Genomic DNA, 115343 nt, shown 5'->3' with positions numbered 1-115343 from the left:
TTATTAACCAACGTCCCGTTAACCAAGGATTGGTACGTGGGATTGTCAAATATCCGCGGTAACCTGACCAGTGTCGTTGATTTGTCGCGGTTTCAGGGCTTTGAACTGACCAAACTCGATAATTCTTGTCGCATCGTCGGTTTTGCACCGTCGTTGGGGTTCAATAGTGGTTTGCTGGTATCGCAGGTTCTGGGCTTGCGTAACCTTGCTGAGATGGAAGAGATTGCATCTGGTGAGACTGACGGGAATAGTCAGGAATGGTTGCAAAGACGGTTTCGTGACCGTGATGGTAATGTGTGGCATGAACTTAGCCTGGCTGCGTTGGTGCAGAATCAGGATTTTCTGCATATAGGTTTATAGTCAGTGCTTCACTTGAAGCAACGCTGACAGATATTCAATCGTTTAGGAGATTCAGTAATGGCATTGAAACTACCGTTCTTGTCCAAGGGAAAAGAAAATCCGGAAATTGACGGAGCAGAAGTTGCGGCAAGGTCATTCGGTAATGCTGGCTCGGTTGAAGTTGAGGAGGCCAGTAACGTGAAAATGTTAACGCCAGAATCATCTCAGGAAGGCGAGCATAAGCAAGCTGATACTGACTTCGATACGACTCATAATCGCGCCGATGCAACATTCATCGGTGATGCCCTGGAAAAAGGCGGCGACATTTATTTACCGATCATCGGCAAAATGTCATTGCAAAGGCAAATGCGTATTTTGTCCACAACCATGGTTGGTGCGTTAGTGGCGGGTGCATTTTTTGTCTGGCTTAATGCGAATCACTCAACACTGATATCCACTCAGGTGCAGATTTCCGGTGATGTGCTGATGCATTCGCAGCGTATTGGTAAAGCTGCGCCAAACTCGATTCAGGGTAACGTTCAGGCTTTTAAACAGCTGGAAGACAGTCGTAAAGAAATTAATAACGATCTGAAAATCCTGCTGGATGGTGGTACTTATCAAGGTCGTGATGTTAAATCTGCCGACTCCACTCTTGAACCGGTTTTAAAAGAAACCATCAAAGCGTGGCAGAACTCTAATAAAGCGTCTGAAACCATTTTAGCTCGTCGTCAGGAACTGACCGGTTTTGGTCAGACGCTGCAAAAGCTGAATTCGTTGTCTCCGGTTTTGCTGGAATTGACCGAGCAGATTTCTACGCTGAAAGTACAAGGCGGCGGATCTGCTCGTGAGATTTCTGCTTCCGGTCAGTTGGTCATGTTGACCCAGCGTCTGGGTCGTAGTGCGAATGAATTCTTGACTTCTGAGGGGGTTAATCCAGAGACTGCTTTTCTGCTTGGTAAAGATACGAATACTTTCCGTGATCTGGTCGAAGGTTTCCTTAACGGTAGTGAGGTTCTTCGCCTGACACCGACGAAAGATGCAGATACACGCGAAAAACTGGAAGAATTGAAAAAAGCGTTTGCTGAATATCAGGCTTCGGTTTCTACTATTCTGGGTAACTTGCAGAACTTCATCGCCGCCAAACAATCTGAGCAGTTATTGTTTAACGAAAACGAAGAGCTGAAGTCGAAACTGACTAAGTTGCAAAAGACTTATACGGATCAGCAGGATTCCACCAGTTTTTCTTTCTGGCTGATGTTGATTTCCGCTGCCGTTGCGTTAGCGTCTGCGGTTGGTATTGCGTTAGTTCTGTTGCAGGATAGCCGTAATCGCGCTAAAGAAGCGAATGAACGCCGTCAGGAAGCTGCGGAGCAAATGTTGCAAGCGCAAAAACAAGAAGAAGAAGCGAAAGCTGCAAACGATCAGAATCAGGCCGCGATTTTGCGACTGATGAATGAGTTGCAAGAAGTTGCGGATGGTGACTTGACTATTCAGGCAACGGTTTCCGAAGATATTACTGGTGCGATTGCCGACTCGGTTAACTACACGGTGGAAGAGTTGCGTGGTCTGGTAGGCCGGGTTACGACGACTGCGGAACAAGTTACGTCTGCGTCAAATCAGGCGCAAGGTATTTCCGATAACTTGCTGGAAGCGTCAGAACAACAGTCACGTGAAATTTCCGATGCCGGTCAGGTGGTTCTGACGATGGCGCAGGATATTACCGACGTTTCCCGCTCTGCGAATGAATCTGCTGAGGTTGCGCGTCAATCGGTTGCGGCGGCGGAACAGGGGGCGCATGCGGTGGAAGACGCGATCAAGGGTATGAACGAGATTCGCGAGCAAATTCAGGAAACGTCTAAACGTATTAAACGTCTGGGGGAATCTTCTCAGGAAATTGGTGAGATCACCGAACTGATTTCCGACATTACTGAACAAACTAACGTGCTGGCGCTGAATGCGGCGATTCAGGCGGCGTCTGCAGGTGAAGCGGGGCGAGGCTTCTCGGTGGTTGCGGAAGAGGTTCAGCGTCTGGCGGAACGTTCGGCTGAAGCGACCAAGCAGATTGGTGCGCTGGTGCGTACGATTCAAACGGATACGCATGACGCGGTTGCCGCGATGGAAAAATCCACTCAGGGTGTGGTTGAGGGAGCAAAACTGTCAGATGCAGCGGGTACCGCCTTGTCTGAGATCCGCAGCGTTTCGAACCGTCTTGCCGAACTGATTCAGGGTATTTCTCTGGCGACTGAACAGCAAGCGACATCAGCAAACGGTGTTGCACAAAATATTCAGCACATTCTGACTATTACCGAACAGACCCAGAACGGTACACAGCAAACATCCGAGTCGATTAAGCAATTGTCTCTGTTGGCTGAGGAATTGAAAAACTCAGTATCCCGTTTCCGTGTAACTGCCTGATTTTCCAGTCTATGGGTTGCTTAAAACGACCCTATCATATTTGCAGACGATGAACCGCGGTTCATCGTCTCTTGAGTTTGCGGAGCGCGCATGACATCCGATTTTTCAAATTCGTCACATCTGCCTCAGGAACAGTTTGATACTGGACCACTCTCCTGGGTTATGCCCGAGGTGCGGGAAGCGATGACCAACGCTGGCAAGGTGCTTACCGAAGCGCTTGCACAGGATGTTGACGCAAGATCCACCACTTTATTGCATGCGAAAAGTTATTTGCATCAGGCACATGGTGCCTTGCAAATCGTTGATATTGACGGCGTTTCTATCGTCACTGAAACCATTGAGGAATTGATAGAACGCTTGCAAAGCAGTCAGTTAGAAATGACGCAGGCAAATATCGATGTCATTCTCGACGCTTTTCATGCTGTATTGCGTTACCTTGAGGATTTACTCTCCGGGGCACCGCATCAGCCAGTCAGATTGTTTCCCTACTACCGCGCACTGCTGGAGCTCAAGGGCGCGGAGCGGATACATCCGGCGGACTTGTTTTTCCCAGCGTTATCTGTCAGTGAAAGAATTCCCGAACTCGCTGTAACGCCCAACGGAAAATCTGCGAATTACAGTGGATTACGTCAGCGTTTTGAGAAATTACTACTGACGGTACTGACTAGCAAAGATCAGCAAAAGCGACGTGAAGCAGCCGAGAACATGCATGGCTTGATTCATGAAATCGATCAGATGCAGACGAATTCTCAGGCGAAAGCTTTCTGGGTTGTCATGCGGGCATTTGTTGAGGCGGTCGCCGATGGTGGGATCGACGACCAGCAATATGTAAAACAAATTTTCGGACGTATTAATTTACAGATCCGTCGTCTTGTCGATGGCGTCAACACGATTCCTGAGCGTCTGCTCAGAGATGCCTTATTCTTTTTGGCTCAGGTTGAAAAACCGTCTGCGTTCGTGTTTAGTATTCGTCGTGCATATCAACTGGATAACAAAGTACCGACTGACTATAACGAAAAAAATTACGGCCAGATTGCGGCAGGTGTATTAAGTACCGCAAAAGAACAGCTCACCGCTGTTAAAAATTTATGGGGCCGGATTGCGAACGGCGATGCCAGTCTGGCTGATAAGTTTTCGCAAAAAATGAAGGATCTGGCAGAGACAGGCACGGGTTTAAATGTGCCCTCGCTATCTAAGCTTTTGCGCGAATTAAGCGGTATTGCCAGACATGTCGCACATTCGGCAGATGGCAGTAAGCTGGCACTGGAATTAGCGACAAGCTTGTTATTCGTCGAAAATGCACTGGATCAGATTACCCGTTTGCCTGCACATTTTTCCGAGCGCGCGGATGAAATTACGGCACGCTTATTATCCGTTGTATCCGGCGATGAGCCGCAGTCGCAAGCGGCCTGGATGGGAGAAATTTCGCGCGAGGCACAGCAGCGTCAGACAATGACGGTTCTCGTTTCTGAAATTCAGACGAGCCTGCGCCAGGTTGAAAAAACACTGGACGAATACTTCCGTGATCCTGCGCAAAGTGAATCTTTGCATTCGATCGATAACATGTTGCATCAGGTCAGTGGCGCGATGGCGATTCTGGATCAGGATGCGGCGATGCAAGCCTTGGAAACGACCAGACAGACAGTTGCTACGTTGGCAGACTCCAAAGAGTTGTCTGAATCTGATCGTGAAGCTGAGCATCAAAAACTGGCGCAAAATATTGGTGCTCTCAGTTTTTTCATCGAAACTTTGCAGACCCAGCCAGAAACAGCGAAAAAGAAATTTGTGTTTGACGCTGATGCAGGTCTTTTCCGCCCAAATCTGCTCGATGCGCCGGCGCAGAAAGAGTTATTGCCTGTCAGTGAGGATGTGATTTTTTCAGCTGATCAGTTACAAACTTCTACCGAAGAGTCCTCTTCCGTTTTAACCGCAGAAAAAGAATTACTTAACCAACAGCATGAATCGGCACGTCTTGCCGTGTCTCTCGCTGAAAATCCTGACGATAAAACACTGAAGGCGCAATTGAAAGATTCGCTGGAGTCTGAACGCTCGGTGGCGACTTTATTGGATGACTCAGCTGCAAGTGGTCGCGCAAAAGCAGCGATTGAGTTGCTTGGATCTGGTGAAAATTCTCATTCAACTGAGAGTTTGCAGGATATCGTTGCTGCCACCTCACCGGTTGCTGTAGCCGAAGTGAAGGCGACGAATGTTGCTGCTGTTTTGCCGCAAAGTGATGAGGCAATTGATGCTGAGTTGCTCGAAATTTTCCTGACAGAGGCCGATGAAGTTTTGCATTTTGTGCAGGACACGTTGCCACGTTCACGCGCCGATGTTGACAACCAGGAATATCTGACCAGCCTGCGCCGCTCCTTCCATACATTGAAGGGCAGTAGCCGCATGGTTGGACTGAATGTGTTCGGTGAAACTGCCTGGAGTATTGAGCAGGTGATGAACTTATGGTTGTCGGAGTCGCGTCGAGGTGACGACAATCTGTATGCACTGCTCGAACGCACAGCGAGTGAGATGAATACCTGGGTCGATGAGCTCAAGCAATCAGGCCAGTCAGCAAGAACCGGCGCTGCGATTATCGCTGCGGCGGAGCGAATCAAAGCCGGCCTCGATTATCAGGAGGCCGACGAGTTGCCAGTTGCGGCCTCAGAAATTTCAGAGCAGCCTGCGGTAATTGAGCCTGAAGATGAATTGTTGCCAGAGCCAGTCGCGCATGATGTATCTGAAGTGGAGGATTCAGCGGTTGCCGGAATGCTTGATGAACCCCTTATTGCAACTTCGCTTCCTGTGGACAGTGAGACATTCGCGATTCTTGACGGCGGTGCAGAAACGATAGAGGCCTTGCCGTTAGTGGATGTGACCACGGATGCGGCTACAGACGCGCTGACATCTGAGTTTGAACTCAGTGCATTCGACGATTTGCCAAGTGCGGCGAACATATTGGCTGAGACTGCAGCGACGCTTGATGACGTCACGACAGCGCATTCTTTACCTGCTTCTGATGACATCGTTATTGCTGCTGAAACTGCTGCAAGTGTTGAAACTGAAGCGATTGAAACAATCAGTTTTTCTGCTCCCGATGTGGTTGCTGAGGACGTTCAAAATCCGGTAACTGAGCCTGAAGAGGTTGTTGATTTGCTGAGTCCGGTGGAAGAGCAGATCGTGGCAACTGTAATGACATCTGAGGATGCTGTTGAAGAAGTTTCTTCTGTTGCAGATATTGAACACTCAGTACCACAGATAGTTGAGGAGCCGGTTGCAGTGGCTGAACCAGTTTCTGATCCTGCTGGCGCAAAAATCATTGAGTTTCCGGAGTTGAATAAGCCGACTGTGACGCTCGATGACAATATTAAACGTATCGGAGATCTTGAAATCAGTCTGCCGCTGTACTCAATATACATGGCAGAAACCGACGAAATTGTTCGCTTCCTGACTCAGGATTTATCTGAGTGGCGCCACGAACCCGAGCGTCATGTTTCCACACATGCGATTCATGCGAGTCATTCTCTTGCCGGCAGTTCCGCAACTGTTGGTCTGATTCCTTTGAAAGAGTTGGCGCATAGTCTGGAATCTGTTTTACAGCGCCTTGAGCGTCATCCGGTTATCTTGACCTCTGCCGAATTCGACATGCTGGATCATGCTTTGGAGTCTGCAAAACGGATGCTGCAAAAATTTGCATTGTCTGAAATGGCCGACTTTGCCCCTGATGATGTCAGACAGTTAGATCAGTTATTGCAAGACGTGATCGCACGTTCGAGTTCCGGTGCAGATGAGGAGTTCATCACCTCAACGAATGAAAAACTGAATCCGGCAGACTTGTCAGGAACGGCGGTCATTGAAGAGTTGTCTGGTGATAGCCTGGCGGAAACACCTACTGAAGAATCTGGCACACTGAATCTGGCGGATGAGACTGTCGTGCAGCAACTGAACGTTGCATTGCCGGAAAGCACTCCGCAACAAACAACACAGGTCAAAGATGACCTCGATCTTGATTTGTTGCCGGTCTTCCTTGAAGAAGGAAATGACTTATTGCCGATGGTCGGTCAGTTATTGCGTAGCTGGCAGGCACAGCCTGATGACACGGCAATACCGCAGTCGATTGCACGTCTGATGCATACGATTAAAGGTAGTGCGCGGATGGCAGGTGCGATGGGCTTAGGGCAGCACATCCATGACATGGAAACGCGTATTGAAAGTCTGATGCACACCAGTGGCGCAGTACGTGCGCCGTTGATGGATGATTTAATGGCTCGCCATGATTACAGCATGCAGTTGTTTGATCGTTTGCAAAACCCTGAGGCTCACGTTGAGCCATTGTTGCCTGAGCCATTAACTGCCGCGCAAGAACTGGATCAGTTCCAGGAAGCGTTGGTCGCGAGTGAGGCTGGTATCGCTCCTGCGGAGAGCGTCGAAGCGCCGCGTGAAATGGTCAGCCTGACACCTTTGATGCCGATTACTGATAGTCAGTCTGCGGTCAGAACGACTGCAATTCCGCATGCTCCTGTCAGTGCGCCTGCAACTGCAGGTGCGCCGGTGCCTCTGGTGCGTGTACGAGCCGACGTACTGGATCGCTTGGTCAATCAGGCCGGTGAAGTGTCTATTTCACGCTCACGTTTAGAGAATGAAGTCAGCACTTTGCGCTCGTCATTAGGCGAACTGACCGCCAACGTCAGTCGTTTGCGTGATCAGTTGCGTGAAGTAGAGATTCAGGCTGAAACGCAGATCACATCGCGTATGGCGCTGTCTGGTGATCGTGAATTTGATCCACTGGAGTTTGACCGTTTTACTCGTTTGCAAGAGCTGACCCGCATGATGGCGGAAAGCGTGAGCGACGTGGCAACAGTGCAGACGAATCTGACGCGAACGATAGATGGCGCTTCCGGTAATTTGCATGTGCAGGCGCGCCTGACACGTGAGTTGCAACAGGATCTGATGCGCGTGCGTATGATTCCGTTTGCGAGCGTTTCTGAGCGTCTGTATCGCGTTACCCGTCAGACCTCGAAAGAAGTCGACAAGCGGGTCAATCTGGATATCCGTGGTTCCGGCGTTGAAATGGATCGTGGCGTTCTGGAAAAAATGGTCGGGCCGTTTGAGCATCTGTTGCGGAATGCGATTGTGCATGGTATCGAAACACGTGACGTGCGCCGTCTAAATGGCAAACAAGAAACCGGTGAGTTATTGATCGAGATTCGTCAGGAAGGTAACGAAGTTGTTATTCGTTTCAACGATGATGGACAAGGGCTGGATTTGCAAAACATCCGTCAGAAAGCACTCAGCGTTGGTCTGATCGGTACAGATGAAACACCGGGCGATGCTGAAACTGCCAGCCTTATTTTTGAACCTGGATTCTCAACGGCGAATGAAGTAACTGAGCTGGCCGGACGTGGTGTCGGTATGGACGTCGTCCGTTCTGAGGCAGCATCACTAGGTGGTCGTGTTGAAGTTTCTACGGTAGAAGGTAAGGGCGCTGAATTTACTATTCGCCTGCCGCTCACGCTTGCTGTGACACAGGTCGTGTTGCTGAGTTCCGGTGGACGTACTTACGCGGTACCGTCGGTTCTGGTTGAACAGGTTCAGCATCTGAAGTCGAATGCGCTGGCCAATGCATACAATGACGGTGCTTTGATGTGGCAGGGCCAACGTGTTGCGATGCATTATCTGTCTGCTCTGTTAGGCCAGCGTGACGCAGTGCCTGTGACCCAGCAATACACACCGTTGCTGATTATGAAGAGCGGTACTGATCGCGTGGCGATCCACGTCGATGATATCGTCGGTAATCGTGAGGTCGTTGTTAAAAATATTGGCCCGCAACTGGCGCGTATGGTGGGTATTGCCGGTGCGACTGTGCTGGGTTCCGGTGAAGTCGTTTTGATTCTGAATCCAGTTCCTTTAGCGCAGCGTGCTGAACATGAACATGCTCGTTTGCCGCAATCTGGTTCTGAGGCAGTTTCTGATTTAGGTGCCGTCGCTGATTTGCATCACGAAAACACCACGGCGCAGGTGAATGCCGAACCGGTTCAGGGCTTGCGGACACAGCATATCGTCATGGTCGTCGATGACTCGCTGACCGTGCGCCGTGTTACTCAGCGTTTGCTGACACGTGAAGGCTATCAGGTCGTGTTAGCGAAAGACGGTATTGATGCGTTGGAACAGTTGCAATCAGTGACGCCAGACGTGATGCTGGTCGATATTGAAATGCCGCGTATGGATGGTTTCGATTTGACGCGTAACGTTCGCAGTGATGCTCGTACTGCACATATTCCTATCATCATGATTACGTCGCGTACTGCCGATAAACATCGTAACTACGCACGTGAACTTGGCGTGAATGAATATTTCGGTAAGCCTTACCGTGAAGACGATTTACTTGAAGCGATTGTTGGTTTTGTTGGCAAAGAACAGGCAATCGTAGTGTAAGTAATTCCTGATGTAGCAAATAAAAAAAGCAGAGATTTATCTCTGCTTTTTTATGTTAATTGCGTACTGTTTTATGTTCGACGCTGAATTGACTATGGTTTGAGCGTTGTGCCGCTCTCATTAATCTTATCGACGGTTTGTCGCTGCTTGAGGCTCTTCAATCCGTTGATAGCTTTTCCGCCTTTTTGACCACAGCATAACGCTCAAGGGTTTTCTTTCGCGCGAGGTCATGTTCGACGATGGGATAAGGATAATCCTTCCCCAGACTGACGCCCGCTTGCTGTAATAGCAGGGGAGCCGCTTTCCAGGGCGCGTGTATCGAGCGCTTATCCAGCCTGGCTAGTTGCGGTAAATAGCGCGCAATGAATTTGCCATCGGCATCAAACTTTTCGGATTGTGTTATCGGATTAAAAATTCTGAAATACGGTTGCGCGTCACAGCCGGATGACGAGGCCCATTGCCACCCGCCGTTGTTTGCCGATAAATCAAAGTCATTCAGTTTTTCGGCGAAATAAGATTCACCGCGCCGCCAGTCTATGCCCAGATCCTTAATCAGAAAGCAGGCGGTCACCATGCGCAAACGGTTATGCATGTAACCGGTCTGGTTCAGTTGCCGCATCGCTGCATCAACGAGCGGATAGCCGGTATTACCTTCGCACCACGCGGCAAAATGCACATCTGCTTGTTCACCTGTTTCCCATTGAATCGCATCGTAATCGGGTTTGAAGGAACGCACAGTCACATGCGGATGATGGTGCAGAATCATAAAATAGAAATCGCGCCAGATCAGTTCGGCTAGCCAGATTTCTGCACCGTGATTACTGCTGGTTCTGATTTGTTGCATCGCTTCACGCACCAGATGCCTGATAGAAACGGTACCGAAACGCAGATGCACTGATAAATACGACGGACCCTTCAGCGCAGGAAAATCGCGGGCAACATCATAATGTTTCATCCGCGCCAGAAAGTCCTGGATCAGCTGTGTGCCACCGGACATCCCGGCCTGCAGGGGAATAGCTTGTGTTTGCGCGGCGGCAAAACCTATGTCTGACAGCGACGGTATGGCGGGCACATCAAGACGACAGAAGTTTGCTGCATATTTTTCTACCGGATATGATTTTGCGTAAAAATCACTACCTTCCGCAGTGATTTTTTTCAGCCATGCATTTTTGTACGGGGTGAAGACGGAAAAGGGCGTACCAGCCTGTGATAAAACTTCGCTTTTCTCAAAAATCACCTGGTCTTTATAGCTTAAAAATTCACACTGTTGCCTACCGAGCGCGGTCTTCACCGCGGTATCCCTTTGTAATGCCGTCGGTTCATAATCGTGATTGGCGAAGACTGCGTTGACTTGCAGTTGTTCTGCAAGGCGTGGAATTTCGGTGACAGGATCGCCGTGTATCACCAGCAGGCTGCCGCCAAGTTTGCTGATTTCCTGTTCAAGTTCAATGATGCTGTCGTGAATGAAACGGACGCGCCTGTCATTGGCTGGCACATGTTTCAATATGTTCTGATCAAAAATAAAAACACAGATAACTTCTTTGCTATGCCGTAAAGCCTGATATAACGCGGCATGATCAAAGCAGCGTAAATCACGCCGGAACCAGACCAGAGCGCGCCGAAAAGAAACAGATTTTTCTTGCATAAGTATCAGAATAGGAAAGTCAGAATCATGGTGCGGAACCTTAGCACACATCGAAAATACACGTTAAAAATGCTAAAATGGCGGCATGGCGAAGCAAACAAAATCCCCACACTCTGAACTGTCCGACGGTGTTCCCGCACCGGCCGGTGCGATTTCTGACATTGTTGCAACAGCGGGCGGCGATACCGTTCCAGAATTTGATTTAAATCTAACAAATCATTTCCTGATTGCAATGCCTTCTATGCATGACCCCGTGTTTGGCGGTAGCGTGGTGTATCTGTGTGAACATAATCCGCGCGGCGCGATGGGCATGGTGATTAATCGCCCGACCGATATGACCGTGGCTGAATTATTTGACCGCATCGATCTGCGTCTGGAAGTGATTCCCGATTCGCATCCTATGGGTAAGCATCTTGTGATGTTTGGCGGCCCGGTACAGGATGATCGCGGTTTTGTGCTGCATTCTCCGGTCGGCGAATATACTTCTTCGCTCAAAGTGACCGACAATATCGCCTTCACGACCTCGCGCGATGTTCTCGAAGCAATTGCCGCTGGCGAGGGGCCGGAGCGTATTGTCATGAGTGTTGGCTATGCCGGTTGGGGTGCGGGGCAACTTGAAAAAGAGATTCTCGCGAATGGCTGGCTGACTGTTGCAGCTGATCCGCAGATTATTTTTTCGCTGCCGGTCGAAGAACGTTTTAATGCAGCCATCAAATTACTTGGTATTGATCCCATCATGCTCTCGTCCGAAGCGGGGCATGCCTGATGACTACGCTCGAAGCCAGGGCTGATGGTACGGTGCTTGCCTTTGATTTCGGATTGAAACGTATCGGCGTTGCTGTCGGCAACACCTTCCTGCGCCAGGCCGAGCCACTCAACATCATTCATGCGCCGACTAACGATGGCAAATTTGCCGAAGTCGCTGCGCTGATCAGCAACTGGCAACCCGTCTTATGCGTGGTCGGATTACCGCTGCATCCGGATGGCGAGTCGCACGAAATGACGCAACGTTGCCGCCGCTTTGCGAACCAGCTGCAAGGCCGCTTCAAGCTCCCGACGATACTGGTCGATGAACGTTATTCCTCCGCCGTTCTGAACGGCAAGCGCGGTGCACACATAGATGACGATGCCGCAGCCCTGATTCTGCAACAATATTTTGACGAGAACCCATGAGCAATGTTTTCCCCACCCTGAATGCGGAAGCGCTGTATCAGCAGCTTCTGAAGCAGATCAAACCACAAGCCGTGGCGAATGATAATCTGGCGATCATCGGCATTTATTCTGGCGGTGCCTGGATTGCCGAACGTCTGGTGAATGATCTTGGCCTGAAAAATAAACCTGGTCTGATTGATGTGTCATTTTATCGCGATGACTATGCAGCTAAGGGTTTGCATGCTGATGTCAAACCGACGCATATTCCATTCGAAGTCGATGGCGCACATATCATACTGGTCGACGACGTGCTGTACACGGGACGAACGACGCGAGCAGCGATCAACGAGTTGTTCGACTACGGCAGACCCACACGAGTGATGCTGGCGGCGCTGGTCGATCGCGGTGGGCGTGAATTACCGATTGCTGCCGATTTTGTTGCGCATGTTGCCTCATTTGAATCCGCTGTCTCTGTGAATCTGCAACGCGCAGACGATGGCACACTTAGTTTCTCTATCGATCATGCATAATCCACAGCTCAATAAACACGGCGAACTTCAGCATCTGCTGACGATAGACGGTCTGCCTAAATCCATCGTCAATCATATCCTCGATACCGCCTCGTCATTCGTCAGTGTCAGCGACCGCGAAGTCAAAAAAGTACCGCTGATGCGCGGTAAAAGTGTGTTCAATCTGTTCTTTGAAAACTCCACCCGTACCCGCACCACGTTTGAGATTGCGTCCAAACGCCTGTCGGCCGATGTGATCAATCTCAATATTGCAGCATCGAGTACCAGTAAAGGTGAATCCTTGCTCGATACCATCGACAATCTGGCCGCAATGCACGCCGATATGTTTGTGGTACGTCATGCGACTTCCGGCGCACCTTTCCTGATTGCCAAACATCTCAATGACACGAAACAGCATCATGTGCATGTGGTGAATGCGGGTGATGGTCGTCACGCACATCCGACTCAGGGTTTGCTCGACATGTACACCATCCGCCACTATAAAAAAGATTTTACGAATCTGACCGTTGCGATTGTTGGCGACGTGTTGCACAGCCGCGTTGCACGTTCCGACATTCACGCGCTGACCACGCTGGGCGTGCCGGAAGTACGCGTGATCGGTCCGCGTACTTTGCTGCCCGGCGGTCTGGAGCAGATGGGCGTGCGCGTCTTTACCGACATGAATGAAGGCCTGAAAGGCGTTGACGTGATTATCATGTTGCGCCTGCAAAATGAACGCATGAGCGGAGCCTTGCTGCCGTCGGCGCAGGAATATTTCAAAAGTTATGGTCTGACACCGGAGCGGCTGGCGCTGGCGCATCCTGATGCGATCGTCATGCATCCGGGGCCGATGAACCGTGGCGTGGAGATCGATTCTGCGGTGGCTGACGGCCCGCAGGCAGTGATTTTGTCGCAGGTGACTTTCGGTATTGCCGTGCGTATGGCCGTCATGAGCATTGTCGCCGGTAACAGCGGCAGTGACGCCTGATATCTGTGAGATTCAGCCAGGCGCAGGCCCGGCGATAACTGATCGTGCGTTATCCGTTAGGTGAGACGTACAGGGAAGCAACATGAAAATTCAAATTAAAAATGGCCGCGTAATTGATCCTGTGAGCGGCGTTGATGCGGTACAGGATGTGTTTATCGCCGCCGGAAAAATTCTTGCTATTGGTGCAGCACCCGCTGATTTCGTTGCCAATAAAGTCGTGGATGCCAGCGGGCTTGTTGTGGCGCCGGGGCTGGTGGATTTAAGTGCGCGTTTGCGCGAACCCGGCTTTGAATACAAAGCAACGTTGGAATCGGAATTGCAGGCGGCCATGCGTGGTGGTGTCACCAGTCTGGTTTGTCCGCCGGATACCGATCCGGTGCTGGATGAATCGGGTCTGGTCGAAATGCTGCGACAACGTGCGCGTACACAGAACAAAGCGCATGTGTATCCACTGGGCGCGCTGACGGTGGGACTCAAAGGCGAGTCTCTGACAGAAATGTCTGCACTGACCGACGCAGGCTGTATCGGTTTTTCGCAAGCAGAAGAAACAATTGCCGACACGAATACGTTGCAACGCGCTTTGCAATACGCGAGTACGTTCGGATACACGGTCTGGTTACGTCCGCAAGATGCCTACATAGGCAAAGGTGGCGTGGCGCATAGTGGCCCGCTGGCGTCGCGTCTGGGCTTATCCGGCGTGCCTGTCATGGCAGAAACGATCGCGCTGCATACCTTGTTTGAGCTGATGCGTGCCACTGGCGCAAAAGTACATCTGTGCCGGATTTCATCTGCCGCCGGTCTGGAACTGGTGCGTCAGGCGAAAGCCGAAGGCTTGTCGTTGACTTGTGATGTCGGCGCACATCATGTGCATCTGACCGATAACGATATCGGTTACTTTGATTCAAATGCACGCATGACGCCGCCATTGCGCAGTCAGCGTGACCGTGATGCAATCAAAGCGGCGCTGTTGGATGGCACGATCGATGCGATTTGCTCTGATCACACGCCAGTCGATGATGATGAAAAACTGTTGCCGTTTGCGGAAGCATCACCGGGCGCAACCGGACTCGAATTATTATTGTCGCTCGCGCTGAAATGGGCAGACGACAGCCGTGGCGCCGTCACCTTGGCGCAAGCCTTGTCGAAAATCAGTAGTGGCGCGGCACAGGTCGCTGGTATCGCTGCGGGTCAACTGATTGCTGGCAGTGCGGCTGATCTGTGTGTATTTGATCCTGCAGCACACTGGAAAGTGGAAGCCGCTGCGTTGGCAAGTCAGGGCAAACATACGCCATTTCTGGGCTACGAATTGCCAGGCGTGGTCAGGCTGACGATGGTGGATGGCCATATTGCCTTTGACAATCTGTAATCTGCATTCAACACCGTCACCTGCATCGTCCGCTGTTGCCGGGTGATGCAGTGGCTGGTGTGCTCGCAATAAGCGCTATACACAAAGCAAACAGGACGTATGGATAGTATTTGCCATGCCTCGTTTGGCTTTGTGCCGAAGAACCAAAATTTTTATAAATACTCCCTTGGAGTATCTGGCGAGTCCGTATGATTTTCTGGCATTTTTTCCGCGTTTTTCTCCATCTGGTCGCAGGTTTGCTGACTTGCGCTGTGCTCTTTCCTTTAGTCGGAGCAGCCAGAAGAGAAGCGCTGGTGCAGCGTTGGTCGAAACAACTGATGGCAATCTGCACGGTGGATGTCGTGTTTAAGGATGCCAGCCAGGGTCTGTTTGCCGAACGGACGCTGATCGTCTCGAATCACGTGTCCTGGCTCGATATTTTCGTCATCAACACGGTGCATCCGTGCCACTTTGTTGCGAAAGCAGATATCCGTTCCTGGCCTGTGCTCGGCTGGTTATGCGAAAAAGCCGGAACCATCTTTTTAGCGCGCGGCAAGCAGCGTGAAGTGCGGCGGATTTACGAAGGTCTGGTGCATCAGATTCATGATGGCAAACGGATCGCTTTTTTCCCCGAAGGGACTACTGCAGCGCAGGGCACGGTGCTGCCATTTCACGCCAATTTATTTGAAGCGGCGATAGAGGCCAAAGTGCCGGTGCAGCCTTTCGTGCTGCGCTATGTCGATGCACAAGGAAAATTTCATCCGGCAGCCGATTTCATCGGTGACATGACGTTTGCCGAAAGCATGAGCACGATCTTAAAAGCGCCGCGCATGACTGCTGAAGTGATCCGCCTGCCAGCGATTGCGACAGAAGGTGCGCATCGCCGCGATATCGCTTTGCAAGCGCGCGAACTGGTAATGCGCGAATTAGGACTATCGCAATAGCTGTTTGGTCAATAGGATGGCGAATAATGAAAGACCACACACATCACTAAAAAATAAAATGCCCAATGAAGTTCATTGGGCATCATTGCAATACATTTGATTGTCAATTTATTTCAGGACTGAACAATGAAATGAGTTCTAAAATCGTGTGTTCAATGCTAAGCGGATATTGAAGGGCGCGCCGGGTTGTAGCTGTACATTGTTTTGCGCCGATTCTATATAGCGAGTATTGCCGACATTATTGAGTTTTAAGCTAATGTCATATTTCGGTTGCAAGTAACTTAACGCCAAATCGAGACGAGTGTAACCGGGAAGGCGTACAGTGTTGTCGGTTAGCGCGAATTGCTCGCTATGTGCAAGAAGGCCTGCACCCAATGTCCAGTTTCTGGCGAGTCGTTGATTAATCCACAGGCTGGCATTGTGTGCCGGGGTCATTTCAGCGCGATTACCTACACGTACGTCGTTCGATGCAATGATTTTTGCATCGTTATAGGTGTAGCTGGCATTAAATTGTGTTCCGCTAAAAAGTTCCCCCTTAAGTTCGACTTCTAAGCCTTGATTTCGCTGACGACCAACTTGCAATTGACGCAAGCCTGTCAGATCGGTTGGGTCTGCCGTTAATTGATTGCTTTGTTCAATTCTGAATATCGCGATGCTGCTGTATAAGCGCTTATCCAGCCATTCTTGTTTTAACCCTATTTCTTGTAAGTCAGTTTTTAATGGATCCACTTGTTTGAGTGGTGTACTGCCGGTGTATAGCAAATCTCCACCAACTGGTTGGTACGCGCGGCTGAGGGTGAAGTAGGCGGATTGCTCGGGGTTGATTTTATATGTCAGCCCCAAACGTGGAGAGAATAAATGATCACTGCGTTCGCTGATGGCGTTATTGAGTAAACGATTCGTTTGCTTTTGCTTGAACTGATCAAAGCGTCCACCTAGCAGCATATTCCAATCATTTGCCAGCATGATTTGGTCTTGTACATAGATCGCCGTTGTGTCGGCATTAAAGTCACTGCTCAGCGAAACCGGTAAAGTCTTAAAGTCTGGGGCAGTAAGTAATTGTTGGGGCTGATAAAGATCGACGGGGAAAGCAATGCCGGTTTGTCTGACCAATGAATCGCGCTTTTGTTGGGACAATTCCACGCCCGCCAGCAGCACATGATTTGCGATGCTGTAAGTTAATTCGGTTTGATTGATCAGGTTTTTTTGTTTGATCGGGAAGTAAGTAACCTGACGTGAAACGGTATCGTTGGGATTGACACGTCGGTTGCGTGTATTCGCGCCGATCAGATCGGTTTGACTGTATTGGATGTTGTTGACGAGCTGGAGCTGTGGGGTGAATGAGTGTTCCAGACGCGCTTTCACGAGATCACTATCGGTGCTGGTAAAGTCAAATTTTTCTCCATAGAAACGGCTTGCATCGACGTTGACGGCACGCCCATTTAATGACGGAATGCCGCGATCCGGGGTATGGTCTTCGCGCTGTATTTCGGCTTGCAGCAGCAGGCTGGTTTTCGGTGTGATCTTCCATGACAGCGATGGTGCCAGCAGAGTACGGCGATGCTCCACCACATCACGATAGTTATCGCCGGCATCGTAGGCGGCAATCAAACGTGCGTTGACTTCCGTATTTAAGGCACCACCGACATCGACACTGACTCTGCGTTGTTTGTTGGATCCCAAAGCTAAAGAGATTTCCTGGTCTTGTTTTGCTTGTGGTTTTTTTGTAATACGATTAATCAGGCCGCCTGCAGAGCCGCGACCGTACAAGGCTGCGGTGGCACCTTTAATGACTTCTAAGCGATCTGTAGTGGCCAGATCACGAAAGTACAGGCTGTCGTCGCGCATGCCATCTAACAGTGTTTCGCGTGGCGAATAGAAGCCGCGAATGTAGAATTCATCCCGCCGTCCTTCTGCTTGTCCTGCGATGATACCCGGCGTAAATTCCAGCGCTTCTTTACTGCTATTGGCGACGCGATCCCGCAAGTCTTCTACGCTTACAACAGAAATTGATTGCGGTGTTTCGATTAAGCTGGAAGGGGTTTTGCTGGCACCGCTCACAGCGGTGGCACCAGGTTGAGATGTCGCTTTTACTTCAACTTGTGGTAGTTCGTTTGTGTTCTTTGTTTGTGCTTGAACTGAGTAACTGCAAAGTGGGTAAAACAAGGCGCTGATGATGAGTGGCATTGGCCTTACAGATTTCATTTATGTTTCCTTATTGTGATAAAAGTATGGGTTTAAAATTGAGGATTTGTTTCGTTGACCACACCCAAAGGATGGTACAAAGGGAGATAAGCGGCTTTGCGGTCGGCCTGTTTTAAAAAGCGTGTCAATAAATTTCCTTTGACCGGCAAGGGCTCACCCGACAACAATCCTTGTATGCGACGTGTAGCTTCGGCATCAGGAAATCGCACAAGATAACTTTGCAGGGTATTACGCAGGCAAGCCCACAGATCGAGATACAGTGCGTGATTGCCATTGGCGAGGGTGGCAATCACTTCGCAAATATTATTCACCAGCAGGCAATAGGCTATGCGTGTCCAGCCAGCTTCGTCGCTGCAACAAATTTCTTTATGAGTCTGCTGGCCTGGTTGTAATACGCTCAGTCTTTCGTGCGCCTTGGGAGTAAGCCTTGTTAATTCCAGATCACGGACAATGAAACTGGCAGGTGCACCATCGTCGTCTAAGCCCACGATGCTATTTTGCATGTGCGGTTCTAAGACTATGCCCTTTTCAAACAGCAGATAGAACAGTGGGTAGATGGCCAGTTCGGCGTAACTGTTAAACCATAGCCGTATGCCCTGGCTCAGGGACAGGCTGCGGCGATGAGAATATCGTTCTATCAGACTGGCTACGTGCAGACGTCCGGTTTGCCCATTTCCAAAGAGCGCGGCACATATCATCGGGGTGATGCCTTGCCTGAGGTGATTCGTCAGACCTTCGCGTAAAACCAGACCAAAACCATCTTCGATTTCTTTATGTTGCCGCTCGCCTTGCAGTGCATCCGTGGGAAATGCCACGCTCAGATAAGCCTGTTCTTCCAGCGCATGAAAATGCGGGAACAACACCAATATTTCGTCCTTCATCTGACGGTATAAACGACTTGCGGTCAATGCGGCTGCAAGTTCGTGGCGCGCATTATTGCGTATGCAATTGGTGATGCGCAGGTTGAGCGACAACTTCAGGAAAGCGCTTCCATCTTCTGCCAGCATAGTGCGTATCGATGCTGTGGGATAAAACGGTTTGCCGCTACTTCCCAGGTCACGTATCTCGCCTGCCGCAAGCGCCGCTTTGATGCAGTCTTGCTGCAAGAGCCAATTTGCTTGCCATGGGTGTAGCGGCACGATGATGTGATCACACTCTGCTTGCCAAGGATGCCCGGTTAATTGTTGCAAATGGAGTGATAGGTCTTGCTCATCAAGGCTGTCGCTGATGATCCAGCGGCGAGGCAACTGGAAATAGTGTAGTTGTAACCGGGCACCGTGTTCCGGCGAATAATTTTTTTCTTCGAGTCTGGTCCAGCCAGAACGGCTTTTAGGTGTTGGATGGAAGGGATGCCCGGTGAGTAAATGCTGTTCACTGTGTATGTATTGCAGCAGGGGGGCGGCGGTATGAGGCGGATTTTCCCTACCTTGTTGGGCTTCTAATAAGTGCTGCATGGTCGCGATGCTTTCCTCGATCTGTTGCAAGAGCTCGCTATTAAATTCAGTGTTTTCACGCAGGGAAAGATCAGAAACGATGAGGTGGGCGATATCGTGCCAGCTTGCCAGCGTCCAAATGTGGCGCTGATCTTGCCGATAAATATCGGTAATGTAATCGTAGTTTCCTGTGACCGAAACATGTCTGACACCGACGCAAAAACGGCTGTGCATACGTGGTAATTGTATGTCTAACACTTGCCCTTGATACTGTGTCAGTGCGGGCGGAGGAAAGCGCGTGTGTGCAATAGCGCGCACCGCCAGATTGTGTTCTTGCATGGCGACTTCGCGCGCATAGCAATTGAGCAAAACACGTGCGTGTTGCAATTGGGCATAGTCCTTGGTCGTGAGCGCAACTGCAGGGTTTTCCGCTGGTTTTGCCTGAGGCAAAAGCGAATGAGGAAGAAAGGAAAAATGGTCCGGCCAGAGGTTCCGGGCGAACCGCGATAATCTAGCGTTCATAGGCGTTTACTTTCGATCAAAATAGACAGGCTGGCCAATAAGGTACAAGCCAACCAGATAGGAGCGGTATAGCCCATGGCTGTGGCCAGTCCGCTTGCGAGAATTCCTGCCAACACAGCCCCCCATTTGTTGGCTCCCTCCAAATTACCAAAGTGCCGACCAGCGCTCGCTCGTTGTGTTGTAGAGGCCGCGAGGCTGTTAATTGCCAGATATGCTCCGGTCATACCGATGCCCATCATTAAGCGTCCTGCAATCAACATAGCGAGATGGGTGGTGGTGACTTGCAATAGCAGTCCTGCACAAGTGAGTGCTGAAAAACGTGCCAATGCAGATCGCGCATTGGAGAGGTTGATATAGCGCCCTAGCGGCCATGCCAGAAACAAGAACAAGAGATGCGGCAAACCAAACAAAGCGCCGGCCCAGATCTCTGACAGCTCAAGGCGTTGCGTCAGATCGATGACAAAATAGGGGTAGGTGAGTACGGTACCTATTGTAAATAGCGCTTGAAAGCGATACAAACTGCTGGTTTTGATTATGGCAACCGGGGCTCTTTGGTGTGATGCCTCGCTGTCTGCTCTGTGCTCAGAGGAAATGCTGTTGTATGCGGGTAAAAGAAATAAGACCAATCCCGTAAGCGCAGGGAAAATCGCCAGATAGAAAAAGATATGCAGTAAATTGAGATCATCACTCAATAAGCCGATGATGGCCGGGCCGACAAACAGGGCAGTGCGTGCTGAGCCTTGCATGACACTGAGCAAGGTCGCCAGTCGCTTGCCGCAGACAAACGAGGCCAGAAAAGCATTGGAAGCGGCAAACGTCCCACCCAGCAATCCTTGCAAAGTTAATCCAAACGCGAATTCCCAGGGGGTGCGCGCCATTCCTGTGACGATAAAACTCAGACATAAACCCCAATGTGCACGGATCAACGAAGCACGTATACCTATACGGTCTGCCAACTTGCCCCAGATTGGATTCGCAATGGCCGCCGCCAGTGTAGGCAGGGTAAAGTACCACCCGGCCATGACCAGTGCCTGATTGGAAAAGTTCTGATGCAGGATATGTGCATAAAATGGCGGCATACATAGTGCAGCAAAAGCCGCACCGAAATGACCCAGGACGGTAATGAAAATGGTTTGTCGCATCATGTTCGGTGTAAAGGATTAGGAGCGCTGTGAAATTCCTGCGACTGTGCCGCGGAAAGGCGTCTGCTCGCTAATTTTTCTAACCGTAATTGCGGTGCGAATAAATCGAACTGTTCAAACTGGGTCGCTAGTTGCGGCATTTGTATCTGATAGTCCAGTACCGCTTGCTTTGCAAGTTGCCAGAAACGTTTTTCGCCAAAGGAATGATGCAATTCGAGCCGATGCGCTAATTCAGACAGGTGGATAAATAGCAGGACTTCCAGCAGATAATCCCGCGCCTCTTCCTTCGTCTGCATGGCGAAGCCATTGCTGGCATTGGCATTGTTACGGTGCGCGGGTGCCTCGCGTAATTGGCGCAAGCTGACCTCGTGCTGTGTGTATCCAGCGATGTAATGCAGGCCACCAGGTAAGTCACGAATTGCAACGCCTGTTGGCAGACCCTCTTTGACGATGAGCACGGTATTTTGCGCATGCGCTTCTAACAAAATACCGTGTGCGATCATCAGGTGTATAAAAGGCGGAAGCATGGCCTTCAGCAGCGCTGCGATCCAGGTTTCGGCGCCATGCTGTTGCAACCACGGCGCAATAATTAAGCCAGATTCACCAAGGACGGTCAGGGCGGTGCAGGGAAATGCGCGTTCACCTGGCTTGAGCCTGCAACTGGGTGGCTGTCTCCAAATGGCACCCAGCAGACCATATCGGCCTTCATTTGATGCTGCTGGTGTTAAGCTAATGCCCACAGGCTCCGCTAATATCTCCAGGCGACCATGTTCTTGCAAGTAGCGATCCTCACGCCACAATTGAAGCAAGCATTCCGAAATGAGGGGCGCATTGTGTACGTGATGATCAGACAGTATGCGATCAGCTGAACTATTGGCGATTGCTAATGGCAGCTTCAGATGATATTTATACTCACCAGCGAGCGAAGTCAGGGAGCGTATAGATTGCTGGGCTAACCAAGTCGTTTGATCTGAACCCACATAAAGCAGACGAGCGTCAGCTAGCCAATCGGCGTATTGAATCTGCACGCTATGTTGCCAATGCCATGGATGGACAGGCAGTAAATAATAATTGTCTGTTTCTTTACCCGCGAGGGTGATCACGGATTGTAAGGAGCGCAGATTCTCCTTACCAATTTCTGTTTCCAGGAAACGTGCATATTCGTCGTCGGCGAGGCCATATACGACACCGAGTCTCTTATCCATTGCCAGCCAGATCAGTGTAAATCCCTGAGCAAACTCTGGACCGTAACGCTGGTGGTCTGTCAGGTCAAAGCCTATGCGAGAACGGTAGCAAGGGTGGTAGAGATGTCCTTCGCCCAACTGCGCTTCTTGCCAGGCATAAGGCAAATCTAGCGCGGAACCAGATGGTCCTGCATTCCTTCGTGCCTGCAATGAGCAAGTCTGCTTGGCTGCCGTGTGAATTAATTCGTTGATGAAGCGCAATCGATGCTGTGACGCTATTGATCCCAGTAGATTCGTGGCAATAGTTGTGATGTCAGAGTGAGCCAATCCAATCTCAGCATCTATGATTGCGCCGTGTAAGCGGTGACGGCCGAAGCTGTCTGCCGGATAAGCCTGAATGCGATAAGCGTATCGTTGTCCCTGTTCATTTTCCCCTTGCAAATAGAGATTGGTATTGCCATCATTGCATCGCTCCACATGCCCGCATAAAGTGCCTTCGAACCAAAATGCAGAAATGAACTGACGCAATGTGCGCCCGGCTGCTTCAAAATAGTAAGACTGAGAGTGATCTTCCAGATAAGAGATATTGCTAATCATAGATGGGGCTTCAAAAAATAAATCAGTTTAGATTTTTTAGCTTGACGTTGAGCATAGCTTCGACGAATACCGGACTGTCACTTGTTCCATCTGTATGTGTCCGGTATATGCTTACTTACGCCCCAAGTTGGCGGGTTGTCATCTGCATTTGCATGTGATTCATTCAATTATAAATAAGAATGATTATCATTTGCAATAAATAAATGAATAACTTACTCTTGGTAAGAAAATAATTTATTTGCATCATGAGGTAGTTGCATCGCTGTCAAACAGCGCGCGATAATTTACAGATGAGAGGGAAACATTCAATAATTTCCACTCGGGTGTGTCACCATCCGCGTTTGAGCAGTAGGTATTCGGAGTGTTGCATATGGCATTACTTACAAAGTTTGCAGGCACCATTGAGTACAAAAATCGTCCATCTCCGTCATCGGCCTCGATCTGGTGCTCCTGACCAACAGTAACAGTACGCGAGCATCTCAATAATGTGAATGAGTCCAAGGATGGACGAGAGCAGCCCGCCTCGCAAACTTGTCCTGATTGAATGGCAGGCACGACTTGGCTGAACGATGGGGCGAAACATTCGATCACGCCGTCGTTCTGCGCATCGATGATGAAAGTGTCCCGGTTATCGCATTCCGTATGAGGCTTTCATAACCCGGATCTATTCTCTGGAGTATTTTTCGGCTAGCAGTCAGTGTATGAGTGAGGCTCTCTTCTGTCGCAGCGGAATCAGCGACATTTCCCCGATATCGCCGCCTGTGCCCAGAACGGTGCTGCAAGTAAACCGATAAAGGAAACGCCGCCGATTTTTGCCGGACGATGTTTTAATGCATCGTCATCGGTACATCCCGGAATCGTCGCCTGCTGTAAATCTTTCTGCAAACGCTCATATTTACCCGGTGCCGCATTTTCCAGGTTTTTGCCACTGGCTTCGGCACGTTGCTGCAATTCACTTTTACTTGTCTGATAGGCTCTGGCAATACTTTGCGGGCTGATATCCAGAGGCACTGAATCGTTTGCAGTGTTAGCGGTGGCAGAGACCGGTACATTAACGCTTTCAGGAGTGTCGGCAGCGCTTGTCGATACGGTAGTCGAGACTGATTTTTTGCGTACCTTACGCATAGCATCGGAAGTCGGCGTAGTCGCCGCAGGCGTATCTTGCACAGCGTTGACAGCCAGGCGGATATTCAGTGGAAATTGCAACAGCATGGCTGACACTGGATGAACGAAAGTATCGGACGTCTTGATGATATCGAGCGGACGCGACAGGGCTAATATCAATAGCAGCGTGACTCCCGCCGCCAGTAGTGCAGAGCACAGCCGCACGGTTGTGCGTTGTGCATCCCATTCATCGTGGCGATAGATCACAGTCATGACAGGCGATGGTCTGGTTGGCAGTATCGCCTCTGACACCCGAGGTCGTTATAAAGTTCAAGCGAATGCAGGATGGTCAATCGCATCTGCCGAAGTCAACAAGGCTTGTACCGCGCGTTCAAACAGCGGCTCATTTTCGAGAAAACGTACACGACCGTGAGCAATCATGCGGCGGAACATACGCACACTGACGAGCGAGGGTTTTTCATTGCCTGCCAGCGTCAGCACCAGATTATGATGTGATGGATCAACCCAGTTCAGCGTGGCGATACTGGGTTTGATTCCCAGTTTCACTTCCAGGCTGATACCGCTGCGCAGGCGTTCCTGTATGACTTCCTGCGTAAATTCCACGGCGTCGGCGGGCTTTTCAGCAATGGCACTTTCCGTCGCTAACTCGCTATCAAAAAACTCATCCAGCATCTGCACCTGAATGTCGAGGTCGCGTATTGCTTTGTCCAGTCTTTGCTGGGTTTCCGGCGCACGCAACTGTTCGTGCAATGCTTCCTGCGAGGCTTCGTTGTGATAGATGAAGTCGGCAAAATGCTCATGAATTGCCGGTAAGCTTAATGAACGTGTCTGCGGCTTAAGCGACTGCTGCACGGTACGCAAGGCATTCGTATGAGCATCCACCAGCCAGTCGAGCAAATGTTTCTGCTTAGCGTTATTCCACTGAATCGCAGTCAGTGCTTCGCGCAACGTGTTCAGTATGATGGGTAGCAAAGCGAACAGTTGAGTGCGGTCTTCTTCGTTCAGTTTGGCAACGATGCTCCACAGCAGATCGGGAATCAGCAGGCGATAACGGATACCGCGTTTGGCATCTTCACGTTCGGCATATTCGATCGCATGTACCCAGGTATTTTCTAAAAAATCACGCAGATAGGGATCAATCTGCAGTTTTTGCAAGACCTCGCGTAACTGCGCCGAGATATGCACCAGCCGCAAGGTGCGGTTCTGCGCGGTTTCTATAGCTTCTACGGTGTGCGCAATCGTTTGCTCACTGGAGCGCAATTCACGCGCGATAAACGCATCAAACTCATCGAGCATGCGGATGAATAATTGCGAATTTTCGCTGTCGTCTTCCAGTAATGTTTCGACGATGCGGCAGATTTCCTGTGTGATGTGCGCACCCGTTGGATCTATCTGTTTCAGTCCCAGTGAAATCGAGCCGACACGATTGATCAGCATGCGTGCCGGATGCCCTTTCTGGGTCAGCAAAGTCTGATCGCGAAGGGCGATTTTCAGCACCAGAAATTGCAATCGCCCCAGCTGCGCACGTATTTCTGCCGGCACCTGCGGATCGCTCAAAATAAATTCAAATAGCATTGCGACGACATCAATGGTCATCTGCTCATCGACATTGTCCGTCATGTCATTGAGCGTGGTTCTTTGCTCCAGTATCAGATTACGGATGCCGCCCAGATGATTGAACATCTGTTCGCCGGCAATGATGTTATTTTTTTGTAGCTCATGCACCGACCGTACTATGCCTGTACTGGTCTCTGAATGATTGCTATCAGTGATGCTGTAAGCGGGGTCGGAATGGTTGCGATGGTCGCTATTTGCCGTTGGTGTCGCGCTGGTTTGTGCTGATCCGTATGCTGTGTGTGGCAGGTGGTGGGCGCCGTTCAGCGTTTGGCCGATGGCATGCCCTTCCGCATTGCCAGTTGCTACGCCATTGCGGGCGTTAAGATTGTTGTTGACACTATTGCTGGCGCTATTGGCTGTACGATTTGTTGCGTTGTCGTTCGTGCTGTTTATCTCCCCGTGGCCACCGAATAACTGTCGTAAGGTCGAGCCGACGGATTGATTTTTTTCCAGCCATTGAAATGCGCTGGCCCGTGCCTGACCTGGGTCTGCCAACGGCGCGGCGTATCCGTCCAATCCCGGATATGGCGCAACGACTTTCGGCTGTGATGTAAAAGCAGACGCGGCTTGTTGCACCAGTTGTTGAGTGAATTGCTGTGTTGCTGACCCGATTTTGCTGGCGCTTATTCCAGCTGCGAGATCCCGCACGCTGTTGAATAATTGTTCGACTTTGCTGACCGGTGTCGCCGCCGGAGTGGCTTGTAACTGTTGCGCTGGATATGCTGATGAAGGCAATCCTTCGTTGCCTGAGAATGATTGTTGATACATCGCGCCCGGCATTGCACCTTCATTATGCGTATCCGTGGAGGGCATACTGTCGTTGACCTGCGGGGACGTGTCAGGCGCGGCGACAGCTGTCGCCGTGTTTGCAGTGGTTGTAGCGGGCGGTGTTTTCTTGATTTTTAACTGTAGTTCCGCTGCCACCCCTTTGGCGGCGAAGTAGTTATTCACTGCATCATAAATTTTACCGATATGTGGCGTCAGATCTTCTGCAATCTGTGCGATAACGGCCGCAGAAATATCGTCGTCCAGTTCAAATTTTTCTATGCCGCTGGCGATGCTGCGGGTGATTAAATACGGCCGGAAAGGATTCTCTCGTTCGCTGATTTTTTCCTGACTGAACAACAGCGCGATACGTATATTCAGATCGCGTATCTGCTCTTCTGCTTCGGCACGGAAACGCGCCGTAATTTCATTGAGCAGCAGTTCGTTTTCCAGCGCATGCGAATCGACCAGTGACAGACTGTCGCTTTGCATTTTTAAGATGGATGCCGGGCGAAACGTATTGTAGGTGGTCTGGAAGCTCCGGTTCAGCAAGCCATCCATCGCTTCGCTCATGGCATCGAGCATTTGCCTGCCTTGCCGCAGGCGCATGCTGGCATGCAGATAATCTCTTTGTTCTGTTGAGCTGCGGGCGGCCTCGGCTTTTTTAAATAAGGCTTCCAGTGTGTGCGGTGTTGCAGCTTCTATGCTGCTCAGAAAGGTCCGGTGAAACTCTGTTCGGGTGGCGGGCAGAAATTCATTCGGATCCATATATTTTTCCCAGATTTTGCGCGCAGGCACATGTTTAAAAACGTAATAAATGTAACAAATTTGTTATCTGGAAGTATAGATCAGAAGATTGCTAAATTATTATTTGAATGTAATGTTTTAAACATTGTTCACAACTGTTTTGCGTCGTCGCCGTCATGAATACAACAACGGCAAGTGGGCTGAGCGCGCACTTGCCGTTAGATTGTTTCTAATGGGAAAAATGTTGCTTATCTCAGCCTGGTTTTTGCTGTTGCGGGCAGTCGATCTGTACCAGCGTTCTGTCGTGAAGAGCAACTGCGGTCAGCTTACCACCCCATACGCAACCGGTATCAAGGCTGATCAGATTGGAACGTAATACCAGTCCTAAGGTGGACCAGTGACCAAACACTACCGTGCTGTTGTCCGAGGCACGTGGCAGATCGAACCAGGGCGCATGTCCTTGCGGAGCAGTACCGACGCCATCCTTGCTGGCAAAATCCATCTGTCCTTCGATGCTGCAAAAACGCATCCGTGTCAGGGCATTGACGATGCAGCGCAAGCGATCTGCTCCCTGTAAACCGTCATCCCAGTAAGCCGGAGTATTGCCATACATTTGCCGTAAAAAGCCCAGCCAGTCCGCACTGCGCAACATGGTTTCCACTTCACCCGCGAGTGCCATGGTTTTTTCGGCTGACCACGATGGGAAAAGTCCGGCATGGATCAGTAAGTGCTGTTGCTCTGTTATCGCCATCGGCCGCTGGCGCAACCATTCCAGCAATTCAGCGCAATCCGGCGCATTTAATATTTCTGTAAGCGTATCGCTGCGATGCGCGGGACGTATGCCATGAGCAACCGCAAGCAGATGCAGATCGTGATTCCCAAGCACACTCTCTGCTCGCCCGGCTTGTTGCAAAGCACGGACGCGACGCAGAGTCTGCAAGGATTTCGGCCCGCGATTCACCAGATCACCGGCAAACAGATAGCGGGCGGAACGTGAGTGCTGTTCTATGCGATGCAGCAGTTCACCCAGCTGATCGTCGCAACCTTGAATGTCACCGATAAAATATGTTGCTGTCGTCATGTCTCTGGCGCTTATTGATTCGCACCCATGCGTTTGGCTTCGGCGCGGCTGAGCAGTGCCTGTTGCTTCTGTTCTTCGCGCATGCTGACCGTCAGCATGGTTGGCCAGCCGATCAGATGTTGTTCCGCAATTTCCGCCAGAGCGCGTAACCAGGATGGCGATTCGTTCAGACAAGGAATGTAATTAAATTCTTTACCACCGGCTTGCAGAAAGTCAGCCCGTACTTCCATCGCAATTTCTTCCAGCGTTTCCAGGCAGTCGGCGATGAAGCCGGGGCAGATCACATCAACGCGCCGCACCCCATCTTGGGCGAGTTGCGTTACCGTTGGTGCAGTGTAGGGTTGCAGCCATTCGGCTTTTCCTAAACGCGACTGGAAAGTGACGATGTACTGATCTTTCGATAGGCCTAGCTTTTCAGCAAGCAGGCGTGCGGTTTTATAGCATTCACAATGATAGACGTCACCGCGCAGCAGAAAGGCTTTTGGCAAACCGTGAAAACTCATGACCAGTTTTTCCGGCCTGCCGTTGGTTTGCCAGCTTGCCAGCACCGATAGCCGCAGCGCTTCTATGTAAGCCTCGTGATCATGATAATTTTTGACCAGACGCAGTTCAGGAATATTTCTGACCTGTTGATAATGGCTGAACACCGCGTCGAAATTCGATCCGGTCGTTGTCGCAGAATATTGTGGATAAGCCGACAAAATCAATAAGCGATCATAACCATCTGCTTTCAGCTTTTGCAGCACATCGGGTATCGATGGTGTGCCGTAGCGCATCGCATAAGTGACGTGTACCTCATGACCACGTTCACCAAGATAGCCCTTCAGTAGTACGGCCTGTTTTTCCGTGTGTACTTTCAGCGGCGAGCCGTCATTGGTCCAGATAGACGCATATTTTTTTGCGGACTGGCCGGAGCGGAAAGGCAGGATGATGCCCTGCAGGATCAGCCACCAGATTGCGCGGGGTACTTCAACGATACGTCTGTCCCATAAAAACTGTTTCAGATAGCGGCGTACTGCCGGTCTGGTCGGTGCATCCGGCGTACCGAGATTAATCAGTACGACCGCCGTTTTTCCGATTTTTCCGTGGGAGTAATCAGGTTCTTTCAGAAAGCGCATGGTATTTATTTTTTTAAGAGGCCAGTAATTCTCTGGCGTGTTTACGAGTGGTTGCGGTGATTTCTATGCCACCCAGCATGCGGGCGATTTCTTCGACGCGTTGTTTGTTATCAAGAGCATCGATATGAGAGATGGTTTTGCCGTCGTGATTTGTTTTGCTGACTTGAAAATGCTGATTCGCCTGACTCGCCACTTGTGGTAAATGGGTGACGCATAATACCTGCCGGTCTTGTCCCAGACGTTTCAGTAAACGTCCGACTACTTCCGCAACACCGCCACCAATACCGCTGTCAACTTCATCGAAAATCAAGGTAGGTGTTGCCGTCGCACCAGACGTGATGACGGAAATGGCTAAAGAGATGCGTGCCAGCTCGCCACCGGACGCCACTTTTGCCAGCGGACGGGCTTGCACCCCGGCATGACCGGCGACTAAAAATTCAACCTGTTCGATACCGTATGCGGCAGGCTCACAAGCATTCAGACTGACGGCAAAACTGCCACCGGTCATGCTTAATTCTTGCATTGCCGCCGTTACCTCAACACTCAGTGTTTTTGCGGTTTTTTCGCGCGCTTTGCTCAGTTGTTGCGCCGCTTGCAGATAATGCTGATACGCTTTTTCTTCCTGCAAGCGAAGCGCATCCATATCACTGGCATCGGACAACTGTTTTAATTGCTCAGATAAAGTTGCAAATTCCTGATGTAAATATTCAGGAGCGACATGAAAGCGGCGCGCAGTGGTATGTATGGTTTCGACGCGTTGTTCGACTTCACGTAAGCGTGCCGGATCGAGCTCGGTGCGATTCAGATAATCGTTCAGCGCGTAAGTTGTTTCCTGCAAATTGATGCAGGCAGATTCCAGCGCTTCAGTCACCGGTTTCAGCGCGGCATCGTAATCCAGCAGCTTGAGTAATTTTTGTTGTACGGCAGTCAGTTGCGATAGCACTGGATGATCTGAATCCGAAATCAGGGTGGCCGCTTCTTGCGCGCCATCAAGCAGGCTTGCTGCATGTGCCAGACGGCTGTGTTCCTGACTGATGTTTTCCCATTCGCCTGCTTTGATTTGCAATTTGTCGAGTTCACCTACCTGCCATTCAAGACGCTCGCGCTCTTGCAAGACATTCTTGGCGTTGGTTTCAAATTCTTCGCGCTGCCGGCTCAGATTACGCCATGCTTTGTAACGTGTCGCAACTTCTGCGGCGCTCTCTTGTAAGCCGCCTTGCATATCCAGCAGCGAGCGTTGTGCTTCTGCTTTGAGTAAAGACTGATGCGCGTGTTGCCCGTGGATATCGACCAGCAGATCACCCAGTTCGCGTAATTGCGCCGCGGTGGCTGTGATGCCGTTGATCCAGGCCTTCGAGCGTCCCGCGTTATCGATCGTGCGGCGCAGAATCAACTGTTGCTCAGGATCGCTGAATTCATTTTCCAGCAGCCATTGCTGGACATTATCCGAAACCGAAAATTCGGCAGAGATATCTGCTTTCGCGGCAGATTCGCGCACCATGCTCGCATCCCCACGCCCGCCGAGTGCCAGTGTCAGCGCATCGATCAGTATCGATTTACCCGCGCCGGTTTCACCCGTCAGGACACTGAAGCCGGATGAAAATTCCAGTTCAAGAACATCAACAATGACAAAATCACGAATGGCAAGCGTGCGCAGCATAGGAGCAGGAGTAGTTAAAAATAAAAAAACGAAATAAAAAAACGAAATGAAAAAAGGAAAAAATTCAGACTGGATTAGCAAAGCTATTTTAGCAATAAGTAACCCTATAAGCAGCGTCTTGCATCCCCCGGTTCAGCGGAGAGTTGTTTGCCATTAATTCAGTGCGCCTTCCACGGTAGGGTATTCGTTCCAGTGCAGTTTTTCCCGCAGCGTATGGTAATAATTCCAGTCCTGAGGATGCAGGAAAGTCACCGTGTGGTTGGAACGTTTGACGACGATGCGATCCTGACGCAACAGGCTGGCAAAGGTTTGCATGTCAAAGTTGACGCTGATGTCGCGTCCGGCAACGATTTCGATCACGATTTCACTGCTTTCAGGTAGCACGATAGGGCGATTCGATAAAGCATGTGGTGCAATCGGCACCATGACGATGCCGCTCAGGCTGGGGTGCAGCAGCGGCCCGCCTGCTGAGAGAGAATACGCAGTGGAGCCAGTTGGGGTGGAGACGATCAATCCGTCCGAGCGTTGGTTGTACATGAAGTGAGAATCGACTTCGACACTGAGCTCGACCATGCCGGAACCGGTCCCGCGTGACACCACAATGTCGTTAAAGGCGAGACCGCTGAAGATCTGATGTCCTTCACGGACAACGATAGCCTGCAGCAGGCTGCGCCGTTCAGAGACATATTTGCCTTCCAGCATCTCAGCAATCACCGGAATCATACGATCGAGCGGGATATCTGTAATGAAACCGAGTCGCCCCTGATTAATGCCTATCAGCGGGATATGGTATTGCGCCAGTTGCCGGGCGATACCGAGCATCGTACCGTCGCCACCGACCACAATCGCGGCATTTGCATGTTTTCCTATGTCCGCGACTGACATGGCCTGAAACCCCGGTAATTCTATGTATTGCGCCGTTTCAGCTTCGATCACAACCGTATTGCCTGCGCGGTCAAGAAAGCTGGCGAGTTCACTCATTGATTCTGCTATACCGGGAGCATTAAATTTACCAACAAGTGCAATCGTTTTTGAAGGGACAGTCATAAAAAAAGAGTGGTGACGTGATTCGTCAGATTAGACCATAATTAGCGTAGAAATGAATCAACTGACTGCTATTTATGACAATTAAAGCTGTATTACTGGATTTAGACGATACCTTGTGGCCGGTTGCGCCGGTGATTCAACATGCGGAAGCGAGCTTGTATCAGTGGATGCTGGAACATGTACCGGCCGTGGCAGCGAATTATTCCGTCGAATCAATGCGGCAACGGCGCAATAAGCTGGTACCAACGGATCCCCGTTTTCAATACGACCTGTGGGCCTTGCGACATACCTTGCTTAGCCAGATATTCGCAGAACATGATGTGCCTGTCGCGAAGGCCGATCAGGCCATGGCGGTATTTGCCGATGCCCGCAATCAGGTCAGTTTGTATGATGATGTCGTTCCAGCGCTAAAGGTATTGTCGCAGCGGGTTCTGTTGGGCTCGGTCTCAAATGGCTTTGCTGATCTGCGTGAAATTGGTCTTGCTTCACATTTCCGTACATCGATTGCGGCACGTGAGTTTGGTTGCGCCAAACCTGATCCGCGCATATTTCTCGCCGCCTGTGAAGCACTGGGCGTAAAACCGCACGAAGCCTTATATGTCGGCGATGATTTATTGCTCGACGTGCAAGGCGCGCAACAGGCAGGCTTGCGCGGAGCGTGGATGAACCGGCATAGTCTGGAGATCAAGGATGACCGCCATCAACATATTCAGCCTGATGCGGAATTTAAAAATTTACATGATTTGACAAAATGGTTATGAAGTTTTCTATGTTCATGTTTGCTTCAGTCGCATAAAATGAACAGATGCTACTAGACACTCGCGCTCAAACTCTTTTAAAAGCCCTCGTAGAACGCTACATTGCCGATGGTCAGCCTGTAGGTTCGCGTGCTCTCTCAAAAATTTCCGGTCTTGATCTGTCGCCGGCGACGATCCGTAATGTGATGGCTGATCTGGAGGAGATGGGTTTGGTTGCCAGCCCGCATACGTCGGCTGGCCGCGTTCCCACCCCCAAAGGTTATCGCGTATTTGTTGATAAATTACTGACGGTGCAGGAAATCAGCGAGCTGGGGCTGGAATCCCGGCTGCAATCGGGTTTGTTATCTCAACCCCCGCAAAAAATCATTGCGAATGCCGCACAGATATTATCCTCGTTGTCGCAATTTGCCGGTGTTGTTATGACGCCGAAAACCGAATCCATTTTTCAGCAGGTCGAATTTTTGCGGCTGTCGGAAAAGCGCATTTTGCTGGTGGTTGTGGCACCGACCGGAGAAGTGCATAACCGCTTGCTCCTGACGGATATTGATTACACCCCAGCGCAGTTGTCGCAGGCAGCTAATTATCTGAATCAGAATTTCAGCGGACATGCTTTTGAAGATGCACGCCTCGGTATTAATAGCGAATTACGGCAGTTGCAAACAGATATGACCAGTCTGATGCAAGCAGCTGTCGAAGCGGGCAGTGATGCCTTGTCTGAGCAAAGTGATGAAATGGTTATTTCAGGAAAAACCAATTTACTGAATGTGCAGGATTTATCGTCCAACATGACATCACTGCGTAAGCTGTTCGACATGTTCGAGCAAAAGAGCAGTCTGATGCAATTGCTGGACGTATCTTGTAAAGCGACAGGCGTGCAGATTTTTATCGGTGGGGAATCGCAGTTGTTGCCTATGGATGAGATGAGCGTTGTCACTGCGCCGTATGAGGTTAACGGTAAGATTGTCGGCACCCTGGGGGTGATCGGTCCGACGCGAATGGCGTATGAAAGAGTGATACCGATTGTTGATATTACGGCGAAATTACTTTCTAACGCCTTGAGTCAGTAAAAGAGAAATGCGATGTTAAATAAAAATATTTCCATATTACTCATTGACGACAACGATATTACCCGCGAAGTGTTACGTGTCGTGTTGCGCAACGAGGGATACACGGTTGCAGGTGAGGCGACAGACGGTGGAACCGGGCTGGATATGGCGCTCAAACTACGGCCAGACGTGATTATGCTGGATGTGGTGATGCCTAAAGTCAGCGGTCTTGACGTGCTGCCAAAACTTAAAGATATGTTGCCTGATACCAGAATATTGCTGGTAACAGCGAGTCACGATAAGGACATTTTGTCGGAAGCGGTGAAATCAGGCATACACGGCATTATTCTGAAACCATTTAACGCGCAGAAAATTATCGATACTGTTGCTGGTGTCGCTGCAAAAATAAAAAAATAACCGAACGCACCCACGCATCCTGTTACAAGCGCTTCAATGCTCACTGGTATGAGCACGTTGACACTTAATTTTTGTGCTCGCAGTTCTCTTTCGTGCAACTACCGTAGATCGCGAGTGAATGTTCTGCGATTTTAAAGCCGCGCTCCAGAGCGATGGTATGCTGGCGCTGTTCAATTTCTGCATCAAAAAACTCTTCAACGCGACCGCAATCGAGGCAGACCAGATGATCATGGTGTGAGCCTTCGTTTAATTCAAAAATAGCTTTGCCAGTTTCAAAATGATTCCGGTGCAGCAGGCCCGCCTGCTCAAATTGTGTCAGAACGCGGTAGACAGTTGCCAGACCGACATCCATATTTTCATTCAAAAGTATTTTATAGACGTCTTCTGCAGTCAGATGGCGAACCTTACTACTTTGGAAAATTTCGAGGATTTTCAGGCGTGGCAAGGTTGCTTTAAGTCCGCTGGCTTTCAGATTTGGAGTGCTGTTTGTCATGTTTTCGGTCAAAAGAGGGCTATCTGCTTTATGATATCGGGTTTTAGGGCATGTTGCTCAATTACTGAGGGTACCTATGCGATTGTTGTTTTCAAAATCTGTTCAAGGTAAAGCCATCCGGCTTGCAGGCATGACATTATTACTGGGCGTATCTGCTTGCGCATCGAAACCGCCAGTGGCGGACAAAGCTGTGTCAGCAACGGCCGGTACGCAAATATACGCACCGACAGGGGTGAGTAAATTCCTGGGCTATATTTCCCCATATCGTATTACCGTTCAGCAAGGTAACTTCGTTTCTCAGGAAATGATGGCGCAGATCAAAGAAGGGATGACGCGTGAGCAAGTCCGTTTTGTGCTTGGCACCGCTTTGTTGACGGATATGTTCCACGAAGACCGCTGGGATTATCCTTTCCGCCTGACTAAGCCGAATGGCGAGCAGGTAGTCAGTCAGGTCACCATTCATTTTAAAAACAATACGGTTTCTAAATTCGAAGGCGGTAGTCTGCCAACGGAAAAAGAATATCTGGCTAGGATTACCGAGTCGGCGCTGGGCTTAGATAAAGTTGAGTCGCTGAATGATCTCGACGGCACGCCGAAGAAAAAAGATAAAAAATAAAGAAAGCTGGTATGACTGCATTAAAAGTAGCGGTTGCGGGCGCTTCCGGCCGCATGGGGAAAATGCTGATTGAAGCTATCAGCAACGCAGACGACATGGTGCTGGCCGGTGCGTTGGATGTTGCCGGTTCCCCGGCAATAGGTACCGACGCTGGCGTATTTCTGGGCAAACCTGCAGGTGTGTTGATTGAGTCTGATCTGGCTAAGGCATTGGCCAACGCAGAATTTCTGATTGACTTCACACGTCCTGAAGGGACGTTGAAGCATCTCGACTACTGTGTAGCGCATGGCATCAAAATGATTATCGGCACGACAGGTTTTGACGATGCTGGTAAAGCAGCCATTGCGGCAGCGGGTAAACAAACCGCGATTGTCTTTGCGCCGAACATGAGCGTTGGCGTAAATGTCACGCTCAAGTTACTGGAAATGGCAGCCAAGAGTTTCGCAGAAGGCTATGACATCGAAATCGTTGAAGCACATCACCGGCATAAAGTCGATGCGCCTTCAGGTACCGCGCTCAAAATGGGCGAGGTGATTGCTGACGCGTTAGGCCGCGATCTGAAAGAGGTTGGCGTCTTTGCGCGCGAAGGTGTGACGGGCGAACGTGATCCGTCTTCTATCGGGTTTGCGACGATACGTGGCGGTGATATTGTCGGCGATCACACGGTGTTGTTCGCCGGTATCGGTGAGCGCGTAGAAATTTCGCATAAATCCTCCAGTCGTGTCACTTACGCGCACGGCAGTCTGAGGGCGGCACGTTTCCTGAATGATAAGGCAACCGGTCTGTTCGATATGTACGACGTGCTCGGGCTGAATAACCACTAATTTATCTATCGCAATGAACGCTGCAATCGCGCATTACTGGGAGCAGGCAGATCAGTTCGGGCACGCCATTGCCTATCTTTTACTGCTGATGTCTCTGTTGAGTTGGGCGCTGATTTTTGCCAAAGCCTGGTCTTTCTGGCGTGTGCGTAAAGCAGCGCCGTTCTTGCCGAAATTCTGGCTCGCGCCGAGTATGGCCGATGCGCAGATGCTGTTACAACAGCGCGATAAAGAGCAGGTGTATCTGTCGTTGGCGGTAGCGGCGATGTCGGCAATCGATGCCGCTCAGCGTGCATCAACATTGAGTGCTGACAGCAGTCTGAATGACGCGCTGACGCGTGCTTTGCGCCAGCAACTGCAGGTAACCACAAGTCGTCTCGAAAATGGCCTGACGGTGCTGGCCTCCGTTGGTTCCACCGCGCCGTTTGTCGGCTTGCTCGGGACGGTATGGGGGATTTATCACGCGCTGACGACGATATCGTCCGCAGCCACGATACAGATAGATCAGCTTGCGGGGCCGGTCGGTGAAGCGCTCATCATGACTGCCTTTGGTCTGATCGTCGCCATTCCTTCTGTGCTTGCTTACAATGTTTTTAATCGTTTCAATCGTATGACATTCGCTGAGCTGGATGGCTTCGCACACGATCTGCATGCGCATTGCAGTCGCGACGGCGATCAGCAAGCTTCTGAAAAACAGGTGTGAATATGGCGTTTGGTTCGTTTAATGACAAAGCCGGACGATCACAGATGCACAGCATGGCCGATATCAATGTCACTCCTATGGTGGATGTGATGCTGGTGTTGCTGGTGATTTTCATCATCGCCGCACCACTGATGACGCCGGCAATCAAACTGGATTTACCACAAGCTGCGGCGAAGGCCAGTCAGCAACAGCCAGAATCGCTGCAAATTGCGATTGATGCCGCAGGCATCATTTATCTGCAGGGTGTTGCAACAGATCTGGCAGAGCTGGAACCCCGCTTCCGGCAGGCAGCCTTGCAACAGCCGCAACCCGATCTGCAATTACGCGCCGACAAATCCTCACGTTACGACATGATTGCGCAACTGATGGCGGCGGCGCAGGCGCAGGGGCTGAACAAAATTGCGTTTGTGATGCAACCTGTGACGGAACCGGTCACTGCCAAACCCTGATGCTCACAAGCATTGCTCAATATCACCCCTGAACCAGTTATAATCTAAGGTTCTGAGTCATTTCCGCATCTACTTCTGGTCACGCCATGCAAGAAAAATACACGCCCTCCGACGTCGAGCAATCGGCGCAATCCCATTGGAAAAAAATCGATGCCTATAAGGCGGTAGAAAATAACCCACGTTTCCCTAAAGGCAAGTACTACGCCTGCTCCATGCTGCCTTACCCTTCCGGTAAGCTGCACATGGGCCATGTGCGTAACTACACCATCAACGACATGCTGGCGCGCCAGCTGCGTATGAAGGGTTACAACGTGTTGATGCCTATGGGCTGGGATGCGTTTGGATTGCCAGCCGAAAATGCGGCGATTGCGTATAAAAAATCACCGGCAGAATGGACTTACGCGAATATCGAAGACATGAAGTCGCAGATGGAACCGCTGGGGCTGGCATTCGACTGGTCGCGTGAAGTAGCGACCTGTGATCCCGATTACTACCGCTGGAATCAGTGGCTGTTCCTGAAGATGCTGGAAAAAGGCATCGCCTACAAAAAAACTCAGATCGTGAACTGGGACCCGATTGATCAGACCGTGCTGGCGAATGAGCAGGTGATTGATGGTCGCGGCTGGCGCTCCGGTGCGCTGGTGGAAAAGCGTGAAATTCCCGGTTACTACTTCGGCATCACCCAATACGCCGAGGAATTGCTGAGCAGTATTGATACGCTTGATGGCTGGCCTGAACAAGTGCGCACCATGCAGCGTAACTGGATAGGCAAGAGCGAAGGCGTGCGCTTTGCATTCAGTCACGAGATCAAAGACGACACAGGCGCCTTGGTACAAGACGGCAAAATGTACGTCTTCACGACCCGCCCTGACACGATCATGGGCGTGACGTTCTGCGCCGTGGCTGCGGAGCATCCGCTGGCGACTGTCGCTGCAAAAAATAATGCGAAACTGGCAGCGTTCATCGAAGAGTGCAAAGCCGGTGGCACGACCGAAGCCGAAATGGCGACCAAGGAAAAAGAAGGTTTGCCAACGGGCTTATTCGTCACGCATCCACTGACCGGCGAGCAAGTTGAAGTCTGGGTCGGTAATTATGTGCTGATGACTTATGGCGACGGCGCTGTGATGGGCGTACCTGCACATGACGAGCGCGACTTTGCGTTTGCCAAAAAATACGGCATTGCGATCAAACAAGTTGTGACTGTTGAAGGTGAGAGCTTTACCACTGACGCATGGGCTGACTGGTATGGCGACAAACAGAAATGCGTGACAGTTAATTCCGGCAAATACGATGGTTTGAGTTATAAAGCCGCTGTTGATGCCGTTGCTGCCGATCTCGCCGCCAAAGGCGTCGGTGAGAAAAAAACGACCTGGCGTCTGCGTGACTGGGGCATTTCGCGTCAACGTTACTGGGGCACGCCGATTCCTATCATTCATTGCGAATGCTGTGGTGATGTACCTGTGCCTTACGAAGATTTGCCGGTGGTATTGCCAACCGAATGTATTCCTGACGGTTCCGGTAATCCGCTGAAAACGCATGCAGCGTTCCTGAATGTGCCTTGCCCTAAATGCGGCAAGCCAGCGCAGCGTGAAACCGACACCATGGATACCTTCGTCGATTCCAGCTGGTATTTCATGCGCTATACCTGCCCGGATGCGACGACGATGGTCGATGAACGCAATGATTACTGGATGAGTCCTAAGGGCATGGATCAGTATATCGGCGGCGTTGAACATGCGGTATTGCATTTGCTGTACGCTCGTTTCTGGACCAAAGCGATGCGCGATATGGGTCTGGTCAAGATTGACGAGCCATTCAAAAATCTGTTCACGCAAGGCATGTTGCTGAACGAATCGTTCTACCGCGAAGATACCAGTGGCAAGAAGACCTGGTTCTATCCGAATGAAATCGAAGTCCAGCACGATGACAAAGGCCGTCCGGTATCGGCGAGCCTGAAATCTGATGGTCAGCCAGTGCAAATGGGCGGCATAGAAAAAATGTCGAAATCCAAAAACAACGTGGTTGAGCCAAAAGACATCATCACCCAGTTCGGTGCTGATACGGCGCGTCTGTTCACGATGTTTGCAGGCCCCCCAGATCAAAGTGCGGCCTGGAGCAGCAGCGGTGTTGAAGGCGCCTCGCGTTACCTGCGCCGCTTGTGGGCATCGGCATTGAAATTGTCTGCGACGATTGCCACTGGTGCGACAGCACCGGCGAATTACGCGGCGGATGTGAAAGTATTGCGCCGTGAAGTGCATCTGACCCTGAAACAAATCGATGCCGATTATGATCGCCTACAATACAACACTGTGGTCTCCGGTGCGATGAAGTTGCTCAACACGATAGAGTCATTCAAATCGGAAGCCGAAGGTTCGGCAGCCGCATTACGTGAAGCGTTCAGTGTATTGTTGCGTGGCCTGTATCCGGTTTGCCCGCATATCACGCATGCGCTGTGGCAGGAACTGGGCTTTGCCGCCGAGCTTGGCGAGCTGATCGATGCGCCATGGCCGCAAGTCGATGAAGCAGCACTGGTGCAGGATGAAATCGAACTGATGGTGCAGGTAAACGGCAAACTGCGCGGCAGCATCAAGGTCAGTAAAGATGCGGATAAAGCCACGATAGAGGCTACCGCACTGGCCAGCGAAAGCGTGCAGCGTTTCATCGAAGGTGCGCCGAAGAAAATTATTGTTGTACCGGGTAAACTGGTCAATATCGTCGCTTAATTTTTGTTACAGGAGTCATCCGCATGCGTTCTGTTTTTTCACGTCAACTGACATGGCTGCTCGCAGTAGCCATGCTGGTGAGTTTGTCTGCATGCGGTTTTGCCTTGCGTGGACCGGTCAGCTTTCCATTTAAAAGTATTTATATCGGCCTGTCTGATGGTTCATCGCTGGGCGGCGAGTTAAAACGTCAGATACGCGCGAACGGGCAGACGCAGATCACTGCCGAGGCGAAAGATGCGGAAGTAATACTGGATGTGCTGAGCGAAACGCGTGAAAAGCAAATTCTGTCCTTGAATAGCCAGGGCCGGGTACGTGAGTACAATCTGCTGTATAACTTCCGTTTCCGCCTGCGTAATGCGGTCGGTAAAGAATATCTGGAGCCAGTGACGGTGCAACTGAAACGCACGATCACGTTCAATGAAGCACAGGTGTTGGCGAAAGAATCCGAAGAAGCCTTGCTGTACCGCGATATGCAAAGTGACCTGGTGCAGCAGATCATGCGCCGCCTGTCTGTTGTGAAGATGGATCAATAAATGCAGTTGCGCTTCGATGCCCTTGATGGCCATCTGGCGAAAACGCTGGCACCACTGTATGTGATCACCAGCGATGAGCATTTACTCGCGCTGGAAGCTGCGGACAAAGTCCGTCGCGCGGCGAAAGCGCAGGGCTTTTATGAGCGTGAAATTTTAACCGTCGAGCGCAGTTTCAAATGGGGGGCGCTGCTGGCAGCGAATCAGTCGCAATCGCTGTTCGGCGATAAAAAACTGATCGACCTGCGCATTCCGACCGGCAAGCCCGGCAAGGATGGCGGACAAGCGCTGCAGGATTATGTCACGCATTTATCGCCGGATAATCTGACGCTGATTACACTGCCCAAGCTCGATTGGGCAACGCAAAAAGCGGCCTGGGTCAGCAGTCTGCAACAAGCGGCGGTGTATATCGATATTCCGCTGGTCGAACGCAATCATTTGCCGAACTGGATCAGTCAGCGCCTCGCCTTGCAGCAACAAAGTGCGGATAGGCAAAGCCTGGATTTTATCGCCGATCGCGTCGAAGGCAATCTACTTGCTGCGCATCAGGAAATACAAAAACTCGCTTTACTGCATCCGGCCGGGAAGCTCAGCTTTGAACAAATCCACGACGCGGTGCTGAATGTCGCACGTTATGATGTGTTTAAACTCAATGAAGCGATGCTCGCTGGTGACGTCGCCCGCTTATCACGGATGCTGAACGGACTTAAAGGTGAAGGTGAAGCATTGCCGCTGGTGTTGTGGGCGATGGCGGAAGAAATCCGCACTTTGCTGAAACTGAAATCCGGCATGCAGCAAGGGCGGCCATTATCTGCCCTGCTGAAAGAATACAGAATTTGGGGACCCAGAGAAAAACTCATGGACCCGGCATTACGCAGAGTCAGTTTGCAGACCTTGCAAACAGCGCTGCAAGAAGCCTCGCAAGTCGATAAGATGGTCAAAGGTTTACGTGCCAAAGCATTTGCCGGCGACGCCTGGGATGCGCTGCTGCAGTTGGGATTAAAAGTCGCGACCGCCGCCTGAACTGCCGCCGCAGCACTGCCGGAAATGCCAAAATTTCCCGAAATTGGGGGAGTATCCTTAAAAACACACCTAATGTCCTTGTAAATAAAGGGCTTTAAAAAATACACGGGGGAGTATATAAAGCTCCCAAAATGACATGATGGACATCAAACATTACATGAACGACCTCGGCGCCCGCGCCCGCGCGGCATCGCGGGCGATGGCGAAGGCCGATACTGCCGCAAAAAATCTGGCGTTGAGTCTGATTGCTGCCGCGATCCGGCGCGACGCAGCTGCATTGCGCGCCGCTAACGAACTCGATCTCGCCGCTGCCAAAGCATCAGGCATGGAAGCCGCGATGCTCGATCGCCTGACTTTGTCAGATAAAGCGATTGCGACGATGGCCGAAGGTCTGGAGCAGATTGTCAGCCTGGCTGATCCTATCGGTGAAATATCCAACATGAAGTATCGTCCGACCGGCATACAAGTCGGGCAGATGCGTGTGCCACTCGGCGTGATCGGCATCATTTACGAAGCGCGCCCGAATGTGACCGTCGATGCCGCAGGTCTGTGCATCAAGAGCGGCAATGCGACGATACTGCGCGGCGGCTCGGAAGCAATTCACTGCAATCAGGCATTGGCCAAATTGGTGAAAGAAGGGCTGGCGGGTGCCGGTTTGCCCGCCGATGCAGTGCAGATCGTCGAAACCACTGACCGCGCTGCGGTTGGTGAACTGATCACCATGCCGCAGTATGTCGATGTGATTGTGCCGCGTGGCGGCAAAGGCCTGATCGCCCGCCTGATGCAGGAAGCGACCGTGCCGATGATCAAGCATCTCGATGGTATCTGCCATGTCTATATCGACGATAAAGCCGATCTACAAAAAGCGCTGGACGTTGCATTCAATGCCAAATGCCATCGTTACGGTACCTGCAATACGATGGAAACTTTACTGGTCGCAGAAAGAATTGCAGCGCAGGTATTGCCGCCGCTGGCAAAACTGTATGAGGCCAAACAAGTCGAATTGCGTTGCGACCCCGCAGCGACAGCGATTCTGGCGGGCTACCCTTATCTCGCGCAAGCCACGGAAGAAGATTGGAGCACAGAATATCTGGCGCCGGTGCTGGCGGTCAAAGTCGTCGCGGATATCGATGCGGCGATGACGCACATCAATGACTACTCGTCCAAGCATACCGAAGCGATCATCACCGAAGATTACAGCCGCGCGCTGCGTTTCCTGCGCGAGGTGGATTCTGCCTCTGTGATGGTGAATGCCTCAACCCGTTTTGCGGATGGTTTTGAATACGGGCTGGGGGCTGAAATCGGCATTTCCAATGACAAGCTGCATGCGCGTGGCCCGGTCGGACTGGAAGGTTTAACGTCGTTAAAATACGTCGTGTTTGGTCACGGCGAAGTTCGTCAGTAAATTGTTGAACGTCACTTTGTAAGCTATTTTGAAAGAAAATTATGCTCTGGATTAAAGCGCTGCACATTCTGTTTGTCACGTCATGGTTTGCTGGCTTGTTTTACCTGCCGCGTATACTGGTGAATCTGGCGATGGAAACCGACGCCACCAGCACCGGACGTTTATTGCTGATGGCACGCAAGCTGTATCGCTTTTCCACGATGCTGATGGTGCCCGCGGTATTGCTGGGCGGTTATTTGTGGCTGGGTTACGGCATAGGCAAAGGTCCCGGCAATGGCTGGCTGCATGCAAAATTATTGTGTGTGATTTTGCTGATCGGTTATCACCATGCCTGCGGCAGTTTGCTGAAAAAATTTGAAAAAGGCCAGAATAAGCGCAGCCATGTCTGGTTCCGCTGGTTTAACGAAGTGCCGGTGATTTTATTGCTGATCGTCGTGATATTAGTTGTCGTCAAGCCGTTCTGAGTGGCGACAAAAAACGGTGCACGTTGCTGACGTAAAGTGGCTGCGTGTAAGTGTAGTGAGGGGTGAGCCATGCTCACCCTGTATTTTTTGAATTACAACGGATAAAAGGTTCCCCATGACACGTCATTCCTATTTTTGTCCATGCCCGCGCGGCATGGAAATCGCTCTCGCTGAAGAGTTGAACGAAATCGCTGCGATGGATAAAACCATGGCCGTCCACAATCAGGTGCCGGGCGGTGTGCATTGTTCCGGCAGTTTGCAGGACGGCTGGCGCATCAATCTGCATTCCCGCATCGCTTCACGCGTGCTGATGCGTATGGCGCATGCGAGTTACTCGAATGAAAACGATATTTACGATCTGGTGTTAGCGCAGGCATGGGAAGACTGGTTCGGTTATCACCACACGATACGTGTCGATGTCACGGCAGTGAAATCACCGGTCAAGAGTCTGGAATTCATCACACTGAAAATCAAAGATGCGATTTGTGATCGTTTCCGTGATCAGTTCACACAACGTCCTTCGGTCGATACGAAAACACCGGATATGCGTATCGTCGGTTTTCTCGATGCGCATAATTTCACGATTTATCTCGATACTTCCGGCGAACCTTTGTTTAAGCGCGGCTGGCGTATGGAAACCGGTGACGCGCCTTTGCGTGAAAATCTGGCGGCAGGTTTGTTGCGTACGGCGGGCTGGAAACCGGGCGTGCCTTTGTTCGATCCTATGTGCGGGTCCGGCACGATATTGATTGAAGCCGCACAAATTCTGGCGGGGATTCCGCCGGGATTAAAACGCGAATTTGGCTTTGAAAAATTTCGTCAGTTTGATGCTGATGCGTGGGCTGCTATCAAAGCCGCCGCGAAGCCAAATCCTTTGCCCGCTGAACCGACGATTTTCGGCAGCGATATTTCCGGCGATATGGTCGTGATGACACGCAATAATCTGAATAAAGCGGGCATCCGTTTTGAAGTGCCGCTGAAACAGATCGAAGCGCAGGAAATCAAGGCACCGACAACGCAGCCAGGCATATTGCTGACTAATCCACCATATGGTGAACGTATCGGCGTGCGTGGCGACAGCTCGCTGGAAACCGATGATCTGGCAAAAGAATTTTTCAGCGCCTTCAGCACAACTTTGAAACAACGTTTTGCCGGTTGGAGCGTCTTTTTGTTTACCGCCGATCTGACTGTACCGAAGATGCTGCGTTTAAAAGAATCACGCAAAACGCCTTTCTTTAATGGTGCGCTGGAATGCCGCTTATTTCGCTTTGATATGGTTGCCGGTTTCAACCGTCGCGAGGAAGCCAAACCAAAATAACAAAGATGAAATCAAAATAATTCATCTGAATAAAACAGCCGGGTCAAGCAGACCTGGCTGTTTTGCTTTAGGCTTTCCTTTTTATTGCGGACTTACGGCAATTTTATTGCGGCACGGGATGCCAGCTAAGGCTGACATATTTATATGATCAGAAGCGATCACCCTGCCGAGCGCGATGTCGCATAAGTCCGGTAGTTGCTATTCATTAATCAGTCAAAACATGATGGAGACGGAGTGATGTCATCAGAACAAACTGCAAAATCATTAGGCTTAAAAGACGCATCGTTGTTGCGTGACGCTGCATATATCAATGGCGCGTGGGTGCAGGCGCAAACGAAGTTTGATGTGGTGAATCCATCAACCCAGGCTGTGCTGGCGACAGTACCTAATTTAGCGGAACCAGATGCGCATGCCGCTATTGCTGCCGCGCAGGCTGCTTTTCCGTTGTGGGCGGCGAAAACAGGAAAAGAGCGTGCCAATATCATGCGTCGCTGGTTTGATCTGATTATCAGCCATGCCGATGATCTGGCAGCGATCATGACTGCCGAACAAGGAAAACCGCTTGCCGAGGCAAAGGGCGAAGTCATCTACGGCGCCAGTTTCGTTGAATGGTTTGCCGAAGAGGCGAAACGTGTCGCGGGCGACGTGATGGCCTCGACCTGGAGCGATAAGCGCATGGTCGTGTTGCGGCAACCGATTGGTGTGTGTGCCGCAATCACGCCCTGGAATTTCCCGATTGCGATGATTACCCGCAAGGTCGCTCCGGCTGTGGCCGCTGGCTGTTCGATTGTCATCAAGCCAGCTGAGCAGACACCGTTGTCGGCGCTGGCGATTGCCGAGCTGGCGCACCGCGCAGGTATTCCTGCCGGGATCATTAATATTATTACTGCCGACGCGGAGCAATCTGTCGCTGTCGGTAGAGTTTTATGCGATAGCTCAGTCGTCCGGCATTTGTCGTTTACCGGTTCGACGCCGGTTGGCCGCATTCTGATGCGTCAGTCCGCCCCGACGGTCAAGAAGCTGGCGCTGGAACTGGGCGGTCATGCACCGTTTATCGTATTTGAGGATGCTGACATTGATGCTGCTGTCGAAGGCGCCTTGTTATCCAAGTTCCGCAACTCGGGCCAGACCTGTGTGTGTACCAATCGCTTTTATGCACACGCTTCGGTCTACGATGAATTCGTCAGTAAATTAGCTGCCGGGGCAAAAAAAATCAGAGTCGGTGATGGTTTCGATGCCGGTGTTAATCAGGGCCCCATGATCGATGCGCAAGCGGTGGCGAAAGTAGAAGAACATGTTGCGGACGCGATGGAACAGGGCGCCCGCTTGCTCGCCGGTGGTAAGCCACATAGCGCTGGGGAATTATTCTATGAACCAACGGTGCTGGCGGATGTCACAGCTTCCATGCTGGTGATGAATGAGGAAACCTTCGGACCGGTCGCTGCAGTAGTGAAATTCACTACTGAAGAAGAAGTCATCGCGGCTGCAAATAATACCGACTTCGGATTGGCCTCGTATTTCTATTCACGCGATATCGGCCGCGTCTGGCGCGTCGCCGAAAAGTTGGAATACGGCATGGTGGGGATTAATACAGGCTTAATTTCCAATGAGGTCGCGCCGTTTGGCGGCGTCAAGCAATCCGGACTCGGACGTGAAGGTTCCAAATACGGTATGGATGAATATCTGGAAATGAAATACCTCTGTATGGGGGGAATTTAATCCTAACGTGTCTCGCATTAGCAACAAAAAGGCGAAATATTTCGCCTTTTTTCTTTTTTTTTGTAACAGCATTTTATTTATTTTTTTGAATGATTGGGTAACAAATGCACTCCCGCCAACAGCTCAGCAATGCCGGACTTGCCACTTTATTAGCTGCACTGGCGATGTTGGGACCATTTTCCATTGATACTTATTTACCGGCTTTCCCAAATATACAGAGCAGTCTGGTGGCAACTTCACTGGAAGTCCAGCAGACGCTCACCGCTTATATGTTGTCGTTTGCGTTTATGACTTTATGGCATGGCGCGCTGTCGGATGCGTTCGGGCGGCGTAACGTCATTCTGGCGGCCTTAGCGATTTTTGCCGTCGCCAGTTTTGGTTGCGCGTCAGTACACAGCATTCATTACCTGTGGGGATTTCGTATTCTGCAAGGCGTTTCGGCTGGTGCCGGGATGGTGGTCGGACGGGCGATGATCCGTGATCTTTATGCGGGTGCTCCGGCAGAACGTTTGTTGTCGATGGTGACGATGATCTTCTCGATCGCTCCTGCAATTGCGCCGATACTCGGCGGCTGGATTGTCGGCTTTATGAGCTGGCGCGCAATTTTTTTATTGCTTTTTTTATACACAATTGCGTTATGGTTTGCCTGCTTTAAGTTCTTGCCTGAATCTTTACCGAAAGATAAACGGCAGGAATTCAGTATGGAATTTCTATGGCTTAGTTACCGAAAAGTATTTAAGTCTCCTTTATTCCATCTAAAAGCCGGTACTGTTGCCTTTAATTTTGCTGGCATGTTCTTATATGTTTCTGCTGCCCCGGTGTTTATTACTCAACATCTGAAGCTTGCTGCCGATCAGTTCGGCTGGCAATTTGTTCCCTCTGTCGCCGGCATTTTTTTAGGGGCTTTTGCGGCAAACAGACTGGCTGGCAAACTCTCTGTATGGAAGCAGGTGAGTATCGGTTTCTGCTTCCTTATCGGAGCGTCCGTTTTTAACGTGACATTTCATTTTTTCTCCGCGCCAGTGCTGCTCTGGTCGGTAACTCCGTTGTTTTTTTACACGTTTGGCATGTCACTGGTTGCACCAGGCGCGACCTTGCTGGTTCTGGACTTGTTTCCTACAATCAGAGGTATCGTTGCGTCCTGCCAGTCGGCAACGTTAACTTTACTTGGGGCAGTAATTGCTGGTGTTGTCGCGCCGGCGTTAGATCATTCGGCTCTCTCGTTAGCCCTTGGCCAGCTGGTTTGTGCATTGATTGCGGCAGCGCTCTGGTACAGCGGTCGTGCCTACTGGCGGTCGAAAACGGCGCAGAAACAAAATGCATGGGAAACCGTCGGATAAATATGTTTTTTTCTATCTATTGAAAAATACGGGATATCCCTTATCTGACTGGTGCTGTGCAGCAAAGGTAAAAAATGCCTATAATGCGAGCCTGGACATCGCTGGCTTTGTTAAATACCTGATTAAATTTTTCAAAATTGGCTATGTCTTTATATTGCAACGCTCTGTAAGTCCTTGTTTATTAAGTAGTCTGATTTCATCAAAATGTCATTTTTCGCAGGTATCGTGACATTTGTCATTGGATCAATTATTGGTTCAAGGCTGTAAATTGACCTGCAATTCAGTTTTTTGCCGCGTTTTGTTTGTGGTGCAGCAAAAATTTAACATTCATTTTTGGATACTAGACAATGAAAAAATCATTCCTCGCACTTGCTCTGATGAGTGCATTCTCTGGCGCAGCTTTCGCGCAATCTTCCGTAACTATCTACGGTATCGTTGACATGGGCGTGGTTCGTGATGACAACGGTTCTGGCGCAAAAACTTCTTTGGATAGTGGCGTTCAAAACGGTTCACGTCTGGGCTTCAAAGGCGTTGAAGATCTGGGTAGCGGTCTGAAAGCAAACTTCGTTTTGGAAATGGGTTTGAAAACTGATACTGGCGCGTCTGATCAAGGCGGTCTGGCTTTCGGTCGTCAAGCTTATGTTGGTTTGTCCGGTGATTTCGGTTCTGTGAACCTGGGTCGTCAAAAATCTGTAACTTATGACATCGGCGATAACGTTGATCCATTCCACATTGGTCTGGCTGGCGACATCGGTCGTTTGTTCAAAACATCGACACGTACTGACAATGCAATCACTTACTCTACAAACAGCCTGGGTGGCTTTGTAGGTTCTCTGCAATACGGTTTCGGTGAAGTTGCTGGCAATAATTCTGGCAACCGTAAAGTTGGCGTTTCTGGTGTTTACTCTGAAGGTCCAGTTTACGCAGCAATCGCTTACGAAAAACTGAACGATGCAACTGGTAATGATGCAAATGCTGGTAAGAAAACATTCGTTGGTGGCACTTATGACTTCACAGTTGTAAAAGCTCACGCTGCATACGAAACTATCAAAGGCGGCACTAACGATGAACGCATTTGGATGATCGGCGCGACAGTACCGTTTGGTCCAGGTGCATTTGTAGCTGACTTCACACAAGCTAAAAACAAAGCAGTTGCTAACGCAGATGGCAAACAATTCGCTATCGGTTACACATACGATTTGTCTAAACGTACAGACATCTACACATCGTTCTCTCGTACAACTAACGACAACAACGGTAAATACAATGTAGCTGCTGCTGGTCAGACAGACAAATTGCTGAACGTTGGTATCCGTCACAAGTTCTAATTGAATTCGGGCTTAAACCCGAATTAATTTAGAAAATTCAAAAAAGGAGTCGTCGTCAGACGACTCCTTTTTTTTTATCGAATCTGGAACCGTATATTCTCTGTCAGTGAGAGCACTGCTTTGTTACAATGTCCGCCAGTTCAAGCCAATTGGATATTAACCATGAAAAAAATGTCGAAAATCCTGTCAGGAGTTCTTTCTGGCCTCTTCTTGTTGAGTTTCGCAGGAGTAGTGTTGGCTCAGACGCAAAAGCCCGACCAGGCGCCACCTAAGCTGGATAAATTGGAAGACGGCGCAGCAGATCCTTCATTATCTGTAGGCAAACCTGAACCAAAGAATAAAGTAACTGAGAAACGCAATAATGCTGGCAAAGTCACTGAAGTTCAGGTGAAGTCGGGCAAAAGTAATTACACCTTAAAAGCGGATCCTGAAGTCGGTAATGCTCCCAAAGGTACCGTTCAGGGAAATGCAAACCGGGCGCCGCAGTGGACTATTCTCGAATTCGGCGGAAAAAAAGAAAGCAAAGAAATCGAGCAGCCGCCTGTATTGCCACCAGCTCCAGCGCAGGCCGTACCAGCCAGTGCTACAGGTAAGTAAGTTTTCTATTCTATTTTTGCGATATCACAATGGCAGTTTTTACCTCAGTCACACTCGACGACCTCAGTTCCTGGATAAAACAATTCCCGTTGGGAAAAGCGCTGGCAATTAAAGGGATTGCATCTGGAATTGAAAATAGTAATTTTTTTATTACGACAGAAACCGGTGAGTATGTTCTGACGATTTTTGAAAATCTGACTTTCGAGCAATTACCGTTTTACCTGAAGTTAATGCGCCATCTCGCCGATAGGGGAGTATCGGTACCCGCACCTGTTGCGAATATCGATGGCGAGTTGGTGACAGCTTTACACGGAAAGCCTGCCTCTATTGTAAGCAAGTTAGAAGGGTCATCGCAGATGCATCCTGAACCCGTGCATTGTGCCGCAGTCGGTGCGATGCTTGCGCTCATGCATCTTGCTGGAAAAGACTTTCCCTTATATCAGGAAAATCTACGTTCTTTGAACTGGTGGCATGAAACTACGCCGAAAGTTCTTCCTTTTCTTTCTGAAGAACTGCGACATCTGTTGTGCGCGGAGGTGCATTATCAGGATGCCTTTGACAGCACGCCAATCTATCGTGCTTTGCCAAGAGGGCCTGTCCATGCGGATTTGTTCCGTAATAACGTCATGTTTGACGGCGAAAAGCTAACAGGCTTTTTTGATTTTTATTTTGCGGGCTGCGATGCCTGGATTTTCGATGTTGCCGTGACCGTGAATGATTGGTGCATCGATACTGCAACTGGTGAGTTGGATGTTGCGCGGGTAAGGGCTTTGTTAAATGCTTATCATCTGGTGCGGCCGTTTACTCCTGAAGAGTCGATTGCCTGGAAGCCGATGTTGCGGGCAGCTGCTCTGCGTTTTTGGCTATCCCGCTTGTATGACTACTACCAACCACGAGATGCAGAAATGCTGACGCCGCATGATCCCGCACACTTTGAACGGATTTTACGTTTGCGCGAATCTTTGCCTGTCCCCCCTTTAACAAGTGATTTATGAATTCAGTACCAGCTTCAACGGGGTGGGTATGGGTTAAACGTGGTTTTGCCCTGTTTCGCCAGCAACCTGCAGAAATGTTGACACTCTTTTTTGCATATATGTTTTTTAACATGGGAATTAGCTTAGTGCCATTTATCGGCCGCTTTTTGCCTCTGGTGTTAATTCCCGTATTTGCCATGAGCTTTATGCAGGCTTGCCGCCTGATTGAGAATGGTGTGCGGGTGAAACCGACTGTGTTGCTTGTGGGTTTTCGTTCTGAATTCTTTTTACGTTTATTCGCTTTGGGTTGCCTATACCTGCTGGCCATTTCCGGCGCAGCATTGATCTCGCAACTTTTTGACGATGGTGCCTTATTCGAGTTTATTTCCAGTGAAAAGCCAGTTGATCCTAAGGATTTACCTCAAGGGCGTCTGTTTTTAGGAATGTTGATGGCGGTACTCGCCTTTTTGCCGGCTTTGATGGCTTTCTGGTTTGCCGGGCCGTTAATTATGTGGCGCGGGATGTCCGTACCAAAAGCGCTGTTTTACAGTTTTTTTTCGGTAAAACGTGCCGCCAAGGCGTTTTTGATTTACGCACTTTTCTGGTTCCTCATTTCAGGATTATTGCCAGCCATTTTTGTTGAGATCTTAGCGCTGGTCACAGGCAGCACCGGTTTTGTCGTGTTGTTGATGATGCCTGTTCTGGCTTTATTGACGACGATCAGGTATTGCACGTTTTATCCGACGTATCTGGATATTTTTGAGCAACCTGAAGAGCCCGTTCATCCCTGAGTATCGTGCTCGGAAGGTATCTCAGCATCTTCAATGATTTCATAGCTATGCGTTATCTGAGCCGTTTTTTCAAGCATGATAGACGCAGAGCAGTATTTTTCATGTGAAAGCTTGATTGCGCGTTCGACCAGATTAGCTTTTAACTGACGTCCACGAACGGTGAAGTGAAAGTTGATTTTGGTAAAAACTTTAGGTTCTGTCTCAGCTCGTTCCGCGCTGAGCTTTAGATCGCAGCCACGTATATCTTGTTTGCTCTTGCGTAAAATTAATACGACATCGTAGGCCGTGCATCCGCCCGTACCCAATAACACCATTTCCATCGGGCGTGGCGCCAGATTGTGACCACCACCTTCCGGTGCACCATCCATTAAAACTGCATGGCCTGAGCCAGTTTCTGCCAAAAAAGACATGCCAGATAAGCCTGTCCAGCGTACGGTAGCTTCCATTTATTCCTCGTTATGATGTGATCTAAGTCGTTAGAGATTTTACTGCATATGATTCTGGCGAATCGGAGAGCCTGCATCAAATTATTATTTATTTAAAAATATATTTGCCGATCTGCTTTGGAAATTTATGGAAATTTTGCTTAAAATTTAAACAGTTCTTGCACTAACTCCTTGAAAACCCTATAATTTCCGATTCTCAATTTGCCCGACTGAGATTTTAACAAGGGAGAGTCTGCCAGATCATAGGCAGAACCACCAAAAAAGGGCGTATTTAACTTTTTAGGATTCAACATGAAAACCTTTTCCGCTAAGGGCCATGAGGTTCAGCGCGACTGGTTCGTGATTGACGCGACAGATAAAGTACTCGGACGTGTTGCCAGCGAAGTGGCACTCCGTTTACGCGGCAAACATAAACCAGAATTTACTCCACACGTAGACACAGGCGATTTTATCGTTGTTGTTAATGCAGGCAAACTGCGCGTGACCGGCACTAAAGCTCTGAACAAAACATACTACCGTCACACTGGTTATCCAGGCGGTATCTATGAAACAAATTTCACGAAAATGCAACAGCGTTTTCCAGGTCGTGCACTCGAGAAAGCAGTTAAAGGCATGTTGCCTAAAGGCCCACTCGGCTATGCAATGATCAAGAAGCTGAAAGTATATGCAGATGCAACACATCCGCACGCAGCTCAGCAACCACAAGTACTCGACATCTAAGGATTAGCCATGATCGGTAATTACAACTACGGAACTGGCCGTCGCAAGAGCGCAGTTGCTCGCGTATTCCTGAAATCCGGCAGCGGCAAGATCGTTGTCAACGGCAAACCAGCTAACGAGTACTTCTCTCGTGAAACTGGCCTGATGGTCATCCGTCAACCTCTGGAACTGACTAATAATCTCGAGACATTCGATATTATGGTTAACGTTCACGGTGGCGGTGAATCTGGCCAATCCGGTGCAGTTCGTCACGGTATCACTCGTGCGCTGATCGACTACGATGCAACTTTGAAATCTGAATTGTCCAAAGCTGGCTTCGTTACTCGTGACGCTCGTGAAGTTGAACGTAAAAAAGTTGGTCTGCGCAAAGCACGTCGCGCAAAACAATTCTCCAAGCGTTAATTTTTTATCGCTGGCAGGAATTGCTACAAAAAGCCGCCTCCGGGCGGCTTTTTGCTTTTGTGTGCTGATTGCGGATGAGTTCCGTGAAGTGCGTTTTGAGATGAGCGACTGCTGTTAAAATAGCGGAAAATTTCTTGCAAGGAACCTCAATGATTAAAGTTGGAATAGTAGGTGGCACGGGTTACACCGGGATTGAGTTATTGCGTTTGCTGGCAATGCATCCAGCAGTGGAACTGACGGCAATTACTTCGCGTAAAGAGGATGGCTTACCTGTGGCAGACATGTATCCATCACTACGTGGGCGTGTTAACCTGGCATTCTCTTCGCCTGATAAAGCAAAGCTGACGAAGTGTGATGTCGTTTTTTTTGCGACACCTCATGGTGTTGCTATGGCGCAAGCGCAGGAATTGTTGATGGCTGGCGTCAAGGTAATTGACCTTGCCGCAGATTTCCGGATGCAAGATGTTGCGCAGTTCGAGAAATGGTATGGCATTCCACACACGTGTCCTGATGTGCTGAGCGAAGCTGTTTATGGTTTGCCTGAGCTGAATCGTGATGCGATCAAAACCGCACGAGTTATTGGTAATCCGGGATGTTATCCAACGACCATGCAATTGGGTTTCTATCCATTATTGAAGGCGGGAATTGTTGATGCAACGGATTTGATTGCTGATTGCAAATCCGGAGTGTCAGGTGCCGGACGTAAGGCTGAAATCGGAATTTTGTTTTCCGAGGCGAGCGACACATTCAAGGCTTACGGCGTTTCAGGCCATCGCCATACACCGGAGACAGTAGAACAATTACAGCGTATGACTGAGCAAAAAGTGGGACTGTTATTCACTCCTCACCTTGTTCCGATGGTACGCGGTATGCACTCGACTTTGTATGCTCGCCTGAACACCGATATCAGTAATGACGAATTACAGGCTTTGTTTGAAAGTACCTACAAAGATGAGCCATTCGTTGACGTTATGCCATTTGGCTCTCATCCGGAAACACGTTCTACCCGCGCTTCCAATATGCTGCGTATTGCGTTGCACCGCCCAAATAATGGCAAAACTGTGATTGTTCTTGTAGTGCAGGATAACCTTGTAAAAGGTGCATCCGGGCAGGCTGTGCAGTGTATGAATCTGATGTTTGGATTGGATGAAGTAACAGGATTGCAGCATATTCCTGTTTTGCCGTAATTCATTCATGGCAAAGAAACGACTTTGGCAACGACGCCATCTGGCGTCGAAAATGACCATTACGCATCAACAGCCGTGGCCGCTCCGGCTGGCCATGCTGGCATTGGTCATTGCACTGACCTCTGCTGTCGCATGGTGGACCTATGATCTTGGAAAGAGCTTTGCATTCGGCACAAAGTTTAATCTGAATCAGATGCAATCACTTGAAACACAGGTAAAAGAGCTGACAGCTGAGCGCGATAAGTTGTTACTGGAAGCAAACACGATAGAAAGTAAGCAGAACATTGATCGTTCCATGCAGAAAGAGCTGACGGATCAGATCAAAGCACTGACCGCAGAAAATCAAAAGCTGAAAGATGATCTGGCTTTTTTTGAAGGCGTGATGCCCTCAACGACTGGGAATGATGGTATTACCGTTCAGAATCTGAAGATAGAAATGCTCGCGCCCGGCCAATTGCGTTATCGTGCTCTGGTGATGCAAGGCGTAAAAAATGGCAGAGATTTTAATGGTGAATTACAATTTTTATTAGGTTTGGTGCAGGCAGGTAAACCTGCTACGATGTATTTTCCTGATCCCAAATCGGGCGAAGCTGGTAAATTGAAATTATCGTTTAGACATTACCAGCGATTGGAGGGAGTCATTACTCTTCCAGACGGGGCGGTTGCCAAAAATGTCCAGGTAAAAGTGTTAGACCGGGGGCAAGTCCGCGCTCAACAAGCGGTTAATTTATAAACCAGCATCAATTATTTCTGAGTTGGATGATGAAGCTCATGAATATTTTTGATCTATGTCCTGAAAAGGAATTCTTTCATGTTCAGTCGTAAAACCAAAAGCACTATCGATAGCCTTATTGGATCCACTACAAGAATTGAAGGCGATCTGCATTTCAAAGGTGGCTTGCGCATTGATGGACGTATTCGTGGCAACGTTATTGCTGATACTGAGTCATTGAGCATGCTGGTCATTTCAGAGCAGGCCGTTATTGATGGTGAAGTAAGGGCGGCACACATCGTCGTGAATGGTGTGATTAACGGGCCAGTGTTTTCAACCGAACTGTTAGAGTTGCAGCCTAAGGCAAAAATTTCTGGCGACGTTCACTACAAAACTCTGGAGATGCTCAGTGGTGCTCTGGTATCCGGTAAACTCACGCATGATCTTGCTCAAGAGCCTGCAACTCTGAAACTTGCAGCGTCCAATGCATAGTTCCGGAGTCGGGACTATAATGAGAACATCTTAGATCCAAGGAGCAAAAAATGAATGCTGTAGCCGAAATGCCAACACCAATCAATTTCACAGAAAGCGCAGCTGCAAAAGTTGCTCAGTTGATTGAAGAAGAGGGTAATCCTGATTTGAAATTACGCGTTTTTGTACAAGGTGGCGGATGTTCAGGTTTTCAATACGGTTTTACGTTCGATGAAATCACGAATGAAGACGACACCACCATGACAAAAAATGGTGTGCAGTTGTTGATCGATTCTATGAGTTATCAGTATCTGGTGGGCGCTGAAATCGATTATAAAGACGATCTGGAAGGTGCACAGTTTGTGATTAAAAATCCTAATGCCTCCACCACTTGTGGTTGCGGATCTTCATTCTCCGTGTAAGCACCCTGAATGCTAAAAAAAGGACGCTGTGGCGTCCTTTTTTTATGTCCTGAAAAAAATTCAGTCAGTAAAGTTTAAAGTATTCATCCCAGATACATCAAAGCTGATTACACTGACAAAAAAACAGATGGGGTAAAGCGATGGAGCAAAACAGTTCAAATGATTTGTATGGCGGACGGCAGCAGGAAGTCGTAAAGGCGCTGCGTCAGGTATTGCCCGGGCATTGTGTCTTGCATCATGAAGAAGATGTTCGCCCATATGAGTGTGATGGTCTGGCAGCCTACCGCCAGTTGCCCATGATCGTTTGTCTGCCGGAAAATGAATCACAGATTATCGCTGTGATGGAAGTTTGCCGCCGTTTGAATGTTCCTATCGTACCGCGTGGCGCTGGAACTGGCTTATCTGGCGGCGCGATGCCGATTGCCGATGGTGTCGTGTTATCCACCGCCAAATTCAATAAAATTCTGAAAGTGGATGCTTACTCGCGAACGGCTGTGGTTCAACCGGGTGTGCGTAATCTGGCAATCTCGGAAGCTGTATCACCTTTAGGTTTGTATTATGCGCCGGATCCTTCGTCGCAGATTGCCTGCACGATAGGCGGCAACGTAGCGGAAAACTCTGGCGGTGTTCACTGTCTGAAGTATGGTCTGACCGTACACAATGTGCTGCGCGCGCGCGTAGTCACCATTGATGGTGACGTTGTTGAGTTGGGTAGCGAAGCGCTGGATGCTCCGGGATTAGATTTGCTTGCAGTGTTTATCGGCTCAGAAGGAATGCTCGGAATTGTCACCGAGGTGACGGTCAAGCTGGTACCTAAACCGCAGGTAGCCCGCGTCATTATGGCTTCATTTGATGATGTGGTGAAAGGCGGAAATGCGGTCGCAAACGTGATTGCTGCCGGTATTATTCCAGCTGGCCTGGAGATGATGGATAAAACCTCATCGCGCATGGTGGAACCCTTCGTTAAAGCCGGTTACGACATCAATGCGGAAGCGATTTTGCTATGCGAGTCTGACGGCACGACGGAAGAAGTTGAGGAAGAAATCGCTCGTATGTCTGCCGTGCTGGAACAGGCTGGTGCGACGGCAATTGCGGTTTCCCAGAGCGAAGCGGAACGTTTGCGTTTTTGGTCCGGTCGTAAAAATGCGTTTCCCGCAGCGGGACGTATATCGCCGGATTATTACTGCATGGATGGCACGATTCCCCGGAAGCGCTTATCGGAAGTATTGATAGGCATCACCCACATGGAAGAAAAATATGGTTTGCGCTGTGCAAACGTGTTTCATGCCGGTGACGGTAATTTACACCCGTTGATTTTGTTTGATGCGAATCAGGACGGCGAGTTTCTGCGGGCTGAGGCATTCGGTGCGGAGATACTGGAATTATGTGTAACCGTCGGTGGCACGATTACTGGTGAGCATGGTGTCGGTATAGAAAAGATTAACTCCATGTGTGTGCAATTTTCGCGTGAAGAGCTGGATGCTTTTTTTGCGGTGAAGCGTGCATTTGATCCCCATAGTTTGCTGAATCCGGATAAAGCGATACCAAGCTTGCATCGCTGCGCTGAATATGGGCGTATGCATGTGAAACAGGGAAATCTGAAATTTCCAGATTTACCTCGTTTCTGAAAAAAATAAAAAAACGTACAGATGGACACAGTGATGAACAACATAATCGAAGGCTTCCGGGAACGGATATTAAATGCCTCGCAGAACCACCTTCCACTGCAAATCGAAGGTGGTGGCAGTAAGCGTTGGTATGGACAGGCTCCGCAAGGTGACGTACTTGATACCCGGGCGTATTCCGGCATTCTGGCGTATGAACCGACCGAACTGGTATTGACAGCACGCTGCGGTACACCGCTCGCCGAGATCGAGGCACTACTGTCCGAAAACAATCAGATGCTGGCATTCGAGCCGCCGAAATTCAGCGCGACAGCAACCATAGGAGGCATGCTCGCCACCGGTTTGTCAGGTCCGCGCCGTCCGTATGTCGGGGCGGCACGTGATTTTATTCTTGGTGCGACATTGATGGATGGTCACGGACAAGTGCTGGAGTTCGGTGGCCAGGTCATGAAAAATGTTGCCGGCTATGACGTCTCGCGTTTGCTGACAGGCTCCATGGGAACATTAGGTCTGGTGCTGAATATTTCCGTCAAAGTGTTGCCGCGGCCATTTGCGGAAACGACATTGGTATTTGCTTTATCGGAAGCCGATGCGATTCAGAAGATGAATGAGTGGGCTGGGCAGGCATTGCCGTTGTCCGGTAGCTGTTGGCACGTGGGGCGCCTGATGTTGCGACTCTCCGGTGCGGAGGCTGCTGTGCGCGCCGCGAAGCAGCGGTTGGGAGGGGAGGAGATGCAAGATGCCACTTCTGCCTGGAACGATTTGCGTGAACAGACGCATGATTTCTTTTCACAGGATGAGGCGCATGGGTTGTGGCGCTTATCCGTTCCTTCCACCACTGCGCCTTTAGCTCTGACCGGTAAGTCGATGATAGAGTGGGGTGGTGCGCAGCGCTGGTTGTTCAGCGACGAGAGCCCTGCAACGATACGCGCTGCAGCACAAGCTGCTGGCGGTCATGCGACCCTATTCCGTGGCGGTGACAAGAGTATCGGCGTCTTTACGCCCTTATCCGCTCCGCTGGCAAAGATACATCAGCGTCTGAAAGTCGCTTTCGATCCCTCAGGTATTTTTAACCCTGGCCGCCTGTACAAGGATTTTTAATTCGCTATGCAAACTAATCTCGCAGACTTTATTAAGAATACCCGTGAGGGTAAAGAGGCCGATGACATATTGCGCAAATGTGTGCATTGCGGTTTTTGTACAGCGACTTGCCCTACCTATCAATTGCTGGGGGATGAACTCGACGGCCCGCGTGGCCGTATTTATCTGATCAAACAGGTACTTGAAGGAAAAGTCGCCACTGAAAAAACACAGCAACATCTTGACCGCTGCCTGACTTGTCGTAATTGTGAATCGACCTGTCCGTCAGGCGTTCAGTATGGACGCTTGCTGGATATTGGCCGTAAGGTCGTAGAAGAGCAAGTGCCGCGTTCGCTTAAACATAGACTCATCCGGAGCACGCTGAAAACGATGTTGCCGACGCCCTGGATATTTAAACCGGTAATGAGTCTGGGTCAATCCGTGCGGCCATTATTACCCAAAACATTGCAGAATAAGGTTCCGGTAAAACAAGTCGCCGGAGTATGGCCGCAGCAACAGCATGCCCGGAAAATGTTATTGCTGGATGGTTGTGTGCAACCATCGATGTCACCGAACATTAATTATGCGACCGCCCGAGTGTTGAACACCTTAGGTATCGAGTTGATCCGTGCGCCGAAAGCCGGATGTTGTGGCGCTATCCGTCATCACCTGAATGAGCAGGACGCGGCACTGAATGATATGCGCAATAACATTGATGCCTGGTGGCCATATGTAGAGTCTGGTGCCGAAGCCATCCTGATGACCGCATCCGGCTGTGGCGTAACCGTGAAAGAATATGGGCATCTGCTTGCGCATGATGAGGCTTATGCCGAAAAGGCGCAGCGTATCTCTGCTCTGACGCGCGACCTGAGTGAAGTGTTACCTGCATTTGAGACCGCGCTGGTTGGCAGATTACAAGGCAAACTCAAACAGCGCATAGTCTGGCATCCGCCTTGTACTTTGCAGCATGGCCAGCAAATTCGCGGCAAAGTCGAAGGCTTGCTGAAAGCGCTGGGAATTGATGTGCAGATGTGTGCCGACAGCCATTTATGTTGTGGCTCGGCAGGCACCTATTCTGTTTTGCAACCGGAATTGTCTTATCAGTTGCGGGATAAGAAATTGCACAATCTGCTGGCGACAAAACCAGACATGATTTTATCGGCGAACATCGGTTGCCTGACGCATTTGCAATCAGGAACAGATACGCCGGTCAAACACTGGGTCGAATTAATTGATCATGCGTTATCCAGCACCTGAGTCAACATCATGATCCGGACGTTTTTAATACTCCTGATTTTTCAGTGTCTGGGCGAAGGCTTTGTCTTTATGTCGAAAATGCCCGTCCCAGGGCCCGTTATCGGGATGCTGTTACTATTTGGATTTTTGTTGCTGAAAAAAGAGGCTGTTCCCAAACTGATACCAGGCGTGCAGGAGTTACTCCGACATTTGTCCCTGCTGTTTATTCCGGCTGGTGTTGGCATCATGGTGCATGGAAAAACTGTTTTGGATGAATGGATACCGTTGGTCATCGCACTGGTGCTGAGTACCGCGATTTCGATTGTTGTGACAGCCTTGTGTGTAAAGTGGATGTCGCGATGAACGCAAGATTAGCGGACGTGTGGGTTTATCTGGCGGCATCACCTCTGTTGGGGCTGACGGCAACGCTGCTTGCCTATCAGCTTGCCTATGCGATCTATGTCCGATGCAAATTCAGCCCGCTTGCGAATCCGGTCGCGATTGCCGTCGCAATGCTGGTGCTGGTATTAATTGGGACAGATACGTCGTATCAGACCTATTTTTCAGGCGCGCAGTTCGTCCATTTTTTACTGGGTCCGGCGACGGTGGCTTTGGCAGTGCCGCTGTATCAGCAGATGAATAAACTCAGGTCTCAGTGGCGGGCATTTCTGCTTGCCGCCGTGATGGGGAGTGCGTCTGCGATTATCACCGCAATGTTGCTCGCACAATGGTTCGGTGCATCGCATGTGACGGTGTTATCGCTGGCGTCAAAATCGGTAACGATGGCGATTGCTATGGGGATTACGGAAAAAGTCGGTGGCTTACCTTCCCTGACTGCTGCATTGGTCATGCTGACTGGCATACTCGGCGCGATGATGGCGACGGGTATCCTGAATTTTCTGCATATCAAAGATGACAGCGTACGCGGCTTCGCATTAGGCGTGAGTGCGCATGGCATAGGAACTGCCAGAGCTTTTCAGTTAAGTGAGGAAATGGGCGCGTTTGCAGGCCTGGCAATGGGATTGTCGGGGTTACTGACAGCAATATTTTTGCCGCTGGCATTGCAATGGTTGGGGATAATATGATCTTTCCCAACCATACAATGCAACTTAAAATACGACTTATTTATTTTCCGGCGATCAGGTTTTCCACGTCCTGAATAATATCTGCCGGTGCTGTTTGCGGCGCGTAGCGCTTGAATACTGAACCATCTTGCTTAATCAAAAATTTAGTGAAATTCCACTTAATTGCCTGTATGCCCAAAAGACCGGGCGCTTCAGATTTCAGGTGTTGAAACAGTGGATGCGCATTTTTGCCGTTGACATCAATTTTCTCAAACAGAGGAAAAGTAACGCCATAATTTTTTTCGCAGAAACTGCCGATTTCGTCAGCCGTTCCCGGTTCCTGATGGCCGAATTGATTGCATGGAAATCCAAGCACCACCACGCCCTTGTCTTTAAACTGCTGATAGACTGCTTCCAGGCCTTTGTATTGGGGCGTAAAACCGCATTTACTCGCGGTGTTAACGATCAGTACCACTTTTCCCAGATACTGTTTCAGGTCAACTGCTTGTCCCTGCAAATTAGTGACGGTGTAATCAAGTGCGCTCATAGTTAAACGATGCCTAAATGGTGTGTGCCAGCGCTAAGGTCGCGCTCTTTTGACTCTTTACCCTGCAACATGATTGCGAGACGTAATTCGTTCACAGAATCCGCGTTACGCAGTGCATCTTCATAGGTAATTTTGCCGGCTTCATGCAAATCAAATAAATCCTGGTCAAACGTACGCATACCGAGTTCACGTGATTTCTTCATGATTTCTTTGATCTCATGCACTTGGCCTTTGAAGATCAGATCGGAAATCAGTGGTGAGTTCAGCATGATTTCAACTGCGGCGACGCGGCCTTTACGTCCTTTTAACGGTATCAGACGTTGTGAAATGACGGCTTTCAGATTCAGTGATAAATCCATCAATAATTGCGCCCGACGCTCTTCCGGGAAGAAGTTGATGATACGGTCCAGCGCCTGATTTGAACTGTTTGCGTGCAAAGTTGCGAGACATAAGTGGCCGGTCTCTGCAAATGCAATCGCAAAGTCCATAGTTTCACGATCACGGATCTCACCAATCTGAATGACATCAGGTGCCTGACGCAACGAGTTTTTCAGCGCGGCTCCCCAGTCTTCCGTATCGATACCGACTTCCCGCTGTGTCACGATGCAATTCGCATGTGGATGCACATATTCGATAGGGTCTTCAATGGTGATGATATGACCGTAACTGGATTGATTGCGGTGGCCTACCATCGCCGCCAGTGTGGTTGACTTGCCTGAGCCAGTTGCACCGACCATGATCACCAGGCCACGTTTGGTCATCACAACCTCTTTGAGGTTTTCCGGCAAACCCAGGTCTTCTAATTTAGGAATGGCTGTGGTGATTGTCCGCAATACCAGGCCGACACGACCTTGCTGCATAAAGGCGGAGACGCGGAAACGTCCCATGCCTGCAGGATTGATCGCGAAGTTACATTCTTTGGTCGATTCGAATTCAGCTGCCTGCTTATCGTTCATGATAGCGCGAGCCAGATCAACCGTATGTGCCGGTGTCAGTGGCTGGTTTGATACTGGTGTTACTCTGCCGTCGATTTTAAACGCAGGAGGGAAGTCAGCGGTGATGAATAAGTCAGAACCATTTTTACTCAGCATCAGTCTGAGCAGGTCATGCATGAATTTGGTTGCCTGATCGCGTTCCATGTTCGTCTCTTTCTATCTGCTCAATTAACCTGGGAAATTTTCCGGAATTTTCGCTGCCGCACGCGCGGTGCCAACTGAAATTACGTTACGCTTTACCAGATCAGTCAGGTTCTGATCCAAAGTCTGCATACCCATGTTGTTACCGGTTTGTATTGCAGAATACATCTGAGCAATTTTTGCTTCGCGAATCAGATTACGAATCGCGGGTGTACCGATCATAATTTCATGTGCAGCAACGCGTCCTGAGCCATCTTTGACTTTCAGCAGCGTTTGCGAAATCACGGCCTGCAAAGACTCTGACAGCATCGATCTGACCATTTCTTTTTCTTCAGCAGGGAAAACGTCGACAATACGATCTATCGTTTTAGCAGCGGAAGACGTATGCAAGGTGCCGAAAACTAAGTGGCCTGTTTCAGCGGCGGTCAATGCCAGGCGAATTGTTTCAAGATCACGCAACTCGCCGACCAGAATCGCATCCGGATCTTCACGCAAAGCTGAACGCAAGGCGTTATTAAACGACATGGTATGCGGGCCGACTTCACGTTGGTTGATCAGGCATTTTTTTGATTCATGCACAAACTCGATAGGATCTTCGACGGTCAGGATATGTCCATATTCATTCTCATTCAGGTGATTCACCATCCCGGCCAGCGTGGTTGATTTTCCTGAGCCGGTTGGGCCGGTAACCAGAACCAGACCGCGAGGTTTTAAAGCAAGGTCAGCAAAAATACGCGGCGCATTCAATTGTTCCAGCGTTAAAATTTTTGATGGAATCGTACGCATAACGGCAGCCGGGCCGCGTTCCTGATTAAACGCATTCACACGGAAACGTGCCAGTCCCGGAATCGCAAAAGAGAAGTCACACTCCAGAGTTTCTTCGTAAATTTTGCGCTGCGAATCATTCATGATGTCATAGATCAACTCATGTACATCTTTATGCTCCAGTGGCGGCAAATTAATTCGACGCACGTCGCCATGTACCCTTATCATTGGTGGCAGACCCGATGATAAGTGAAGATCGGAGGCGTTATTCTTGACGGAGAACGCAAGCAGTTCAGAAATGTCCATTTATAATTCCGGTAGTTGGTGTACGTCTTTTATGACAATCGCGATAAAGCGGCGACAAAGCGTAGTGCATTTTGCTCTAATAAAGAAGAGCAAGCAAAAAATTGATGAAGTTCCCTACAAAATTTTCTGATTATGTCCTTAATTTCTGACAACTTGCAAGCCGTACTTGATGACATCCGGGCAACAGAACTGAGATTTGATCGTCCGTCGAAGTCGGTCAGACTGTTAGCTGTTTCTAAAACTTTCGGTGCGGAAGCGATTCTGGAGGCTGCGCAGCATGGGCAAACTGCTTTTGGCGAGAACTATCTTCAGGAAGCGTTAGAAAAAATGACTCTGATACAGAGCAACTCGCCTGAGCTACACCTCGAATGGCATTTTATCGGGCCGATACAGAGTAACAAGACAAAGCCGATCGCCGAGCATTTCGACTGGGTGCATTCGGTAGACAGAGAAAAAATTGCAGTTCGCTTGTCGGAGCAACGACCAGCAACCATGGCCGATTTAAATATCTGCCTGCAAGTTAACATCAGTGGCGAAGAGAGTAAAAGCGGCGTCGCTCCGGAAGACGTGGTGGCGCTGGCGTTAAGAATCGCCACATTACCCCGCATCAGCTTGCGCGGATTGATGGCGGTGCCTGAACCAACCTCGGACGTCGTACAGCAGCGTCAGGCATTTCGTCACTTAAGAGAGTTAAGCGACAAAATAGTGGCGCAGGGTATTTCCTTAGATACCTTATCGATGGGGATGAGCAGCGACTTGCATGCCGCAATCGCCGAGGGCAGTACGATGGTCAGGATAGGAACCGGAATTTTTGGGAGTAGAAATTATGCAAAATAAATTAAAGATTGCTTTTATCGGTGGCGGCAATATGGCGTCCGCACTGATTGGCGGATTGCTGCCGGATTTTACGGAGCCAGAATATATTCATGTTATCGACGTGAATCAAACATCTTTAAACAGGCTGGAAACTGAATTCGGGGTGACTACTGCGTTAAGTATTGATGAGCGTTTGCAGGCCATGGATGTGATTGTTCTGGCTGTTAAGCCGCAGCAATTGCGTGATGTCATCGGCGCATTGGCGCCATTCATTCAACACCAGTTATTGTTGACAATTGCCGCAGGCATCCGCACGACGGATATTTCCCGCTGGCTGAATTCATATCCGACCATTGTCCGTGCAATGCCGAACACGCCTGCATTGATAGGGAAAGGTATTACTGGTTTATATGCGATGCCGGGCGTCAGCGAGCAACAGAAAAAAGTCGCAGATGACATTCTGCGCTCGGTCGGGCTGACTTCCTGGTTAGACGAAGAGCATCTGATTGATGCTGTGACTGCTGTTTCCGGCAGTGGCCCAGCTTATGTCTTTTATTTTATTGAAGCGATGCAGGAGGCTGCAGTTGCACTCGGACTGAGTGCAGAACAGGGAACGCAATTTGCCATCGAGACTTTTGAGGGCGCAGCACAACTGGCGATGCACTCGAATGAACCCGTTGCGGTATTACGGGAGCGGGTGACTTCTAAGGGCGGGACCACTTATGCCGCTTTGACCAGCATGGAAAATAGCGAAGTGAAACAAGCGATCATCCGTGCTATTCAAGCCGCAGCAGCCAGAGGTGCAGAGCTGGGCGATGAATTTGGTCAGCAGGAATAAGCTGCCTTATTGATTTTCAGTTTGTTTAAGCAATGGCGCAAGTTTGCGCCATGTTTGCCAGGCTCGTAATGAGGTCGTTACGAAGGACAAGGCGCGGGCAGGCTTTACCACATAAATTGCTGCTGCCAGCACCACGCCTAATATTGGTTTTTTTCTGACTGCGACCACAACTTTCGCCGCGCAATTCAGACTGAATTCAGCAAACTCGATTGATTGCTGAAGCTCTTGCGCCTGCAAAGACAATAGCTGTCTTTGCGCATGCACTTTTAACAGTAATGCTTCACGACGGAAAGCAAGTTTTTCTTTGTAAGCCGACATTATTTTCCTCAGTTCTGAGTGGTGTGAGGAAATTTATCGCGCAGAGCCTGCCCATCTTTTTCTAACTCCGACAAGGTCAGTGAGAGCAGTCTTGGCTTTGCTTGCAACTGTTGGTGTATCCACCAGGTAATGCCCGCAGCCGCAACTGCAAACACGGCAATCAGACCTGAAATTAACTCAATTCTGTGGGTGTCCCAAAATACGGCGATCAACAGAACCACAATCAGGACAACGGCGCAGCAGGCACAAAACAGCGCCGTCAATGACCATAGAAGAATAGAGGAAAAGCGGCTGAGCTCTTCCTCTATTTCGACCGCAACCAGTTCCAGGCGTGTGTGTACTATTCCTGAAAAGGTCGCGATGAGTTTCCCCACAGAGTCGAGAATAGCCATAAGTTACTTACTGCGTCCGATCAGCAAGCCAACCAGCAAACCAACACCAGCAGCGATACCGGCAGATTGCCAAGGATTTTCTTTCACGTAGACATCGGTTGCTTTCGCTGCATCTTTTGTTCTGGTAATGACCAGATCTTCAACGCGCTGAACTTCAGCCTTCGCATTTTTCAGTGTTTGCTCAAAGCGCGCCTTCGCCGATTTGAAGCCTTCGCCTGTCTGCTGCTCTGTATTTTTCAACATTTCTTCGGCATCGCGTATGACCTGATTCAGATCGTGCATCAATTGATCTTTGTGCTGTTCTATTGAGCTCATCGTATTTCCTTTAAAAGTGTTGATAAAGAGTTTCTATTGATAGTCTAGGTAAAGCTTAGTGACCCTTCTTGCGACAGATCAAACTACGTGGCGTTGGTGACAAGGTAGTAATTATTGCAATGCCCGCTTTCAATGTAATACATAGTCAACCGCAACACCAGCAAAGATTGCTGCACCGAGCCAGTTATTGTGCCTGAAGGCGGCGAAGCAGCGCATACGGTCGCGGTCTTTGATCAGGTTGTAATGATAGATCGCGCAGGCGGCAGCGACGGCGATGCCAGCGAAAAACCAGCTACGCAGACCATAAGAGTAACCGATCAAAGTGATCATCGCGAGGCTGACGAAATAACACAGCATAATCGCCTTGACGTCAAACTGACCAAAGGTAATCGCGGAGGTTTTGATCCCGATTTTAAGATCATCATCTCTATCTACCATCGCATATTCGGTGTCATACGCAACAGTCCAGAAGACATTGGCGACCAGCAGCATCCATGCAGTCCATGGCACGGTGTTTTGTACAGCCGCAAATGCCATCGGAATGCCGAAACCATAAGCGATGCCAAGATAAGCCTGAGGGATGCCGAAAAAGCGCTTGAAATACGGATAGGTCGCGGCGATCACGACCGCCAGAATAGACAATTGCTTCGTCAGCGCATTGAGCGGAAGAATGAGTGAAAAGGCGAGTAACGATAATACCAACGCAATCAGCAGAGCTTCTTTGCCGGATACTTTGCCGCTGGTCAAAGGGCGATCTGCAGTACGTTTGACGTGCTTGTCAAACTCTCTGTCTGCGTAGTCATTCACCGCGCAGCCTGCAGAACGCATCAGTGCAGTACCAAGACAAAAGATCGCAACCAGTTTGCCATTGGGTGCGCCGTCAGTCGCCAGCCACAGGGCGATCAGTGTCGGCCACAACAGTAATACGATGCCGATAGGTTTATCGAGCCGTACTAGTTTTAAATACCATTGCAATCGCGAGAGTAAAGCGTTCATGTCTTAAAGCGGAGTGATTTTAGCCCCGCCATTATAAGTGCGATTTGCGCTTGTATTTGCGCTTGTTCCAGTGCGCCTCCTGGCTGAGCACAGTCCTGCAAATGTCTCAGGTAAGCAATGACGATTGGCCTCTGTTGGCAGGTTCGCGTCGCCAATCAGTATCCGAGCGGTAATTCACTGGGCATTCGGCTTCTGTGGCCGCAGAGCAAGCGGGCTTGAATGGTTTGTCGCTTGTTCTTCCTATTACATAGCCCGAGGCAAAAACGGCCAGGGTAACGCAGATACAAGCGAGATATCGGATGATTGATTTCATTTCTTACTTTCAACGTCAGATGAGAAGTGGCCCTGATGGAATTGGATGACCGGAGTGGCATTCAGGGACGACGATAAGTAAAAAAGAGTTTCTCAATTCTGTGAACTTCGTACTATTAAAATGTTCAAAGAATAAATTTTCAAGATGCTTGGTATTGAAAGACGATACTATTCGCGAACTGCTTATTCGATGGAGGCGCAATTGAGTTCACCTGAATTACTGCTGAATGTGTTACGGACAGAGCTGCGTGCTGCTGGTGTGACTTATAAAATTCTGGCCGAACGTATAGGCATGAGTGAGTCCAGCGTTAAGCGCATGTTTGGTCAGAAAGATATGAGTCTGTCGCGTCTGGCGCAGATATGTAAGGCGTCAGGTATCGCGATGGAGGATGTCTTGCGTCAGGCGGCGGACGTCGCTCCACACTCAGATAATCTGACGCTGGCGCAGGAAAAATCCCTGATCGCTGAACCTAAATTATTGTTAGTGGCAATCTGTTGTCTTGGCCACTGGACCTTAGAGCAGATTGTGGACACTTACGAGATCAGTCCGGCGGAAACAATATTGCATCTGGTCGCACTGGATAAACTGGAATTGATTGAATTGCGGCCGAATAACCGTTACCGGTTGAATGTTTCACCAGCATTTCATTGGTTGCCGGATGGCCCGGTACAACAGTTTTTCCGGGACTACGTCGTCAGCGATTATTTCAATGGCCGCTTTGATCATGTGGGCGAAACCTTGCTATGCGTGCCGGCCCGGGTCTCCAGTCGCAGTGCGCAGGAAGTCGTACAAAAAATTCAGCAATTGGTGGCAGAACTGGCGCGCCTGCATCAGGAGGACCGCAAACTCAGGCCAGAAGAAATCGATGGCTTTACTTTGCTGGTCGGTTTTCGTTCATGGGAATTTTCTGCGTTTACCGCTTTACGCCGTCCTGAGTCTAAGCCAGCGATGACCAGCATTACTCATCAGATTGCAACGAAGAAATAAGTCAGATTGACGCTCAGAGTGGCGAGCGTCGGTATTTGTCAGCGATGGTCTGGCTATTGTGCCGCGGGCGGTAAGTCCAACATGGTCACGCCAGGTAAATCGCAGGCCAGCACTGCCTGATGGATTGCTTCGATGGCCGCCTGGCGGGTAAAACTTTTGCGCCAGGCAATCACGACACGACGATCTGGCACAGGGGCAGCGAATGGCACGTAGCGCAGCATGCCATCCTTGGCATTCATATCCGGCACCGAGGCAATCGGCAGCACAGTCAGGCCTATGCCTGAGGCCACCATGTGGCGTATGGTTTCGAGAGATGAACCTTCAAAGGTACGGGCGATACCATCGCCAGTCGTCGAGAACCTTGCCATTTCAGGGCAAACCTCCAGCACCTGATCGCGGAAACAATGACCGTTTCCGAGCAACAGCATGGTTTCAGATTTTAATTCTTCTGCGGAGACTTCCTTGCGCTCAGCCCAGGCATGATCACTTGGCATCGCGACGACAAACGGTTCGTCATACAAGGGTTGCGTCATCAGCCCCTGATCCGGCAACGGCAACGCCATGATGGCTGCATCCAGTTCGCCCTGACGCAGCAGTTCCATCAGTTTGACCGTAAAATTTTCCTGCAATACCAGCGGCATTTGCGGCACTTGTCTGATCATCGTTTTGACCAGCGTTGGCAGCAGGTAAGGGCCGATGGTGTAGATCACGCCGAGACGGAAGGGACCTGCAAGCGGGTCTTTGTTCTGCTTGGCGATTTCTTTGATAGCGGCCGTCTGTTCCAACACACGCTCTGCCTGCGCAACGATCTGCGCGCCCAGCGGCGTTGTTGAAACTTCTGTGCCACCACGTTCAAATATCGTGACTCCCAGTTCGTCTTCCAGTTTTTTGATCGCAACCGATAGCGTCGGCTGGGCAACAAAACAAGCTTCTGCTGCATGGCCGAAATGTTTCTCGCGCGCGACCGCGACGATGTATTTTAATTCTGTGAGTGTCATGAGCTTAGTTTGGCACAGAGTCTTGCTGGCGTCAGCAATCTGATTTATTTATTTTCAGAAGAATGCACAAGGATAAATATATGGGGGGAGTATATTTTAATGCCCTTGTATCTATTGGGGGATAGACATGAAAATTGATCATACTCCCCGGGAGTATGATCTTCATCCAGTGTCACGAAGGAGCTCTGGATGAAGACGGATTTCTGATTTACCGGTGCCGAATTTATTTTTTCTGCGCGTGACTCATCGCTTTGGTCAGTTCCAGATGTCCTTGTGCTGCACCACTTTCAGGAACGATTTCACCGTCGCGCTGGCGAACCTCGTTGAGCCGTGCTGCCAGTTGTTCTGGCGCATCGCCTTCACGTCCTACCCAGATGCCTTGCGTCATCGTGATATTCGCGGCTTCAAAACTACCTGCACCGGCACACAGTATGGTTCTGGATGGTGCGCTTTCCGCGGCGAGCACCAACATCGCTGGTACGACGTCGGCCGGTTTTAATGCATCTAAAAACTCTGGCGGGAACAGGCTTTCGGTCATACGGGTGGCGGCTGTCGGTGCCAGGCTGTTGACATGAATATTGTATTTTGCGCCTTCCAGTGACAGCGTTTGCATCAGACCGACCAATGCCATTTTGGCTGCGCCGTAATTTGATTGACCGAAATTGCCATACAGCCCCGATGAGGAAGTCGTCATGACGATGCGACCGTATTTTTGTTCGGTCATCACTGGCCACACCGCTTTACAGCAATGAACGGCACCCATCAGATGCACATCCATCACGAGCCGGAAGTCATCCAGCTCCATTTTCGCAAAACTTTTATCTCGCAAAATTCCTGCGTTATTGACCAGAATATCAATGCGACCCCATTGTTTGAGTGTGTCTTCGACCATCGCCTGCACGGCGGCAAAATCTGTGACGGAGGCCCCATTCGCAATGGCTTCGCCGCCCGCTGCGCGGATTTCTTCGACGACTGCTAATGCGGCGGCCGATGAACCACCGGAGCCATCACGTGCGCCACCCAGATCGTTGACGACCACTTTGGCGCCACGAGCCGCTAATGCCAGCGCGTGTTCGCGCCCCAAACCCCCACCTGCACCAGTCACGATGGCGACACGGCCTTTGAAATCTATTGTCATTTTTTCTCCTGTTGTAATTTGAAGTCGTTGGCAGACTCAGCCCGGACATGTCGAGTGTATGCTATTTCTTTCGACATGTAGCAGCAGGCAGTTCCGTTTTTTAGAGCTTGGCGACTAAACAGGTTTTGTGCCAATTTTCTTTTGCATGATGATCGCCCCACCAAATTCCGGGTTCAGTTCATACGGTGCGAAACCTTCTGTGCGATAGAGATTTTGCGCGCGTGTATTCCCTTCCAGTACTTCCAGGGTCATCTTGCAATAACCCAGTTGCTCGGACAGGGTAGTCAGGTGCTGCATCATTTTATTGCCTATGCCCTGACCACGAAAATCAGGGTGTACGGCAAAGTCGTGGATGTTCAGCAGAGACTTGCAGGCAAAGGTGGAGAAACCTTCTATACAAATTGCGAAACCCGCAGCTTGATCATTCACATAAGCGAGAATGGCGCGCACAGTATTGCGTTTTTTGAGTTCGCTGATGAGATTGGCCTGTGCATAATCAGACAGGGTTTCACCGCCGCCCATAGGGTCTAGCGCATACATATTGAGCATGTCGACCAAGTCTTTTGCATGTTGTGGATTATTGAAGTCGACATTAACGATATTCAGCATAGATTTACACTCTCAAAAATTCTTCTTTGTTGCCCAGCCAGCGCTCTAAGTGCGCTGCGACGGTGAGCGGGTCATTTTTTAATAAATCAGCTGCCAGATTTCTGGCTTTTTCGACCAACCATTGATCTGTCTCCAGATTGGCAAAGCGTAGCATGGCTTCGCCGGACTGACGTGCTCCGAGAAATTCGCCAGGGCCGCGTAACTCTAAATCTTTACGGGCGATTTCAAAACCATCATTGCTTTCGCGCATGGTCGCCAGCCTTTGTTTTGCAGTACCACCCAACGGGCCTTGATAAAGCAAAAGACAGACGCTGGCTGCCGCGCCGCGACCAACGCGACCACGCAGTTGGTGGAGTTGTGAGAGGCCGAAGCGCTCAGCGTGTTCAATCACCATCAGGCTCGCATTCGGCACATCGACCCCGACTTCAATCACCGTCGTGGCAACCAGCACCTGAGTACGGTTGTGAATAAAGTCGTCCATGACAGCCTGTTTTTCCGCAGGCTTGAGCCGTCCGTGTACCAGTCCGACTTGTATGCCGGGTAAAGCCGCTGCCAGCATGGCATGGGTATCGGTCGCGGTTTGCAGTTGCAGTGTTTCTGATTCTTCGATTAAGGGGCAGACCCAGTACACTTGCTTGCCTTCCTGCGCTGCCGCATGCACCCGCGCGATCACTTCATCGCGCCGGTTCTGATCTATCACGCGGGTCACGATAGGCGTGCGTCCCGGTGGTAACTCATCAATCACAGACACTTCCAGATCGGCGAAATAGGTCATCGCCAGTGTGCGCGGAATTGGCGTTGCCGACATCATCAATTGATGCGGGACTTTTCCTGCCTCGGCTTTATTGGCCAGATTAAGTCGTTGGCTGACGCCAAAACGATGTTGTTCATCGACGATGACTAAGCCCAGTTTTTTGAACTGCACGTTATCTTGTATCAGTGCGTGAGTTCCTATCACCAGTTGCGCTTCGCCGGAGGCAATCAGTACATTGGCGGCTTCTTTTTCTTTTTTTCTGAGGCTGCCGGTCAGCCATGCCGTTTTAACGCCCAGCGGCTCCAGCCATGCAGCGATTTTTCTGAAATGCTGTTCTGCCAAAATTTCTGTTGGCGCCATTAAGGCCGCCTGAAAGCCATTGTCGATGGCTTGTGTTGCAGCCAGTGCAGCGACGATGGTTTTACCGCTGCCGACGTCGCCTTGTAACAGACGTTGCATGGGGAAGGTTTCGCGTAAATCGGCACGGATCTCTGCCAGTACCTTTTCTTGCGCGCCTGTCAGTGAAAAAGGCAGATTCAATAAAAACGCGTTACTGAGTTCGCCGGTAACAGGCAGCGCGTTTGCGCCTTTGCTGCGGCGTGTGATCTGCGCCCGCTTTAACGAGAGTTGCTGTGCCAGCAGCTCATCGAATTTCATGCGTTCCCACGCCGGATGTTCGTGCTCCATCAGGCTGTATTGATCGACATCGGGCGGTGGATTGTGCAATGTGCGTACGCTGGCCTCGAATCCTTGTAAACCTAAGGCCGCTAAACGTGCCGGCGACAAGGTGTCGCGCCAGTTGATCCTGGTCATGGCGCTCGCAATGGCCTTGCGTAACAGCGCTTGTGGCACACCTTCGCCGGAATGGTAAACCGGGGTCAGCGCGGTTGGTAATGGCGCACCTTCGTTGACGATTTTGTAGCCGGGGTGCACCATTTCCGCACCAAAAAAACCATGCCGCAATTCACCGCGTGCCCTGACGCGCACGCCCATCGCTAATTGCTTGAGTTGGCTGCCGTAAAAATTCAGAAAGCGCAAAACGACTTGCCCACTATCGTCGCTGATGGTGACAACCAGCTGGCGGCGCGGTCGATATTGCACATCCGATGCGGTAACGATGCCTTCCACCTGCACTGTGCTGCCACCGCGCAAAGCTGCATCATGCATGGGAATAATGGCGGTTTCATCCTCATAACGCATAGGCAGATGCAGCACGAAATCCATGTCTTTGCGCAAGCCCAGTCGCGCGAGTTTTTCGCTGGTTTTGCTGGCGCTACCTGCCGCTTTGGACGACGTTTTTTTTCCTGACTGGCGGGCTGCTTTGATCGGTGACGCGTGCGTCTCTGTGCTTGCGCTTGGGTCTTCAGCTGCCATGGGTGTAAAATGGTGGGTTTTGCTGTTGGCTCGGTTGTACAGGAAAATCCTGTTGCAGCTTATTTTACTGAGTTTTTATACAGTATGCAGCATTTTGTTCTATCTCTTTTTGTTTCCCACGCATGAAATATTCTTTGAGTGATTTTGATTTTGATCTTCCCGATGCATTAATCGCGCAAATGCCGCTGCCGGACAGAACCGCTTCGCGCTTATTGCATGTCGATGGTGAACAACTGGTAGACCGCCATTTTTCTGATGTGATAGATCAACTGGCCGCTGGTGATTTGCTGGTGTTCAATGATACCCGTGTACTCAAAGCACGCTTTTTCGGCGTCAAGGAAACTGGCGGAAAAGTACAACTGCTGGTAGAGCGGGTGTTATCGAATACGGATGACAACCGCAGCGTGCTGGTGCAGATGCGCGCGTCTAAATCGCCGCTGCCGGGAAGTAAAATCCGGTTGGCGGATGCGTTCGATGTCGTGGTCGGTGAACGTCAGGGCGAATTTTTTACCTTGTTTTTTCCGGACGATATTTTTACTTTGCTCGAAACCTATGGTCGCCTGCCTTTGCCGCCGTATATCGAACACGATGCCGATGACTTTGATGAACAGCGCTATCAAACGGTCTATAACCGCGTTCCCGGTGCCGTTGCTGCGCCGACGGCGGGGCTGCATTTTGATCAGGCATTATTGCAACGCTGCCAGGAAAAAGGCATAGCGCTGGCGTATGTGACTCTGCATGTTGGCGCAGGCACGTTTCAGCCGGTGCGGGTTGAAAATCTGAATGAACACGTGATGCACAGCGAGTGGTACACCGTGCCGCAAGAGACGGTAGCTGCAGTACGCCAGACAAAAGCGGCGGGTGGCAAAGTCATCGCCGTCGGCACCACCAGTATGCGCGCGCTGGAATCAGCGTCGCAAAGCGGTCAGTTGGAAGCTGGTAGTGCGGACACGCAATTGTTCATTACACCGGGTTATGTGTTTAAAACGGTTGACCGCTTGATTACGAATTTCCATTTACCAAAATCGACGCTGATGATGCTGGTATCGGCGTTTGCGGGTTACGATAAAATCAAATCAGCTTACGCGCATGCGATTGCACAGCGCTATCGTTTTTTTAGCTATGGCGATGCGATGTTGCTGACCAACACCTCCGGGAAAGCCTGATTCAGGCAGGACACATAAAAGACATAGAACGACTCATTACCGTGTGCTCCGCGGAGCGTACAAGGAAGAATCATGCTTGAATTTACTCTGATTAAAAAAGATAAAACGACTGCCGCCCGCCGGGGGCGTGTGAAGGTGAATCACGGCGAAATCGAAACACCGATTTTCATGCCAGTCGGTACTTATGGCTCAGTCAAAGCGATGTCACCGCTGGAACTTAAAGAAATCGACGCCCAGATTATTCTTGGCAACACCTTCCATCTGTGGTTGCGTCCGGGCCTGAGCGTGTTGAATAAATTCGGCGGCTTGCATGACTTTATGGGATGGGATAAGCCTATCCTCACGGATTCTGGCGGCTTTCAGGTGTTTTCACTGGGAGCGATGCGCAAGATCACGGAAGAGGGTGTGAAATTTTCTTCTCCTATCAGTGGTGAGCGCTTGTTCTTGTCGCCCGAAATTTCCATGCAGATTCAACGCGCACTGAATTCCGATATCGTGATGCAGTTCGACGAATGTACGCCTTACGAAATTGACGGCAGACCGGCGACGACTGAAGAGGCTGGTAAATCGATGCGCATGTCTTTGCGCTGGGCAAAGCGCTCTATTGACGAATTCAGACAGGGTGAAAATCCGAACGCGCTGTTTGGCATCGTTCAGGGCGGAATGTTTGAACACTTGCGCGACGAATCACTGGCGGGGCTGAATGAGCTGGGTTTTGATGGGATTGCGATAGGTGGCTTATCGGTCGGTGAGCCGAAAGAAGACATGATGCGCGTCCTTGAGCACACCGGCCCCAAACTGCCGGAAAACAAACCGCATTATCTGATGGGCGTCGGTACACCGGAAGATCTGGTGGCAGGCGTGGCGAATGGCATCGACATGTTTGACTGCGTGATGCCAACCCGGAATGCGCGCAATGGCTGGATATTCACCCGCTTCGGTGATGTGAAAATCAAAAATGCCCGCTACAAGGAAGACAAAGAACCGCTGGACGCGACGTGTGACTGTTATACCTGCAAAAATTTCTCGCGGGCATATTTACATCATCTGCACCGCACTGGCGAGATTCTGGGCGCACGTCTGAATACGATACACAACCTGCATTACTACCTGGATCTGATGAAAAACATCCGTCAGGCGCTGGATGACGAACGTTTTCCTGAGTTTGTGCAGCAGTTTCATGCTGACCGCGGGCGCGGCATCTAGTCTGCATCTTAGTCTGTATCTGGCTTTTTTCGCCAGTTCTGAGCGAGAGCAGTGCTAGAATGTGGCGCTTTACTGCTTGAAAAGTAGTTTATCGTCACTATTTATCATTATCTTGCTCAACACTGGCTGGATAATATTTATACAATTAACGGAGTCTGAACGTGTTTATTTCTAACGCTTATGCGCAATCTGCGGGTGCTGGTGCTGATGGTGGCCTGATGAGTTTCCTGCCTCTGGTATTAATGTTTGTGGTTTTATATTTCCTCATGATACGACCACAAATGAAGCGCCAGAAAGAACAAAAAGCAATGATGGAAGCGCTGGCGAAGAATGATGAAGTAGTGACTTCCGGCGGCCTGCTCGGCAAAGTAACCAAGGTCAATGAGAGCTATGTGACGATAGAAGTCGCCGAAGGCACAGAGATCGTTGTGCAAAAAGTAGCTGTCACTATGTTGTTGCCTAAAGGCACCATCAAAGCGATTTAATCAGTAAATACCGGCAACGCAGTCCGATCCATATCCGGGCTGCGTTGTGCTTTTCAGCTTCCATTTCTATTTTTATTATGAATCGCTACCCACTCTGGAAGTATCTGTTGATTGTGATTGCGCTGGTATTCGGTGTGCTGTACACCGCGCCAAATTTTTTTGGTGAGTCTCCGGCGGTACAAATCAGCAGCGCGAAATCGACTGTCAAAATTGACGAAAGCATGAAGGCGCGTGTCGAAAAAGCCTTGCAGCAATCCGGCCTGAAAGATAACGGCGTTTTCTATGACTTTAACGGTATGCAGGGATCTGTGCGCGCACGCTTCGCTGATACCGATACGCAATTTAAAGCGAAAGACATACTCGAAAAAACACTGAATCCTGACGCAACAGATCCGACGTATACAGTCGCTTTCAATCTGTTGCCGAACACACCGAAGTGGCTGCAAAGTCTGAACGCGCTGCCGATGTACCTCGGTCTGGATTTGCGCGGTGGCGTGCATTTCCTGATGCAGGTGGATACCAAGGCGGTCTTGACGAAGCGCGTGCAGGGGCTGCAATCAAGTGTGCGTTCAGTATTGCGTGAAAAAGATATCCGTCATGCGGGCATCAGCCGCGATGGCGACAACATCTCGGTGAAGTTCCGTGATGCTGAAACCCGTTCCGCAGCGAAAGCGGTATTAGCATCCCAAATGACAGATGTGAATCTGACTGACGTTGCCAGTGCAGACAATACTGAATTCAATGTCACTATCAGCCTGAAGCCTGAAGCCTTGCAAGCCGTAGTGACCGAAGGCGTGAAACAAAACATTACTGCTTTGTCGAAACGTGTGAATGAACTCGGTGTTGCTGAGCCGATTATTCAACAACAAGGCCCTGATCGCATCGTCGTGCAGTTGCCTGGTGTGCAGGACGTGGCGCGGGCGAAAGAAATCATCGGACGTACAGCAACGCTGGAAGTGCGCTTGCTGGATGACAGTGTGATTGGCCCGGTCGACGCGAATACGCCAGTGCCGTATGGCTCTGAAATGTTCAAAGGCAATCGTGGTGGCGAGTTGCTGATCCTGACCAAAGACCCGGTGGTGACTGGTGATTACATTACTGGTGCGACCGCTAGTTTTGATCACAACCAGCAGCCAGCCGTCGGTGTTGACCTGAACGGCGATGGTGGTCGTAAGATGCGCGAGGCAACCCGTAGCCGCATCGGTAAGCGTATGGCGATTGTCTTGTTTGAAAAAGGCAAAGGCGAAGTCCTGATCGCGCCAACCATTAACGATGAGCTGGGCTCACGCTTCCAGATTACTGGCATGGGCACTGCTGCTGCGTCTGCCGATCTGGCCTTGTTGCTGCGCGCTGGTTCGCTGGCAGCACCGATGGAAATTATCGAAGAACGCACGATAGGCCCACAACTTGGTGTCGAAAACATTAAGCAGGGGCGCAATTCAACCTTATACGGTTTCGCTGCGATCTCAATATTTATGGTCATCTACTACATGCTGTTCGGTTTCTTCAGTGTGCTGGCATTGTCCGTCAACCTGTTGTTACTGGTCGCCTTGTTGTCCTTGCTGCAAGCGACACTGACTTTGCCTGGTATCGCTGCGATTGCGCTGGCACTTGGTATGGCGATTGACTCGAACGTGCTGATTAACGAACGTATCCGCGAAGAGTTGCGCGCTGGCAGGTCACCGCAAAAGGCGATTGAAGAAGGCTTCGGCCACGCCTGGGCAACGATTCTTGATTCCAACGTGACGACACTGATTGTGGGTCTTGCCTTGTTGATCTTCGGTTCAGGTGCGATCCGTGGTTTTGCGGTGGTTCACTGCCTCGGTATTCTGACGTCGATTTTCTCTTCCGTTTTTGTGTCGCGTGGCGTGGTGAATCTCTGGTACGGTCGTCAGAAAAAACTGACTTCGCTTTCTATCGGTCAGATCTGGAAGCCAACCGATGATGCAGCCAAATAACCGATTGCCCAGATAAGAATTCAGGAATTCATTATGGAATTATTCCGCATTAAAAAAGACATTCCTTTCATGCGCCATGCGCTGATTTTCAATGTCATCTCTGCACTGACTTTTGTCGCCGCCGTATTTTTCCTGCTGCACAAAGGCTTGCATTTCTCTGTCGAATTTACCGGCGGTACAGTGATGGAAGTCACGTATCCAAAAGCCGCTGACGTTGATGGCATACGCCGTACCGTTGAAAGCCTTGGTTATGTTGATGCACCGGTGCAGACCTTTGGTAAGGCACAGGATGTCGTGATCCGTTTGCCATTGGCAAAAGGTGTGACAGCGGCAGATCAGGCTGAGAAGGTCATGAAAGCACTGCAGGCAAAAGACTCTGAAGTGAAACAACAACGCGTAGAGCAGGTCGGTGCGCAGGTCGGCGACGAACTGGCACATGATGGTCTGATGGCGCTGTTATTCGTGGTGCTGGGGGTGGTTGCTTATCTGGCGATACGCTTTGAATGGAAATTTGCGGTCGCGGCGATTCTTGCAAACTTGCATGACGTGGTGATTATTCTCGGCTTCTTTGCATTCTTTCAGTGGGAATTCAACCTCTCTGTGCTGGCGGCGGTATTGGCGGTGCTGGGTTATTCGGTGAATGAGTCCGTGATTATTTTCGATCGTATTCGTGAAAATTTCCGCACTCAGCGAAAAATGTCAGTGACAGAGGTGATCAATCATGCGATCACCAGCACCATCTCGCGTACCATCATCACTCATGGATGTACGCAAATGATGGTGTTATCGATGTTGTTGATTGGCGGCCCGACTTTGCATTATTTCGCTGTGGCGCTGACGATTGGTATCTGCTTCGGTATTTATTCTTCTGTCTTCGTTGCTGCTGCCATCGCGATGTGGTTGGGTGTTAAACGTGAAGATCTGGTGAAACCAGTTAAGGAAAAAGACGATACCGACGGTGCCGTTGTTTAAAACACGCTTATATTCGTCGTTATGATGTAACGATAGGTATCTAAAATCAAAGCCAGCACTCTAGCTGGCTTTTTTTTTGTTAGGATTTGCCGCAGGCAGGTATTTTGTAAAAAACACTTAGTGTTGTCGTTGTTCTGATCTGTTTTCCATGCGGCGAAATGGTGTTGCAAGATAATTAGCTGAAACCTGTTATTGCCATTAAATTGAATGATCTGACGTCAGCTCAGCCTATTTTTAAATAATTACGTAGAACTTTCTTGTTGCGCATCAGTCTTACTGCGTCTGCAAAGGATAAAAATAACATGAGCCAATTGAAAAATTTTACTATCGTTGCGGTGATTGCCGCACTCGCGGGCGGCACCTATTATTTTGTTGCGCCGTCTCAAAAAAATAAAGCCGATCCTTTAGCTGCGGGTAAAACAAGCGGAGCCAAAAATGATGCTCAGAGCCGTCCTGTGAGTGTCTCTACCATCGTTGCCCAAAAGCGGGATTACCCGGTGCGTATCGCGGCGAACGGTGTGGTGTCAGCATTGAATACAGTGGATATCCGGCCACAGGTCACCAGTACCGTGGCGAAGGTGCATATCAAAGAAGGGCAGTTTGTGCGCGCAGGTGATTTGCTTTTCACACTCGACAGCCGCACGGATGAAGTGAATCTGGCGAAAGCACAGGCGCAACTCGATAAGGATCTGGCGACGCTGGCCGACAATCAGCGGCAATTGGCTCGTAGTAAAGAATTACTGGCGAAAAAATTCGTGGCACAGAGTGCGCTCGATTCGAGTCAGACCCTGGTTGATGCGCAACAGGCCGTCGTTGCTTCTGATAAGGCTGCTGTTGCTGCTGCCCGCGTTGCGCTGAGCTATAACCGTATTGTTGCTCCATCGGCAGGACGCACCGGTATCATCAGCGTTTTTCCGGGGTCTTTGGTTCAGCCCAGCGCAACAGCGACAGCAATGGTGACGATTACACAGATGAATCCGATTGCCGTGACTTTCCCGCTGCCGCAACGTAATTTGCCGGACGCGCTACAAAGTATGCAGGGTCAGGATAGTTACGTCACGGCGAGTTTGCCGGATGGCGTCAGCAAATTTAAAGGCAAGTTGCAGTTCGTCGATAACGTCGTGGATGCTGCTTCCGGTACCGTCAAAGTGAAAGCCGTGTTTGATAACAAGGAAATGAAACTGTGGCCGGGCGCGTATGTGAATCTGGAAATGAGTGTGCAGACGCTGAAAGATGCGGTGGTTGTGCCGCAGGATGCAGTCGTTGTCGGTGCGCGTGGCAAGTCCGTCTATATTGTGAATGCCGAATCGAAAGCTGAGTTGAAGCCTGTCGTTGTGACGCAAAGTTTTGGTACCGATGCGGTCGTGTCTGGGATTGAGGCTGGCGCAAAAGTGGTGCTGGAAGGTAAACAGAATTTACGTCCTGGCGCGCTAGTGAAAGAGCGCGGCGCTGACGCAAAAGAAGGAGAGAAGTCGGGCAAAGGTGAAAAATCAGGTGCTGCAGCGAAAACTTCTGAGAAGCCCTCTGCCGCGTCATCGGCATCCGCAGCGAGCGCATCATGAATTTATCTGAGTTGTTCATCCGCCGTCCGGTGATGACGGTGTTGCTGAATCTGTCGATTGTCGTTGCAGGTATTCTGGCCTATCGCTATATCCCGATTGCCGCTTTACCGAGCTATGACACACCGGTGATCAGCGTGAATGCGAACCTTCCCGGTGCGAGTCCTGAAACGATGGCGACTTCGGTTGCGTTGCCACTCGAAAAGCAGTTCGCCACCATCCCAGGTTTATCGATTATCAGTTCCAGCAATACGATAGGGAATACTTCCCTGACGCTGGAATTCGATCAGAATCGCAATATCGATGCAGCAGCGGTCGATGTGCAGGCAGCTTTGCTGCGTGCGCAACGTTCCTTGCCTATCGATATGACGTCGCCGCCTTCGTATCGCAAGGTCAATCCTGCTGATGCGCCGGTATTGTTCATTGCCCTGACTTCGCCTTCGCTGAGTCTGGCCGAGCTGACCAGTTACGCTGAGCATCTGATTTCACCTAGTTTGTCGACGCTGGAAGGCGTCGCGCAAGTGAATATTTTTGGTATCAAACGTTATGCGGTGCGCATACGAGTGATGCCGGATGCCTTGTCAGCACGTAATCTGACGTTGGATGAACTGGCGAGCAGTATTAAAACATCGAATGCCAATACACCAGTCGGTACGCTGGATGGTGATAAGCAGACGTTGACACTGCAAGCCAATAAGCAATTGCAGAGTGCGGCAGAATTTGCGAATCTGGTGGTCAGCAACAAAGGTGGACAAGTGGTTCGTCTGCGTGATGTTGCAGTCGTTGAAGATAGTTATGAGCAGGTGAAAACTTCTGCCAATTTCAATGGCGAAAGTTCCATCACTTTAGCGATTCAGCGTCAGTCTGATGCAAATACGGTGAAGGTGGTTGATTCGATTAAATCCGCTTTACCGGGTTTTCAGGCGCAATTGCCAGCCTCAGTCAAACTGAATCTGGTCAATGATCGCTCCATCTCTATCCGCGATGCATTGCATGATGTAAACCTGACTTTGCTGCTGACGATATTTTTAGTGGTGATCGTCATTTTTCTGTTCTTGCGCCGCATGGTCGCGACCATCATTCCTACTTTATCGTTGCCGGTTTCTCTGGTTGGCGCGATCAGTCTGTTATGGGGTTTTGGCTATACGCTGGATAACGTGTCTTTGCTCGGTCTGACCTTAGCAGTCGGGCTGGTGGTGGATGATGCGATCGTGATGCTGGAAAACATCATGCGTCACGTTGAAAACGGTGAAGAGCCGTTTAAGGCGGCGTTGAAAGGCTCGCGCGAAGTTGGTTTTACGATTATTTCCATCTCGACTTCGCTGGTAGCGGTTTTCATTCCTATCTTCTTCATGCCCGGCGTCATCGGTCAGTTGTTCCATGAGTTTGCGGTGATTGTCAGTCTGGCGATTCTGGCATCTGCCTTTGTTTCTCTGACACTGGTGCCGATGCTGGCGAGTCGTTTCCTGAAAAGTGAACATGAACTGAAAGCACCTTCGCGACTGGTGGCTGCAATGCTCAATACGTTTGAGTGCGGCTTTAATGCGTCGCTGCGTGTTTATACAAACGGACTTGATCTGGCGTTGCGGCACCGGAAGATCGTGCTGTTGATTGCGTTGGCGACTTTCGCGGCAACGGCATATCTGTTTAACGTGATTCCTAAAGGGTTTTTCCCGCAAGAGGATATCGGCCAGATCAACGTTTCTACCGAAGCAGCGGAAGATACCTCATTCCCGGCAATGGTGGCATTGCAGGATCAGGTCGCCAAAATTATTCGTGATGACCCTAGCGTACTGACTGCAACCTCGTTTAATGGCGGCAGCGGCTCGCAAAATACGGGTCGTATGTTCATCAACCTCAAACCACGCGATCAGCGCAAACCCATGAAAGAAGTGGTCGATGGTTTGCGTAAAAAACTAGCGGCGGTTCCTGGTATCAATGTCTTCCTGCGACCAACGCAAAACTTGCAGCTCGGTGGTCGTCCAAGTAAAAGTCAGTACCAGTATATTTTGCAAAGTGTGGAGGCGGGCGAGCTCAATAGCTGGGCCAATAAGCTGCAGGAAAAACTGCGCGCTGATCCTGGCTTCAAAGATGTGACCACGGATTCGCAACTGAAAGGCTTGCAGGCATCACTTGAGATCGATCGCGATCGCGCGAACACGCTGGGCGTCGGCATGGACAGCATACGTTCTGCTTTGTACAGCGCTTTTGGTGAACGTCAGGTATCGACGATGTATACGAATGTTGATAGCTATCAGATCATCATGGAAGTCGCGCCGGATGCCAAAAAAGATGAAAGCGCGATCAACGGTATTTATGTCCGCAGCAATACCGGAACACTGGTGCCGCTGTCGAGCGTGGCAACCGTCAAACGTACGGTCGGCCCGACCTCGATCAATCACGTGGGGCAGTTACAGGCGGTGACGGTCTCGTTCAATCTGGCACCGGATACCGCATTGGGTGAGGCAACCAATCGTATTGAAAAATACCGGGAAGAGATTAAATTACCGACCTCCATCATCACCAGCTATGGCGGTGATGCGGCGGTGTTTAAAAATTCGCAATCCGGACAAGTTGTGTTGATCGTTGCGGCGCTGCTGGTGATTTATGTTTTGCTCGGCGTATTGTATGAAAGCTTCATCCATCCGATTACGATTCTCGCTGGCTTGCCATCGGCTGCGGTAGGCGCTTTGCTGACACTGAAATGGTTCGGCGAAGACCTGACGCTGATCGCAACCATCGGTATTTTGCTGCTGATCGGTATCGTGAAAAAGAATGCGATCATGATGATCGATTTCGCGCTGGATGCACAAAGGCATCAGAACATGACGCCGGCAGAGGCTATACGGGAAGCCTGTATTCAGCGTTTCCGTCCGATTATGATGACGACACTGGCAGCGCTGGTCGGTGCTTTACCAATCGCGCTGGGCTTGGGTGCTGGTGCCGAACTGCGTCAGCCGTTGGGGCTCGCGGTGGTCGGTGGTCTGATTTTTTCACAGGCGATTACGCTGTTCATTACACCTGTGATTTATCTGGCGCTGGATCGCTTCAGTGGCAAAGGCCCTATCGTCGGAGATCATCTGTAAAACCGGAAAATACAGATACTCCCCCATCATTTTAATGAAAAAGGCCTAATGTCTGCAGAAACATTAGGTCTTTTTATATACTGGGGGGAGTATATATATTATTTTTCGGTACTGAAATGCTGTTTGAGTTTTTCCAGCGCATCTTCCAACGCCTGATAATCGGCTTCTGAATAATCAGAAAAATGTTTGTCGCCTTCTGCGACCACATGTGGAAAAACTTCATCAAAGCTGGCTTCACCCAGTGGCGTCAGCTTCACAAAAAACTGGCGGCGGTCATTGCAGCCCCGCTCGCGGGAAATCAGTTTTTTCTGCTCCAGCCGGTCGAGTACACCGGTCAGCGTGCCTTTGGTAATCAGGGTTTTTTCACCGAGTTCTTTACATGTCATACCCTGCGTATTTCCCAGGGTAGCGATGATGTCAAACTGGGAGTGCGTCAATCCGAATTGCCGGACTTTGGCAGTGGATATCTGCTCAAATAATTGCATGCATTCGGCCAGCATACGTATGCTGCGGAGAAATCGTTTACCCATATTTAACACTCAATTAGAAACTCAAAATAGAAGGCCGATCAAAGGATCGGCCTGGTCATTCAGCTGCCAAGCACGATGTAAAACATAGTGCCTGGAGAATTAATCCACTTAGTCAGCTTTTACTGCTTCAACCTGAATTGCCAGTTTAACTTCTGGTGCAAAACCATACGCCATACCGTAGTTCAGGCCAAAGTCAGTGCGTTTGAATTCTGCACTGGCATCTGCGCCACATACTTCTCTCTTGAGCATAGGATGCTGGATGCATTTGAATTTATTGATTTTCAATGTCAGCGGTTTCGTTACGCCCAGCAATGTGAAGTTACCTTCAACTGCTACTGGAGTGTCGCCTTCAAATTTGATCGAAGTACCTTTGTAGGTCGCAGTCGGGAATTGAGCGACGTTGAAAATGTCTTTTGATTTTGCGTGTTCGTTCATTTTTTCATGACCGAAATCGATAGAGGATGCATCGATAGTGATATCGACAGTACCTATTTTTGCCGCACGATCAAGAACTACTTTACCGCTGGTTTTATTGAACTTACCACGCCATACGGAAATGCCCATGTGATCGGCTTCAAAACTTGGGTAGGTGTGGCCAGGTTCGATATTGTACGTTTGTGCGAATGCTGGTGCGGCGCTGATAGCCAAAGCGGCGATGATTAATTTGCTGAATTTCATAATTGCTCCTGATTAAATGGTCAAAGTGTGAGACCGATGATTTTTTGACGTGATAGCTTACAAACTGAGTTGCTGGTTTACTGCGTGGTGACTACATGAAACTTGATGACAACTTCGTCAGCGACCATGCTGGTATCTTTCCACTCACCTTCACCGATGTTAAATGCCAGACGTTTGATCGGCAGGCTGCCATCAAAAATCTGATTTTTACCATCTTGCTTCACGCTGAGTGGAAAACTGACGTTGCTGCTTTTGCCTTTGATGGTGAGTGTGCCGTTAACGTCGAGTTTGCCCGGGCCACTGGCCTTCATTGTGGTGGCAACGAAGCTGGCTTTCGGGAATTGTGCGGCGTTAAACCATTCTTTTTTCAAGACTTCTTTATTGTATTCAGGATCGCCCAGATCAAAGCTGGCGAGTTCGATCTCAACACTCGCTTTGGATGTTTCTGGTTTTGCTGCGTTGTAATCGATATTGGCGCTGAATTTTTTAAATTTAGCATCGACCGGCACATTCATTTGTTTAAAGACGATAGCAACATTGCTCTTGGCATTATCGAGTTTTGCGATGGCTGCCAGCGCAGGAATGGCGACTGCCAGTGTGATCGCGGAAACGATGAATTTATTGGATAACTTTGAGAGTTTCATAGGATACTTTCTGTAAGAAATTATTTGCCTGGCATCATGCGACGCAGCAGACCGTCTTTATCAATGAATTGATGCTTTAATGCAGCAGCGATATGCATGAGCACTAAAACCGCCATGCCGTAAGTCAGTATTTCATGCAGCTCTTTCAGACTATGTTTGATTTCCGGATTGGGTGCGATGACACTTGGTAATTCAAACAAGCCCAGATACACGACAGGGTAACCAGCAGCACAAGTGTAAAAATAGCCCGACAATGGCACCGCAAACATCAGTAAGTACAACAGCACATGCGTATAGCTGGCGGCTTTCTGCTGCCACACGCTCATGTGTGCAGGATAGTCTGGCGCTTTACTTAGCAAGCGGTTCAGCAAGCGCAGCGCAACTAAGGCCAATACCGTAACACCTATCCACTTGTGGTAAGAATAATATTGCAATTTCGTCGGACTGATTTTCATGTCCGTCATCACCCAGCCCAATGAAAATGCCGCAATGATCAGCAAAGCGATCAGCCAGTGCAGTGCGACTGAAACTGCGGAGTAACGCTCATTGTTTGCCATCGGGGATTCCTTTTAAAATTGAAAATTAGTTCGCATTAGGACTAATATAGCAAAAAAAATGAAAGTGTGCAGAGGCGCATCAAAAACAGGATAGCGCAATATAGAACTGTTATCTGTTATGAAGTGATACGGAAACAGCTAGTGCAAATTCCGGTGAGCATCGTGACGCGCTGAGAAAAGAAAAAACTGGCGTATCAGAGCAAAGCTGATACGCCAGTTTTTGTCGGAATGCAGAAAGATCTAATTGCTTAGATCGCTTTTGCTAATTTTGCTGCGATACCAATATAGTTCGCTGGTGTCATCGCCAGCAACAAGTCTTTGGCGTCCTGAGGAATCGCCAGAGTCAACACGAATTCACGCAGCGCTTCTTTAGAAATCCCTTTGCCGCGTGTCAGTTCTTTGAGCTGTTCGTATGGATTTTCAATGCCGTAACGGCGCATCACGGTTTGCACAGGTTCTGCCAGCACTTCCCATGTCGCGTCCAGATCGGCGGCCAGGCGTTCGGGATTAGTTTCCAGTTTGTTTAACCCACGCAGGCAACTATCGTAGGCCAGCAGGGTGTAACCAAAGGCCACGCCGATATTGCGCAATACAGTTGAGTCGGTCAGATCACGCTGCCAGCGGGACACCGGTAATTTTTCAGACAGATGACGCAGCAGTGCATTTGCCAGACCCAGATTGCCTTCGGAGTTTTCAAAATCGATAGGGTTCACTTTGTGCGGCATAGTGGAAGAACCGATTTCACCAGCTTTGGTTTTTTGTTTGAAATAGCCGACCGAAATGTAACCCCAGATATCGCGGTTCAGATCCAGCAAAACGGTATTGGCACGCGCGAAAGCATCAAACATTTCAGCCATGTAATCATGCGGCTCAATTTGTATCGTGTATGGGTTATAAGTCAGACCCAGACGTTGCTCGATCACGTTTTTCGAAAAATTTTCCCAGTCGTACGCAGGGTAGGCAGATAAATGCGCATTGTAGTTACCGACTGCGCCATTCATTTTTCCGAGAATTTCAACTTGTTCGATACGTTTGATCGCACGCTGCAAACGAGCCACGACATTCGCCATTTCTTTGCCGAGTGTGGTCGGGCTGGCAGGTTGGCCATGTGTGCGCGATAACATAGGCACGTCCGCATTCGTGTGTGCCAGTTCTGTCAGGCGGGCAATCACTTTTTGCAGTGCTGGCACCATCACGCTGTCACGTGCGGTTTTCAGCATCATGCCGTGCGATGTATTGTTGATGTCTTCGGAAGTGCAGGCAAAGTGTATGAATTCACTCGCAGCAACGAGTTCTGCCGATCCGGCCACTTTTTCTTTCAACCAGTATTCGACCGCTTTGACGTCGTGATTTGTGACCGCTTCAATGTCTTTGATGCGTTGCGCGTCGGCTTCTGAAAATTCAGCGACCAGTTTGTTCAGTAATGCCTTGGCATCGTCAGAGAAAGGTTTGATTTCATCGAAGCCTGCTTCTGCTAAAGCCAGCAGCCACGAAACTTCAACTTTGACACGGTGATGCATAAAACCAGCTTCGGACAGGGTTGTGCGCAAAGCATCAACTTTAACTGCGTAGCGGCCATCAAGAGGGGAGAGGGCTGAGAGTGAAGAGAGGGGCATGATGGAGATATATTTGGAGGTCAATAGAAAATGCTTACGCAAAAAACAACGATTTTACAAATTATGTGAAATTTGCCGGTGAGTAACGAAACCTGAGATAAATTACAGACTATCGAAGATTTTTGCACTGAATACGAGATTTTACCATTGTGAGGCGGCTTGTAACCGGGTATCGCTCCCTTGTGTAAAGCCAGATCGCTTGTCGGGGCAGGTGGAAATAATGTGCTTAACCGTTATAATCCCGACTTAATTAACCATGCAAAAACTATGAAACTCATTGGCTCCACTACCAGTCCTTACGTAAGAAAAGTCCGCGTTGTGATGGCGGAAAAAAAATTGGATTACGCCTTTTTACTAGAAAATGTGTGGGCAGAAGATACGACGATTCAGGAGTCTAACCCTTTAGGCAAAGTTCCCTGTCTGCTAATGGAAGACGGCGGTGCGATGTTTGACTCACGCGTCATTGTTGAATATCTCGATACCTTGACACCGGTTGGCCGCTTGATTCCCTCGCTGGGACGTGAACGGGCTGAAGTGAAATGCTGGGAAGCCTTGGCAGATGGCATTCTGGACGCCGCAATTCTGGTGCGACTGGAAAAAACATTGCGTCCACAAGAACAACAAAGTGAAGACTGGATCAATCGCCAGATGAATAAGGTCAATGCTGGTTTAAAAGCGATTTCTTTGGGGCTGGGCGACATGCCTTTTTGCTCTGGCAGTCGTTTAACCTTAGCTGACATCAGCGTTGCCTGCCTGTTGGGCTGGCTCAGTTTCCGCTTCCCGGAAATCTCATGGCGCGATGATTATCCTAACCTCGCAAAATTGTTTGATAAATTATCGGAACGCCAGTCTTTTAAAGACACGGTGCCGCAGTAATTTCAAAAAGAAAGATGGAAAAAAAGGATGATGTGGTGAGCATCATCCTTTTTGTTTATTCTTCGCTGCTGAGTTGCGACTGCAAATAATTTTGAACGCCAATTTTTTCGATCAATTCTATCTGCGTTTCCAGCCAGTCTATATGTTCTTCCGTATCTTCCAGGATCATTTGAAATAAGTCACGGGAAACATAATCAGCACAACTTTCTGATACGGCAATACCTTCTTTTACAGTCTTTTGCGCGGCCTGCTCCAGCTTCAGATCGCACGCCAGCATCTCAGGTGTGTCTTCGCCTATCATCAGCTTATGCAGCGCCTGAAGATTCGGCAAGCCGCCAAGCATCAGTATGCGGTCGATCAGCTTGTCAGCATGTTTCATTTCGCCGATAGACTCTTCGTACTCTTTCTTCGCAATTTTTTCCAGTCCCCAGTGTTTGTACATGCGTGCATGTAAAAAATACTGGTTAATCGCGCTTAATTCATTGGTCAGTTGCGCATTGAGCAGCTTGATGACTTTCGCATCGCCTTTCATCATGAATCCTTTCGAGAGTGGTGAAGAGTGAAGTGCTCCTATCATAACAACTTACTGCTCAATCGAAATAAAAAAATCGATTGTTAAATCTGGTTATACGTCCAGAGAAAAATTAATGGTCGCAGTTGCAATCATTGCCAGAGCCCTTCCATCTTCGAGATAGGGCTTGAATATGGCTTGCATCAAGGCATGACGCGCCGCTTCGTCCAGACGTTGGAAACCGGATGATTTCTGAATGTCGACCTTTTCAGCATATCCTTTCTCATTGACTAATACTCGTAAGGTTACTTTACCTTCTTCGCCCATGCGTCTGGATACGCGCGGATATTCTGCTTTTGGTGCGCGTATGTATTCAACTGCGCTGACAGTTTTGATTGGCGTCGGGGAAGGTGTCCCGGTCAGTGCCTGCGTCGTTACTTCCGTTTTTGCACTGGCAACCGGTGCTTCAGTTGCCGCTGCAACAATCGCCTGTTCAATCGGGACGTTATTCGGAGTGACGATGGGAGTTTTAGGTGGCATTACTTCTGTCGTAACCGGAGTGAGCGTTTTTTTGCTCTGAACAATTTGCGGTTTTGTTTGTTCTGGTACAGGCGTTTCCGGCTGTATTAAGGTCATGACAACTTCACGTGGCAGCAATTGGGTCACTTTAGAAATCAGGCCATGTTGTAGCGCGTATGCCAGACCCAGATGCGCAAGGACTATGACCGAAAACGACAAAATGCGTGAGCGGCTCAGCGCTTTTTCTTCATTGCTATACGTAGGGTAGAAGTGTGTATTCATGCTGGTATCTCGTTATTCTGAAAGCCCAGTTTATGTAAAAATAACTGCACTTCATGTTCTCTCGATTCTTTCTTGGCGATGCATTCGCGCAGCACTTGTCGCGCGCAGCCAGCACATTTGCCGCAGCAAGTACCGACATTCAGATGAGCACGTAAATCAGACATGGTGCTCATCCCGGTATCGACTGCGTGATGAATCTTTTTTTCAGAGACATTGTTGCAAACACAAACAATCATAGCTCCCTCGCTCTTTTCTTTACTTTAATAACTACACGCTTTTCACATCAGCCAGGAAAAGCGTTTTGGCTTCCTTGGCTGACATAAATTGCGATCAACCAATGTTGCCCATTGTTCCGATAATTGCTGACAGGTTGCCCGCAACACCGGTGCTAATTCAGGTAATTCAGACAAGGCTTGCAGATGTTTTTCAATCACGGATGCCAATTTGACGCAGGCAGCTTCGCCTTCTGCATTGACTGAGTTCACGGTGTAATGCGACATCAGATGGAGAACAGCGGAAACCAATATTTCCGGCGTCGATGCTTTTGATGGCGGCGTTGATAACTCAGAATGCATTTCATAGTGAATCGACATAGTGTTTTCCTCAGTGAGAAACCGGATCGGACTGGCTGAACCCTGATTGGCTGGCTACCTGTGAAATCAATGACGGCTTAGGCTGTCAGAATCAATTTGTTTAACTGTGTTATCCGCAGGCGATAAATGCGTCCTTCGTGATCAATTTCGAGTTCTCTGGAGGACTGCATCAGATCCCTGCTGCTTAATCGAGGAACCACTTTGCGTGCGACAGGCTGAAGTTGCGCCTTTGCCGACGTGTCTGAGACGAACATCTGTTGCGTATTAAATTCAGCCATTTTGCTTTCCTATAAATCTAAGTGAGAACAATTCTTATTTAGATTATTATGCAAATAAATGAGATTGGCAAGAATTTTTTAGTATGCAGATGTCTCTGAATGTAATTGCTTGCGTTCGCGCAATAAAAAAAGCCTGCAATATCGAATTGCAGGCTTTGTTTGGTGAGTGGATGTGCATCAGCCTTACGAACGACTTCCCATGGCTTCTCCCATGCGTACGGGCTTTGCTGCAGTCCATGAGGAATTAAATGCCAGCGTGTTATGAGGGAAAAGTAATACCACCGTCGAACCTAGCATGAAGCGCCCCATTTCTTCGCCCTTTTTCAGGACGATGTTGTCTTTGCTGTAGTCCCATTCGACGATATTTTTAGTGCGCGGCGGATTCACAATGCCATGCCAGACTGTGGCCATGCTGCCAACGATCGTCGCTCCGACGAGGGTTAATACAAATGGACCTGCAGCAGATTCAAAAAAGCAGACAACGCGTTCATTTCGCGCAAATAAGCCTGGAACACCGCGGGCAGTTGTTGGATTGACGGAGAATAAATCACCCGGCACGTAAATCATGCGGGTCAGCTTTCCATCGCAAGGCATGTGTATGCGGTGATAATCGCGCGGGCTCAGATAAATGGTCGCGAAACTGCCATCGTGAAACTGGGCGGCAGCCTTGCTATCTCCGCCAAGCAATGCCGTCGCTGAATAATCATGTCCTTTCGCCTGAAAAATCTGTCCTTTGGCAATCGGGCCGAATTGACTGATTGCACCATCAACAGGACAAATCAAATCGCTGTTTGCCAATGGTCTGATACCGCTCTTCAGTGGTCGCGTAAAGAATTCGTTAAAGCTGGTGTAACTGGCGATATCCGGATTGGCTGCCTCACTCATGTCGACCTGATATTTGTCCACAAACCATTCGATCAGGTGAGTGGTCAGCTTGCCTGCCTTGGCATTCGCAATTTTTCCGGCAAATACGGTCAGAGCCCGTTTAGGTAAAAGGTATTGAGGAAGAACGGCAAGTCGGTCTGACACGATAGATATTCCTTGTGATGAGGTGGTCGGGAATTATAACGTTGCACAATAAGAAATCGAATGCTTTGTAGATTCGACATAGAAATTATTATTTCGCTCTCACATAGTTGATCATTGGATCTCAAGGAGCAACGTTGTTGACTGTGATGGCGACAACTGAGGTGACACATCCGTTTCTGTGAGGATGCGTATATGACGAAGATTGACCGTTTTGATTCTGCGATCTGCTCACGTGAGTACATGACATATCTATTTAAGAATATTACGGTATACTAGTTTCGATAGCTAAAATTAATGATTTCAATAAAATTAATTAGCTATTTAAATATGAAAAAACGTTTTATCATTTGAACTCATCACTTAACACCTGTTTCAACAACAAAGGAAATTACCATGTCACTGATTAATACTACTGTAAAGCCATTTAAAACTACCGCTTACCACAATGGCAAATTTGTTCCGGTTTCCAGCGAAGATCTGGCTGGCAAATGGTCTGTTTTTGTATTTTATCCAGCAGACTTTACTTTTGTTTGTCCAACGGAATTAGGCGATCTGGCGGATCACTACGAAGAATTCAAAAAACTGGGCGTTGAAATCTACAGCGTTTCTACAGATACACATTTCACCCACAAAGCGTGGCACGACACTTCTGACACTATCGGCAAAATCACTTACCCAATGCTGGGTGATCCAACACTGGCGATTTCCCGCAATTTTGAAGTGCTGATCGAAGAAGAAGGTCTGGCACTGCGCGGTACATTCGTTGTGAACCCAGCGGGCGAAATCAAAGTTATGGAAGTACACGACAACGGTATTGGCCGCGACGCGAAAGAATTGCTGCGTAAAGTTCAGGCCGCACAATACGTTGCAAATCACCCAGGTGAAGTTTGCCCAGCGAAATGGACACCAGGCGCGGAAACATTGACTCCATCCCTGGATCTGGTTGGCAAGATCTAATTAGTATTTCGCATCTTCCCGGTGATTGATGCCGGGAAGATGAATTCAACAGTATCAGAAAGAAGGCATCATGTTAGACACGACTCTCAAAACGCAATTAAAAGCATACCTCGAAAAACTGACACGTCCTATTCAGTTGCTGGCCTCGCTTGATGACAGCGAGAAGGCAAAAGAAATGCAAGCCTTGCTGCGTGAAATTGCTGAGTTGTCCGACAAAATCAGCCTGTCTGAAAATACTGATGATAATGAGCGTAAGCCGTCATTTGCGATTACTTCACAAGGGCATGACATTAACCTGCGTTTCGCCGGTATTCCGATGGGGCACGAGTTCACATCTCTGGTGCTTGCTTTACTGCAGGCAGGCGGTCATCCGCCTAAAGTTGACGCAGATGTGATTGAGCAGATCAAAAATCTCGATGGTGATTTTCGTTTTGAGACCTATATTTCTCTGACTTGCCAGAATTGTCCGGAAGTTGTGCAGTCGCTGAATCTGATGGCCGTGCTGAACCCGCGAGTGAAATCTGTCACGATCGATGGCGCTTTGTTTCAGGCTGAAGTTGAACAACGTCAGATTATGGCTGTGCCAACCGTCTATCTGAATGGTCAGGTATTCGGTCAGGGACGTATGTCCATCGAAGAGATTCTGGCGAAACTCGATACCGGTTCTGTGCAACGTGCTGCTGAAAAATTGGACGCGAAAGCACCCTATGACGTACTGATCGTCGGTGGTGGCCCGGCAGGTGCGGCAGCGGCGATCTATGCTGCCCGTAAAGGAATCCGTACTGGTGTGGTGGCTGAACGGTTTGGCGGTCAGGTTCTCGACACGATGTCGATTGAGAATTTTATTTCCGTTACCGAGACAGAAGGGCCAAAGTTTGCGGCGGCACTGGAACAGCACGTGAAGACTTATGATGTCGATATTATGAATTTGCAGCGAGCTGAGAAGCTCACGCAAAAAGACGGTGTCAATGAAATTCAGTTGGCCAGTGGTGCAACGCTGAAAGCCAAAGCGGTCATTTTAGCGACCGGTGCACGTTGGCGTGAAATTAATGTTCCCGGCGAACGTGAATACCGTAATCATGGCGTTGCTTACTGTCCGCACTGCGATGGTCCTTTATTTAAAGGAAAACGTGTCGCCGTCATCGGTGGCGGCAATTCCGGAGTTGAAGCAGCAATTGACCTGGCAGGCATCGTCAGTCACGTCACTTTGCTGGAATTTGGCGCAGAATTACGTGCCGACGAAGTATTACAGCGTAAATTGCGTAGCCTGACCAACGTGACGGTGATTACTCAGGCGCAGACCACGGAAGTGCATGGTGATGGGCAGAAGGTGAATGCGCTGAGCTACAAAGATCTTGTCAGTGGCGAGTTGAAAAATGTTGAACTCGAAGGTATTTTCGTTCAGATTGGTCTGGTGCCAAATACTGAATGGCTGAAAGGCAGTCTGACATTATCCCGTCACGGCGAAATTGAAATCGATGCGCGTGGGCAAACTTCTTTAGCTGGCGTTTTTGCCGCCGGCGATGTGACCACTGTGCCATACAAGCAAATTGTGATTGCTGTTGGCGAAGGTGCTAAGGCCTCACTGGCTGCGTTTGACTACATTATCCGATCCTGATTTTCAGCTTCATCTTCATCTGTAAAAAAACCTCAAGGCAAAATTTGCTTTGAGGTTTTTTTATAAGGTCTCGAATGGACAGAAACGTTATTTATGCCGGTCGATCTGCATCGATCACAGTCAGATCTGGCGATGATTTACGCACGCCTGTATTTGACTCTTGGTATAGCCATGGCATTACAAACTTTGTCATTTCTGACGCGGCATGTACCGGTGCTTTTGCCTGATGTGCGACGGCGCTGCATATCGCCTCTATCAGGCAGAGTGCGGCACCTTCAGAGTTTGGTGAAAAATGGCGTCGGGTCTGCGCATACAGAGTGATATTTGCCAGGGCAGCCAGTGGTGAGCTTGGCGCATCAGTGAGTGCCAGTACCGGTACTTTTTTCTCATTCAGTTGCCGCAAAATGGTCACAGCATCTTCTGCATAGCGTGGAAAAGAAATGCCGATCACCAGGTCACGCGAAGTGTATTTGAACAATTGCCGGGCTACCGTGGACGGGCCGCCGGTGCCGATGGTCGATTGCACTGTATTGCAGAATGGATCAAGACTGTGCGCCATCAGCCCTGCCAGAAAGGCGCTGGCACCGTAACCAATGATGTAAATGCGCTCGGCATTCAGGATCATTTTGACGGCCTGATTACATAGTGCAGGATCAAGACCGCGACGGGTGGCTTCCAGATTGGCCAGATCTTCGTTGAGAGAACCCGCAATAATTTCGGTGCTGGTTGCTGGTCGTTGGACTTCGCTACGCAGGTTGTCAATCGGGGCGAGCATGGCCTCAAAGCCGCATACAAGTTCAGCACGGAATTGCGGGTATCCGTCAAATCCCAGTGCGCGGGCAAACCGGTTGGCCGTTGCAACGGAAATACCAACCGCATTCGCAAGCTCGTCGATTGACATCGTCGCCGACCGAAATACATTCGACAGTACATAATCCGCAGCTTTTTTATGTGCTTTAGACAGGCTCATATACACCTTGCCTATCCGCGCATTGACGGTGCCGCCCAGGACTTGCGTATCAGGATGATTCATGATTTGCTGGCGTTTCCAGTGTGAGAAAAATGTAAATGTAATTTCATTAAATTGAATTGTAAAGCGACAAAACGTATCAAATAATCGTGATTATTCAATTTAACGAAGAAAATTTTAAATAAAATTTAGATTAATCTTGCCGGAACCGGTCATTCATTGTTTTTTGTCGCAAATTTTCAGTTCCGCAAAATTCATTTTTCTGCGCTTGCAGAATGAATAATACCTCCGCCGAGACAGATGTCACCATCATACAAAACGGCAGATTGCCCCGGCGTAACCGCCCATTGTGCCTGATCGAAATGCAGATGGAATTGCTCATTATCTCCGGAGAAATTACAACTGACGTCGGGTTGGCGATAGCGTGTTTTTGCTGATAACTGACCGACTTCAGGAACTCTGCCTGCGACCCAGCTTACCTGCGTTGCGTCGAGTGCAGAAGACAGCAGCCAGGGATGATCATGACCTTGCACTGCATACAGCGTATTTTCTGCCACATCTTTTCTTGCGACATACCACGCATCGCTGCTGCCATCGGCATTTTGATGAGACTTGATGCCGCCGATGCCTATGCCTTTGCGTTGTCCTAAGGTATAAAAACTCAAACCGACGTGTTGTCCTATTGTTTCACCTTCAGGAGTTTTAATCGCTCCCGGTTTATAAGACAGATAACGATTCAGAAATTCACGGAAAGGACGTTCGCCGATAAAGCAAATCCCGGTCGAGTCTTTCTTTTTTGCATTTGGTAATTGCAATTGTTCGGCAATTTTCCGGACTTCAGTTTTATGAATTTCACCTAAAGGAAATAAGGTATTGGCGAGCTGCTTTTGATTTAACCTGTGCAAAAAATAGCTTTGATCTTTGCTGGCATCCATGGCTTTCAATAACTGAAATTCGCCATTGACTTCCCGCACACGTGCATAGTGGCCAGTTGCGATGTAGTCGGCCCCCAGTTTCATTGCATGGTCCAGAAATGCTTTAAATTTGATTTCAGCATTGCACAACACATCTGGGTTTGGTGTGCGTCCGGCCTGATATTCGCGTAAGAATTCAGCAAACACGCGATCTTTATATTCACTGGCAAAATTGACTGCTTCTATATCGACGCCAACGACATCGGCGACGCTGACTGCATCTATCCAGTCTTCACGGGTGGAGCAATACTCTGAGTCATCGTCATCTTCCCAGTTTTTCATAAAAAGACCGATGACTTCATAGCCTTGTTCTTTTAGAAGCCATGCAGATACAGATGAATCAACGCCACCAGACATACCTATCACTACTCGTTTTTTACTCATAATACGCTCGGGTGTGTAAACAGTAAGGACAGCGGAGCACGCTTTCCTCGTAAATAATCATCGATACATTGCAACACCAGCGGACTGCGATGGAGATGTTCTGCATTCAGTATTTCGTTGTAACTCATCCACATGGATCGCAGAATGCCGGTATCCAGAGCACGATCATGTTGTTGCCCGACTTCTCCCGTGAACGCAAAGCGTAAATAAGTGACGTCTTCTCCGGTTTTAGGAGATGTGTAGCGTGATAGATATGTACCGATCAGCGCCGTGGGTGTGAAGTCGTGTGCTGTTTCTTCCAGCGTTTCCCGTATCACCGCTTGTTCAAGTGATTCATTCGGGTCCAGGTGGCCAGCTGGCTGGTTAATGCGAATGCCTTCGTTTGTTTCTTCTTCCACCATTAAAAAGCGTTTGTTACGTTCAATGATGGCGGCGACTGTGACGGATGGTTTCCAGATAGTTGACATAGCTTTTCTCAATAAGTCCGACATTTTACTTTGCCACGGGCGTTTGTGTCGTCTGTCGATATACTTGCGGGTTGCCCGAAGTATCTCTAGCGGACTATTTTTTTATAATCCGTCGCGCTTACGGAATAAAACAGGGGAAATTGGTGGCGCTTGTCTCGCATAACATATTTGTGGTGAAAGGGAAAATAGTAGAAAGCCACAAAAACGAACGGTTGTTCTAAAAAACATTTTGCGTGTAATATCGTTGCCTATTATTAAATGTAAGAATCTGGTAAGCATTGTTGATTTTTGCATCAGATACTTGCTGCTGTTTTGAGGCTGTTGTTAGATTGAATCCGGTACCTGCCATCGCCGGACAGCACTGTTTGGATCAGATCGGTATTCATGTTCTGAACGGACCGAAGTCAGTTACAGCAAGCATGTAATCGCTTGCACGTTTGCGATAAGCATAAAAAGATTTTATTTACTTAGTCAGGGAGCAAATCTATGAAAATCGGCATCCCCGCCGAGACTCGGCCCGGAGAGACGCGTGTTGCGGCAACTCCGGAAACCATTAAGAAGTACGTAGCTGCAAAACATCAGGTGATTGTGCAGTCTGGTGCTGGCGTGGCCTCGAGTATCACTGATGAAGCTTATCAAGCAGCAGGAGCTCAAATTGGTTCTGCTGCCGACGCATTTGGCGCTGAACTGGTGCTGAAAGTGCGTGCCCCGGATGCTGACGAACGGACTTTGATCAAGTCCGGTACAACGTTAGTGGGCATGCTGAATCCTTTCGATACTGAAAATATTGCAGTGATGGCCGCACACGGTCTGAATGCATTCGCTCTGGAAGCTGCACCGCGCATTACCCGTGCGCAGTCACTCGACGTGCTGTCTTCTCAGGCAAACATTGCTGGTTATAAAGCAGTGATGTTGGCTGCGAATACTTATCAACGCTTCATGCCTATGCTGATGACTGCAGCCGGAACGGTAAAAGCGGCTCGCGTTTTAATCATGGGCGTCGGTGTTGCCGGTTTGCAGGCAATTGCGACGGCGAAGCGTCTGGGCGCAGTGATTGAAGCATCCGACGTCAGACCGCCCGTTAAAGAGCAGGTCGAATCGCTTGGTGCAAAATTCATTGATGTACCGTATGAGACAGATGAAGAGCGGGAAATTGCCAAGGGCGTTGGTGGTTATGCGCGTCCTATGCCAGCCGCCTGGATGGCGCGTCAGGCGGCACTGGTTCATGAACGAGCCAAGCAGGCAGACATTATCATTACGACCGCACTGATCCCGGGACGGAAAGCACCGGTTTTGATTTCGGAAGAAACTGTCAAAGCGATGAAACCAGGATCGGTCATCGTCGACATGGCGGTGGAGCAAGGTGGTAATTGTCCTTTGTCTGAATTGAACAAAACAGTCACTAAATATGGTGTACACATTATCGGCGAACCGAATCTGGCGACCCTGGTTGCGGCAGATGCGTCCGCCTTGTATGCGCGCAACGTGTTGGATTTTCTAAAATTAATTATCGACAAAGATGCCGGACTGGCGATTAATCGTGAAGATGAAATCGTTGCAGCAACTCTGGTTTGTGCGGGCGGTGAGGTACTGAAGAAATAAAACAGATTTTAAGTTTTTTGTAACAAGCAATAGAAAGTAGAAATACCATGCAAAGAAATATGCTCCGCGCCAAAATTCATCGCGCATCTGTGACCCAGTGCGATCTCCACTACGAAGGTTCCTGTGGAATTGATGAAGATCTGCTCGACGCCGCGAATATCATCGAGAACGAACAGATTGAGCTGTATAACGTCAATAATGGTGAGCGCTTTTCCACCTATGCCATCAAAGGTAAACGTGGAAGTGGCGAGATTTCCCTGAATGGCGCTGCAGCCCGCAAGGTGCAACTGGGTGATTTGATGATTATCTGCACATACGCGCCGATGACGGAAGAGGAAGCGCGTAATCACAAACCGAATGTGGTATTTGTGAACGCAAAAAACCAGATCACCAGTCTGAAAGAGTATTGAGGCAATATTGGCGAGGCAGCATCTGGACTGAATCTGTAAAATTTTCAGACTGGTTGCTCCTCGCGACAGTATCGTCTGCTTTTGCATGTCTTAATCCATACTACAGAGAGGACATCATGGAAGTAAGTCATACCCTAACTAACCTCATCATTTTTGTACTGGCAATTTATGTCGGTTATCACGTGGTGTGGACGGTTACTCCCGCATTGCACACACCATTAATGGCCGTGACAAATGCGATTTCTGCCATCATCATTGTTGGCGCCATGCTGGCAGCAGGACTGACTGAAGGTTTGCTGGCACAGGTGATGGGAACCGTTGCGGTGGCGCTGGCTGCTGTGAACGTGTTCGGCGGATTTCTGGTTACCCAGAGAATGCTGGAAATGTTTAAGAAAAAAGAACCTAAGGCAACGCCGACCAACGCCAGCAAGGAGAGCAAATAATGAGCATGAATCTGGTCACGATGCTCTATCTGATTGCATCTGTTTGTTTTATTCAAGCGTTAAAAGGTTTGTCGCATCCATCGACGGCTAGACGTGGTAACGCTTTCGGCATGATGGGAATGGCCGTCGCTGTCGCTACGACCATTGCCTTGATCGTTAAGCTGAAAACCGAAGCAGCAGGTGGTGGCTTAGGTTATGGTCTCGTCGCACTGGGGGTGATTGTCGGTGGCGGCATTGGCGCTACATTGGCAAAACGGGTCGAAATGACCAAGATGCCGGAGCTGGTTGCAGCAATGCATTCACTGATCGGTTTAGCGGCAGTATGTATTGCCGTGGCGGTCGTTGCAGAACCATGGATTTTCAACATCACGACACGTGATGTTGCGATTCCTTTCGGTAATCGTCTTGAGTTATTTATCGGTACGTTTGTTGGTGCGATCACGTTCTCGGGTTCCGTGATTGCGTTTGGTAAATTGTCGGGTAAATATAAGTTCCGCTTGTTTCAGGGCGCACCTGTCAGCTTTACAGGGCAACACTTTTTGAATCTGATCCTGGCGATCACGATGGTCGGGCTTGGTCTGATCTTCTGTTTTGCGCCTGGTACAGAACCAGCATGGATACCGTTTGTCCTGATGGCGCTGATCGCATTTGTATTGGGTGTGCTGATCATCATTCCTATCGGCGGTGCCGACATGCCAGTCGTGGTTTCCATGCTGAATAGTTACTCAGGCTGGGCTGCTGCAGGTATCGGTTTTTCCCTCAATAACTCTATGCTGATTATCGCCGGTTCATTAGTTGGCTCATCTGGTGCGATTCTTTCTTACATCATGTGTAAGGCAATGAACCGCTCCTTCTTTAATGTGATTCTTGGTGGTTTTGGTGGCGCGCCCGCCGAGGCTGCTGCCGGTGGGCAGGCACAACGGAACGTGAAATCCGGTTCCGCTGACGACGTTGCGTTTTTGTTGGGAAATGCGGAAACAGTCATTATTGTTCCAGGCTACGGTCTTGCCGTGGCACGCGCTCAGCATGCGCTGAAAGAGTTGACTGAGAAACTGACGCACAAAGGCATTACCGTAAAATATGCAATTCATCCTGTAGCAGGGCGTATGCCTGGACACATGAATGTGCTGCTGGCAGAAGCGGAAGTACCATACGACCAGGTGTTTGAGATGGAAGATATCAATAGCGAATTTGGTCAGGCAGACGTCGTGCTGGTACTCGGTGCTAACGACGTCGTCAATCCTGCAGCAAAAGATCCAAAATCGCCGATCGCAGGTATGCCAATTCTTGAGGCCTACAAAGCAAAAACCATCATCGTGAATAAACGCTCTATGGCGTCCGGCTATGCTGGTTTGGACAATGAATTGTTCTACATGGACAAGACCATGATGGTGTTCGGTGACGCTAAAAAGGTCATTGAAGATATGGTGAAAGCGGTAGAGTAATCGTAGCAGTTGATGAACGAAAAAAAATCCCCGTTATTCAGCGGGGATTTTTTATTTTGACCGTGCATGCCAATGTAGTATCGGGCTTGAACTGAGTTCTTCTGTAACGGTGCATAGCTACAACATGGTTCTACATTCTCACCAATGTTGATTTGCCAAACAAACTCTCGATCAGATCGACTGCGAGAATTGCGGTCTGGTTGCGAATGTCCAGCGCTGGATTTAATTCCACCAGATCAAGTGATGCCAACAAGCCGGTATCTGCAATCATTTCCATACACAGTTGTGCTTCACGGTAGGTCGGGCCTCCCAATACCGCAGTACCCACACCCGGAGCGATACCAGGGTCGAGGCAATCCATGTCAAAGCTGACGTGCAGATGCGTGTCAGCATCCAGATCTGCCAGCGCCGAGCTCATCACATTGCGCATGCCATATTCATCAATGTAGCGCATGTCGAATACCTGCATTCCCATGTCGTGGATAAACTTTTTTTCGCCAGCATCCACACTGCGAATGCCTATCAGGCGGATATCTGCAGGCTGTATCGCAGGAGTATGCCCGGCATAACTGATGAGTTCCTGCGGGCCATGCCCCATCAGGCACGCAACTGGCATTCCATGAATATTACCGGTCGGGCTGATGGTGGATAAATTACTGTCCGCATGCGCATCAAACCACAATACACGCAGCTTCTTTCCTGCGCGTCGGCAATGTGCCGCAACCGCGCTGATCGAGCCGATGGCGAGGCAATGATCGCCACCCAACATCATAGGAGTATGACCTTGTATCAACGCCTGATTGACAGCATCGTAGACTGCCTGATTCCAGTCGATTGCTTCTTTCAGGTGGCGTAAGCCATTGACTGGTTGTTGCCACGGATTGGCCGGGCCGTGCAGATTGCCGTGATCAACAACATTAAACTGACGGGCGGCAAGTGCTTCGTTGAGTCCTGCAACTCTCAGTGCGTCCGGCCCCATGCCAGCACCTCTGACGCTCGCACCAACATCCGTTGGCGCACCGATTAAAGAAATAGTCTTCATTCTTTTTTAATTATGTGGGTGAGATGGGCGCAAGTTTAAGCTGGAGTGGGTATTTCAGGAAGGCCATCATATTCTTTTTCATTGTTAAGCAGGTTGGTATCGCTATTTTCTGTGCTGCCTACTCCCAAGCCAAACAGATCTTTAGGATTGCGCATCACAGGCAGCAGATCAAGTTCGGTCGAAGATTGCTGCATGACGTATTTTTCCAGGTAACGCATTGCAGAGAAATCTTCCAACGCGAAACCGACAGAATCAAAGATAGTGATATTCTCCGCACTTTGGCGATAGGTGCTGCCTGAGCGCAGGATAGTCCACAATTCAGTCACCTGGAAGTCTGCCGGCATTTGCTGCAACTCCCCTTCAATGCGCGATTGTGGTTCGTATTCGACAACGACGTTGGCTCGTTGCAGAATTGCCGCATGCAGTTCCGTTTTTCCTGGGCAGTCACCACCGACGGCGTTGATGTGCATACCCGGTTCTATCATGTCCGGTGTCAGAATTGTCGCATTGGTTTTATCTGCGGTGACCGTCGTGATCACATCTGCACCCTTGACTGCATCAGCGACAGAGTCAGCACGAATGACGCGTATTTGAGGATAAGCGCGTAAATTACGCACCAGCTTATCGCTGGCCTTCTGATCAATATCGTAAATTCGTAATTCCTTGATTCCCAACATCGTATAGAACGCAATAGCCTGAAATTCACTCTGTGCGCCATTACCTATCAATGCCATGCTGCGACAGTTTTTCCGCGCCAGATATTTAGCAGCCATTGCCGATGTGGCCGCGGTACGTATTGCAGTTGTCAGTGTTAACTCTGATAACAGACGTGGATAACCTGTAGCGACATCGGCCAATACGCCGAAGGCAGTGACTGTCAGTAAGCCCGTTTCCGTGTTTTTTGGGTGACCATTCACATACTTGAATGAATAGTTGCGTTCATCAGAAATCGGCATCAGTTCTATGACGCCAACATCCGAATGATTTGCAACCCTGGCGGATTTGTCGAAGCATTCCCAGCGCAGATAGTCTTCCTCGATCATTGCCGCCATGCGGGTAATGGCTCTCTCAAGTCCGACCTCACGCAGATGCCGTTGCATGTCTTGTGTACCAATGAAAGCGACCATGATGTTCTCCTTAGTAGATATGTTGAGCAGAAACATCGTCACTGGGGTTGATCTGCTGGCGAGCAGGTACTCCAGAAGCTGCTGCGAAATTTTCTGAATTTCGCAAAAGCCTCACGCATCTATGTGCGTTGTTGAATGACGTGTTCTATTGAAGATTGTAGTCAGTCACGTCAATAATTAGATTGCTAAATTCGATGACTTATTTATTAAAAGAGAAATTTAATTTCATATATCTATAATTAGTATGTTTAAATTTCTAAAATAAGATTTTTAATAAAATATACCGATGAGAGGTCGAGATGGATAATTATGACCGCAGCATTTTGCGTTGCTTGCAAGAAGATGGGCGTATGAGTAATTTGCATCTGGCTGAGCAGATACATTTATCGGCGCCACAAACCTTGCGCCGGGTCAGAACGCTGGAAGAAAAAAAAGTGATACGCGGCTACGTTGCACAAGTCGCACCTGAGTCCGTTGGTTTCGGTGTCATGGCGTTTGTGAACCTGTCGCTGGATCGCGAACAGTTTCGTAATGTGCGTGAGGTTGAACGTCAACTGATGGCATTCCCCGACATCATTGAATGCCACACTATTTCAGGCGATTTCGATTACATTCTCAAGGTTGTCGCCAAAGATCTGAAAAGTCTGTCGCAGTTTCTGACGGATACACTGATGCAGGTATCTGGCGTAGCTTCTCTGCGTTCGATGATTTGTATGGAGGAAATTAAACCGGTCAGCGGTTTGCCGATAAACTAAAACTGAGTTTTGGACTGAGTATAAGTTATCTGATGGTTGCCATCCTGAGTACTGTGGATGTAATTGAATGGCAACCGACTTACGCTACTAAACTAATGCGTCACAAGACAACGGGTACTTTTACTGCACGCTGACAAAGATAGGATTGGAGTAAAACCATAAACTGGCGTAGTTGCGATCATTGATCTGGTTGTGACGCGTGGGGTTGTCTGTGGTCGTGATTTTCGCATCCGCCAAAGGTTCACCATTGTTCGTCATGTCTGCGACATTGATGCCCAGGTTGGTGCCACGCAGGCGCAGGTATTGGCTTTTCTGCACGACCATCTGGTACCTGATGACGTTGTAACCATCAGCATCTGTTTTCCAATCGGCACTGGTGAAGCGTTTCAAGACCTTGGTGCTGGGATTGGTCGCCACATTGTAGGCACTGGAATCCGGTGCAGCTTTACTACCAACGTCACCTACGATCAGATCCACATGATCCACTTTCGGTGCCTTGTTACCGGATACGCCGCTTCCTGCCGGAAATTCATAATTGTTCTTCGCTGGGCTTTTGAAACGGATGGTGACATCAACTGTACTGCCGTTGGCGACCTTCAGCTCTTGCCCCATATTTTTTACGTCGCTGGCATTACTGACGGTGAATTCCATAGCATTGATAAGGTCCCCAAAAACACTGAAGATACGACCAGATTGCAGGCTTTTGATCAGTTCATTGACGCCTGCTTTTTTGTCGTTCATCCACACATAATTTTTTGCGTATTCGCCAGGGAAGTAACCGCTGCTATTGCCAGCGTCATCAATTTTGAAATGCGAGTCTGAATCGGCAATATTCCAGATACGGCGACCTTCGCCAAGCAAGGCATCCCAGACTCCACCCACCTGTGCGACGATGGCATCAACGCCGCCATAAACACGGTTTGGTTTGTTGGCATCGATATAGCTGGAGGTATAACCGCCGCGATCAGGTTCCATCTGGTTGCCGACCATACCTTCTATTGAGAACATGATGTTGGGAGCCATATCATTCATGGTGCGGAAATCAGCAATCGTGTACTTGCCAGGATTGCGCGAAGGATGGTTGATCGTGACAAAACTGGCGTCAGGATAATTTTTCTTCAACCATGAAATGGCTTGCAAGGCATCTGCTGCGGTGCTGTTGAAACGTTGTGGGTATTTTGCTTTCCATTTGCTGACGTCGGCTGCGTCAAATTTGCTATCGTCCAATGTGGTGAACATATATTGAAATTCTTTCGCCGCCGACGTAGATGAAATCAATTTGCCATTTACTACATCAAAAATACTGACACCCATATGATCATGTGTGGGCATATCCCACTCGAAACCAGAGAAGATAGTCTTGTCTGCATAACGCCCTGAAGCTTGCAATGCCTTGATTCTGGGAATTTCATACGATTCCATGCCATATGCAAAAGGCACAGGGTTTGCCAGCAGGGTGCCGTTATTGTCATATTTTGACGAGCGCAGGTGATTGGTGATGGCGGTCCAGTCCAGGCCATAGCTGGTGAAAGCTTTGTCGAGCACAGTATCCAGTGTTTGTGTGGTGCGGGCGTCGTCAGATTGTATGGTATGAACATGCAAATCGCCTGTCGTCCATCCCGACTGTGAAGTCACCGGTGGATTTGGGTTGTTCGCTTGCTGGGGAACGTCAGATGAACTACCGCAACCATACAGCAAAAAAATTGCGGAAGGCACAGCACAAAAAATACCAAGCAAACTCAAACGGGGGCGCATAGATTAACCTTTTCTTTAAATTAGTCGATATCGTCGTACGCATTTGTAATGCATAGACGCGATGGATTTTAAAAGTTAAGTGTGACGCCAGAATGAAACCTGAGTTTGGCTGGTTTTGCACATCGCGATATCAAAGAAGATCTCCCGTGTTGCAACAGGCTTGTTTTGCGATTTGGCCAGGAGGTGAAATTGATACTGACTACTTAAACAATTCAGCGTGACTTTGCTCGAGCTGCTTGAGCGGCATTGAATGTGGCGGAGTAAGTGGTCGTGGCACCGCCAAGTTCACCACTATATTTCATGGCAATGTCACGCGTATCAACAGGTGCGTAATATCTGAAAAACACCCTGACTGCCGGACGCCAGATAAGGTTAACAGGGCAATGCCGACTTTTGGAAAACAAGCCGCTATGCGTTTGTTGCAGCAGTATCGGGGTGTCATCCATGTTGCCATCTTCGATTTTGCGCAGCAGCTCATTGCGTACTTCGTAGTAATAAATATCATCACTGATCAGACGCGCGGCAACTGTGCGGGCAAGATGTGCCTGCAATGCAAAAACGGCGGCTAACAGCAGCAGCCCTAAACTTACTATTATCCAAAACGACTGACTCATTTTTATTCTCTCTGCATTCGCAAATGCGGGCATATTTTCTGTTTGAAGATAACCTCACGATTTCTGATGCCCACTTCTATGCGATTTTTCGGTGTTCACATCAATACCGACATGAATATTGATATTTATTTGATCACTACTGCAAGCCGTGTACCAATTCCGTGCTTTGCAGGAATGCCCGGTAATCTCTGGCTATAGTCGAAAAAAAAGAAAGAATTCTTTATTGATTGACATGTCAACACAGCGAATTTACATTCAATTCTTTACACGTTTGCTTATCTATTTCATTTCATGAACCAAACTGATCTGACAATGACCTCGCCTTCTCTGACTTTGCGGAGAGATGAGCGGCCACTGCTTGGGTTGACCATCGTCTGGCATCCTGATGCGCAAAGAATAGGTGAGCAATTTATAGCAACGAATACCGATGGTGTCGTTGAACTGAGTCGGTTTTTGCCAATGTTTCGCCATCCGGCGGGTGATGGTTTGCCGTTAGGATACGGCGGTGTCTCGCGAGAGCCTTTGCGGATTTTACGGACATCCAGCGATCACATCGTCATACAGCCGCCGGAAAGCCGGATGGTGGTTGAATTAAATGGTGTAGAAATTCAGGGCGCTCATCAAGTAAGCCCGGAACAGATCACTGCGGGAGCGATCCTGGGGTTGGGCAGGGCAATACTGATTTGCCTGCACTGGATGCGTTGTTTACCTAAAAAAAATGACATCGCAGGTCTGATTGGTGTCGGCAGTGCCGCGATTTTATTGCGCGATCAGATACGTCAAATTGCAGTGATGGATTTCCCTGTCTTATTGCTGGGGGAAACTGGTACAGGAAAAGAGATTGCCGCACGTGCAATTCACGCGCACAGCAAACGTCGCCATGCAAGCTTGGTCACGGTCAATATGGCGGCGCTGAATGAATCGCTGGCAGCTGCTGATTTGTTCGGTGCTGTCAAAGGAGCCTACACCGGTGCTCAGCAGGCGCGTAAAGGCTTATTTGGCGAAGCTGCCGGAGCCAGTCTCTTTTTAGATGAAATCGGCAATACGCCTGCGACGATACAGCCTATGTTGTTGCGGGTGCTGGAAACTGGTGATTATCGTCCTTTAGGTGCGCAGCAGGATATGCATTCCAGCGCGCGTTTGATTGCGGCGACCGACCAGGATTTATACAGCGAACATTTTAATCAGGCACTGTTGCGTCGTTTGGAAAGTTTCGTGATTCAGTTGCCGCCGCTACGCAGCCGACGTGAGGATATCGGGGTGCTGCTGAAGCATCTGTTGGACGAGAGTCGCGCAGTGAGTCTGACACCGTTACCGTCATTGAGCATATCCTTGGTCAGTGCCATCGCCAATTATGAATGGCCTGGCAATATCCGCCAGCTCAGTCATGTGTTGCGTCGTATTTTGCTGGCCTTGCAGGCGGGGGAATCGCCTGATTTCGCTGCTCTGGTACAGCCGCGTAATGGACGCATCAATGAGGATATTACGGCTTTCAACGTCGGCAGCGTAGCAAGTAACACCAGTCATGTGACTGAGCGCACCAGAACAGCAGGGGCAGCGGAATCAGCAAATGACCTGCCTGTACTGCGCAAAAAAATGAACGAGTTCAGTGAAGCCGAAGTACTGCAAGCGATGGACAATAATGATTGGTACATACAGGGTGCCGCGCAGGAACTTGGTATCTCCCGCCCATCAATGTATAAATTGCTGGAACAGCATAGCGCGATACGCCGCGCTGAACAGATACCTCTGGAAGAAATACGCCAGACATTGGCAAGCAGTGCTGGCGATATTGAAGCCTGTGCGGCCATCCTGAAAACCCCGAGCGAGGCTTTGCGGCGGTTTTTAAAAGTATTGCCGGTTAGCTGAAGGATCCGGCAATACTCTCTTTACGAGTTTATCAGCCTGGTTCGCCCGTACCCACTTGCATTTCCGGGTCGGGTAAGTGGTATTGATAGCCACTGACTGTCACATACATGCTGAAAGTCCAGGTACCATTCGGTGTTTTTTCGCTGAATGTCAGGCTCCACCCTGCATTGATCAGATCGATCATGGAAAATTCCAGCCCCTGATAACCTGTAAATGGATTGCGTGCAGGCGTCTTATCGATAACAGGATACATTTTTAAAGCGGCAAAGCTGCAGTTTTCTATCGGGCGATTAGTAAAACCAAACCTCAGGGTATCCCCACTTTCAAAGTCGGGATGGGGAAGCTGAACATCTGAATCTTGCAAATAAAAAGCCCCACTGGCCGTTACTGACGACAAATCAGGTGGTTCAACTGGATCAGGTAAGGTCAGGAGAAATACGTATGCAGTCATATTTTTCTATAAAAAAAGTTGAGGTTATATGAATCAGTTAATCAATAAATCAAGAATTTAAAATACCAGGTAAAACTAAGTATTACCAGTTGCCGCAGTTGTTGTTTCTCTTTATTTTTCGCTTTCCTTTCTCTTCACTCGCTTAGTCATTTTCCATGATCAACTACCCCCCTGCTCATTGCTCATAGCGTGCATCTTTTCTGAGTGCCAGCAAATCGGGTTCCGCTTCGATAAATTTACGCGGGTATCCCTTTTTCATGGCCAGATGAATTTCTTCGAGAGCCCGCGCACGATTACTCAGCAATTCGTATGCCAGCCCCGCACGAAAGTGCACTGTCGCATTTTCTGGTAATAATTGCAGGGCTTTTTCTGTGTATTGCTGCGACTCTTTTTCATTACCTGCGCGCGCTGCATATAAGCCCATCTGCGAATTGATCGTCGGGTTGTCGGGCGCGCGTAATAATCGGGGCATGAGTAAGTCTATGGCTTTTTCGTAGGCGTTTTTCGCCTCCTGCTTACGCCCTGGCATCCATAACAAGGCATCGCCTAAATTTGCCCAGCCCAGATAGTCGACCGGGTTTCCTTTTACCGGTGACACTGCATTTTCGAATGCAGCGACGGCCGCTGGATAATCACCACGCATAAATAAGATGTTTCCTAAATTACCGTAGAGCATGGCACCGGGTCTGATCTGCAAGCCCTGCTGCAACACTTGCATCGCCGCACTACTGTCTTTTTTTCTGGCTAAGATTGCCGCCAGATTCGCATACGCAAACACGGCGTCCGGTTGAATTTCGATACTGTGGCGAAAGGCTTGCTCGGCTTCATCAAATTTGTCTTCCTGAAAAAATGCATAACCCAGTAAGTCAGCAAAATGTCTTTCAGATGGATGCAGGTTTAATTGTATTTTCGCGTATTCCTGCGCCTCACTATACCGGCGCAGGGTTGTTAATATTTTGATTTTGCCAAACCAGGCAAAAATATTCCCGGCATCCAGCGATAGTGCTTTATCGTATTCAAGTAATGCCCGCTCTGCTTTTCTTTGCGCGGCTAAGGCTTTGGCTTGTGCAACATGGCTCAAGGCCAGTAATTGATTCAATTTCAGGGCTTGCTGTGCACTGGCATCGGCTTGCCTGAGCAAGGTTTCATCGGGTAATTCAGTTTCATAGCGATAGCTATACACCAGTGATACACCTGCTACTGCTGCTGCATTGTTCGGGCTATGTTTGAGTATGGTTTCGAAGCTTTGCTGGGCTTTGTCGAGACTGCCGGGGCGGTCGAAGAGTTTTAATGCCTCAAGCCCCTGTTGCATCGTCAGGGCTTCGGAATACGGTTTGAGCAGGCTGGTGTCGAAATTCAGATAAGGGATCGCTTTCCACGCACCGAAGGCGAGTAATACGCTGGCGCTGATCGCCATCAGAATGCGGGCGGGCTTGCTGCGCTGCCACCCGCTCGCAGAGGGGAAGAGCTTGGCTGGCGCATGCTGTGGCAGAGTCATGGCTTCGGCTTTCATTGACACCGTGCCAGAGCTATCGGTGTTGTGCGCCTGCTGTATCTGCGTGATCACTTGCTGCATGTCGGGCAGACGGCGCTCTGCCTGGCGAGTGGTCATTGCAATCATCAGTTGAATCACGGCGGGCGGTGTCAGCGAAGGAAATTCCCAACTATCAGAATTGGCCTGCATCAGTGCCGCAGCCAAGGCAAGGCCATTGAGATTTGCGAATGGTCGTTTTCCACAGACGCTTTCGTACAGGATTACGCCTAACGCATAGATGTCGCTTTGCGGGGTGGCGGCAGAGCCTGTCATGCGTTCAGGTGCCATGTAGGCGATGGTTCCCTGAGGGTCTAGCTGATTCAACGAGGTCGTTAACTGCGTGTCTGCGTGTGATGCCAGACCAAAATCGAGAATGCGTACGCGGCTATCAGGTTCAAGCATGAGGTTGGAGGGCTTCAGATCGCCATGTGTCAGACCTGAGACATGGGCGACCTGCATTGCTTGTGCTACTTGCAGCACAACATCCAACGCTTGCGTTGTTTCCAGCGGGCCTTGCTGTAATCTTTGCTTTAAGGTTTGCCCCGGCACCAGTTCCATGATGATGGCAGGCGGATCAAACTCATCCTCAATCGCAAACACTTTAACGAACGCGGGATGTTGTAAGGACGCGGCCAGCCTCGCTTCTTTTATCAGGCTGGCGGTCGACGAGTGGCCGTCAAGACTTTTCAACTGTTTGATCGCGACATAGCGTTGCAGCTTGCTATCCCATGCCTGACGCACTTGTCCGAAGCCACCTTCGCCCAGACTTTTTCCCATTTGGTAATGTCGTAAATTCACAGAGTCATCCGTGTGTACTGGATGGGAAGGCTGTTCCTGATCGTCGGATTTTGGTAGGGCATCGCTGTTTGACATGTGTTACTGGGCTCCTGCGTTGGCGGCGCAAAAGAAAATCATCTTTTGCTCTGGGTCATCGCCAGAAATATAGCAAGCTATGAAGTGAATGTAAAAACTTCTTGCAGTGCAGTATGTCAACGCGATTTTTTACATGTCAACGATCATGCTGCGACACGCTTTCTCATTACGTGCGCGGTACGATTTGATCCGCTTCTTCTATGGTTAAAGGGCTAAATTCTTTGTGGTGACAGCGTTTCCAGGTTCTATCACTGTTACTGTTTATGCGCGGAAATATTCTGGCACATGATTTGCAATTGCATTGTTGAAAGCACATGACAGGTCAACCAAATTGTTTGTTGACCTGACTATGCTGCAAGGTTGGTTTTGAGAATCATGCATTCCGGAGAGCGCTATGAGCAATTTGGTCGTCAATATCAGTACCACGAGAAACGAAAAACTTTTGTGGCTGATGGCAACGCTGTCGGCAGGCTGTGAGACCGCACCCAGTATAGGTGTTTGCACGTCGGTGCTACTGTCTACGCTAAGCAGCGTGACAATCCCGGAGGGATTTTCTGGTCGTTTATATTTTTTTTGCACTGATGACCAGAGTTCGATTCCGACAACGCCATCGGCGATAACGACGGCGTTAGCGCTGCGTTACGATTGGATAGAAATCACCTACGATGGCTCGCCAACGGCATGTGCGAATCTCACTTCGGTCGATCAGTTTGGTCTGGCGATGAGTTTGAGTACCTTGGATGCCACAGGTGGCATGTTACAAAGCGTCGGCTATCAAACCGACGCGGCTACCGTGATTCAACAATGTCAGGCGGTGGCACCTGATGCGATTGTGAGCGATGGCTCGCAATTTTTGCGGGTAGTCTCGCCTTTGCATATGCCTGCTGCTTACCCAAGTTTGCAAACTTATCTGCATGCGCTGGAAGGACAATCGTTGCGGCTGACAGGAGAATACGATGGCGGTAAGGATGCGAAGGGGTATTCCCATCGAGCCAGAAGCTTTGATTACAGTTGTGAATTTGATCTCACTCAGTTGAATTTGCGATTGACTGCTCATCCGGACAGCCAGATCACTGGCACAATTCAGATTGCCAGCGCCGATTTTATGAAGATGATTTATGCCTGCGACGGTCAGTTTAACGTGCCGCGCAGCAGCGCTGGCCCATTTCAGAATGGCATTGGTGATTCGGTTGGTTTCAATGATCCTTGGTCTGCCGTGGTACGTAATTTTATTGCCGGATTTAATCTTGGCTTTTATGGATATTCGCCAAGCCTTAACCAACATACGTATAACTGCAATCATAGCTGGAACTGGCTGCCGCAGTTCGCATTCCAGAACACGATGACGGGTGCGCCTGATTACAATCGATATGCGGCCATTGTGACGGCAGCGTCGAATTCTTACGGTTTCCCTTTCAGTGATTTACTTGGCAAACCGTTGGTCAGTCTTGCGAATGCGTCGAGCTTGCAGATCACGCTGTTTGCCGATAATGAATCTGGCGGTTATACGCCACCGCCTGCGACCAGCCTCAGCCCAGTGGCTAGCCTGAATCCTCAGGGTACAGGAGAGACTTCGCTGGCCGTGATTTTTGATGCAGGCGTTGGTCAGTCTCATCCCTATCCTGGCAAATTGATTTTTGAAAATACCAGCTACTCGTTCGGTCAATACTGCTGGTTCGATCATCAGAACCCATCCATCAGCAGTGCCCCCGGTAATTGCACGATTAACTGGGTACCCTTTACACAGAGTGAGATTTGTCAGTATCAGTTTTCTATACAAAACAAGCCATTTAATCTTTATCTGCAGTTTGATGCAGCGGGAAATATTCTGCAAAGCGTGGTCGATGGTGGTTTGACTGCGACCGTGAGCGCGACACATCAGCAGATCACGATTTCCGGTATTCAGTATCACATTGCCCCCTTAGCTTTAAAAAGTGAGGCACCTGAGACCGTCGATATTCTGTGTGTGATTGATGCCACAACATTGATGAAGTCAGTCAAAAACGGCCTCTTGCATCCTGGCAGCATAGCGCAGCCGACACCGTTGGGATCATGGGACGATTCTGACGCCTATATTTTTATGATTGCGGATGCTGATTATGTCGTCAATGACCAGGCAAAATCTGAGTTGACGGTCAAATGTAAAGTGGGTGATACCTTGCGCTGGACGATTACCAATCCCTCGGCAGGGATTGATTACAATTGCATGTTGTACGATTTTACGAGTGGATCTGACGGCGTTATATCCAAACCGTCAGTACAGATCGCGCCTCTGGTTTCGTACTGCAATAATCCATTAAACCCAACCTCGTCTTTACCAACCGCGTATATGGCGGCACCGTGGATCTCCGAAGTATTGAAAACAGGCAGTGTTCAATACTCGTGGGCACTGCAGATTATCAATGCCAAAACCGGACGGACTGAAGCGTGTTTTACGTGGGACCCGTTCATCAATATTGAGTGAGCGACATCAAATAATCGTTGTAGTGAAGCTTGCCCTATGTTCAATCAGGGAAATTATTTCCGTCGTATCGGCACAGGATATCCCTGCATAGAATAAGGGCTTGCAGACACTATCGAGCCAGAAGGCGCGTCGATATTGAGGGATAGAATGAGGGATTTGGAGCGAGGCGTCAGACGGTAAATAAGGACAGAAGAGAAGGGTAAAGAAGGGCGTATTGCCCTTCGGATAGCGACGCAAATCTGGATTAGCGTGCGAAGGAAAAACGCAGTGCGAATTTTCTGAAATGGCGATAGCTGGCACCAAGTTTTTGCAGGGAATCGAGTGATTCAGAAAGGGATTCGCCGTCTTTTGCAAAGCTGATGCGGAAATCTTCGTAGGCTGCTTCCAGCACAGTGGCGAGCTGGTGGTTGTATAAACGGCTGTAATTCAGTGCGCGTCTTTTCGTGCGTAATTTCATGGTGTTTCCTTAAATATTGGCAATACAGGGGCGGATTATAGCCTGTTTAAAAAAAGCACTGCGTTAAAACCCCCGTAAGGCAACCAATGCGAATATCAGATCTGATCAGCACTAAGCCGCCTTATTCGCGCCATCCGTACATCATATGTCCGGCTAGCACATCGCGTGCTGGTTTGTATATATCGACGACACTAAGAGCCAAGCCCAGCAGCGATTGCATCAGTGAGCCATCTGGCGTGCTGGCGAAGATACGTGCCAGCGTATCGGTCAGGCGTATCGTGATGTTGCGGTCGGCTTGCCTTTGCCGGATGAATTGTTCCAATGCCGCCGCTGGCTGATCCAGTTGATGCGCATGGCGGCTCAGGCAACGCGCCAGCACGAACGTATCACGTAATCCCAGATTCAGACCCTGCCCGGCTACCGGATGCAAAGTCTGGGCTGCGTTACCTATACTGACGGTGCGGGCTGTTGCGTGTGCCTGCGCATTCAGACCTAGCGGGTAAGATACCCGTTCTGATACCTTTTGCAGTTGCCCGATACGATCACCGAACGCCTGTTGTAAGGCTTGTTTAAAGTGCAGATCGTCGGCTGCTAATAATTGCTCGGCCACAGTTGGACGCACACACCAGACCAGCGCATAACCATCTTCTTGCGGCAATAGGGCGAGCGGCCCTTGTTCGGTAAACCGCTCAAACGCCCGGTGCAGCAAAGGTTGATCGCTGGTGACATGGGCGATGATGGCGATTTGCTGATAATCGTGGCGGTAGGTGCGTGCAGACTGATCGGAAAATGTTCCACCTTCGGCTTGCACAACCACGTTGGCGCTCATGCTGCTGTTGTCGCCAGTGACAGGATGTTGCAGATTCAGGCGCACATGGTCACCTGCCTCGTCCAGACTGCTGACCAGTAAGGGCCGGTGAATCCGGATACCGGCGTGGGCGATCTCTCTTTGCATCGGTGCAATGATGTCGCCGTAACGCGCAACATAACCTAAGGCTGGCACCGCATAATCATTGGCTTTGATCAGGCTGCGTCCGAAATGCCCGCGCCGCGAGACATGAATTTCGCTGATCTGCGTTGCTTTGACTGGCCAACTGCC

Annotated in this window: 105 protein-coding genes (2 of these 105 running past the window's edge); 59 read left to right on the top strand and 46 right to left on the bottom strand. The window is 49.5% G+C overall.

What is annotated here, in order from left to right:
- The 3 genes from Undi14_RS07315 to Undi14_RS18185 all read left to right on the top strand — a co-directional run.
- On the top strand, positions 1-360 hold the 3' portion of the coding sequence (locus Undi14_RS07315) for a chemotaxis protein CheW (RefSeq protein WP_190479003.1). 222 nt of this gene lie to the left of the window's left edge; the window shows 360 of its 582 coding nt (coding positions 223-582); its start codon lies off the left edge, out of view; it ends in the stop codon at positions 358-360.
- A gap of 57 nt (positions 361-417) precedes the next feature.
- Entirely contained in the window at positions 418-2754 is a 2337-nt protein-coding gene (locus Undi14_RS07310; protein ID WP_200179031.1) for a methyl-accepting chemotaxis protein, read from the top strand.
- 90 nt (positions 2755-2844) lie between these two features.
- Complete coding sequence (locus tag Undi14_RS18185; protein ID WP_234030465.1) at positions 2845-9180, top strand: Hpt domain-containing protein; 6336 nt, start codon at positions 2845-2847, stop codon at positions 9178-9180.
- A gap of 157 nt (positions 9181-9337) precedes the next feature.
- On the opposite strand, the gene Undi14_RS07300 is transcribed toward Undi14_RS18185, so the two are convergent.
- A complete protein-coding gene (locus Undi14_RS07300) occupies positions 9338-10825 on the bottom strand; it encodes a deoxyribodipyrimidine photo-lyase (RefSeq protein ID WP_200179029.1) in 1488 nt (495 codons plus the stop codon).
- An 85-nt stretch (positions 10826-10910) separates the two neighbouring features.
- On the opposite strand from Undi14_RS07300, the gene Undi14_RS07295 reads away from it, so the two are divergent.
- The 6 genes from Undi14_RS07295 (at position 10911) to Undi14_RS07270 (ending at position 15763) form a co-directional block, all read left to right on the top strand.
- A complete protein-coding gene (locus Undi14_RS07295; protein WP_200179027.1) occupies positions 10911-11591 on the top strand; it encodes a YqgE/AlgH family protein in 681 nt (226 codons plus the stop codon).
- Positions 11591-11998, top strand: a complete 408-nt coding sequence (ruvX, locus tag Undi14_RS07290) for a Holliday junction resolvase RuvX (RefSeq protein WP_200179025.1) — start codon at positions 11591-11593, stop codon at positions 11996-11998. The genes Undi14_RS07295 and ruvX overlap by 1 nt, the downstream gene beginning before the upstream one ends.
- Positions 11995-12507: a bifunctional pyr operon transcriptional regulator/uracil phosphoribosyltransferase PyrR gene (gene pyrR, locus Undi14_RS07285; RefSeq protein ID WP_200179024.1), complete on the top strand. Its 513-nt coding sequence runs from the start codon at positions 11995-11997 to the stop codon at positions 12505-12507. Before ruvX ends, pyrR begins: the two co-directional genes overlap by 4 nt.
- Positions 12500-13474 carry an aspartate carbamoyltransferase catalytic subunit gene (locus tag Undi14_RS07280; protein ID WP_186897167.1) on the top strand — a complete coding sequence of 325 codons (975 nt, stop codon included), beginning with the start codon at positions 12500-12502 and terminating at the stop codon, positions 13472-13474. Before pyrR ends, Undi14_RS07280 begins: the two co-directional genes overlap by 8 nt.
- An 82-nt stretch (positions 13475-13556) precedes the next feature.
- Positions 13557-14840, top strand: a complete 1284-nt coding sequence (locus Undi14_RS07275) for a dihydroorotase (RefSeq protein ID WP_200179023.1) — start codon at positions 13557-13559, stop codon at positions 14838-14840.
- Positions 14841-15028: 188 nt separating this feature from the next.
- On the top strand, positions 15029-15763 hold the full coding sequence (locus Undi14_RS07270; protein WP_186897042.1) for a 1-acyl-sn-glycerol-3-phosphate acyltransferase: 735 nt from the start codon (positions 15029-15031) through the stop codon (positions 15761-15763).
- A gap of 138 nt (positions 15764-15901) precedes the next feature.
- On the opposite strand, the gene Undi14_RS07265 is transcribed toward Undi14_RS07270, so the two are convergent.
- The 10 genes from Undi14_RS07265 to Undi14_RS07220 all read right to left on the bottom strand — a co-directional run bounded on the left by Undi14_RS07265 (position 15902) and on the right by Undi14_RS07220 (position 32006).
- Positions 15902-17968 (bottom strand): TonB-dependent siderophore receptor, encoded by a 2067-nt coding sequence (locus Undi14_RS07265; protein ID WP_234030464.1) that lies wholly within the window; start codon positions 17966-17968, stop codon positions 15902-15904.
- A gap of 32 nt (positions 17969-18000) precedes the next feature.
- Positions 18001-19923, bottom strand: a complete 1923-nt coding sequence (locus tag Undi14_RS07260) for an IucA/IucC family protein (protein WP_200179022.1) — start codon at positions 19921-19923, stop codon at positions 18001-18003.
- Entirely contained in the window at positions 19920-21068 is a 1149-nt protein-coding gene (locus tag Undi14_RS07255) for an MFS transporter (protein WP_200179021.1), read from the bottom strand. Before Undi14_RS07255 ends, Undi14_RS07260 begins: the two co-directional genes overlap by 4 nt.
- Positions 21065-22846 (bottom strand): IucA/IucC family siderophore biosynthesis protein, encoded by a 1782-nt coding sequence (locus tag Undi14_RS07250; protein WP_200179019.1) that lies wholly within the window; start codon positions 22844-22846, stop codon positions 21065-21067. The genes Undi14_RS07255 and Undi14_RS07250 overlap by 4 nt, the downstream gene beginning before the upstream one ends.
- Positions 22847-23578: 732 nt before the next feature.
- The gene (locus tag Undi14_RS07245; RefSeq protein ID WP_200179017.1) at positions 23579-24223 is read right to left on the bottom strand and encodes a hypothetical protein; all 645 of its coding nucleotides are present in this window, start codon (positions 24221-24223) and stop codon (positions 23579-23581) included.
- A 57-nt stretch (positions 24224-24280) separates the two neighbouring features.
- Positions 24281-27121, bottom strand: coding sequence for a DUF1631 family protein (locus Undi14_RS07240; protein WP_200179015.1), 2841 nt, complete (start codon positions 27119-27121; stop codon positions 24281-24283).
- A 232-nt stretch (positions 27122-27353) separates the two neighbouring features.
- Positions 27354-28181: a symmetrical bis(5'-nucleosyl)-tetraphosphatase gene (locus Undi14_RS07235; RefSeq protein ID WP_200179013.1), complete on the bottom strand. Its 828-nt coding sequence runs from the start codon at positions 28179-28181 to the stop codon at positions 27354-27356.
- Between the two features lie 11 nt (positions 28182-28192).
- On the bottom strand, positions 28193-29299 hold the full coding sequence (hemH, locus tag Undi14_RS07230; protein ID WP_200179011.1) for a ferrochelatase: 1107 nt from the start codon (positions 29297-29299) through the stop codon (positions 28193-28195).
- Between the two features lie 13 nt (positions 29300-29312).
- On the bottom strand, positions 29313-30959 hold the full coding sequence (gene recN, locus Undi14_RS07225) for a DNA repair protein RecN (protein ID WP_200179009.1): 1647 nt from the start codon (positions 30957-30959) through the stop codon (positions 29313-29315).
- 153 nt (positions 30960-31112) lie between these two features.
- Entirely contained in the window at positions 31113-32006 is an 894-nt protein-coding gene (locus tag Undi14_RS07220; protein ID WP_186882855.1) for an NAD kinase, read from the bottom strand.
- 74 nt (positions 32007-32080) lie between these two features.
- Between Undi14_RS07220 and Undi14_RS07215 the strand changes: the two genes are divergently transcribed.
- Genes Undi14_RS07215 through Undi14_RS07205 form a run of 3 tightly spaced genes read left to right on the top strand, consistent with a single transcriptional unit; the run spans position 32081 to position 34227 of the window.
- Positions 32081-32767: an HAD family hydrolase gene (locus Undi14_RS07215; protein ID WP_200179007.1), complete on the top strand. Its 687-nt coding sequence runs from the start codon at positions 32081-32083 to the stop codon at positions 32765-32767.
- A gap of 44 nt (positions 32768-32811) precedes the next feature.
- Positions 32812-33831, top strand: coding sequence for a heat-inducible transcriptional repressor HrcA (hrcA, locus tag Undi14_RS07210; RefSeq protein WP_186882857.1), 1020 nt, complete (start codon positions 32812-32814; stop codon positions 33829-33831).
- 12 nt (positions 33832-33843) lie between these two features.
- A complete protein-coding gene (locus Undi14_RS07205; protein ID WP_186882858.1) occupies positions 33844-34227 on the top strand; it encodes a response regulator in 384 nt (127 codons plus the stop codon).
- Between the two features lie 64 nt (positions 34228-34291).
- Here the strand turns inward: Undi14_RS07205 and fur are convergent, their stop codons facing one another.
- Positions 34292-34720 (bottom strand): ferric iron uptake transcriptional regulator, encoded by a 429-nt coding sequence (gene fur, locus Undi14_RS07200; RefSeq protein WP_186882859.1) that lies wholly within the window; start codon positions 34718-34720, stop codon positions 34292-34294.
- A gap of 130 nt (positions 34721-34850) precedes the next feature.
- Here fur and Undi14_RS07195 point away from each other — a divergent pair, with 130 nt between their 5' ends.
- The 16 genes from Undi14_RS07195 to Undi14_RS07120 all read left to right on the top strand — a co-directional run bounded on the left by Undi14_RS07195 (position 34851) and on the right by Undi14_RS07120 (position 51521).
- Positions 34851-35336, top strand: a complete 486-nt coding sequence (locus Undi14_RS07195; RefSeq protein WP_186882860.1) for an outer membrane protein assembly factor BamE — start codon at positions 34851-34853, stop codon at positions 35334-35336.
- Between the two features lie 11 nt (positions 35337-35347).
- Positions 35348-36160: a 4-hydroxy-tetrahydrodipicolinate reductase gene (gene dapB, locus Undi14_RS07190; protein ID WP_200179006.1), complete on the top strand. Its 813-nt coding sequence runs from the start codon at positions 35348-35350 to the stop codon at positions 36158-36160.
- Between the two features lie 13 nt (positions 36161-36173).
- Positions 36174-36860, top strand: coding sequence for a MotA/TolQ/ExbB proton channel family protein (locus Undi14_RS07185; protein ID WP_200179005.1), 687 nt, complete (start codon positions 36174-36176; stop codon positions 36858-36860).
- Between the two features lie 2 nt (positions 36861-36862).
- Positions 36863-37309: a biopolymer transporter ExbD gene (locus Undi14_RS07180; protein ID WP_186882863.1), complete on the top strand. Its 447-nt coding sequence runs from the start codon at positions 36863-36865 to the stop codon at positions 37307-37309.
- Between the two features lie 86 nt (positions 37310-37395).
- Entirely contained in the window at positions 37396-40032 is a 2637-nt protein-coding gene (gene leuS / locus Undi14_RS07175; protein WP_200179003.1) for a leucine--tRNA ligase, read from the top strand.
- Between the two features lie 23 nt (positions 40033-40055).
- A complete protein-coding gene (lptE, locus tag Undi14_RS07170; RefSeq protein WP_200178996.1) occupies positions 40056-40565 on the top strand; it encodes an LPS assembly lipoprotein LptE in 510 nt (169 codons plus the stop codon).
- Positions 40566-41585: a DNA polymerase III subunit delta gene (holA, locus tag Undi14_RS07165; protein WP_200178994.1), complete on the top strand. Its 1020-nt coding sequence runs from the start codon at positions 40566-40568 to the stop codon at positions 41583-41585.
- A gap of 136 nt (positions 41586-41721) precedes the next feature.
- Complete coding sequence (locus tag Undi14_RS07160) at positions 41722-42990, top strand: glutamate-5-semialdehyde dehydrogenase (RefSeq protein WP_200178991.1); 1269 nt, start codon at positions 41722-41724, stop codon at positions 42988-42990.
- 41 nt (positions 42991-43031) lie between these two features.
- Positions 43032-43454, top strand: a complete 423-nt coding sequence (locus tag Undi14_RS07155; RefSeq protein ID WP_200178983.1) for a CopD family protein — start codon at positions 43032-43034, stop codon at positions 43452-43454.
- Between the two features lie 115 nt (positions 43455-43569).
- Positions 43570-44772: a class I SAM-dependent RNA methyltransferase gene (locus tag Undi14_RS07150; protein WP_234030463.1), complete on the top strand. Its 1203-nt coding sequence runs from the start codon at positions 43570-43572 to the stop codon at positions 44770-44772.
- 237 nt (positions 44773-45009) lie between these two features.
- Positions 45010-46491: an NAD-dependent succinate-semialdehyde dehydrogenase gene (locus Undi14_RS07145; protein WP_200178979.1), complete on the top strand. Its 1482-nt coding sequence runs from the start codon at positions 45010-45012 to the stop codon at positions 46489-46491.
- 104 nt (positions 46492-46595) lie between these two features.
- Positions 46596-47831 (top strand): multidrug effflux MFS transporter, encoded by a 1236-nt coding sequence (locus Undi14_RS07140; RefSeq protein ID WP_200178978.1) that lies wholly within the window; start codon positions 46596-46598, stop codon positions 47829-47831.
- 347 nt (positions 47832-48178) lie between these two features.
- Positions 48179-49159, top strand: a complete 981-nt coding sequence (locus Undi14_RS07135; RefSeq protein ID WP_200178977.1) for a porin — start codon at positions 48179-48181, stop codon at positions 49157-49159.
- A 234-nt stretch (positions 49160-49393) separates the two neighbouring features.
- A complete protein-coding gene (locus Undi14_RS07130; RefSeq protein ID WP_186882871.1) occupies positions 49394-49756 on the top strand; it encodes a hypothetical protein in 363 nt (120 codons plus the stop codon).
- Positions 49757-49785: 29 nt separating this feature from the next.
- On the top strand, positions 49786-50751 hold the full coding sequence (locus Undi14_RS07125; RefSeq protein WP_200178975.1) for a homoserine kinase: 966 nt from the start codon (positions 49786-49788) through the stop codon (positions 50749-50751).
- Positions 50748-51521 carry a BPSS1780 family membrane protein gene (locus Undi14_RS07120; RefSeq protein WP_200178974.1) on the top strand — a complete coding sequence of 258 codons (774 nt, stop codon included), beginning with the start codon at positions 50748-50750 and terminating at the stop codon, positions 51519-51521. The genes Undi14_RS07125 and Undi14_RS07120 overlap by 4 nt, the downstream gene beginning before the upstream one ends.
- Here Undi14_RS07120 and Undi14_RS07115 read toward each other — a convergent pair.
- A complete protein-coding gene (locus Undi14_RS07115; protein ID WP_200178973.1) occupies positions 51512-51967 on the bottom strand; it encodes an OsmC family protein in 456 nt (151 codons plus the stop codon). The two genes, Undi14_RS07120 and Undi14_RS07115, sit on opposite strands and share 10 nt — an antisense overlap.
- 291 nt (positions 51968-52258) lie before the next feature.
- Between Undi14_RS07115 and rplM the strand changes: the two genes are divergently transcribed.
- The 11 genes from rplM to Undi14_RS07060 all read left to right on the top strand — a co-directional run bounded on the left by rplM (position 52259) and on the right by Undi14_RS07060 (position 60907).
- On the top strand, positions 52259-52687 hold the full coding sequence (rplM, locus tag Undi14_RS07110; protein ID WP_186882875.1) for a 50S ribosomal protein L13: 429 nt from the start codon (positions 52259-52261) through the stop codon (positions 52685-52687).
- Positions 52688-52696: 9 nt separating this feature from the next.
- Positions 52697-53089 (top strand): 30S ribosomal protein S9, encoded by a 393-nt coding sequence (rpsI, locus tag Undi14_RS07105; RefSeq protein ID WP_162039944.1) that lies wholly within the window; start codon positions 52697-52699, stop codon positions 53087-53089.
- A gap of 149 nt (positions 53090-53238) precedes the next feature.
- Positions 53239-54276 carry an N-acetyl-gamma-glutamyl-phosphate reductase gene (argC, locus tag Undi14_RS07100; RefSeq protein WP_200178972.1) on the top strand — a complete coding sequence of 346 codons (1038 nt, stop codon included), beginning with the start codon at positions 53239-53241 and terminating at the stop codon, positions 54274-54276.
- A 7-nt stretch (positions 54277-54283) separates the two neighbouring features.
- Positions 54284-55009: a DUF6776 family protein gene (locus tag Undi14_RS07095; protein ID WP_190479058.1), complete on the top strand. Its 726-nt coding sequence runs from the start codon at positions 54284-54286 to the stop codon at positions 55007-55009.
- Positions 55010-55087: 78 nt separating this feature from the next.
- Positions 55088-55480, top strand: coding sequence for a polymer-forming cytoskeletal protein (locus Undi14_RS07090; RefSeq protein ID WP_200178971.1), 393 nt, complete (start codon positions 55088-55090; stop codon positions 55478-55480).
- Between the two features lie 50 nt (positions 55481-55530).
- Positions 55531-55881 carry an iron-sulfur cluster insertion protein ErpA gene (erpA, locus tag Undi14_RS07085; protein ID WP_186882879.1) on the top strand — a complete coding sequence of 117 codons (351 nt, stop codon included), beginning with the start codon at positions 55531-55533 and terminating at the stop codon, positions 55879-55881.
- A 140-nt stretch (positions 55882-56021) separates the two neighbouring features.
- The gene (locus Undi14_RS07080) at positions 56022-57509 is read left to right on the top strand and encodes an FAD-linked oxidase C-terminal domain-containing protein (protein WP_200178970.1); all 1488 of its coding nucleotides are present in this window, start codon (positions 56022-56024) and stop codon (positions 57507-57509) included.
- A 33-nt stretch (positions 57510-57542) separates the two neighbouring features.
- Positions 57543-58607 carry a glycolate oxidase subunit GlcE gene (gene glcE / locus Undi14_RS07075; RefSeq protein WP_200178967.1) on the top strand — a complete coding sequence of 355 codons (1065 nt, stop codon included), beginning with the start codon at positions 57543-57545 and terminating at the stop codon, positions 58605-58607.
- A 6-nt stretch (positions 58608-58613) separates the two neighbouring features.
- A complete protein-coding gene (gene glcF / locus Undi14_RS07070; RefSeq protein ID WP_200178966.1) occupies positions 58614-59843 on the top strand; it encodes a glycolate oxidase subunit GlcF in 1230 nt (409 codons plus the stop codon).
- A gap of 9 nt (positions 59844-59852) precedes the next feature.
- A complete protein-coding gene (locus Undi14_RS07065) occupies positions 59853-60185 on the top strand; it encodes a CidA/LrgA family protein (RefSeq protein WP_200178965.1) in 333 nt (110 codons plus the stop codon).
- A complete protein-coding gene (locus Undi14_RS07060) occupies positions 60182-60907 on the top strand; it encodes an LrgB family protein (RefSeq protein ID WP_200178964.1) in 726 nt (241 codons plus the stop codon). The genes Undi14_RS07065 and Undi14_RS07060 overlap by 4 nt, the downstream gene beginning before the upstream one ends.
- A 40-nt stretch (positions 60908-60947) precedes the next feature.
- On the opposite strand, the gene Undi14_RS07055 is transcribed toward Undi14_RS07060, so the two are convergent.
- The 3 genes from Undi14_RS07055 to Undi14_RS07045 are packed head-to-tail and all read right to left on the bottom strand — an operon-like array spanning position 60948 to position 63640.
- Positions 60948-61433, bottom strand: a complete 486-nt coding sequence (locus Undi14_RS07055) for a glutathione peroxidase (RefSeq protein WP_186882885.1) — start codon at positions 61431-61433, stop codon at positions 60948-60950.
- A 2-nt stretch (positions 61434-61435) separates the two neighbouring features.
- Positions 61436-62572, bottom strand: a complete 1137-nt coding sequence (locus Undi14_RS07050) for a PilT/PilU family type 4a pilus ATPase (RefSeq protein WP_186882886.1) — start codon at positions 62570-62572, stop codon at positions 61436-61438.
- A 24-nt stretch (positions 62573-62596) separates the two neighbouring features.
- Positions 62597-63640: a type IV pilus twitching motility protein PilT gene (locus tag Undi14_RS07045; RefSeq protein ID WP_186882887.1), complete on the bottom strand. Its 1044-nt coding sequence runs from the start codon at positions 63638-63640 to the stop codon at positions 62597-62599.
- 132 nt (positions 63641-63772) lie between these two features.
- Between Undi14_RS07045 and Undi14_RS07040 the strand changes: the two genes are divergently transcribed.
- Together Undi14_RS07040 and proC are read left to right on the top strand one after the other, a co-directional pair.
- The gene (locus Undi14_RS07040; RefSeq protein WP_200178963.1) at positions 63773-64477 is read left to right on the top strand and encodes a YggS family pyridoxal phosphate-dependent enzyme; all 705 of its coding nucleotides are present in this window, start codon (positions 63773-63775) and stop codon (positions 64475-64477) included.
- Entirely contained in the window at positions 64467-65294 is an 828-nt protein-coding gene (proC, locus tag Undi14_RS07035; protein ID WP_200178961.1) for a pyrroline-5-carboxylate reductase, read from the top strand. Before Undi14_RS07040 ends, proC begins: the two co-directional genes overlap by 11 nt.
- Before the next feature lie 6 nt (positions 65295-65300).
- Here the strand turns inward: proC and Undi14_RS07030 are convergent, their stop codons facing one another.
- From Undi14_RS07030 to ubiA, 4 genes are all read right to left on the bottom strand, one after another.
- Positions 65301-65612 (bottom strand): YqjK family protein, encoded by a 312-nt coding sequence (locus Undi14_RS07030; protein ID WP_200178959.1) that lies wholly within the window; start codon positions 65610-65612, stop codon positions 65301-65303.
- An 8-nt stretch (positions 65613-65620) separates the two neighbouring features.
- Positions 65621-66004 (bottom strand): phage holin family protein, encoded by a 384-nt coding sequence (locus Undi14_RS07025; protein ID WP_200178957.1) that lies wholly within the window; start codon positions 66002-66004, stop codon positions 65621-65623.
- A gap of 3 nt (positions 66005-66007) precedes the next feature.
- On the bottom strand, positions 66008-66319 hold the full coding sequence (locus Undi14_RS07020) for a YqjD family protein (RefSeq protein ID WP_234030461.1): 312 nt from the start codon (positions 66317-66319) through the stop codon (positions 66008-66010).
- A 129-nt stretch (positions 66320-66448) separates the two neighbouring features.
- The gene (ubiA, locus tag Undi14_RS07015) at positions 66449-67315 is read right to left on the bottom strand and encodes a 4-hydroxybenzoate octaprenyltransferase (protein ID WP_200178955.1); all 867 of its coding nucleotides are present in this window, start codon (positions 67313-67315) and stop codon (positions 66449-66451) included.
- A gap of 514 nt (positions 67316-67829) precedes the next feature.
- Between ubiA and Undi14_RS07010 the strand changes: the two genes are divergently transcribed.
- Positions 67830-68615 carry a helix-turn-helix transcriptional regulator gene (locus tag Undi14_RS07010; RefSeq protein WP_234030460.1) on the top strand — a complete coding sequence of 262 codons (786 nt, stop codon included), beginning with the start codon at positions 67830-67832 and terminating at the stop codon, positions 68613-68615.
- Between the two features lie 53 nt (positions 68616-68668).
- Here the strand turns inward: Undi14_RS07010 and Undi14_RS07005 are convergent, their stop codons facing one another.
- The 4 genes from Undi14_RS07005 to recG form a co-directional block, all read right to left on the bottom strand.
- A complete protein-coding gene (locus tag Undi14_RS07005; RefSeq protein ID WP_200178953.1) occupies positions 68669-69613 on the bottom strand; it encodes a hydrogen peroxide-inducible genes activator in 945 nt (314 codons plus the stop codon).
- Positions 69614-69836: 223 nt separating this feature from the next.
- Positions 69837-70751, bottom strand: a complete 915-nt coding sequence (locus Undi14_RS07000) for an SDR family oxidoreductase (RefSeq protein WP_200178951.1) — start codon at positions 70749-70751, stop codon at positions 69837-69839.
- Positions 70752-70865: 114 nt separating this feature from the next.
- The gene (locus tag Undi14_RS06995) at positions 70866-71360 is read right to left on the bottom strand and encodes a GNAT family N-acetyltransferase (RefSeq protein ID WP_200178948.1); all 495 of its coding nucleotides are present in this window, start codon (positions 71358-71360) and stop codon (positions 70866-70868) included.
- A gap of 4 nt (positions 71361-71364) precedes the next feature.
- Positions 71365-73488 (bottom strand): ATP-dependent DNA helicase RecG, encoded by a 2124-nt coding sequence (gene recG, locus Undi14_RS06990; protein WP_200178946.1) that lies wholly within the window; start codon positions 73486-73488, stop codon positions 71365-71367.
- A gap of 122 nt (positions 73489-73610) precedes the next feature.
- Here recG and queA point away from each other — a divergent pair, with 122 nt between their 5' ends.
- From queA to Undi14_RS06955, 7 genes are all read left to right on the top strand, one after another.
- Complete coding sequence (queA, locus tag Undi14_RS06985; RefSeq protein WP_200178939.1) at positions 73611-74654, top strand: tRNA preQ1(34) S-adenosylmethionine ribosyltransferase-isomerase QueA; 1044 nt, start codon at positions 73611-73613, stop codon at positions 74652-74654.
- Between the two features lie 72 nt (positions 74655-74726).
- Positions 74727-75860 (top strand): tRNA guanosine(34) transglycosylase Tgt, encoded by a 1134-nt coding sequence (gene tgt / locus Undi14_RS06980; RefSeq protein ID WP_200178936.1) that lies wholly within the window; start codon positions 74727-74729, stop codon positions 75858-75860.
- 161 nt (positions 75861-76021) lie between these two features.
- The gene (gene yajC, locus Undi14_RS06975; RefSeq protein ID WP_200178929.1) at positions 76022-76345 is read left to right on the top strand and encodes a preprotein translocase subunit YajC; all 324 of its coding nucleotides are present in this window, start codon (positions 76022-76024) and stop codon (positions 76343-76345) included.
- A gap of 77 nt (positions 76346-76422) precedes the next feature.
- Positions 76423-78303 carry a protein translocase subunit SecD gene (secD, locus tag Undi14_RS06970; protein ID WP_190479086.1) on the top strand — a complete coding sequence of 627 codons (1881 nt, stop codon included), beginning with the start codon at positions 76423-76425 and terminating at the stop codon, positions 78301-78303.
- 33 nt (positions 78304-78336) lie between these two features.
- Positions 78337-79275 carry a protein translocase subunit SecF gene (gene secF / locus Undi14_RS06965; protein ID WP_200178927.1) on the top strand — a complete coding sequence of 313 codons (939 nt, stop codon included), beginning with the start codon at positions 78337-78339 and terminating at the stop codon, positions 79273-79275.
- A 302-nt stretch (positions 79276-79577) separates the two neighbouring features.
- Positions 79578-80837, top strand: a complete 1260-nt coding sequence (locus Undi14_RS06960; RefSeq protein ID WP_200178925.1) for an efflux RND transporter periplasmic adaptor subunit — start codon at positions 79578-79580, stop codon at positions 80835-80837.
- Positions 80834-83920: an efflux RND transporter permease subunit gene (locus Undi14_RS06955; protein WP_200178923.1), complete on the top strand. Its 3087-nt coding sequence runs from the start codon at positions 80834-80836 to the stop codon at positions 83918-83920. Before Undi14_RS06960 ends, Undi14_RS06955 begins: the two co-directional genes overlap by 4 nt.
- Positions 83921-84018: 98 nt before the next feature.
- On the opposite strand, the gene Undi14_RS06950 is transcribed toward Undi14_RS06955, so the two are convergent.
- The 5 genes from Undi14_RS06950 to purB all read right to left on the bottom strand — a co-directional run bounded on the left by Undi14_RS06950 (position 84019) and on the right by purB (position 87945).
- A complete protein-coding gene (locus Undi14_RS06950; protein ID WP_200178921.1) occupies positions 84019-84450 on the bottom strand; it encodes a MarR family winged helix-turn-helix transcriptional regulator in 432 nt (143 codons plus the stop codon).
- A gap of 108 nt (positions 84451-84558) precedes the next feature.
- Positions 84559-85128, bottom strand: a complete 570-nt coding sequence (locus tag Undi14_RS06945) for a YceI family protein (RefSeq protein WP_200178919.1) — start codon at positions 85126-85128, stop codon at positions 84559-84561.
- Between the two features lie 77 nt (positions 85129-85205).
- Positions 85206-85772, bottom strand: coding sequence for a YceI family protein (locus Undi14_RS06940; RefSeq protein ID WP_200178917.1), 567 nt, complete (start codon positions 85770-85772; stop codon positions 85206-85208).
- 20 nt (positions 85773-85792) lie between these two features.
- Complete coding sequence (locus tag Undi14_RS06935; RefSeq protein ID WP_200178915.1) at positions 85793-86329, bottom strand: cytochrome b; 537 nt, start codon at positions 86327-86329, stop codon at positions 85793-85795.
- 248 nt (positions 86330-86577) lie between these two features.
- Positions 86578-87945: an adenylosuccinate lyase gene (purB, locus tag Undi14_RS06930; protein ID WP_200179272.1), complete on the bottom strand. Its 1368-nt coding sequence runs from the start codon at positions 87943-87945 to the stop codon at positions 86578-86580.
- Between the two features lie 267 nt (positions 87946-88212).
- On the opposite strand from purB, the gene Undi14_RS06925 reads away from it, so the two are divergent.
- Positions 88213-88821, top strand: a complete 609-nt coding sequence (locus Undi14_RS06925) for a glutathione S-transferase N-terminal domain-containing protein (protein WP_190479099.1) — start codon at positions 88213-88215, stop codon at positions 88819-88821.
- Between the two features lie 55 nt (positions 88822-88876).
- On the opposite strand, the gene bfr is transcribed toward Undi14_RS06925, so the two are convergent.
- The 6 genes from bfr to asd all read right to left on the bottom strand — a co-directional run bounded on the left by bfr (position 88877) and on the right by asd (position 92033).
- Complete coding sequence (gene bfr, locus Undi14_RS06920) at positions 88877-89353, bottom strand: bacterioferritin (RefSeq protein WP_186897165.1); 477 nt, start codon at positions 89351-89353, stop codon at positions 88877-88879.
- A 93-nt stretch (positions 89354-89446) separates the two neighbouring features.
- Positions 89447-90133 (bottom strand): energy transducer TonB, encoded by a 687-nt coding sequence (locus Undi14_RS06915; protein WP_200178913.1) that lies wholly within the window; start codon positions 90131-90133, stop codon positions 89447-89449.
- Positions 90130-90369 carry a bacterioferritin-associated ferredoxin gene (locus tag Undi14_RS06910; RefSeq protein ID WP_186882911.1) on the bottom strand — a complete coding sequence of 80 codons (240 nt, stop codon included), beginning with the start codon at positions 90367-90369 and terminating at the stop codon, positions 90130-90132. Before Undi14_RS06910 ends, Undi14_RS06915 begins: the two co-directional genes overlap by 4 nt.
- Before the next feature lie 42 nt (positions 90370-90411).
- The gene (locus Undi14_RS06905) at positions 90412-90726 is read right to left on the bottom strand and encodes a hypothetical protein (RefSeq protein WP_255422768.1); all 315 of its coding nucleotides are present in this window, start codon (positions 90724-90726) and stop codon (positions 90412-90414) included.
- 77 nt (positions 90727-90803) lie between these two features.
- Entirely contained in the window at positions 90804-91004 is a 201-nt protein-coding gene (gene hemP / locus Undi14_RS06900) for a hemin uptake protein HemP (RefSeq protein WP_234030459.1), read from the bottom strand.
- A gap of 183 nt (positions 91005-91187) precedes the next feature.
- Positions 91188-92033, bottom strand: a complete 846-nt coding sequence (gene asd, locus Undi14_RS06895; RefSeq protein WP_200178911.1) for an archaetidylserine decarboxylase — start codon at positions 92031-92033, stop codon at positions 91188-91190.
- A gap of 393 nt (positions 92034-92426) precedes the next feature.
- Here asd and ahpC point away from each other — a divergent pair, with 393 nt between their 5' ends.
- Together ahpC and ahpF are read left to right on the top strand one after the other, a co-directional pair.
- On the top strand, positions 92427-92990 hold the full coding sequence (gene ahpC, locus Undi14_RS06890; protein ID WP_186882913.1) for an alkyl hydroperoxide reductase subunit C: 564 nt from the start codon (positions 92427-92429) through the stop codon (positions 92988-92990).
- A gap of 70 nt (positions 92991-93060) precedes the next feature.
- Positions 93061-94608 carry an alkyl hydroperoxide reductase subunit F gene (ahpF, locus tag Undi14_RS06885; protein WP_200178909.1) on the top strand — a complete coding sequence of 516 codons (1548 nt, stop codon included), beginning with the start codon at positions 93061-93063 and terminating at the stop codon, positions 94606-94608.
- 91 nt (positions 94609-94699) lie between these two features.
- Here ahpF and Undi14_RS06880 read toward each other — a convergent pair whose 3' ends face one another.
- From Undi14_RS06880 to Undi14_RS06870, 3 genes are all read right to left on the bottom strand, one after another.
- On the bottom strand, positions 94700-95641 hold the full coding sequence (locus tag Undi14_RS06880) for a MurR/RpiR family transcriptional regulator (protein WP_186882915.1): 942 nt from the start codon (positions 95639-95641) through the stop codon (positions 94700-94702).
- 191 nt (positions 95642-95832) lie between these two features.
- Complete coding sequence (mnmA, locus tag Undi14_RS06875) at positions 95833-96936, bottom strand: tRNA 2-thiouridine(34) synthase MnmA (RefSeq protein WP_200178907.1); 1104 nt, start codon at positions 96934-96936, stop codon at positions 95833-95835.
- On the bottom strand, positions 96933-97403 hold the full coding sequence (locus tag Undi14_RS06870) for an NUDIX hydrolase (RefSeq protein WP_186882917.1): 471 nt from the start codon (positions 97401-97403) through the stop codon (positions 96933-96935). Before Undi14_RS06870 ends, mnmA begins: the two co-directional genes overlap by 4 nt.
- A gap of 486 nt (positions 97404-97889) precedes the next feature.
- Here Undi14_RS06870 and Undi14_RS06865 point away from each other — a divergent pair, with 486 nt between their 5' ends.
- The 4 genes from Undi14_RS06865 (at position 97890) to Undi14_RS06850 (ending at position 101303) form a co-directional block, all read left to right on the top strand.
- A complete protein-coding gene (locus Undi14_RS06865) occupies positions 97890-99005 on the top strand; it encodes a Re/Si-specific NAD(P)(+) transhydrogenase subunit alpha (protein WP_190479112.1) in 1116 nt (371 codons plus the stop codon).
- A gap of 47 nt (positions 99006-99052) precedes the next feature.
- Positions 99053-99415: an aspartate 1-decarboxylase gene (gene panD / locus Undi14_RS06860; RefSeq protein WP_190479114.1), complete on the top strand. Its 363-nt coding sequence runs from the start codon at positions 99053-99055 to the stop codon at positions 99413-99415.
- Positions 99416-99531: 116 nt separating this feature from the next.
- Positions 99532-99858, top strand: coding sequence for an NAD(P) transhydrogenase subunit alpha (locus Undi14_RS06855; protein ID WP_186882920.1), 327 nt, complete (start codon positions 99532-99534; stop codon positions 99856-99858).
- Positions 99858-101303: an NAD(P)(+) transhydrogenase (Re/Si-specific) subunit beta gene (locus Undi14_RS06850; protein ID WP_186882921.1), complete on the top strand. Its 1446-nt coding sequence runs from the start codon at positions 99858-99860 to the stop codon at positions 101301-101303. The genes Undi14_RS06855 and Undi14_RS06850 overlap by 1 nt, the downstream gene beginning before the upstream one ends.
- Positions 101304-101433: 130 nt before the next feature.
- On the opposite strand, the gene rocF is transcribed toward Undi14_RS06850, so the two are convergent.
- Positions 101434-102345: an arginase gene (rocF, locus tag Undi14_RS06845; RefSeq protein ID WP_200178906.1), complete on the bottom strand. Its 912-nt coding sequence runs from the start codon at positions 102343-102345 to the stop codon at positions 101434-101436.
- A gap of 35 nt (positions 102346-102380) precedes the next feature.
- A complete protein-coding gene (locus Undi14_RS06840) occupies positions 102381-103472 on the bottom strand; it encodes an ornithine cyclodeaminase (protein ID WP_200178904.1) in 1092 nt (363 codons plus the stop codon).
- Between the two features lie 299 nt (positions 103473-103771).
- Between Undi14_RS06840 and Undi14_RS06835 the strand changes: the two genes are divergently transcribed.
- A complete protein-coding gene (locus Undi14_RS06835; RefSeq protein WP_200178902.1) occupies positions 103772-104227 on the top strand; it encodes an Lrp/AsnC family transcriptional regulator in 456 nt (151 codons plus the stop codon).
- 120 nt (positions 104228-104347) lie between these two features.
- Here Undi14_RS06835 and Undi14_RS06830 read toward each other — a convergent pair whose 3' ends face one another.
- Both Undi14_RS06830 and Undi14_RS06825 read right to left on the bottom strand, forming a co-directional pair.
- Positions 104348-105982, bottom strand: coding sequence for an S-layer protein (locus tag Undi14_RS06830; RefSeq protein ID WP_200178900.1), 1635 nt, complete (start codon positions 105980-105982; stop codon positions 104348-104350).
- Between the two features lie 212 nt (positions 105983-106194).
- Positions 106195-106596, bottom strand: a complete 402-nt coding sequence (locus tag Undi14_RS06825; RefSeq protein WP_200178898.1) for a hypothetical protein — start codon at positions 106594-106596, stop codon at positions 106195-106197.
- A gap of 312 nt (positions 106597-106908) precedes the next feature.
- Here Undi14_RS06825 and Undi14_RS06820 point away from each other — a divergent pair, with 312 nt between their 5' ends.
- The gene (locus Undi14_RS06820) at positions 106909-108465 is read left to right on the top strand and encodes a sigma 54-interacting transcriptional regulator (RefSeq protein WP_200178896.1); all 1557 of its coding nucleotides are present in this window, start codon (positions 106909-106911) and stop codon (positions 108463-108465) included.
- Between the two features lie 31 nt (positions 108466-108496).
- Here the strand turns inward: Undi14_RS06820 and Undi14_RS06815 are convergent, their stop codons facing one another.
- Entirely contained in the window at positions 108497-108916 is a 420-nt protein-coding gene (locus tag Undi14_RS06815; RefSeq protein WP_200178894.1) for a hypothetical protein, read from the bottom strand.
- A gap of 175 nt (positions 108917-109091) precedes the next feature.
- Entirely contained in the window at positions 109092-111323 is a 2232-nt protein-coding gene (locus tag Undi14_RS06810) for a serine/threonine-protein kinase (RefSeq protein WP_200178892.1), read from the bottom strand.
- Positions 111324-111717: 394 nt separating this feature from the next.
- On the opposite strand from Undi14_RS06810, the gene Undi14_RS06805 reads away from it, so the two are divergent.
- Positions 111718-113787, top strand: coding sequence for an AidA/PixA family protein (locus tag Undi14_RS06805; protein WP_200178884.1), 2070 nt, complete (start codon positions 111718-111720; stop codon positions 113785-113787).
- A 244-nt stretch (positions 113788-114031) separates the two neighbouring features.
- On the opposite strand, the gene Undi14_RS06800 is transcribed toward Undi14_RS06805, so the two are convergent.
- The gene (locus Undi14_RS06800) at positions 114032-114244 is read right to left on the bottom strand and encodes a hypothetical protein (protein WP_200178881.1); all 213 of its coding nucleotides are present in this window, start codon (positions 114242-114244) and stop codon (positions 114032-114034) included.
- Positions 114245-114365: 121 nt separating this feature from the next.
- Positions 114366-115343 carry the 3' portion of an FAD-dependent monooxygenase gene (locus tag Undi14_RS06795; protein WP_234030458.1) on the bottom strand. The gene runs 216 nt beyond the window's last position, so only the last 978 of its 1194 coding nucleotides appear in the window; its start codon lies off the right edge, out of view; the stop codon is at positions 114366-114368.

This window comes from Undibacterium sp. 14-3-2 (genome assembly GCF_016595265.1).
Taxonomy (GTDB): Bacteria; Pseudomonadota; Gammaproteobacteria; order Burkholderiales; family Burkholderiaceae_D; genus Undibacterium; species Undibacterium aquatile.
The sequence above is the reverse complement of the archived record's forward strand: the minus strand, read 5'-3'. Positions and strand labels throughout refer to the sequence as shown.

Bases quoted from the DNA above. Each gene is read 5' to 3' on its own strand.
- Undi14_RS07310 (WP_200179031.1), top strand. From the start codon at position 418: ATGGCATTGAAACTACCGTTCTTGTCCAAGGGAAAAGAAAATCCGGAA.
- Undi14_RS18185 (WP_234030465.1), top strand. From the start codon at position 2,845: ATGACATCCGATTTTTCAAATTCGTCACATCTGCCTCAGGAACAGTTT.
- Undi14_RS07300 (WP_200179029.1), bottom strand. From the start codon at position 10,825: ATGCAAGAAAAATCTGTTTCTTTTCGGCGCGCTCTGGTCTGGTTCCGG.
- Undi14_RS07295 (WP_200179027.1), top strand. From the start codon at position 10,911: ATGGCGAAGCAAACAAAATCCCCACACTCTGAACTGTCCGACGGTGTT.
- ruvX (WP_200179025.1), top strand. From the start codon at position 11,591: ATGACTACGCTCGAAGCCAGGGCTGATGGTACGGTGCTTGCCTTTGAT.
- pyrR (WP_200179024.1), top strand. From the start codon at position 11,995: ATGAGCAATGTTTTCCCCACCCTGAATGCGGAAGCGCTGTATCAGCAG.
- Undi14_RS07280 (WP_186897167.1), top strand. From the start codon at position 12,500: ATGCATAATCCACAGCTCAATAAACACGGCGAACTTCAGCATCTGCTG.
- Undi14_RS07275 (WP_200179023.1), top strand. From the start codon at position 13,557: ATGAAAATTCAAATTAAAAATGGCCGCGTAATTGATCCTGTGAGCGGC.
- Undi14_RS07270 (WP_186897042.1), top strand. From the start codon at position 15,029: ATGATTTTCTGGCATTTTTTCCGCGTTTTTCTCCATCTGGTCGCAGGT.
- Undi14_RS07265 (WP_234030464.1), bottom strand. From the start codon at position 17,968: ATGAAATCTGTAAGGCCAATGCCACTCATCATCAGCGCCTTGTTTTAC.
- Undi14_RS07260 (WP_200179022.1), bottom strand. From the start codon at position 19,923: ATGAACGCTAGATTATCGCGGTTCGCCCGGAACCTCTGGCCGGACCAT.
- Undi14_RS07255 (WP_200179021.1), bottom strand. From the start codon at position 21,068: ATGATGCGACAAACCATTTTCATTACCGTCCTGGGTCATTTCGGTGCG.
- Undi14_RS07250 (WP_200179019.1), bottom strand. From the start codon at position 22,846: ATGATTAGCAATATCTCTTATCTGGAAGATCACTCTCAGTCTTACTAT.
- Undi14_RS07245 (WP_200179017.1), bottom strand. From the start codon at position 24,223: ATGACTGTGATCTATCGCCACGATGAATGGGATGCACAACGCACAACC.
- Undi14_RS07240 (WP_200179015.1), bottom strand. From the start codon at position 27,121: ATGGATCCGAATGAATTTCTGCCCGCCACCCGAACAGAGTTTCACCGG.
- Undi14_RS07235 (WP_200179013.1), bottom strand. From the start codon at position 28,181: ATGACGACAGCAACATATTTTATCGGTGACATTCAAGGTTGCGACGAT.
- hemH (WP_200179011.1), bottom strand. From the start codon at position 29,299: ATGCGCTTTCTGAAAGAACCTGATTACTCCCACGGAAAAATCGGAAAA.
- recN (WP_200179009.1), bottom strand. From the start codon at position 30,959: ATGCTGCGCACGCTTGCCATTCGTGATTTTGTCATTGTTGATGTTCTT.
- Undi14_RS07220 (WP_186882855.1), bottom strand. From the start codon at position 32,006: ATGACTGTCCCTTCAAAAACGATTGCACTTGTTGGTAAATTTAATGCT.
- Undi14_RS07215 (WP_200179007.1), top strand. From the start codon at position 32,081: ATGACAATTAAAGCTGTATTACTGGATTTAGACGATACCTTGTGGCCG.
- hrcA (WP_186882857.1), top strand. From the start codon at position 32,812: ATGCTACTAGACACTCGCGCTCAAACTCTTTTAAAAGCCCTCGTAGAA.
- Undi14_RS07205 (WP_186882858.1), top strand. From the start codon at position 33,844: ATGTTAAATAAAAATATTTCCATATTACTCATTGACGACAACGATATT.
- fur (WP_186882859.1), bottom strand. From the start codon at position 34,720: ATGACAAACAGCACTCCAAATCTGAAAGCCAGCGGACTTAAAGCAACC.
- Undi14_RS07195 (WP_186882860.1), top strand. From the start codon at position 34,851: ATGACATTATTACTGGGCGTATCTGCTTGCGCATCGAAACCGCCAGTG.
- dapB (WP_200179006.1), top strand. From the start codon at position 35,348: ATGACTGCATTAAAAGTAGCGGTTGCGGGCGCTTCCGGCCGCATGGGG.
- Undi14_RS07185 (WP_200179005.1), top strand. From the start codon at position 36,174: ATGAACGCTGCAATCGCGCATTACTGGGAGCAGGCAGATCAGTTCGGG.
- Undi14_RS07180 (WP_186882863.1), top strand. From the start codon at position 36,863: ATGGCGTTTGGTTCGTTTAATGACAAAGCCGGACGATCACAGATGCAC.
- leuS (WP_200179003.1), top strand. From the start codon at position 37,396: ATGCAAGAAAAATACACGCCCTCCGACGTCGAGCAATCGGCGCAATCC.
- lptE (WP_200178996.1), top strand. From the start codon at position 40,056: ATGCGTTCTGTTTTTTCACGTCAACTGACATGGCTGCTCGCAGTAGCC.
- holA (WP_200178994.1), top strand. From the start codon at position 40,566: ATGCAGTTGCGCTTCGATGCCCTTGATGGCCATCTGGCGAAAACGCTG.
- Undi14_RS07160 (WP_200178991.1), top strand. From the start codon at position 41,722: ATGATGGACATCAAACATTACATGAACGACCTCGGCGCCCGCGCCCGC.
- Undi14_RS07155 (WP_200178983.1), top strand. From the start codon at position 43,032: ATGCTCTGGATTAAAGCGCTGCACATTCTGTTTGTCACGTCATGGTTT.
- Undi14_RS07150 (WP_234030463.1), top strand. From the start codon at position 43,570: ATGACACGTCATTCCTATTTTTGTCCATGCCCGCGCGGCATGGAAATC.
- Undi14_RS07145 (WP_200178979.1), top strand. From the start codon at position 45,010: ATGTCATCAGAACAAACTGCAAAATCATTAGGCTTAAAAGACGCATCG.
- Undi14_RS07140 (WP_200178978.1), top strand. From the start codon at position 46,596: ATGCACTCCCGCCAACAGCTCAGCAATGCCGGACTTGCCACTTTATTA.
- Undi14_RS07135 (WP_200178977.1), top strand. From the start codon at position 48,179: ATGAAAAAATCATTCCTCGCACTTGCTCTGATGAGTGCATTCTCTGGC.
- Undi14_RS07125 (WP_200178975.1), top strand. From the start codon at position 49,786: ATGGCAGTTTTTACCTCAGTCACACTCGACGACCTCAGTTCCTGGATA.
- Undi14_RS07120 (WP_200178974.1), top strand. From the start codon at position 50,748: ATGAATTCAGTACCAGCTTCAACGGGGTGGGTATGGGTTAAACGTGGT.
- Undi14_RS07115 (WP_200178973.1), bottom strand. From the start codon at position 51,967: ATGGAAGCTACCGTACGCTGGACAGGCTTATCTGGCATGTCTTTTTTG.
- rplM (WP_186882875.1), top strand. From the start codon at position 52,259: ATGAAAACCTTTTCCGCTAAGGGCCATGAGGTTCAGCGCGACTGGTTC.
- rpsI (WP_162039944.1), top strand. From the start codon at position 52,697: ATGATCGGTAATTACAACTACGGAACTGGCCGTCGCAAGAGCGCAGTT.
- argC (WP_200178972.1), top strand. From the start codon at position 53,239: ATGATTAAAGTTGGAATAGTAGGTGGCACGGGTTACACCGGGATTGAG.
- Undi14_RS07095 (WP_190479058.1), top strand. From the start codon at position 54,284: ATGGCAAAGAAACGACTTTGGCAACGACGCCATCTGGCGTCGAAAATG.
- Undi14_RS07090 (WP_200178971.1), top strand. From the start codon at position 55,088: ATGTTCAGTCGTAAAACCAAAAGCACTATCGATAGCCTTATTGGATCC.
- erpA (WP_186882879.1), top strand. From the start codon at position 55,531: ATGAATGCTGTAGCCGAAATGCCAACACCAATCAATTTCACAGAAAGC.
- Undi14_RS07080 (WP_200178970.1), top strand. From the start codon at position 56,022: ATGGAGCAAAACAGTTCAAATGATTTGTATGGCGGACGGCAGCAGGAA.
- glcE (WP_200178967.1), top strand. From the start codon at position 57,543: ATGAACAACATAATCGAAGGCTTCCGGGAACGGATATTAAATGCCTCG.
- glcF (WP_200178966.1), top strand. From the start codon at position 58,614: ATGCAAACTAATCTCGCAGACTTTATTAAGAATACCCGTGAGGGTAAA.
- Undi14_RS07065 (WP_200178965.1), top strand. From the start codon at position 59,853: ATGATCCGGACGTTTTTAATACTCCTGATTTTTCAGTGTCTGGGCGAA.
- Undi14_RS07060 (WP_200178964.1), top strand. From the start codon at position 60,182: ATGAACGCAAGATTAGCGGACGTGTGGGTTTATCTGGCGGCATCACCT.
- Undi14_RS07055 (WP_186882885.1), bottom strand. From the start codon at position 61,433: ATGAGCGCACTTGATTACACCGTCACTAATTTGCAGGGACAAGCAGTT.
- Undi14_RS07050 (WP_186882886.1), bottom strand. From the start codon at position 62,572: ATGGAACGCGATCAGGCAACCAAATTCATGCATGACCTGCTCAGACTG.
- Undi14_RS07045 (WP_186882887.1), bottom strand. From the start codon at position 63,640: ATGGACATTTCTGAACTGCTTGCGTTCTCCGTCAAGAATAACGCCTCC.
- Undi14_RS07040 (WP_200178963.1), top strand. From the start codon at position 63,773: ATGTCCTTAATTTCTGACAACTTGCAAGCCGTACTTGATGACATCCGG.
- proC (WP_200178961.1), top strand. From the start codon at position 64,467: ATGCAAAATAAATTAAAGATTGCTTTTATCGGTGGCGGCAATATGGCG.
- Undi14_RS07030 (WP_200178959.1), bottom strand. From the start codon at position 65,612: ATGTCGGCTTACAAAGAAAAACTTGCTTTCCGTCGTGAAGCATTACTG.
- Undi14_RS07025 (WP_200178957.1), bottom strand. From the start codon at position 66,004: ATGGCTATTCTCGACTCTGTGGGGAAACTCATCGCGACCTTTTCAGGA.
- Undi14_RS07020 (WP_234030461.1), bottom strand. From the start codon at position 66,319: ATGAGCTCAATAGAACAGCACAAAGATCAATTGATGCACGATCTGAAT.
- ubiA (WP_200178955.1), bottom strand. From the start codon at position 67,315: ATGAACGCTTTACTCTCGCGATTGCAATGGTATTTAAAACTAGTACGG.
- Undi14_RS07005 (WP_200178953.1), bottom strand. From the start codon at position 69,613: ATGACACTCACAGAATTAAAATACATCGTCGCGGTCGCGCGCGAGAAA.
- Undi14_RS07000 (WP_200178951.1), bottom strand. From the start codon at position 70,751: ATGACAATAGATTTCAAAGGCCGTGTCGCCATCGTGACTGGTGCAGGT.
- Undi14_RS06995 (WP_200178948.1), bottom strand. From the start codon at position 71,360: ATGCTGAATATCGTTAATGTCGACTTCAATAATCCACAACATGCAAAA.
- recG (WP_200178946.1), bottom strand. From the start codon at position 73,488: ATGGCAGCTGAAGACCCAAGCGCAAGCACAGAGACGCACGCGTCACCG.
- queA (WP_200178939.1), top strand. From the start codon at position 73,611: ATGAAATATTCTTTGAGTGATTTTGATTTTGATCTTCCCGATGCATTA.
- tgt (WP_200178936.1), top strand. From the start codon at position 74,727: ATGCTTGAATTTACTCTGATTAAAAAAGATAAAACGACTGCCGCCCGC.
- secD (WP_190479086.1), top strand. From the start codon at position 76,423: ATGAATCGCTACCCACTCTGGAAGTATCTGTTGATTGTGATTGCGCTG.
- secF (WP_200178927.1), top strand. From the start codon at position 78,337: ATGGAATTATTCCGCATTAAAAAAGACATTCCTTTCATGCGCCATGCG.
- Undi14_RS06960 (WP_200178925.1), top strand. From the start codon at position 79,578: ATGAGCCAATTGAAAAATTTTACTATCGTTGCGGTGATTGCCGCACTC.
- Undi14_RS06955 (WP_200178923.1), top strand. From the start codon at position 80,834: ATGAATTTATCTGAGTTGTTCATCCGCCGTCCGGTGATGACGGTGTTG.
- Undi14_RS06950 (WP_200178921.1), bottom strand. From the start codon at position 84,450: ATGGGTAAACGATTTCTCCGCAGCATACGTATGCTGGCCGAATGCATG.
- Undi14_RS06945 (WP_200178919.1), bottom strand. From the start codon at position 85,128: ATGAAATTCAGCAAATTAATCATCGCCGCTTTGGCTATCAGCGCCGCA.
- Undi14_RS06940 (WP_200178917.1), bottom strand. From the start codon at position 85,772: ATGAAACTCTCAAAGTTATCCAATAAATTCATCGTTTCCGCGATCACA.
- Undi14_RS06935 (WP_200178915.1), bottom strand. From the start codon at position 86,329: ATGGCAAACAATGAGCGTTACTCCGCAGTTTCAGTCGCACTGCACTGG.
- purB (WP_200179272.1), bottom strand. From the start codon at position 87,945: ATGCCCCTCTCTTCACTCTCAGCCCTCTCCCCTCTTGATGGCCGCTAC.
- Undi14_RS06925 (WP_190479099.1), top strand. From the start codon at position 88,213: ATGAAACTCATTGGCTCCACTACCAGTCCTTACGTAAGAAAAGTCCGC.
- bfr (WP_186897165.1), bottom strand. From the start codon at position 89,353: ATGAAAGGCGATGCGAAAGTCATCAAGCTGCTCAATGCGCAACTGACC.
- Undi14_RS06915 (WP_200178913.1), bottom strand. From the start codon at position 90,133: ATGAATACACACTTCTACCCTACGTATAGCAATGAAGAAAAAGCGCTG.
- Undi14_RS06910 (WP_186882911.1), bottom strand. From the start codon at position 90,369: ATGATTGTTTGTGTTTGCAACAATGTCTCTGAAAAAAAGATTCATCAC.
- Undi14_RS06905 (WP_255422768.1), bottom strand. From the start codon at position 90,726: ATGTCGATTCACTATGAAATGCATTCTGAGTTATCAACGCCGCCATCA.
- hemP (WP_234030459.1), bottom strand. From the start codon at position 91,004: ATGGCTGAATTTAATACGCAACAGATGTTCGTCTCAGACACGTCGGCA.
- ahpC (WP_186882913.1), top strand. From the start codon at position 92,427: ATGTCACTGATTAATACTACTGTAAAGCCATTTAAAACTACCGCTTAC.
- ahpF (WP_200178909.1), top strand. From the start codon at position 93,061: ATGTTAGACACGACTCTCAAAACGCAATTAAAAGCATACCTCGAAAAA.
- Undi14_RS06880 (WP_186882915.1), bottom strand. From the start codon at position 95,641: ATGAATCATCCTGATACGCAAGTCCTGGGCGGCACCGTCAATGCGCGG.
- mnmA (WP_200178907.1), bottom strand. From the start codon at position 96,936: ATGAGTAAAAAACGAGTAGTGATAGGTATGTCTGGTGGCGTTGATTCA.
- Undi14_RS06870 (WP_186882917.1), bottom strand. From the start codon at position 97,403: ATGTCAACTATCTGGAAACCATCCGTCACAGTCGCCGCCATCATTGAA.
- Undi14_RS06865 (WP_190479112.1), top strand. From the start codon at position 97,890: ATGAAAATCGGCATCCCCGCCGAGACTCGGCCCGGAGAGACGCGTGTT.
- panD (WP_190479114.1), top strand. From the start codon at position 99,053: ATGCAAAGAAATATGCTCCGCGCCAAAATTCATCGCGCATCTGTGACC.
- Undi14_RS06855 (WP_186882920.1), top strand. From the start codon at position 99,532: ATGGAAGTAAGTCATACCCTAACTAACCTCATCATTTTTGTACTGGCA.
- Undi14_RS06850 (WP_186882921.1), top strand. From the start codon at position 99,858: ATGAGCATGAATCTGGTCACGATGCTCTATCTGATTGCATCTGTTTGT.
- rocF (WP_200178906.1), bottom strand. From the start codon at position 102,345: ATGAAGACTATTTCTTTAATCGGTGCGCCAACGGATGTTGGTGCGAGC.
- Undi14_RS06840 (WP_200178904.1), bottom strand. From the start codon at position 103,472: ATGGTCGCTTTCATTGGTACACAAGACATGCAACGGCATCTGCGTGAG.
- Undi14_RS06835 (WP_200178902.1), top strand. From the start codon at position 103,772: ATGGATAATTATGACCGCAGCATTTTGCGTTGCTTGCAAGAAGATGGG.
- Undi14_RS06830 (WP_200178900.1), bottom strand. From the start codon at position 105,982: ATGCGCCCCCGTTTGAGTTTGCTTGGTATTTTTTGTGCTGTGCCTTCC.
- Undi14_RS06825 (WP_200178898.1), bottom strand. From the start codon at position 106,596: ATGAGTCAGTCGTTTTGGATAATAGTAAGTTTAGGGCTGCTGCTGTTA.
- Undi14_RS06820 (WP_200178896.1), top strand. From the start codon at position 106,909: ATGACCTCGCCTTCTCTGACTTTGCGGAGAGATGAGCGGCCACTGCTT.
- Undi14_RS06815 (WP_200178894.1), bottom strand. From the start codon at position 108,916: ATGACTGCATACGTATTTCTCCTGACCTTACCTGATCCAGTTGAACCA.
- Undi14_RS06810 (WP_200178892.1), bottom strand. From the start codon at position 111,323: ATGTCAAACAGCGATGCCCTACCAAAATCCGACGATCAGGAACAGCCT.
- Undi14_RS06805 (WP_200178884.1), top strand. From the start codon at position 111,718: ATGAGCAATTTGGTCGTCAATATCAGTACCACGAGAAACGAAAAACTT.
- Undi14_RS06800 (WP_200178881.1), bottom strand. From the start codon at position 114,244: ATGAAATTACGCACGAAAAGACGCGCACTGAATTACAGCCGTTTATAC.